92 protein-coding genes and 4 pseudogenes (2 of these 96 only partly in view) are annotated in these 115,343 nt (G+C 72.4%); 50 read left to right on the forward strand and 46 right to left on the reverse strand.

What is annotated here, in order from left to right; translation table 11 throughout:
• On the reverse strand, positions 1 to 724 hold the 5' portion of the coding sequence (locus OG982_RS27605) for an HlyD family efflux transporter periplasmic adaptor subunit (RefSeq protein ID WP_266782304.1). 83 nt of this gene lie to the left of the window's left edge; 724 of the gene's 807 nt are visible here — the first part of the coding sequence; its start codon is at positions 722 to 724; its stop codon lies off the left edge, out of view.
• A 136-nt stretch (positions 725 to 860) separates the two neighbouring features.
• The gene (locus OG982_RS27610; RefSeq protein ID WP_266782302.1) at positions 861 to 1,079 is read right to left on the reverse strand and encodes a hypothetical protein; all 219 of its coding nucleotides are present in this window, start codon (positions 1,077 to 1,079) and stop codon (positions 861 to 863) included.
• A 695-nt stretch (positions 1,080 to 1,774) separates the two neighbouring features.
• Between OG982_RS27610 and OG982_RS27615 the strand changes: the two genes are divergently transcribed.
• Entirely contained in the window at positions 1,775 to 5,158 is a 3,384-nt protein-coding gene (locus OG982_RS27615) for a DUF6603 domain-containing protein (protein ID WP_266782300.1), read from the forward strand.
• A gap of 220 nt (positions 5,159 to 5,378) precedes the next feature.
• Here OG982_RS27615 and OG982_RS27620 read toward each other — a convergent pair whose 3' ends face one another.
• Both OG982_RS27620 and OG982_RS27625 read right to left on the reverse strand, forming a co-directional pair.
• Positions 5,379 to 5,927 carry a hypothetical protein gene (locus OG982_RS27620; protein WP_266782298.1) on the reverse strand — a complete coding sequence of 183 codons (549 nt, stop codon included), beginning with the start codon at positions 5,925 to 5,927 and terminating at the stop codon, positions 5,379 to 5,381.
• Positions 5,928 to 6,665: 738 nt separating this feature from the next.
• Entirely contained in the window at positions 6,666 to 7,616 is a 951-nt protein-coding gene (locus OG982_RS27625) for a hypothetical protein (RefSeq protein ID WP_266782296.1), read from the reverse strand.
• Between the two features lie 1,523 nt (positions 7,617 to 9,139).
• Here OG982_RS27625 and OG982_RS27630 point away from each other — a divergent pair.
• Both OG982_RS27630 and OG982_RS27635 read left to right on the forward strand, forming a co-directional pair.
• A complete protein-coding gene (locus OG982_RS27630; protein ID WP_266949557.1) occupies positions 9,140 to 11,386 on the forward strand; it encodes a hypothetical protein in 2,247 nt (748 codons plus the stop codon).
• A gap of 65 nt (positions 11,387 to 11,451) precedes the next feature.
• A complete protein-coding gene (locus OG982_RS27635) occupies positions 11,452 to 13,338 on the forward strand; it encodes a hypothetical protein (RefSeq protein ID WP_266782292.1) in 1,887 nt (628 codons plus the stop codon).
• 97 nt (positions 13,339 to 13,435) lie between these two features.
• On the opposite strand, the gene OG982_RS27640 is transcribed toward OG982_RS27635, so the two are convergent.
• Entirely contained in the window at positions 13,436 to 14,518 is a 1,083-nt protein-coding gene (locus OG982_RS27640; protein WP_266791674.1) for an ABC transporter substrate-binding protein, read from the reverse strand.
• Positions 14,519 to 14,703: 185 nt separating this feature from the next.
• Positions 14,704 to 17,406 (reverse strand): SpoIIE family protein phosphatase/ATP-binding protein, encoded by a 2,703-nt coding sequence (locus tag OG982_RS27645; protein ID WP_266782290.1) that lies wholly within the window; start codon positions 17,404 to 17,406, stop codon positions 14,704 to 14,706.
• Between the two features lie 412 nt (positions 17,407 to 17,818).
• Here OG982_RS27645 and OG982_RS27650 point away from each other — a divergent pair.
• A pseudogene (locus OG982_RS27650) lies at positions 17,819 to 18,544 on the forward strand (SpoIIE family protein phosphatase).
• Between the two features lie 221 nt (positions 18,545 to 18,765).
• Here OG982_RS27650 and OG982_RS27655 read toward each other — a convergent pair.
• A complete protein-coding gene (locus tag OG982_RS27655) occupies positions 18,766 to 19,365 on the reverse strand; it encodes a hypothetical protein (protein WP_266949558.1) in 600 nt (199 codons plus the stop codon).
• A gap of 300 nt (positions 19,366 to 19,665) precedes the next feature.
• On the opposite strand from OG982_RS27655, the gene panD reads away from it, so the two are divergent.
• The 5 genes from panD to OG982_RS27680 all read left to right on the forward strand — a co-directional run bounded on the left by panD (position 19,666) and on the right by OG982_RS27680 (position 24,851).
• Positions 19,666 to 20,085 (forward strand): aspartate 1-decarboxylase, encoded by a 420-nt coding sequence (panD, locus tag OG982_RS27660; RefSeq protein WP_266949559.1) that lies wholly within the window; start codon positions 19,666 to 19,668, stop codon positions 20,083 to 20,085.
• A gap of 24 nt (positions 20,086 to 20,109) precedes the next feature.
• Entirely contained in the window at positions 20,110 to 20,463 is a 354-nt protein-coding gene (locus tag OG982_RS27665; protein WP_266949561.1) for a GNAT family N-acetyltransferase, read from the forward strand.
• On the forward strand, positions 20,457 to 21,098 hold the full coding sequence (locus OG982_RS27670; RefSeq protein ID WP_266949563.1) for an aspartate/glutamate racemase family protein: 642 nt from the start codon (positions 20,457 to 20,459) through the stop codon (positions 21,096 to 21,098). Before OG982_RS27665 ends, OG982_RS27670 begins: the two co-directional genes overlap by 7 nt.
• Positions 21,099 to 21,174: 76 nt before the next feature.
• On the forward strand, positions 21,175 to 22,971 hold the full coding sequence (locus OG982_RS27675; RefSeq protein WP_266949565.1) for an FG-GAP-like repeat-containing protein: 1,797 nt from the start codon (positions 21,175 to 21,177) through the stop codon (positions 22,969 to 22,971).
• 554 nt (positions 22,972 to 23,525) lie between these two features.
• Positions 23,526 to 24,851: a transglycosylase family protein gene (locus OG982_RS27680; RefSeq protein WP_266949566.1), complete on the forward strand. Its 1,326-nt coding sequence runs from the start codon at positions 23,526 to 23,528 to the stop codon at positions 24,849 to 24,851.
• A 27-nt stretch (positions 24,852 to 24,878) separates the two neighbouring features.
• On the opposite strand, the pseudogene OG982_RS27685 reads toward OG982_RS27680, so the two are convergent.
• Positions 24,879 to 25,697: pseudogene (locus OG982_RS27685) on the reverse strand (DMT family transporter); the annotation flags it as partial.
• Between the two features lie 282 nt (positions 25,698 to 25,979).
• Between OG982_RS27685 and OG982_RS27690 the strand changes: the two are divergent.
• Positions 25,980 to 27,479 (forward strand): SDR family oxidoreductase, encoded by a 1,500-nt coding sequence (locus OG982_RS27690; protein WP_266782258.1) that lies wholly within the window; start codon positions 25,980 to 25,982, stop codon positions 27,477 to 27,479.
• Positions 27,480 to 27,576: 97 nt separating this feature from the next.
• On the opposite strand, the gene OG982_RS27695 is transcribed toward OG982_RS27690, so the two are convergent.
• Complete coding sequence (locus OG982_RS27695; RefSeq protein WP_266791672.1) at positions 27,577 to 28,104, reverse strand: inositol oxygenase family protein; 528 nt, start codon at positions 28,102 to 28,104, stop codon at positions 27,577 to 27,579.
• A gap of 343 nt (positions 28,105 to 28,447) precedes the next feature.
• Here OG982_RS27695 and OG982_RS27700 point away from each other — a divergent pair, with 343 nt between their 5' ends.
• Entirely contained in the window at positions 28,448 to 28,621 is a 174-nt protein-coding gene (locus OG982_RS27700) for a hypothetical protein (RefSeq protein WP_266792347.1), read from the forward strand.
• Between the two features lie 183 nt (positions 28,622 to 28,804).
• Entirely contained in the window at positions 28,805 to 29,788 is a 984-nt protein-coding gene (locus tag OG982_RS27705) for an NAD-dependent epimerase/dehydratase family protein (RefSeq protein ID WP_266782256.1), read from the forward strand.
• On the opposite strand, the gene OG982_RS27710 is transcribed toward OG982_RS27705, so the two are convergent.
• The 3 genes from OG982_RS27710 to OG982_RS27720 are packed head-to-tail and all read right to left on the reverse strand — an operon-like array spanning position 29,774 to position 32,672.
• Positions 29,774 to 31,213, reverse strand: coding sequence for a lipase maturation factor family protein (locus OG982_RS27710; RefSeq protein ID WP_266782255.1), 1,440 nt, complete (start codon positions 31,211 to 31,213; stop codon positions 29,774 to 29,776). The genes OG982_RS27705 and OG982_RS27710 overlap by 15 nt on opposite strands.
• A gap of 11 nt (positions 31,214 to 31,224) precedes the next feature.
• The gene (locus OG982_RS27715) at positions 31,225 to 31,767 is read right to left on the reverse strand and encodes a DUF1990 family protein (protein ID WP_266782254.1); all 543 of its coding nucleotides are present in this window, start codon (positions 31,765 to 31,767) and stop codon (positions 31,225 to 31,227) included.
• Positions 31,764 to 32,672, reverse strand: a complete 909-nt coding sequence (locus OG982_RS27720; protein ID WP_266949567.1) for a YndJ family protein — start codon at positions 32,670 to 32,672, stop codon at positions 31,764 to 31,766. The genes OG982_RS27715 and OG982_RS27720 overlap by 4 nt, the downstream gene beginning before the upstream one ends.
• Before the next feature lie 190 nt (positions 32,673 to 32,862).
• Here OG982_RS27720 and OG982_RS27725 point away from each other — a divergent pair, with 190 nt between their 5' ends.
• The 5 genes from OG982_RS27725 (at position 32,863) to OG982_RS27745 (ending at position 38,501) form a co-directional block, all read left to right on the forward strand.
• A complete protein-coding gene (locus OG982_RS27725) occupies positions 32,863 to 34,239 on the forward strand; it encodes a DUF6777 domain-containing protein (protein WP_266782251.1) in 1,377 nt (458 codons plus the stop codon).
• A 7-nt stretch (positions 34,240 to 34,246) separates the two neighbouring features.
• Positions 34,247 to 36,310: a SpoIIE family protein phosphatase gene (locus tag OG982_RS27730; protein ID WP_266782249.1), complete on the forward strand. Its 2,064-nt coding sequence runs from the start codon at positions 34,247 to 34,249 to the stop codon at positions 36,308 to 36,310.
• A 253-nt stretch (positions 36,311 to 36,563) separates the two neighbouring features.
• A complete protein-coding gene (locus tag OG982_RS27735; RefSeq protein ID WP_266782247.1) occupies positions 36,564 to 37,424 on the forward strand; it encodes an Fpg/Nei family DNA glycosylase in 861 nt (286 codons plus the stop codon).
• Positions 37,425 to 37,470: 46 nt separating this feature from the next.
• A complete protein-coding gene (locus OG982_RS27740) occupies positions 37,471 to 37,866 on the forward strand; it encodes a hypothetical protein (RefSeq protein ID WP_266782245.1) in 396 nt (131 codons plus the stop codon).
• The gene (locus OG982_RS27745) at positions 37,863 to 38,501 is read left to right on the forward strand and encodes a class I SAM-dependent methyltransferase (protein WP_266949569.1); all 639 of its coding nucleotides are present in this window, start codon (positions 37,863 to 37,865) and stop codon (positions 38,499 to 38,501) included. The genes OG982_RS27740 and OG982_RS27745 overlap by 4 nt, the downstream gene beginning before the upstream one ends.
• Before the next feature lie 4 nt (positions 38,502 to 38,505).
• Here OG982_RS27745 and OG982_RS27750 read toward each other — a convergent pair whose 3' ends face one another.
• Together OG982_RS27750 and OG982_RS27755 are read right to left on the reverse strand one after the other, a co-directional pair.
• Entirely contained in the window at positions 38,506 to 39,009 is a 504-nt protein-coding gene (locus OG982_RS27750) for a hypothetical protein (protein ID WP_266949989.1), read from the reverse strand.
• Between the two features lie 212 nt (positions 39,010 to 39,221).
• The gene (locus OG982_RS27755) at positions 39,222 to 39,755 is read right to left on the reverse strand and encodes a sigma-70 family RNA polymerase sigma factor (RefSeq protein ID WP_266782239.1); all 534 of its coding nucleotides are present in this window, start codon (positions 39,753 to 39,755) and stop codon (positions 39,222 to 39,224) included.
• A 274-nt stretch (positions 39,756 to 40,029) separates the two neighbouring features.
• Here OG982_RS27755 and OG982_RS27760 point away from each other — a divergent pair, with 274 nt between their 5' ends.
• A complete protein-coding gene (locus OG982_RS27760; RefSeq protein WP_266949570.1) occupies positions 40,030 to 41,247 on the forward strand; it encodes a CapA family protein in 1,218 nt (405 codons plus the stop codon).
• Between the two features lie 129 nt (positions 41,248 to 41,376).
• Here OG982_RS27760 and OG982_RS27765 read toward each other — a convergent pair whose 3' ends face one another.
• On the reverse strand, positions 41,377 to 41,838 hold the full coding sequence (locus tag OG982_RS27765; protein ID WP_266949572.1) for a universal stress protein: 462 nt from the start codon (positions 41,836 to 41,838) through the stop codon (positions 41,377 to 41,379).
• Positions 41,839 to 41,898: 60 nt separating this feature from the next.
• Here OG982_RS27765 and lysX point away from each other — a divergent pair, with 60 nt between their 5' ends.
• On the forward strand, positions 41,899 to 45,201 hold the full coding sequence (gene lysX / locus OG982_RS27770; protein ID WP_266949574.1) for a bifunctional lysylphosphatidylglycerol synthetase/lysine--tRNA ligase LysX: 3,303 nt from the start codon (positions 41,899 to 41,901) through the stop codon (positions 45,199 to 45,201).
• Positions 45,202 to 45,271: 70 nt separating this feature from the next.
• Complete coding sequence (locus OG982_RS27775) at positions 45,272 to 46,210, forward strand: polysaccharide deacetylase family protein (RefSeq protein WP_266949576.1); 939 nt, start codon at positions 45,272 to 45,274, stop codon at positions 46,208 to 46,210.
• Between the two features lie 66 nt (positions 46,211 to 46,276).
• Here OG982_RS27775 and OG982_RS27780 read toward each other — a convergent pair whose 3' ends face one another.
• Positions 46,277 to 46,942: a class F sortase gene (locus OG982_RS27780; RefSeq protein WP_266782228.1), complete on the reverse strand. Its 666-nt coding sequence runs from the start codon at positions 46,940 to 46,942 to the stop codon at positions 46,277 to 46,279.
• Positions 46,943 to 47,294: 352 nt separating this feature from the next.
• Between OG982_RS27780 and OG982_RS27785 the strand changes: the two genes are divergently transcribed.
• Complete coding sequence (locus OG982_RS27785; protein ID WP_266782226.1) at positions 47,295 to 47,858, forward strand: hypothetical protein; 564 nt, start codon at positions 47,295 to 47,297, stop codon at positions 47,856 to 47,858.
• 79 nt (positions 47,859 to 47,937) lie between these two features.
• Here the strand turns inward: OG982_RS27785 and OG982_RS27790 are convergent, their stop codons facing one another.
• The 3 genes from OG982_RS27790 to OG982_RS27800 all read right to left on the reverse strand — a co-directional run bounded on the left by OG982_RS27790 (position 47,938) and on the right by OG982_RS27800 (position 49,681).
• Positions 47,938 to 48,540: a hypothetical protein gene (locus OG982_RS27790; RefSeq protein WP_266782224.1), complete on the reverse strand. Its 603-nt coding sequence runs from the start codon at positions 48,538 to 48,540 to the stop codon at positions 47,938 to 47,940.
• A 192-nt stretch (positions 48,541 to 48,732) separates the two neighbouring features.
• The gene (locus tag OG982_RS27795; RefSeq protein WP_266782222.1) at positions 48,733 to 49,503 is read right to left on the reverse strand and encodes a DUF4239 domain-containing protein; all 771 of its coding nucleotides are present in this window, start codon (positions 49,501 to 49,503) and stop codon (positions 48,733 to 48,735) included.
• 52 nt (positions 49,504 to 49,555) lie between these two features.
• Complete coding sequence (locus OG982_RS27800) at positions 49,556 to 49,681, reverse strand: hypothetical protein (RefSeq protein WP_266949578.1); 126 nt, start codon at positions 49,679 to 49,681, stop codon at positions 49,556 to 49,558.
• 184 nt (positions 49,682 to 49,865) lie between these two features.
• Between OG982_RS27800 and OG982_RS27805 the strand changes: the two genes are divergently transcribed.
• The 3 genes from OG982_RS27805 to OG982_RS27815 all read left to right on the forward strand — a co-directional run bounded on the left by OG982_RS27805 (position 49,866) and on the right by OG982_RS27815 (position 53,603).
• Entirely contained in the window at positions 49,866 to 50,003 is a 138-nt protein-coding gene (locus OG982_RS27805) for a hypothetical protein (protein ID WP_266949579.1), read from the forward strand.
• A 586-nt stretch (positions 50,004 to 50,589) separates the two neighbouring features.
• Complete coding sequence (locus tag OG982_RS27810) at positions 50,590 to 51,420, forward strand: SAM-dependent methyltransferase (protein WP_266949580.1); 831 nt, start codon at positions 50,590 to 50,592, stop codon at positions 51,418 to 51,420.
• 14 nt (positions 51,421 to 51,434) lie between these two features.
• Positions 51,435 to 53,603 (forward strand): EAL domain-containing protein, encoded by a 2,169-nt coding sequence (locus OG982_RS27815; protein ID WP_323139301.1) that lies wholly within the window; start codon positions 51,435 to 51,437, stop codon positions 53,601 to 53,603.
• Positions 53,604 to 53,777: 174 nt separating this feature from the next.
• Here OG982_RS27815 and OG982_RS27820 read toward each other — a convergent pair whose 3' ends face one another.
• Positions 53,778 to 54,848, reverse strand: a complete 1,071-nt coding sequence (locus OG982_RS27820; RefSeq protein WP_266949581.1) for an FAD-dependent monooxygenase — start codon at positions 54,846 to 54,848, stop codon at positions 53,778 to 53,780.
• Positions 54,849 to 54,956: 108 nt separating this feature from the next.
• Here OG982_RS27820 and OG982_RS27825 point away from each other — a divergent pair, with 108 nt between their 5' ends.
• The gene (locus tag OG982_RS27825; protein WP_266949583.1) at positions 54,957 to 55,601 is read left to right on the forward strand and encodes a TetR/AcrR family transcriptional regulator; all 645 of its coding nucleotides are present in this window, start codon (positions 54,957 to 54,959) and stop codon (positions 55,599 to 55,601) included.
• Between the two features lie 266 nt (positions 55,602 to 55,867).
• On the opposite strand, the gene OG982_RS27830 is transcribed toward OG982_RS27825, so the two are convergent.
• Positions 55,868 to 56,746 (reverse strand): LysR family transcriptional regulator, encoded by an 879-nt coding sequence (locus OG982_RS27830; protein ID WP_266949585.1) that lies wholly within the window; start codon positions 56,744 to 56,746, stop codon positions 55,868 to 55,870.
• Positions 56,747 to 56,841: 95 nt separating this feature from the next.
• Between OG982_RS27830 and OG982_RS27835 the strand changes: the two genes are divergently transcribed.
• From OG982_RS27835 to OG982_RS27850, 4 genes are all read left to right on the forward strand, one after another.
• Positions 56,842 to 57,546, forward strand: a complete 705-nt coding sequence (locus OG982_RS27835; RefSeq protein ID WP_266782210.1) for a succinate dehydrogenase cytochrome b subunit — start codon at positions 56,842 to 56,844, stop codon at positions 57,544 to 57,546.
• A 2-nt stretch (positions 57,547 to 57,548) separates the two neighbouring features.
• Entirely contained in the window at positions 57,549 to 59,498 is a 1,950-nt protein-coding gene (locus OG982_RS27840) for a fumarate reductase/succinate dehydrogenase flavoprotein subunit (protein ID WP_266782208.1), read from the forward strand.
• A complete protein-coding gene (locus OG982_RS27845) occupies positions 59,495 to 60,235 on the forward strand; it encodes a succinate dehydrogenase/fumarate reductase iron-sulfur subunit (RefSeq protein ID WP_266782206.1) in 741 nt (246 codons plus the stop codon). The genes OG982_RS27840 and OG982_RS27845 overlap by 4 nt, the downstream gene beginning before the upstream one ends.
• A 193-nt stretch (positions 60,236 to 60,428) precedes the next feature.
• Positions 60,429 to 61,085, forward strand: a complete 657-nt coding sequence (locus tag OG982_RS27850) for a hypothetical protein (RefSeq protein WP_266782204.1) — start codon at positions 60,429 to 60,431, stop codon at positions 61,083 to 61,085.
• Between the two features lie 45 nt (positions 61,086 to 61,130).
• Here OG982_RS27850 and OG982_RS27855 read toward each other — a convergent pair whose 3' ends face one another.
• Positions 61,131 to 63,521, reverse strand: a complete 2,391-nt coding sequence (locus OG982_RS27855; RefSeq protein ID WP_266949587.1) for an excinuclease ABC subunit UvrA — start codon at positions 63,519 to 63,521, stop codon at positions 61,131 to 61,133.
• Positions 63,522 to 63,526: 5 nt separating this feature from the next.
• Positions 63,527 to 64,627, reverse strand: coding sequence for an LLM class flavin-dependent oxidoreductase (locus OG982_RS27860; protein ID WP_266949589.1), 1,101 nt, complete (start codon positions 64,625 to 64,627; stop codon positions 63,527 to 63,529).
• 78 nt (positions 64,628 to 64,705) lie between these two features.
• On the opposite strand from OG982_RS27860, the gene OG982_RS27865 reads away from it, so the two are divergent.
• Positions 64,706 to 65,200, forward strand: a complete 495-nt coding sequence (locus OG982_RS27865) for a hypothetical protein (RefSeq protein ID WP_266782198.1) — start codon at positions 64,706 to 64,708, stop codon at positions 65,198 to 65,200.
• Positions 65,201 to 65,311: 111 nt separating this feature from the next.
• Here OG982_RS27865 and OG982_RS27870 read toward each other — a convergent pair whose 3' ends face one another.
• On the reverse strand, positions 65,312 to 65,527 hold the full coding sequence (locus OG982_RS27870; RefSeq protein WP_266782196.1) for a dodecin: 216 nt from the start codon (positions 65,525 to 65,527) through the stop codon (positions 65,312 to 65,314).
• A gap of 169 nt (positions 65,528 to 65,696) precedes the next feature.
• On the opposite strand from OG982_RS27870, the gene OG982_RS27875 reads away from it, so the two are divergent.
• The 3 genes from OG982_RS27875 to OG982_RS27885 all read left to right on the forward strand — a co-directional run bounded on the left by OG982_RS27875 (position 65,697) and on the right by OG982_RS27885 (position 68,935).
• On the forward strand, positions 65,697 to 66,953 hold the full coding sequence (locus OG982_RS27875; protein ID WP_266949993.1) for an extracellular solute-binding protein: 1,257 nt from the start codon (positions 65,697 to 65,699) through the stop codon (positions 66,951 to 66,953).
• Between the two features lie 147 nt (positions 66,954 to 67,100).
• Entirely contained in the window at positions 67,101 to 67,922 is an 822-nt protein-coding gene (locus tag OG982_RS27880) for a GNAT family N-acetyltransferase (RefSeq protein ID WP_266782194.1), read from the forward strand.
• Positions 67,919 to 68,935 (forward strand): 1-acyl-sn-glycerol-3-phosphate acyltransferase, encoded by a 1,017-nt coding sequence (locus OG982_RS27885; RefSeq protein WP_266949590.1) that lies wholly within the window; start codon positions 67,919 to 67,921, stop codon positions 68,933 to 68,935. The genes OG982_RS27880 and OG982_RS27885 overlap by 4 nt, the downstream gene beginning before the upstream one ends.
• On the opposite strand, the pseudogene egtD reads toward OG982_RS27885, so the two are convergent.
• The 4 genes and pseudogenes from egtD to egtA form a co-directional block, all read right to left on the reverse strand.
• Positions 68,842 to 69,792 (reverse strand): annotated as a pseudogene (gene egtD, locus OG982_RS27890) (L-histidine N(alpha)-methyltransferase); the annotation flags it as partial. The gene OG982_RS27885 and the pseudogene egtD overlap by 94 nt on opposite strands.
• The gene (gene egtC, locus OG982_RS27895; protein ID WP_266782190.1) at positions 69,785 to 70,579 is read right to left on the reverse strand and encodes an ergothioneine biosynthesis protein EgtC; all 795 of its coding nucleotides are present in this window, start codon (positions 70,577 to 70,579) and stop codon (positions 69,785 to 69,787) included. The gene egtC and the pseudogene egtD, both read right to left, overlap by 8 nt.
• A complete protein-coding gene (gene egtB / locus OG982_RS27900; RefSeq protein ID WP_266949591.1) occupies positions 70,579 to 71,889 on the reverse strand; it encodes an ergothioneine biosynthesis protein EgtB in 1,311 nt (436 codons plus the stop codon). Before egtB ends, egtC begins: the two co-directional genes overlap by 1 nt.
• A complete protein-coding gene (egtA, locus tag OG982_RS27905) occupies positions 71,886 to 73,172 on the reverse strand; it encodes an ergothioneine biosynthesis glutamate--cysteine ligase EgtA (RefSeq protein ID WP_266949593.1) in 1,287 nt (428 codons plus the stop codon). Before egtA ends, egtB begins: the two co-directional genes overlap by 4 nt.
• Before the next feature lie 122 nt (positions 73,173 to 73,294).
• On the opposite strand from egtA, the gene OG982_RS27910 reads away from it, so the two are divergent.
• Positions 73,295 to 74,137 carry a TIGR02452 family protein gene (locus OG982_RS27910; RefSeq protein ID WP_266949595.1) on the forward strand — a complete coding sequence of 281 codons (843 nt, stop codon included), beginning with the start codon at positions 73,295 to 73,297 and terminating at the stop codon, positions 74,135 to 74,137.
• A gap of 67 nt (positions 74,138 to 74,204) precedes the next feature.
• On the opposite strand, the gene OG982_RS27915 is transcribed toward OG982_RS27910, so the two are convergent.
• The 5 genes from OG982_RS27915 to OG982_RS27935 all read right to left on the reverse strand — a co-directional run bounded on the left by OG982_RS27915 (position 74,205) and on the right by OG982_RS27935 (position 80,385).
• Positions 74,205 to 74,678: a type II toxin-antitoxin system PemK/MazF family toxin gene (locus OG982_RS27915; protein WP_266949597.1), complete on the reverse strand. Its 474-nt coding sequence runs from the start codon at positions 74,676 to 74,678 to the stop codon at positions 74,205 to 74,207.
• Positions 74,679 to 75,104: 426 nt separating this feature from the next.
• Entirely contained in the window at positions 75,105 to 76,286 is a 1,182-nt protein-coding gene (locus OG982_RS27920; RefSeq protein ID WP_266949599.1) for a serine hydrolase, read from the reverse strand.
• Positions 76,287 to 76,842: 556 nt separating this feature from the next.
• A complete protein-coding gene (locus OG982_RS27925; protein WP_266949601.1) occupies positions 76,843 to 78,345 on the reverse strand; it encodes an amidase in 1,503 nt (500 codons plus the stop codon).
• 44 nt (positions 78,346 to 78,389) lie between these two features.
• The gene (locus OG982_RS27930; protein WP_266949603.1) at positions 78,390 to 79,085 is read right to left on the reverse strand and encodes an alpha/beta fold hydrolase; all 696 of its coding nucleotides are present in this window, start codon (positions 79,083 to 79,085) and stop codon (positions 78,390 to 78,392) included.
• Positions 79,086 to 79,137: 52 nt separating this feature from the next.
• The gene (locus tag OG982_RS27935) at positions 79,138 to 80,385 is read right to left on the reverse strand and encodes an MFS transporter (RefSeq protein ID WP_266949604.1); all 1,248 of its coding nucleotides are present in this window, start codon (positions 80,383 to 80,385) and stop codon (positions 79,138 to 79,140) included.
• 468 nt (positions 80,386 to 80,853) lie between these two features.
• Between OG982_RS27935 and OG982_RS27940 the strand changes: the two genes are divergently transcribed.
• The 10 genes from OG982_RS27940 to OG982_RS27985 all read left to right on the forward strand — a co-directional run bounded on the left by OG982_RS27940 (position 80,854) and on the right by OG982_RS27985 (position 92,815).
• The gene (locus OG982_RS27940; RefSeq protein WP_266782168.1) at positions 80,854 to 81,561 is read left to right on the forward strand and encodes a tRNA-dependent cyclodipeptide synthase; all 708 of its coding nucleotides are present in this window, start codon (positions 80,854 to 80,856) and stop codon (positions 81,559 to 81,561) included.
• The gene (locus OG982_RS27945; RefSeq protein ID WP_266949605.1) at positions 81,558 to 82,781 is read left to right on the forward strand and encodes a cytochrome P450; all 1,224 of its coding nucleotides are present in this window, start codon (positions 81,558 to 81,560) and stop codon (positions 82,779 to 82,781) included. Before OG982_RS27940 ends, OG982_RS27945 begins: the two co-directional genes overlap by 4 nt.
• Positions 82,782 to 83,291: 510 nt before the next feature.
• Entirely contained in the window at positions 83,292 to 84,449 is a 1,158-nt protein-coding gene (locus tag OG982_RS27950; protein WP_266782164.1) for a LacI family DNA-binding transcriptional regulator, read from the forward strand.
• Positions 84,450 to 84,617: 168 nt separating this feature from the next.
• A complete protein-coding gene (locus OG982_RS27955) occupies positions 84,618 to 85,817 on the forward strand; it encodes a thiolase family protein (RefSeq protein ID WP_266782162.1) in 1,200 nt (399 codons plus the stop codon).
• A 232-nt stretch (positions 85,818 to 86,049) separates the two neighbouring features.
• The gene (locus OG982_RS27960) at positions 86,050 to 87,489 is read left to right on the forward strand and encodes an aldehyde dehydrogenase family protein (RefSeq protein WP_266949607.1); all 1,440 of its coding nucleotides are present in this window, start codon (positions 86,050 to 86,052) and stop codon (positions 87,487 to 87,489) included.
• A 112-nt stretch (positions 87,490 to 87,601) separates the two neighbouring features.
• On the forward strand, positions 87,602 to 88,009 hold the full coding sequence (locus OG982_RS27965) for a co-chaperone YbbN (protein ID WP_266782158.1): 408 nt from the start codon (positions 87,602 to 87,604) through the stop codon (positions 88,007 to 88,009).
• Positions 88,010 to 88,052: 43 nt separating this feature from the next.
• Complete coding sequence (locus tag OG982_RS27970; RefSeq protein ID WP_266782156.1) at positions 88,053 to 89,480, forward strand: NAD(P)/FAD-dependent oxidoreductase; 1,428 nt, start codon at positions 88,053 to 88,055, stop codon at positions 89,478 to 89,480.
• A gap of 367 nt (positions 89,481 to 89,847) precedes the next feature.
• Positions 89,848 to 90,408 carry a hypothetical protein gene (locus OG982_RS27975; RefSeq protein WP_266949608.1) on the forward strand — a complete coding sequence of 187 codons (561 nt, stop codon included), beginning with the start codon at positions 89,848 to 89,850 and terminating at the stop codon, positions 90,406 to 90,408.
• Between the two features lie 109 nt (positions 90,409 to 90,517).
• Positions 90,518 to 91,999 (forward strand): YncE family protein, encoded by a 1,482-nt coding sequence (locus tag OG982_RS27980; RefSeq protein WP_266949609.1) that lies wholly within the window; start codon positions 90,518 to 90,520, stop codon positions 91,997 to 91,999.
• 54 nt (positions 92,000 to 92,053) lie between these two features.
• Positions 92,054 to 92,815: a metallophosphoesterase gene (locus OG982_RS27985; RefSeq protein ID WP_266949611.1), complete on the forward strand. Its 762-nt coding sequence runs from the start codon at positions 92,054 to 92,056 to the stop codon at positions 92,813 to 92,815.
• On the opposite strand, the gene OG982_RS27990 is transcribed toward OG982_RS27985, so the two are convergent.
• The 7 genes from OG982_RS27990 to OG982_RS28020 all read right to left on the reverse strand — a co-directional run bounded on the left by OG982_RS27990 (position 92,788) and on the right by OG982_RS28020 (position 97,508).
• A complete protein-coding gene (locus tag OG982_RS27990) occupies positions 92,788 to 93,093 on the reverse strand; it encodes a DUF2087 domain-containing protein (protein ID WP_266782148.1) in 306 nt (101 codons plus the stop codon). The two genes, OG982_RS27985 and OG982_RS27990, sit on opposite strands and share 28 nt — an antisense overlap.
• 75 nt (positions 93,094 to 93,168) lie before the next feature.
• Complete coding sequence (locus OG982_RS27995; RefSeq protein WP_266782146.1) at positions 93,169 to 93,819, reverse strand: hypothetical protein; 651 nt, start codon at positions 93,817 to 93,819, stop codon at positions 93,169 to 93,171.
• A complete protein-coding gene (locus OG982_RS28000) occupies positions 93,816 to 94,247 on the reverse strand; it encodes a DUF6114 domain-containing protein (protein WP_266949612.1) in 432 nt (143 codons plus the stop codon). Before OG982_RS28000 ends, OG982_RS27995 begins: the two co-directional genes overlap by 4 nt.
• A gap of 38 nt (positions 94,248 to 94,285) precedes the next feature.
• Positions 94,286 to 94,918, reverse strand: a complete 633-nt coding sequence (locus OG982_RS28005) for a DUF6230 family protein (RefSeq protein WP_266949613.1) — start codon at positions 94,916 to 94,918, stop codon at positions 94,286 to 94,288.
• 169 nt (positions 94,919 to 95,087) lie between these two features.
• Entirely contained in the window at positions 95,088 to 95,846 is a 759-nt protein-coding gene (locus OG982_RS28010; RefSeq protein ID WP_266949614.1) for a MerR family transcriptional regulator, read from the reverse strand.
• A gap of 28 nt (positions 95,847 to 95,874) precedes the next feature.
• Positions 95,875 to 97,080 carry a methyltransferase gene (locus OG982_RS28015; protein ID WP_266782138.1) on the reverse strand — a complete coding sequence of 402 codons (1,206 nt, stop codon included), beginning with the start codon at positions 97,078 to 97,080 and terminating at the stop codon, positions 95,875 to 95,877.
• A gap of 74 nt (positions 97,081 to 97,154) precedes the next feature.
• Complete coding sequence (locus OG982_RS28020) at positions 97,155 to 97,508, reverse strand: tetratricopeptide repeat protein (protein ID WP_266782136.1); 354 nt, start codon at positions 97,506 to 97,508, stop codon at positions 97,155 to 97,157.
• A 105-nt stretch (positions 97,509 to 97,613) separates the two neighbouring features.
• Between OG982_RS28020 and OG982_RS28025 the strand changes: the two genes are divergently transcribed.
• The gene (locus tag OG982_RS28025) at positions 97,614 to 98,579 is read left to right on the forward strand and encodes a pirin family protein (protein WP_266949615.1); all 966 of its coding nucleotides are present in this window, start codon (positions 97,614 to 97,616) and stop codon (positions 98,577 to 98,579) included.
• A gap of 301 nt (positions 98,580 to 98,880) precedes the next feature.
• Here the strand turns inward: OG982_RS28025 and OG982_RS28030 are convergent, their stop codons facing one another.
• The 3 genes from OG982_RS28030 to OG982_RS28040 form a co-directional block, all read right to left on the reverse strand.
• Positions 98,881 to 99,036, reverse strand: a complete 156-nt coding sequence (locus OG982_RS28030; protein ID WP_266949617.1) for a hypothetical protein — start codon at positions 99,034 to 99,036, stop codon at positions 98,881 to 98,883.
• 268 nt (positions 99,037 to 99,304) lie between these two features.
• Positions 99,305 to 99,721: a hypothetical protein gene (locus tag OG982_RS28035; RefSeq protein WP_266949619.1), complete on the reverse strand. Its 417-nt coding sequence runs from the start codon at positions 99,719 to 99,721 to the stop codon at positions 99,305 to 99,307.
• Positions 99,722 to 99,916: 195 nt separating this feature from the next.
• The gene (locus tag OG982_RS28040) at positions 99,917 to 101,398 is read right to left on the reverse strand and encodes an FAD-binding oxidoreductase (protein ID WP_266949620.1); all 1,482 of its coding nucleotides are present in this window, start codon (positions 101,396 to 101,398) and stop codon (positions 99,917 to 99,919) included.
• A gap of 879 nt (positions 101,399 to 102,277) precedes the next feature.
• Here OG982_RS28040 and OG982_RS28045 point away from each other — a divergent pair.
• A pseudogene (locus tag OG982_RS28045) lies at positions 102,278 to 102,648 on the forward strand (serine/threonine-protein phosphatase); the annotation flags it as partial.
• Positions 102,649 to 102,694: 46 nt separating this feature from the next.
• Complete coding sequence (locus OG982_RS28050) at positions 102,695 to 103,132, forward strand: NUDIX domain-containing protein (RefSeq protein ID WP_266949621.1); 438 nt, start codon at positions 102,695 to 102,697, stop codon at positions 103,130 to 103,132.
• A gap of 121 nt (positions 103,133 to 103,253) precedes the next feature.
• On the opposite strand, the gene OG982_RS28055 is transcribed toward OG982_RS28050, so the two are convergent.
• Together OG982_RS28055 and OG982_RS28060 are read right to left on the reverse strand one after the other, a co-directional pair.
• A complete protein-coding gene (locus tag OG982_RS28055) occupies positions 103,254 to 103,688 on the reverse strand; it encodes an NUDIX domain-containing protein (protein WP_266949623.1) in 435 nt (144 codons plus the stop codon).
• A gap of 763 nt (positions 103,689 to 104,451) precedes the next feature.
• The gene (locus OG982_RS28060; protein WP_266949625.1) at positions 104,452 to 108,423 is read right to left on the reverse strand and encodes an AAA domain-containing protein; all 3,972 of its coding nucleotides are present in this window, start codon (positions 108,421 to 108,423) and stop codon (positions 104,452 to 104,454) included.
• 870 nt (positions 108,424 to 109,293) lie between these two features.
• On the opposite strand from OG982_RS28060, the gene OG982_RS28065 reads away from it, so the two are divergent.
• Positions 109,294 to 110,802 carry a DUF4246 domain-containing protein gene (locus tag OG982_RS28065; RefSeq protein WP_266949627.1) on the forward strand — a complete coding sequence of 503 codons (1,509 nt, stop codon included), beginning with the start codon at positions 109,294 to 109,296 and terminating at the stop codon, positions 110,800 to 110,802.
• A 121-nt stretch (positions 110,803 to 110,923) separates the two neighbouring features.
• On the opposite strand, the gene OG982_RS28070 is transcribed toward OG982_RS28065, so the two are convergent.
• Positions 110,924 to 112,012 (reverse strand): serine hydrolase, encoded by a 1,089-nt coding sequence (locus OG982_RS28070; RefSeq protein WP_266949995.1) that lies wholly within the window; start codon positions 112,010 to 112,012, stop codon positions 110,924 to 110,926.
• A gap of 373 nt (positions 112,013 to 112,385) precedes the next feature.
• Here OG982_RS28070 and OG982_RS28075 point away from each other — a divergent pair, with 373 nt between their 5' ends.
• Entirely contained in the window at positions 112,386 to 113,942 is a 1,557-nt protein-coding gene (locus OG982_RS28075; RefSeq protein WP_266949629.1) for an alpha/beta hydrolase, read from the forward strand.
• Positions 113,943 to 114,020: 78 nt separating this feature from the next.
• A protein-coding gene (locus OG982_RS28080) for an alpha/beta hydrolase (RefSeq protein ID WP_266949630.1) crosses the window boundary here: on the forward strand, positions 114,021 to 115,343 show its 5' portion. Its footprint extends 216 nt past the window's final position; the window shows 1,323 of its 1,539 coding nt (coding positions 1-1,323); it begins with the start codon at positions 114,021 to 114,023; its stop codon lies beyond the right edge, outside the window.

Consider the following 115,343-nt stretch of genomic DNA (forward strand, 5'->3'; position numbering starts at 1 on the left):
GGGGCCCGTCCGTGGAGGACCACCGGTAGCCGGACTCGGTCGCGGAGGAACGGTCGAGCTGAACGAGCACGGCGACGGGGTTGCCCCGCCGCACGAACTGCGCGGCGAGCCGGCCGTCGCCGAGGAAGCCGCTGATCTGCGCCTCCGTCCGGGGAGCGCGTCCGATCTCCTTGACCCGGCCGCGCAGCACGCCGAACCGCTGCTGCGGGACGGACTGGACGGTCAGGTCGACCGGGGCGCCGACGGGGATCGCCGCCGCGCTTCCGCCGGGCACGTAGAGCACGGCCACCAGCGGGTCGTCCGGGTCCTTCACGCGTTCCACCGTCGCGAGGTCCGCGCCGGTCGTGACGACCGAACCGGTCTTGGCGACGAGGGTCGTCACCCGCCCGCCGGCCACCATGCGCACGGCCCGCTCGCCGCGGTCCGTACTGACCTGGAACAGGGGCGCGCCCGCGGACAGCAGCTGGCCCTCCTTGGCGAGGACCGCGCTGACCTGACCCGCGTAGGGGCTCTGCAACAGGTAGCTGCCCTCGGCCCGGGTGAGGATGCCGGGTCCGCTCAGTTTGGAGGACACCGATCCGGTGAATGCCCAGAAACCCGCGGCCGCCATGACGGCGACCGTGACGGCCAGGACGAGCCGGCCCTGCGGGCGCGCGAAGCGTACCGGCAGATCGAGTTCCTCGGGTGATTGCAGCTTGGAAAGCGCCTTTTGACGGAACTGCACGGACTATTCCTTCGACTGCATTCGCAACACCGTTGCTGAATTACCTGGTTGATGCTCGCGGCCCATGGGCCGCGGGCACCCCGTGAACCCCGGAACGGGGGGATGTTCCGGGGTTCACGGGAAGCGGCTGTCCGGCTCAGATACCGGCGACACCGACACGAACGCCGGCGATGCCCTCGACCTGGCCGGGCACGGCCAGCGCACCCTGGACGGTCTGCAGGGACGTCACCGTGCCCAGCACGGTGCTGACGTCGCCGGTCACGGCGCCGAGCAGACCACCGGAAATACCGATACCACCGGAAACGGCGTCCAGTTCGGCGTCGGCGATCTCACGGGTCTCGATGTCGTTACGCATTGTGTGCGCACCCTTCATTCAGCTGGCTTTTCTACATGGCCGCGACGGCCCCGACCGGTGTCGACCACCGTTCCGGAAACCGCCGCGGCCCAGATGTAAGCACGCGAACGGGGTACCCGGCGAACCGCGTTGACGTCTTCTGACGCTCGATGAGGACACTCGAATGCGGGGTTTTCCGATTCATTCGGAAGATCACCACAACTTCTTCCCGAGATCGAGTAACGAATGTGGACGGCACTTCGCCAACAGGGAACGTAACCGGACATACAATCACCAACCGGATGGATCATTTCCGGCATTTCGGTGACCGAGGTAAGGGGAAGCGTCCACTCCACTCTCACCGTGTGAAGATTCGCGGCAGCAACGCTCGGTGACGTACTCGGTACGGTGCGGAAGTGCGCCCGAGGGTGGGGCCCGGCAACGCGGGGTGCGCGTTCACTCGAAAGAGGGTGTGTCCGGCCGTAACCCGCTCGGGAGCTCGCATATCCGACTGGCATATGCGTGCGGCTGGTGACGCATGGTGTATTGATGATTACGCACCGTGATCGGATGTGTGTTGCGCTGCGGTACGTGTCTCCACATCCAGGCACCGCCGTGGCACACCCGTGCCCTCGTTCACGGGTGGCCGTGGCCCCGCCGTCACTGCCAGAGAGGCTCCGCCGCGACCACGTGGCCGGAGCGGAGGGTGAGTACGCATGGCCCTAACCGTTGAGGCGCTGCGTCAGCAACTGAACAAGAAGAGAGACGACACCTTCGCCATCCCGGAGGAGCTCCGGGGTGACTTCCCCGCCATCAAGGACCTGCTCGAAAAGATCCAGCTCGACGACCTGCTGGTCAAGGTCAAGACGGCGGACCCGCAGAAGCTCAGGCTTCAGGGCCGCGTGAATCTCCCCGGGGTCGAGCCGCAAGAGGTGGAGGTCGAGCTGCTGTTCAAGCCGACCGACGGCCAGCAGCCGACCGTGAGCGGCATGGGTGCGAGGTTCACCCTCCGGAACTGGGAGTTCCGCGACAAGGACGGCAACGTCGCCGCCGCGCTGGAGGCACTCGCCGGACTCGAGCTCGCCGGACCGCAGCTGCGGATCGCCGTCGGTTCCGCCGTCGAGCTCGACGGCGCCGGCCCGTCCGGCAAGGCGGCCCGTCAGCTCGCCGTGTGCGGGCAGCTGAGCGTACCGTCGGGCGAACAGCCGCAGAAGCTGGAACTCGTCCTCAACGTCACGGACACCGGCAAGGGCATCGAATTCCGGGGCGGACTGAAACACGCCGCCGGCCTGCCGCTCACCGGGCTCGCGGCGGCCGTCGGCATCGACCTGTCCGCGCTGCCCGCGGAGACCGTACCCAAGATCAAGCACCTGGCGCTGACCCACGTGCCCGGCAAGGCCACGCTGCTCACGACCACGGTGACCAGTGGAACGACGACCGTGCCGATCGTCCTCGGGGCCCTGCCGAGAGCTGAAGCGGGGGGAAAGGCGGGGAAGGAGAAGCCGAAGGAGAAGCCGAAGCCGATCGGCATCGTCCTGGCGGACGTGCCGCTCTCGGCGGGCATCGCCGACCTGCCGCTGCTCCAGGGCAAGCTGCCCGCTTCGGCGAACCTCACCCTCGACAAGCTCCAGATCATCGGGCTGACCGACAAGCCGACGAAGGCCGAGCTGAAGCGGGCCGCCGAGGTGATCAAAGCGGCCTTCGACAAGAGCGTCAAGACCGTTCCGAAGGTGCCCGCCAAGCCCGAACCGAGGCTCGGACCGGCCCTCGCGCTGCACGTCACCGTAGGCGGCAAGAAGAGCGATCCGATCCTGCTGCGCCTCCCGGCGAAGGGCGGCAAGAAGGGCGGCGGGAAGGGCGCTTCGACCGGTCTCCTCTTCGGAATCGAGCCTCCCGAGCCGACCGGCACCGAACTCACCCCGTACGCCGACGAATCGACGGACGACCGCCCCCTGCTCGAGATCAACCGGACCTTCGGCCCGCTGCGGATCGACCGGCTCACCCTCGCCCTCGTCAAGGGCGGCAAGGGCGCGCTGGCGGTACGCATCGACGCGGCGCTGATCGCGTCGGGAATCGTCATGGAGGCCAAGGGGCTCGGCCTCTGCGTCAGCCTCGACGGCACGTTCGCCACGCGGCCCACGCTGGAAGGCCTCGGCGTCGCCTACTCAGGCGGGCCGGTCGGTGTCCAGGGCGCGCTGATCAGCCGTAAGCCGCAGGACGGGCGGCGGCTCCAGCTGGACGGTCTCGTGGCCATCACGACGCCCAGCGCCTCCATCGCCGCCGCCGGCTCGTACGCGACGATGGAGAACGGGTACACCTCGCTGTTCGTCTTCGGCGAGATCGGCGGCCGGCTCGGCGGGCCACCCCCGTTCGCCGTCACCGGAATCTGCGCAGGATTCGGCTACAACAGCTCCGTCCGCGCACCGCAGGCCTCGGAGGTCCCCGCCTTCCCCTTCGTCGAGGGCCTTACCGGCTCCAAGGGGATCAAGGGCAAGTCACCGACGGAGGCACTCGACAAGATCTCCGGCGGCGACAACCCCTGGGTGAAGCCGGCGTCCGGTGAGATCTGGCTGGCCGCGGGACTGAGTTTCACCTCGTTCGAGTTCATCAACTGCACGGCCGTGCTGCTGGCCCAGTTCGGCAGCGACTTCAGCATCGCGCTGCTCGGCCGCGCGAAGGCGCAGTTCCCCAAGGTGGGCACGGCGTACGCCGAGATCGAGCTGGGCTTCCGCGCCGCCTACCAGATGTCCAAGGGCGAGCTGATGGTCGCCGGGGAGCTCACGAAGAACTGCTGGGTGCTGACCAGGGAGTGCCGGCTCACCAGAGGCGCGGCATTCGCGACGTGGTTCCCCGGCAGCGGCCACGAGGGCGACTTCGCGCTGACGGTGGGCGGCTACCACCCGGACTTCAACGTGCCGGCCCACTACCCCCGGGTGCCCCGGCTCGGCTTCAACTGGGCGGTCAGCTCGGCCGTCACCATCAAGGGCGAGGTGTACTACGCCATCACCCCGGCGGCCGGCATGCTCGGCGGCCGGCTCTCCCTCGACTTCGACTCCGGCGGGCTGCACGCCTGGCTCGACGCCACGCTGGACGCCCTCCTGCAGTGGGCGCCGTTCTACTTCCGTGCCCGCATCAAGGTCACCGTCGGGGCTTCGTACACCGTCAACCTCCTCCTGATCCGCGTCCGCATCAAGGCGGAGTTCCGGGCCCACCTCGAAATGTGGGGGCCGCCCACCGGCGGACGGATCAGGCTGGAGGTCGGCCCGTTCTCGGTGACCCCAGGCTTCGGCGAGGACCCGCCGAGCAAGCCGGCGAGCCTGAAGTGGGAGGACTTCCGCACGCAGTTGCCGGCCGTCCCGGTCACCGTCAACGCCCTGAGCGGACTGATGGGCGCCGGCCCGGCACCCGCTGCGGGCACCTACGCGGACCCCCCGGTCTGGCGGGTCGGCGGCGACGGCTTCAGCTTCGTGACCCGTACCGCCGTGCCGGCCACCGAGCTCCGGCTGACGACCAGCGGCGACAAGGAACTCTGGTCCGAGAAGCACGCGAACAAGCTGGACATCCGCCCGATGCGGCTGACCGGCGGCGCCTCCGTCCACACGGTGAAGGTGACCCACGAGGGCCGGAAGTTCAACCACGAGGGATGGAAGATCACAACGGTCACCTCGCAGGTGCCGCACGCCCTGTGGGGCACTCCGGTCGACGGGGAGCCGGGGATGGACGACCTGCTGCTGCCGGATCGGTTCACCGGGCTGAAGCTGGAGGCCCCCGCGCCCAAACGGTACGGCGACACCGTCAACATTCCGCTGAGCGAACTCAAGGTCACCCCGCTGAAGGGCAGCCGGCTGCCGCTCGCGCCGCATGCGAGGCCCGAGGGGACCAAGCCGGAACGCCGCCCGGACTCCGTCGGCACCATCGCCCGCACCATCGCCGCCGAGCTGCCCCAGAGCCGCCGCGAAATTCTGTACCACTTCATGCAAGGGTTCGGCCTCGCCGCCGAGGCGAAGTGCGACCGGCTGACGCGGTTCGCCGCGCAGGCGGTCACCGGACTGTGCGGTGAACCCATGATCGCCCCGGCTTCCGTCGATTCCACGAGGTGACGCCATGACCACCACCCCCACCCTCATGCTGGAGGACAACCTGGTCCCGCCCGTCCCGGGCGGCACCTACACCATCGAGGTGACCCACACACTCGACGGCGGCACGACGGAGAACAAGCCCGGCAAGCTCACCGACCCGGTGCCCCAGCAGTTCACGATCAAGGCTCCCCGGTTCCTCCTGGCCGAGGACGACGTGCACGCGGAGCACCCGCCCGCCGACTCAAACGGCGAGTTCGGAGGCATCCTCCCGCACGTCACACTGTCCCGCCGGATCCTGCCTTGGCAGGTGGAGGTCGGCAAGGACCGCAAGGCGCCCTGGCTGGCAGTCCTCCTCCTCGCGGAGAACGAGCTCCCCCAGGACCCCGGCGCCGCCGGCCTGACCGAGCCGATGACCGTGCGCCGGCTGCTCACGGACGGGACGGGCAAGGTCCTTCCCCCGAAGCTCGATCCCCGCATGCTGCCGGCCGAGGACCTCGACATCACCTGCCGCACCGTCACCGTGCCCGGCAAGGTGTTCGCCGCCGTCGCTCCCACGGCCGCCGAACTGCCGCTGACCGCCCACATCCGCCGACCGGACAAGGCCACGGCCGCCCTCGACACCGATCCGGCTGTACAGGAGGGCACGTACGCCTTCGTCGTCTCCAACCGGCTGCCGGTCAGGGCCGGCCGCTACACCGCACACCTGGTCTCGCTGGAAGGCCACCAGGAACACCTTCCGGCCCCCGGCAAGGCCCCGCAGGAACTGCCCCTGCGGCTGGTCGTCCTCCACACCTGGTCGTTCACCAGCACGACGCGCAACGGTGCGGCCTTCTCCGTACTCGCCGAAGGGGTCACCGCCCCCGGCATCAGGCAGCCGGAAAACCTGCTGTTGCGCATGTCCCTTCCATCGTGGAAGGCATCAGACGAGTGGGAGCGGTACACGCGCAAGCGCCTCACCGAGGGGTTCGTCCCGCTGCCCTACACGCTCGACTCCGGCGAGGGGACGTACGCCTGGTACCGGGGGCCTTGTACCCCCTCGGTACCCCAGCCCCTGCCCGATCTCCCGTCGAGCAGGCGGGCGGTGAACGGGATCCCCGGCTCCGCGGCGGACCTGCTCGTCTACAACGAACACTGGGGCCTGTTCGACGCCGGATACGCCGCTGCCTGGACGCTCGGACGTCACCTCGCCCTTTCCGACGAAGCGTTCTCCACGGCGCTGACCCGCCACCTGCGCACCGCCGCCACCCTCGTCGGCCGCGCGGCCGCCCGCCTCAAGGGCGGCGGCGCCGTGGCCTACACCGGGGACGACCCTGCCGCGGAGCTCGCGATCCTGCTCGGCGACGACCAGCAGCTGGACGACTTCCACCACATGCTCGACGAGGGCCTCGGCGACTGGATCACCGCCGCCCTCACCGATCCCGACCCGCAGCACGCACCGGCCGAGCGCCGCACCACGCCCGCGGAGGTGGACCAGGGGCCGCCGCCCACCACCACCGGTGCGCTCGACACCCAGATCCAGGAGTACCTCTCAAGGCCCGAGCACATCGCGGAGCTGCACCGCAGACTGCCGCAGGCCAGCGGCGTCCACGACGTGCTGGCGGAGTGGCTGCACCGGCTGCGGCTGCTGGCGCCGGTGCCCTTCGACCACCTCGTCCCCGACCAGCGGATGCTGCCGCCCGAGAGCCTGCGCTTCTTCCGCATCGACAGCGGCTGGACGGACGCGCTGATCGACGGCGCGCTCGCGACGGGCAGTTGCTCCGTCTTCGACCAGGGCCTGATCCAGGCCCTGCGCCCCACCTTCTCCGGCCCCACCGTCGAGGCCCTGGTCGAGCGCGCGGTGAAGCTCGGGGTGCCGAGCGTCGACGCCGGCGTCATCGCCGTACTGCGCCAGACGGCCACCGGCCGGCCCCTGCCCACGATGCTCGACACGCTCGCGGCGGAGCTCCGCAAGCGGGGGCGCGATCTGCCCGCCCCGGTCAGGGCGCAGCTGCTCCAGGAGTTCGCCCCGGACCGACACAAGACGCGTTGCGGGCTGCTGCTGCGCTCCGCCCTCGTCTCGTGCTGGCCCCGGATGGGGATCCTGGCCCGGACGGGCGACGTTCCGGTCAGGGTGCTGCGCCAGGAGAACCTGGCGGACGACCTCATGATCATCGTCTACGAGGACGTCCCGACGGTCATCGATCTGGCCGAACCGTTCCAGGGACTCCACCTCGGCGTCGGCGAGGGCGGCAAGATCCGGCTGCGCTCGACCGCCCCCGGCAGTCCCGGGCGACCGCTCGGCAAGGAGGTCCCGGACGGGACGAAGACCGTCACGGGCACGTACGGCCGCCCCGTCGCCGACCCGGCCGCGCCCGGGCACGGAGTCCCTGGCAGCCCTGCGCGCCGCCCTCGCCGCGGCGCTGTCAGCCGGCGGCACGCCCGTCGAGGTCGGAGCGTCCTGCCTGGCCACGCAGATGCTGCGCAGCCCGCTGAAGCTCACCCTCACCTACCGCTGAACCGCACCGATGCCCCGCCCCACCGACGCGAAAGCAGACGAGATGGCGAATGCCGTCAAGCCGACCGGACTGATCGTCCCGGTCGAGGTCGACGCCCTGATGGTCAACCAGAAGGTGCTCAACGACGCGGGCTGGTACCGCTGGCGACCGGACTTCCAGCCCGGTCACCCGTACGCCGGCCCCGAGCCCGAGCCCTTCCACCTGCCGCAGGGCGCGGCCAAGCCCGACAACGGAGTACACCTGCACTGGGAACTGCCCCGTGCGCTGCGCCACGGCACACACGACCCGGTCACCGGGCAGACCCGGATGCCGCTCGTCCCCAACCGCTGGCTGGTCGTCCGCTACCAGGGCACCTCGGCAGCCGCCGGCTGGATGGTGCACAGCGACTTCCTCTCCGCGGATCCGCAGCAGGGCACGGTCCCCTCCCTCGACCCGGGCAAGACCACGCCCACCCAGGTCTTCCTGGGGCGTCGGCAGGACCTCGCCACGTGGAAGGAACCGGAGAACCCGCCCAAGCCGTTCCTGACCGCGGCGGGCCCGGGCCTGCCCACCTTCGCCTCGTACCAGCCGTACCACGAGAACGTCTTCGCCCTGCACGACCCGGTCAAGGACGTCCCGAAGGACGCCCGCCTCAGCTACCTGGTCGTCGGCTGGTACTCCGACCCGGAAGCCGACATCCTCCACCCCAAGATCACCCCGACCGACCCGGTCAAGGCGCTGGCCGAACTGGGCTGGGACGTGTCCGAGCCCCAGCAGCTGCCCCGGCGCTCCCTCTACACGGGCACGGTCCTGGGCCTCGTCTGGAACCCCGACGACAAGCCCGCCGTAGGCGGCCCGCCCGACCGCACGAAGGTGGGGGTGGCGGTAGGCGAGAACTCGGTGGAAGCGCTCACCGAACTCATCGCCACCGACCGGGCCGGTAAGGGCAAGCCCCTGAACGAGGCGGCGCGCAGGCAACTGCTGGCGTTCCAGCACGGGATCCTCCCCGACCTCGACCAGCCCGACGGCATCGCCCGCGTGGAGCGCCTGGTGCACCAGGCCGCCTTCCAGCCCGAGAACGGCGGGTACCGGTGGCGGATCAACCGGCCCACACCCATGCTGCCCGGCGGGTCCGGTCCCGCGGCCTTCGCCGCCCCGGAACCGAGACTGCCGAAGCCGGAACGGGAATGGCTGGCCCGCCTCAACACCGGCCAGGAGCGCTACGACACCCGCCACCGCGAGGTCGCCGAACTGGCCGAACAGCTCTACCGCGTGTGGTGGGCCGGCACGTGGCTCGACCACGAGATCAAGGGGAAGTGGCCGACGCCGCCGGAAGACGAGCGTCCCGGCGGTCCGAAGGAGCAGTACGACAAGGCGATGCGGCTGCTGGGGACGCTACGGGACGCCCTCAAGCCCACACCGCGGACCACACCGGCGGCCCGCCTGCGCGCCGCGCGGAACCAGCTCGACGACAAGGACGCCAAGGCCGTCCCGACGGGGCAAGACCCCGAAGGAGCTGGCACGCGCGGTGAAGGCCGAGGTCGACGCCTTCACCGCCCGGCACGGCCGCGCCCCGGTCGGGCAGCTCGTGCGCGAGGCGGCGGACCGGTTCCACCGGGCGGCCGAGCCCGTCGCGATGCTGACCGGCGCCGGCAGCATCGCACCGAAGAACCCGGACGCCCCGCTGCCGTGCCGGCTGCCCGGGGAACTCGCCACCGCCATCCGCACCGGCCCCTCCGGCGACCCGCACACACCGCCCGCGCAACGCCCCGCCCCGCCCGGCATCGACAAGCTCCCCGCGGAACTCGGCCTGCCCGCCCTGCTGGACGAGTTCTACCTGCTGGTGGCGGCCGAAGCGGCCGGCACGCTCAGCACGGTCCGGGCCGATGACGCCACCGCCCGCGAGGCCGAGGCCAAGGCCCGCCGGACCGGCACGGAAGCCGACCGCAAGAGCGCGCGGGAGGCACGCACCGCAGCCTCGAAGCAACTGACCGGCCTGCTGGGGGAGTACGGAGCCGAGGCCTGGCGGCAGGCATGGCAGCCGCTGTTCCTGATGTGGGAGGCGGAGTACTTCCCGATCCCGTACCAGGGCGTCAAGGACCCCAGCTGGCGGTTCGACGGGAACCGGTTCGTCTGGGACGACAAGTCCAAGGCCCCCGCGAAGACCACCTCCTTCCACCTCAAGGGCCGGCTGCTGCTCTCCCGGCACTGCGCCCTCAACCTGCGCGACCGCGCCGAACAGCACCTGCGCACGCACCGGGGCGCACCGGCCGAAGACCTCAGGAAGATCATCGAGGCCAGCTCCGCCTGGGACCTCACCTCCCAGAGCCTGGACGGGTTCAACGAGCAGCTGATCTGCCTGGACTCCCGGGCCCAGGTCGTGCCACCCGACGAGATCCGCGAGCAGGTCGGGCAGAACTGGACCCACACCCCGGGCCGCCTCGACCGCAACGATCCCGACCCCCATCCGCAGTTCCAGCAGATCCGGGCCGGACAGTTCAACTTCACCCGGCTCAGCGTGGTCGACCGCTTCGGCCACGCGCTCGACCTCGTCACCAAGGAGACCCGCTACCACCGCAACCTCGTCCGTTCACCGGGCCTGACCGCCACCCGCGCGGCCGGCACCCAGCTCGACCAGCTGATCCAGGTCACCCCGCGCCTCCCGCAGGCCGCCCGGCTCCGCTTCGACGCGGTCGACCCGCGCGACGACCAGAAGGTCCCCGACCCGGAACTGCTCGAACTGCCGCCCGTGGTGGCCTGGCTGCTGCCGAACCGGCTCGACCGCTCCCTGATGTGCCACGCACCCGACGGATCCGCCCTCGGTGAACTGCGCACGGTCTACACGGACAAGGCGCGGGTCGGCTGGCTCCCCCTGCCGGGATCGCGGCACAACGACCTGGATTCCCTGAAGGGGCCCCACCCCCAGGTGCACGCCATGGCGACCCAGCTCGTCAAGGCCGGACCCGCCGCGCTCACGGCGATGCTCGCCGCCGTCGACAACGCGCTGTGGACGGTCGAACCCCCGGGCGCCGAGGCCGACTCCCACCTGACCCGCGCCGTCGGCCGCCCGCTGGCCCTGATCAGGACCCGGCTCCGGCTCGACCTCGACCGGCCGCCCGTCGGCGCGCCCCGGCTCGCCGAACTGCACCAGCAGCCCAAGCGCCATGCCTTCCTCGACCACGACTGGCCGGTCCGGCTCGGCTGGGGCGACTCGTTCGGCGACGGCCTGATCGGCTACTTCGCCGAGGGCTACGAAGGCTTCCGGGCCGTCCGCCCGGCCGGCTCCACCCCCGGCTACGTCACGGGGATCGGCACGGGCACGGACCTCACCGTCACCGCCCACCTGCCCCGGGCCGACACGCTGGGCAAGGAGCCCGTCGGCCGCGTCGTCACCCTGCTCGCCGACCCGCGCACACCCGTCCACGCTTTCACCGAACTGCTGCCCATCACCCGGCTGCGACTCGATCCGGCCCTGACCGCCGGCCCCCTCGCCCGCATCTCCCCCTGCCTGCGCACCGGACCGGTCCTGGCGCCCACCCGCCCGGTCCGGCCGGGCAAGAACACCGACGCCCCGCTCGTCGAGACCCTCGTCGTGCACGCGCCGACGCTGCGCGAGGGGGAGTGGCTCTGGTGGGAGGGGGCGGCCGAGAAGGCATTGCGGAAGCTGCCCATCACCCCCGCCGACCACCTGGCACGCCCCGGCCCCACCGCACCGAAGCTGCGCAGCGGCTTCCTGCACGCGGCTGCCGCTCCGCCTCCCTCGGTCGCCGACTGAGCCACTGCGATGCCCTCTCCCGCACGCACACCGCTCCTCCCGACCCTCCCCGGAAAGGGGACCTCGTGAATCCGCACACGATGGCCGACGAAGAGATCGTCCACCCCGCCTCGCCCGACGGTGACCGTCCCGCCCCGCAAGACGAGCCGTACAGCCACGTCACCGGCAAGCTGTGGCTCAGCCACGACCTCACGACCTCGCCCGCACCCCTGCGCGTCTCCGCCGACGGCGCGCTCGACCTGGTGATCGCCTACCCGTACCAGCAGCTCCCCTGCGCGTACATCAAGGTCACCCTCGCGACCGGGGCCAAGCCCGGGGACCTGACCGCCGATCCCGGGACCGTCAAGGCCTCGGTCATCAGCGCCGACAAGCGCTGGGTGCGCTCCAACCCGGCGGCCGGCGTGTACCTGTTCAAGCCCAACGCGGGCACATGGCTGCCCATCGGCGAGCAGGGCCTGCAGATCCAGTTCAACGACATCAAGGTCAACCCGCTCGTCGGCACCACCGAGATCACCATCGAGGAGAGCGTCGGCAAGCCGGTCACCGGCGGCCGGGAGATCCAGTTCGTCCAGCACACGGCGACGTACTTGCTCGGCAAGTTCCCGGCCGACTACAAGCTCTCCAACTTCACCCCCCAGCGTCCCGTCGTCCACAGCGGTGAAGCGGTCACGCTCACCTGGGTCGCCGGGGAGGGACCGACGTACGAGCTGGCCTACGGGCTGGCCGACACCACCGACGTCACCAAGGCGCGCGCCTTCACCACACCACCGCTGTTCGCCACCACGGTCTTCCGGCTCACCGCCCGGCACAGCCAGAACGGGGCCAGCGCGGTCCACCACCTGGACACCGCGGTCCAGGTCATGGGCGGCGACGTCGGTTCACGCGACCTGGACGTGTCGGGATCGGTCTCGATGATGCGCCGTCCCCAGCAGGTCCAGGTCCCCACCGAGACCGGAACGCACGTCTTCGTCGCGCAGACCGACGGCTTCCTGCGCGGTGACCTCTCGGCGCACAAGGACGCGGCCCTGCGGACCATGGAGATCGACTTCGTCGACCAGCGCAAGGCCACGAAGTCCACCGAGCGGTACACGATGGAGAAGTCGGCGTCCGGGGTCCGGGCGAACGAACGGATGGTGCCCATCCCGGCCAACACCCTGGTCCGGATCGTCAACAAGCAGCCTTCGCCGGACCGGTCCCAGGTCGAAGGCGAAGCCCCCAGCAGTCCGTTGGACTGGGTCGCCCTGGGCAGCGGCACCCTGCAACGGGTCCAGCCGCGGCCGTTCGTCCAGGCGATCCCCGACCCGTCGGACCCCGACGTCACCTGGTTCCTCTACGACGACGACGTCAAGCGGCGTGCCTGGCCGTACTCGCGCACCCACCGGACGTTCGACCGCAGCCGTGTGTCGGTCACCGCCGTGGAGGGGACCCCGGGCACGGGAACCTGGGGCAACGCGCAGCTCCGACCGGACCACTTCGGGAAGGGGCCCGGCGTCTTCAGGGACCCGGCCAGGGCGAACACCGTCTGGATCCCCGGGTACGCATTCGTCCGCTACGACGTGAAGGAGAGGAAGGAGATCGAACGTGTGGAGTCTGCGAACTGGGGCAAGAACACCGATTCTCTCGTGCAGGCGTGGGTGACCCTGGACGATCCCGACCGCCCGGGATACGTCTGGGCGGTGCGCAAGGAAGGGGTCGAGGTCTACGACGTGAAGTCCCGCGAACGAAAGGGATGGGGTTCGTTCGAGGAATACTTCCCCGGGATCGCACCGGAGTTCGCGGAGGGCATCCAGGCCGTCCTCCCCCTCTCCGCGCTCGATCGTGCGTACGGCCACCATGTGGTCGTCTTCATGACCGGCGCGTCGTGCATCCGCTACGACCTCCGGCTCAAGAGGCCCCTCTCCACGGTCCGGTCCCTCTACCGGGAGATCCCCGCTCTCATCGACCTGGCCTGACCCGGGCCACGCCGTCTCCCGGCGGCAGCCGAGGCTGCCGCCGGGTCCACCCGTCCTCGCCTCCCGCCGGGACCCTTCCGCCGGGACCCTTCCGCCCTCAGCCCGAGACGGCCCCGGCCCAGCCGTGGTTGACGGTCTCTCTCGCCTTCTCCGTCTGGGCCTCCGTCGGAAACGTCGGGGTGCCCTCGACCGTCGGCAGTTTCTCCGCGGCGGCCTTGTCCAGGGTGCCGTCCTTCTTCATCGCGTCCATGAGGACGGGGCGCGCGTAGGCGCCGAGCCGGATGTTCTGGCCCTCCGGGCTGAAGACGTACTCCTGCCACAGACGTGCCGCCGCGGGGTGCGGGGCGTCTTTGTTCACCGCGTGCGCGTAGTACTCGGCGAAGCTGCCGTCGAACGGGATGGCGGTACGCCAGTCGACGTCCACGCCCTTCCGGCGGAATTCGTCGGCGTATCCGAGGTTCAGGAAGTCCCAGTCGATGCTGATCGGGGTCTGGCCCTTCGCGATCGTGGCCGGTGTGGATTCGACCGGGACGAAATTGCCGTTCTTGCTGAGCTCGGCGAAGAAGTCGATGCCGGGCTGGATGTCGTCGAAGGAACCGCCGTTCGCCAAGGCCGCCGCATACACGCCGGCGAAGGCGGAGCCGGACTTGGTCGGGTCTCCGTTGAGCGAGACCTGGCCCTTGTACTCGGGCTTGCGCAGGTCGGCGAAGGTCGAGGGGCAGGTCTTGACGCGTTTGGCGTCACAGCCGATCGAGATGTAGCCGCCGTAGTTGTTGTACCAGCGGGCCTGCGGGTCCTTCTGTTCCTCGGGGATCTGGTCGTACGCGGCGACCTTGTACGGGGCGAGCAGGCCCTGCCGGGCCGCGGACTGGGCGAACGAGCCCCCCACGTCGATCACGTCGGGGGCGCGGCCCCCGCCCCTGTGCTCCTTCAGGGCGTTGACCTCGTCCTGGCTGGTGCCCTCCGGGTTCTCCGTCGTGACCTTGATCCCGTACTTCCTCTCGAAGCCGTCGATCAGTGCGCCGTAGTTGGCCCAGTCCCTCGGGAGCGCGATCGTGTTGAGCGTGCCCTCCTTCTGGGCCGCCGCGGTCAGTGCCGCCATGCCGCCGGTGTCCGCCGCGGAGGTGGCCACCGCGGGTGCTGTCGGCGCGGCGGGGGGCTCGTCCGCGCAGCCACCCAGGGGCGCCGCCGCGAGGGCCAGGCATGCGGCGACGGAGACTGTCCGGAGACGAGGTGCGGGCACGAAGGCTCCATAACGGGCGGTCGCGTACTGATCGAGGCCAGCGTACGTTCGGCGGCCTCGGCGGCGCAGTCCCGGACGGTGGTGTCCGCCTTCTTCCCTGCGGCTGCCGTAGCGGCGCGGTCTCAGCCCCCCTCGTCGTCCCATCCGGCCAGAAGAGCCTCTCCCAGATCCGTCCCGGGCGGGGCGGCCCCGCCGTGGAGGGCCTGCTCACTCCAGATGATCTTGCCGCGGGCGGTGTAGCGGGTGCCCCAGCGCTCGGCGAACTGCGCGACGAGGAACAGGCCGCGGCCGCCCTCGTCCGTGGCCTCGGCCCGGCGCAGGTGCGGGGAGGTGCTGGATCCGTCGGAGACCTCGCAGACCAGGCTGCGGTCGTACAGCAGCCTCACCCGGATGGGCTCGCTGCCGTAGCGGATGGCGTTGGTGATCAGCTCGCTGAGGATGAGTTCCGTGGTGAAGGCGATGTCCTCCAGACCCCAGTCCACCAGTCGGCGGGCGCAGGCGTTGCGCACCGGGGACACCGCCGCGGGGTCGGGGGACACGTCCCACTCGGCGATCCGCGCGGGGTCCAGCCGGCGGGTGCGGGCCACCAGCAGCGCGACGTCGTCGCTGGGCCTGGCGGGCAGCATCGCGTCGATCACCGCGGTGCAGGTTTCCTCCGGGGTGCGGGCGGGCCCGGCCAGGGCGGCGCGCAGCGCTGCCAGGCCCGCGTCCGGATCGCGGTCGCGGCTCTCGATCAGCCCGTCGGTGAAGAGTGCCAGCCGGGAGCCTTCGGGCAGGGGGAGCGTCATGGTGTCCATGGGCAGCCCCGCGCCCAGGCCCAGCGGCGGGGAGACGGGCACCTCGGGGAAGGACACGGATCCGTCGGGGCGGACCAGGGCGGGGCCCGGATGCCCGGCGGTGGCGGCGGTCACCTGCCCCGAGACGGGATCGTAGATGGCGCACAGGCAGGTGGCTCCGGTGATCCCCTGCCACTCCTGCTCGTCGGCGTCGATGTGGGCGACCAGCTCGTCCAGGTGGCTCAGGAGCTCGTCCGGGGGCAGGTCGAGGGTGGAGAAGTTGTACACGGCGGTGCGCAGGCGGCCCATGGTGGCGGCGGCGTGGAGACCGTGGCCGACGACGTCGCCGACCACCAGGGCCACCCGGGCGCCGGGCAGCGGGATCACGTCGAACCAGTCACCCCCCACCCCGGCCTGGGCGGCCAGATAGCGGTGCGCGACCTCGACGGCGGACTGCTCCGGTACGCCCCGGGGCAGCAGGCTGCGCTGCAGGGTGACGGCCATGGTGTGCTCGCGGGTGTAGCGGCGGGCATTGTCGACGGACAGCGCCGCCCGGGCGGTCAGCTCCTCGGCGAAGGACACGTCCTCCTCGTCGAACGGCGCGGAGTGCTGCCCCCGCCAGTAGCCGGCCATCCCCAGGACCACGCCCCGGGCCCGCAGGGGCACGACGATCAGGGAGTGGATGCCGCGCTCCAGGATCTGCCGGGCGTTGGCCTGGTTCTGGGAGCGCCAGCGGTGGGTGGCGGTCAGGTCCGCCTCCAGGACCGCGTGGCCGCCGGCCAGCCCGGCGGCCATGGGACCGGTGGGAGCGATCCGGATCGGCTCGCCGACGGGGGAGAGCGGGTGGTCGCCCTGAAGGCCGACGACGGCCGTGCGGCGCATCCCGGTGCTCGCCTCGGGCGGCTCCTCGCCGCGCAGCACCGGGTCCAGCAGGTCGACCGTGACCACGTCGGCGAACCGCGGGACCGCCACCTCCGCCAGCTCCTCCGCGGTGCGCTCCACGTTCAGCGTCGTTCCGACCTGCACCCCCGCGTCATAGAGCAGCTTCAGCCGCTCGCGGGCCACCTCGGCCCTGCCGGTGAGTGCCCGCAGCTCGGTGGTGTCCCGCAGCGTGACCACGGTCCCGGCCTGCCCGTAGGGGGTGGTGGGCCGGATGTTCACCGCCAGCAGCCGATCGGCTGCCATGTGCACCTCGTCGGTCGCGGAACGCCCCGATGCGATCGGACCGGCGATCCCCTCCTCCAGACCCAGGTCTTTGACGGGGAGCCCTTCCGCGTCCACCGGCAGGTCCAGCAGCCGCCGTGCCTCGTCATTGGCCAGCAGCAGCCGTCCGTCGCCGCCGACGATCAGAACGCCCTCTCGCACCGCGTGCAGCACCGCGTCGTGGTGCTCGTACATCCTCGTCATCTCGGCCGGCCCCAGGCCATGGGTCCGGCGCAGCAGCCGACGGCTCACCAGAGCCGTCCCGCCCGCGGACAGGGCGAGCACCCCTGCTGCGGTGCCGAGGACGACCGGCAGCTGCCGGTTCACCATGCTCTGGACGTTCTGGACGGTGACGGGGGAGGAGACGACGGCGATGACGGTGCCGTGGGAGTCCTTGACGGGTACCACGGAGACCACGGACCGCCCCAGGGACCCCTCGAACGTCTCGGTGAAGGACTTGCCGGCCGCCGCGCCGGCGAAGGGGCCGACGACGCGTTTCCCGAGCTGTGCCGGGTCGCTGTGGGCGACGGTGACCCCGTCGAGCGTGTACACGTTGATGCCGTCGACCCCGGCGATGTCACTGGCCGCCTGGGCGCTCGGCTGCAGCACGGCGCTCGGATGGGGGCCGCGCAGGGCCGCGACGATTCCCGGAGACTCCGCGAACGTTCCGGCGGCGGCGAGCGTACGGTGCCGGGCGTCCAGCATGGCGTCGCTCCTGGCCTGCACCACGAGGGCCACCACCGCGGCCGCCACGAGGAGCACCACGACGGCCAGCTGGAGGAGGAACACCTCACCGGCCACGCTGCGCGCGCTCAGCAGGGCGGACAGACGATGCGGCCGCCGCACCCTTGCCGTGGGGGGCTGGGCGCGCTCCTGATGCTCCTGACGGTCTCCTGAGCGGGGAGGCCGAGGGGGAGGGGAAGAGCTCGTGGTAGAGCGGAGCAGCCAACGCCGGAAAGGTCCTCCCAGGAGGTTGCTCATAGTCCATTCTCTAACCTCCGTGGGCCGTCGGCAGCGGGAGCGACGGTCGCCGGGCAGCAGCGATCCGCAGGCCCGTCCGCAGCCGCGGGGCGAGCAGCCCGACGGGAATCGCTCAGGGTGACCACCGGTTGCTCGGCGTGGCGGTTCGCGGGCTGCTGCTCGCCGGTGAGACCGGCGTTGCGGCAGTGGCCCGGGTTGGCCGGCGTGGATGATGTGCGCGGTGCGCGTTACACCCAGTGGGTTTCCCGAGGCAGCGGGGCGAGGGATGCAATCAGCGATGACCGAAGGAGGGCGGAAGCCGAACACGTTCCCGGTGGACCGGTCAGAGGGGTTCGGTGAGCGGTTGCTGGGTGTGCTGCTGGACCGGGCGCATGAGATGCCGCCGCAGTTGATCGCCCCGCTCGTCGCGGAGGAGGTGGCCAGGGTCGGCGGACGGGACCTCTCGATCCTCTTGCAGGACTACGAACAGATGCTGCCGCTGCCGGGCCGACGGCTGACAGTCGGTGACCCCGAACCGATCGAGGATTCCCCGGCCGGCGAGTCGTTCCTGAGCCGCGGAACGGTAGAGGTGACGCCCGTTCCGCAGGTCGAGGTGGCCGGAATCCCGGAACCCGCGTACAAGGCGGCCGGAGACAGTTTCGACTACGCCCTCAACGGCGACATCCTGCACGTGGCCGTGATCGACGCGATGGGCCACGGCCCGGACGCGGCGACCATGGCGACGGTGGCCATCGGATGATGCGGCTGAACATCGCCACGGGCCGGCTGCAACGACCACACTGCCGGTCGGCGTCGGCGGTGAGCAGCCGGTGGTCAGCGAGCGGACGCTGCGCCCCGGAGACCGGTTGCCGTGTTTCACCGACGGCTTGATCGAGGAACATCAAGCCGGCGGGGAGCAACTCTCTCCCACGCCCTGAAACAGGGGTGGGGCGGCGTCACCAGCGACGACGCGACCATCTTCCTCATCAAGTGGCGCGGGGCGACGCCGACCACCCTCGACTGAGCCGACAGCACAACACCTCCGGCCGGTGCGCACCCACGGCCCCTCCGCCTGGACGGACCGGTCAGAGTCCGTGTCGGTCAAGCGTGGCCATCAGCTTCCGCTTGCGCCTCTGGTCGGCGCGCAGGGCGGCCAGGTAGACGGCGAACTCGTCCTCGGTACCCAGTGTGCGGTGGCAGGCACGGGCGCTGAGCAGTAGTTCCGCGATGCGTTCGTACGTGCTGTCACCGGTCTGCTTGAGCAGGGGCTCGATCCAGCGCAGGTAGACGGTCAGCGCGTCGGTCGCCGGTCGCGGATCCCGTCGGCCGGGGCCAGCCACTGCCGCCGGTCTGCGTATCCGTCGCGGCGGCCTGCCAGGCGGCGTCGAGGTCGGCGTCGTCCATGAGCGCGTCGACCAGCGCTGAGCCGCAGTACCGATGGCGGCTGTCGGGCAGGGCGGCGGCCTTCAGCACCTCCAGGGCGCCCGCGCGCTCGGAGCCCTCCCAGGCGTCGGCCGCTCGGGCCGCCGTACGCAGATGCCGGTAGGCGGCCGAAGAGGGGCGTGCCGACAGCAGGTTCCGGCGGATCGCGACCACGTCGGCCACGCGGCCGCCCCGCGTGTACCGTTCGCAGACGAAGGTGACCAGCTCGTCGTCCGGACCCCGGTCGGACTCGGCCTCCCTCAGGCCCCGTTCGGCCCATTCCAGGGCCTCGCCCGCGCGTCCAACCGCCTCCAGCTCCTTGGCGATCACCAGGTGGGTGTGGCCGTTCGGGGCGAGGTCCGCCGCGTGGACCGCGACCAGTGCGTCCACACTTGCGCCGTCCGCCTTCAGGAGGCGCTCCATGAGGAGCCTCTCCGCCCACCCCTTGGGGTTGGCCCGCCAAGCGGCCACCACCAGTGCGCGAGCCCGGGCCATACCTAGCCGAGCCCCCGGTCGAAGGAGCGTGCACCCGCCAGCCGGCACAGGTCGTTCTCGGCGAAACCCAGAGCATGCGTCACGCCGTTCATCCAACCGGAACGGAACCGGCACGAGTCCTGGAAGACCTGGGGACGGCTGACCGGACATGCGAATCGTTGTAGTCTCCGGAGACCGCCCTTGACCTGCGTGAAGCAGGCAGGGAGCTGACATATCGGGAGTATTCGCATGCTTCGTACCATGTTCAAGTCCAAGATCCACCGGGCCACCGTCACGCAGGCCGATCTGCACTACGTCGGGTCCGTGACGATCGATGCCGATCTGCTCGACGCGGCCGATCTGCTGCCCGGGGAGTTGGTGCACATCGTGGACATCACCAACGGGGCGCGGCTGGAGACCTACGTCATCGAGGGCGAGCGGGGATCCGGGGTGATCGGGATCAACGGGGCCGCCGCGCACCTCGTGCATCCCGGGGACCTGGTGATCCTCATCAGCTACGCACAGGTCGAGGACGCGGAGGCACGGGTGTTGAAGCCCCGTGTCGTGCACGTCGACGGCGACAATCGCATCATCGAGCTGGGTGCGGATCCCTCCGCGCCGGTTCCGGGTACGGATCAGGAGCGCAGCCCCCACGCGGTGGCTGTCTGACGGAGTCTGAGGGGATCGGGGACCATGCCGGAAGCCAAGGCGATCGAGTTCAAGGACGAGCGGAAGGCCGGTCGGCTGCTCGCGGTCGAGGGCGGGGCGGTGGTCGGGTTCATCGCCTACTTCGTCCTCGCCGAGGCGCCGGGGGCGCTGGTGGCGGTGCACACCGTCGTCGAGCCGGGGCACGAGGGGCGCGGCATCGGCGGGGATCTGGTGAAGACCTTCTACGAGATCGCCGCCGCCGAGGGGGTGCCGGTGGTTCCGCTGTGTCCCTACGCCGCCGGCTGGGCCGCACGGCATCCCGAGCAGGCGCCCGAGGCCCCGGCCGAGGTGGTCGAGGCGGCGAAGCTCCAGCTGGAATCCGACCCGTCGCTGTGGTGACGGACCTGCTCCTGCTGCACACGTCGCCCGTGCACGTTCCGGTCTTCGAGGCGCTGCGCGACCGGGACCACCCCGGGGCCGTCCTACGGCACGTGGTGGTTCCGGAACTGCTCGACCGTGCCCGCGCGCAGGGCCCGGACGCGGTGGTTCCGGCGCTGCGCGGGCTGCTGGGCGACTCCGGCGGCGCGCCCGTGCTGGTCACGTGCTCGACGATCGGGGCCGTCGCGGAGTTCCTGGCTCCGGAGCTGGGCGTCCGGGTGCTCCGGGTGGACCGGCCGATGGCGGCCGCGGCGGTGCGTGCGGCGGTGCGTACGGGTGCGCGGATCGCCGTACTGGCGACCGTGGAGTCCACCTTCGCCCCGACCGAGGAGCTGCTGGCCGAGGAGGCCGCCGGGCGGACCGTGTCCGTCCGTACGCACCTGGTCGCCGGGGCCTGGGAGCGCTTCGAGGCCGGGGACACCGCCGGCTACCTCGGCCTCGTGGCCGAGGCCGCCGACGCCGTCACCGACGCGGACGTCATCGTGCTGGCCCAGGCCTCCATGGCCGACGCCGCGGCCCTGGTCACGACTCGGATCCCGGTGCTGGCCAGCCCTGGTCCCGGGCTGGCCGCAGCCCTGCACGGAGCCCCCGCCTGACCTGCGAATAATCGTTCCTTCGGGTGTAGATCAGCTGGCTATTGTCACTCCGTACTGATCGACATCTGGAGTGCGCATGCAGAGAAGAATTTCGGGCGCCGTCGCGCTGGCCCTGGCCGGTGGCCTGGCTGCGACCGGCGTGGTGGCGGGGGCCGGGGCGGCGTCGGCCGCGGGCGCCGGGGCCGTCGCGAGCGTCGCGGGGGCGGGGGAGACCCCCGTCGGCGCGCAGGCCTGGACCCGGGTGTCCAAGAAGTTCCCGAACCGCTCCTACTGGAACGCGGCCGAAGACCTCCGGGTCGGCAACGAGGGCCCCGCCCAGGGCGTGTCGCGCGCGTACCTCCGTCTGGACACCTCCGCCCTCAAGGGCGCGACGGTGTCCAAGGCGACCCTCCGGATCGGCAACACGGCGGCGGCGTCCTGCACGGCCAAGCCCGTCGAGCTGTGGAGCGTCGGGGCCGTCTCGGCCAAGACGACCTGGAAGAACCAGCCCGCCAAGGGCGTCAAGCTGGCCACGGTGAACGGAGCCAAGGGCCCCGAGGGCTGCGCGGCGGGTGACCTGGAATTCGAGGCTTCCGCGCTGATCAAGGAGGCGGCGGCGAAGAACCTCGCCACCGTCACCGTCGGTCTCTTCGCCTCCGACGAGTCCGACTCCTCGGCCTGGAAGCGCTTCGCCCCGGCGAGCGCCCGGCTGGAGACCACCGTGGCCCGTCCCGCGCCCCCGGTGATCAGCTCGCCCGAGTTCCCCGAGGCCGTGAACGGCGTGCCCGCCCAGACCGGCAAGGCCCGCACCCCGGGTACGTTCACGTTCGGCACGGGCGGCGCCACCAACATCGAGAAGATCGTCTACTGGTCGGAATCCGACCCCCGGCAGGTCACCGTCGCGCCCGGCGCCGGCGCCTCGATCACCCCGACCACCTCCGGCCCCCACACCATCTACGCCTACAGCGTCGACAAGGCCGGAAACCGCTCGGACCAGGCCACGTACCTCTTCTACGCCCTCGGCAACGGCGGGGTCCGCGACGCCGCCGGCGACCTGAACGGCGACGGCCTGCGGGACCTGTGGAGTCTGGACGCGGACGGCCGGCTGCGCTTCTCGGCGGGCCGCGGTGACGGCACCTTCGCCGCGCCCGTGGACGGCGGCGCGACCTTCGCCCCCGGCACCCGGATCGCCGCCGGCGGGGACTGGGGCGAGGACGGCTACAACGACCTCCTGGTCCTGGAGTACGACGAGAACCTGAAGGCCAAGCAGCTCCGGCTCTTCCCGAACGACGGCCTCGGCGTCGTCCGCCCGGTCGACAGCATCGAGCTGAGCGTCTTCTGCCCGGTCAAGGACCCCGACGCCGGGTGCGTCCGCGACGACGAGACGTGGACCGGCGACAACCACTGGTCCGACGCCGAGGACATCGCCGACGCGGGCGACTTCAACGGCGACGGCGACCCGGACCTGCTGGTCCGCCAGGGCGCGAAGCTCTGGGCCTACCCCGGCAGCCGCAGCGGCTACCTCGACATGGGCGGCAGCCCGGTCCTGGTCGGCGACGGCGGCTGGGACGCCGCGGCGGCCCTCGTCCCCGGCGACACCGACGGTGACGGCGTGGCGGACCTGTGGGTGCGCGACGACGCCACCGGCGACCTGTTCGCCGTGAAGGGGGTCAAGGGAGCGAACGGGCAGCTCGACCCCAAGAGCTGGGGGACCGGGAGCCGGGTCAAGATCGGCTCGGGCGTCGCCCGGTCGGCCTACCCGACCCTCCTCTCGGCGGGTGACCTCAACCGCGACGGCCTGGCGGACCTGGCCGCCGTGGGCGCCGACGGCAAGCTCGTCGTCTTCCGGGGCACCGCCGCCGGCATCGACGCGACCCCGGTCTCCGCGGGCTGATCCGGGGCGTGCGTACCCGGCGGGATCCGGGGAAGGTGGGGCGTATGGTGCGAAACGTAGAGCAGACGCAGCCGCCCGTACCCGGCCCGGATCCCGTCCCGGTGCCGGGCCCGGGTCCCGGGCCGAGCCCCTTCCCGGATCCCGAGCCCATGCCGCGGCCGGTGCCGCCCGAACCGGCGCCGGTGCCCGAGCCCGATCCGGTACCCCCGCCGCCCGGACCCGCGCCGCTTCCCCAGCCGGGCCCGCTGAGCTGAGCGTCGCGCGGGGGCGTTGAGGTGAGCGACACCGGGCCCGTTGAGTGAGCGACAGCGGGCCCGTTGAGGTGAGCGGCGCCCGGCCCCTTGAGTCGCCCGGCGCGCGGGCCCGGCCGCACGGGGCCCGGTGTGCGCCCCGTGTGCCGGGTGTGCGACGCCGGCCCGGCGCGGGTGTCCGTACGGCCGCCGAGCCCTGAGGGAACATCAACTTCCCCATGCGTGCGCCCTGTTGTGCCCCTTGTCATGAACTGATCGCAGCGTTAGGTTGTGCGGTTCCTGATGTCTTCAATGGGGGCTCCCATGGGTGTACGGGGCCGGCACCGCCGGTATCAGCCGAGCAGCATCAACCGGGCCTCATTGGCCGTCACCGCCGGTGGCGCCGGGATAGCGCTTCCTCTGATAGGCGCCGGCGTCGCCCACGGCGCCTCGGTGGACACCTGGAACAAGGTCGCGGCCTGCGAATCGACCAACAACTGGCACGTCAACTCCGGCAACGGCTACTACGGCGGGCTCCAGTTCAGCCAGAGCACCTGGCGCGCCTTCGGCGGCACCGCGTACGCCGCGCGGGCCGACTTGGCCACGAAGGACCAGCAGATCGCGGTCGCGGAGAAGGTCCTCAAGGGACAGGGCCCGCAGGCCTGGCCCGCCTGCGGCAAGCAGGCCGGACTCAGCCGCGGCGGCCCGGCGCCCACCGCGATCCCGCAGCAGAAGCAGCAGGCACAGCCGCAGAACCAGAGCCAGAGCCAGCAGGCGCAGCAGACACAGCCGCGGGTGCAGCAGGCCAAGGCACAGGCGCCGCCGAGCACGCCCCGCCCCACCAGCACCTCGGTGCTCCCGAACCCGTACGTCGTCGCACCCGGCGACTCGCTCTCCGCCATCGCCACGCAGCAACACGTCGAAGGCGGCTGGCAGGCGCTCTACGAGACCAACCGGGCCACCATCGGCGGCAACCCGAACATGATCTTCCCGGGCCAGCGGCTGACCCTGCGCGTCACCACGGCGCCGCCGACGCAGAACCCCGAGAAGCCGCCGCGCACCGCCGAGCCGGTCAAACCCGTGGCACCGGCGGCGCCCAAGCCGGAGCAGAGCAAGCCCGCCACCCCGAAGCCCACGCCCAAGCCCGAACAGAGCAAGCCCGCGCCGGCCAAGCCGGCCCCGGCCAAGCCCGCACCCGCCAAACCCGCCCCGCAGCCCGCCTCAGCGAAGCAGCAGCCGGCGGCCGGTGCCTTCTCCGCCCCCGTCGACGCCGGACTCGGCACGGCCTACCGCGTCGCGGGCTCCTCCTGGTCCAGCGGTTACCACACCGGCGTCGACTTCCCGGTGCCGACCGGCACCACCGTCAAGTCCGTGGGACCCGGCCAGGTCATCTCCGCCGGCTGGGCCGGGGCCTACGGCTACCAGGTCGTCATCAAGCACTCCGACGGCCGCTACTCCCAGTACGCGCACCTCTCCGCGCTCGGCGTCAAGGCCGGCCAGAAGGTCTCCGGAGGTCAGCGGATCGGCCGCTCCGGCTCCACCGGCAACACCACCGGACCGCACCTGCACTTCGAGATGCGTACCGGCCCCGGCTACGGGAGCGACATCGATCCGCTCACCTATCTCCGGGGGCACGGCGTCCGGATCTGACCCGCGCACGTGCGGCGGCACGGCCATCAGCAGGATCAGGCCGGCCGCCGCCACCGCGGCGCTCGCCAGCGCAGCCAGCGTGCCCACCGCCCCGTACCGGAAGCTCTCCTCGAAGAACGTCAGGCCCACCGCCGCCGCGACGACCGGGTTCACCACCGTCACCGTCGCCAGCGGCGCCGTCAGCCCCGCGCCCCGGTAGGCCGCCTGCGACAGCAGCAGCCCGCCGACCGCCAGGACCGCGATCGCCGCCAGCTCCGGCGACAGCGAACCCAGCGCACCCCACGAGTCCAGCCGGAAGTCCTCGGCCACCGACTTCGTGAACACCGAGGCCATGCCGAACGAGGTGCCCGCCGCCGCGGCCAGCAGCACGCTGCGCAGCACCGGCCGGCGCATCCGGTGCGCCGCCAGGAACAGCACGGCCACACCCGCCCCCGTCATGATCAGCAGCAGGCTCTGCTCGCCGCCCGCCAGCCCCTGCTCCGTCTCCCCGTCCCCGCCCGTCAGGGCCAGCAGTCCTGCCAGGCCCGCCGTGGCGAGCAGCGCCCCGCGCCAGGCCGCCGCGCCCGCCCGGCGCCGTACGAACACGGCCGCCAGCGGCAGCGCGAAGACGATGGTCAGCGCGCCCAGCGGCTGGACCAGGCTCAGCGGCCCGTACGCCAGCGCCACCACGTGCAGCAGCGCGCCGAGACCGTTCAGCCCCACCGCCGCCCACCACCCGGCCCGGTGCAGCGGGGCGTACGGGCGGTCCGGGGAGGTGGCGGCGACATGCTCCTGGACGATCGCCCCGCCGGCGTAGGCGAGCGCGGACACCAGGCACAGGACGACCGACAGGGCCAAGGCACTCATGGATCCCACAATGCCCCACTCACCTGCGCTATTCCTCCGTCCACAGGAGGTCACGAGTCATACTCCGGGCGTAGTACGGGAGGAGTGCCGAAGCACCCGCGAAGCGCTGCGCCAAGGCGCTCACGGCCCCGCGGGCCGCCCCCCAGAGTGACTCCGTACGCGCGGTACGTGAGGAGGCGGATCCGGGTTTGGTCCCGGGCGCGTCGGATCCGTACAATCGCCCTTTTGGGGACTTCCGCAGCAGGCGGACGCGGACGAGTGATCAAGGAACGGGCAGCGGCCATGACGGTGACCGAAGACAACCACGTGACCGGGGACGACCAGGTCACCGGGGACGAGCACGCCTTCGGGCCGGGCATCGACCCCGAGCGGCTGGCCCTCGTCCTCAGCGTGATCGACGAGCTCGACAAGCTCGACGTCGACCACCCGGACGCCATCACCGTACGCCGCGCCACCGCCGGTCTCTACCGCACGGTCAAGCAGCGCCGCCGCCAGGAGCGCCGCGCCGCCAAGACCGCCAACGACAAGGCCGTCACCGAGGCGACCGCGACCGGCTCCGCCGAGCGCATCGACGACGAGACCCAGGGCAACGCCCTGACGACCGCCACCAAGGGCCCGATCGCCGGGATACTCCAGCGCCCCCGCTCCTGCTACATCTGCAAGACCCGCTACGTCGAGGTCGACGCCTTCTACCACCAGCTCTGCCAGGACTGCGCCGCCTTCAACCACGCGCGCCGCGACGCCCGCACCGACCTGACCGGCCGCCGCGCGCTGCTCACCGGCGGCCGCGCCAAGATCGGCATGTACATCGCGCTGCGGCTGCTGCGCGACGGCGCGCACACCACCATCACCACCCGCTTCCCGAACGACGCGATCCGCCGCTTCAAGGCGATGCCGGACAGCTCCGAGTGGCTGCACCGCCTGAAGATCGTCGGCATCGACCTGCGCGACCCGGCCCAGGTCGTCGCGCTCGCCGACTCGGTCGCCGCCGAGGGCCCGCTCGACATCCTGATCAACAACGCCGCGCAGACCGTCCGCCGCTCCCCGGGCGCCTACAGCGAGCTCGTCGCCGCCGAGAGCGCCCCGCTCCCGGCCGGCGAGCTGCCGAGCGCCGAGGTCATCGGCACCTTCGGCAGCGGCACCGTCGACCGCGTGGCCGCGTTGCCCAGCGGCCACGGCGAGAAGCTCAGCGCCCAGGACGTCACCGAGCTCGCCCTGGTCTCCGGCTCCGCCTCCCTGGAGCGCATCGCCGCCGGTACGGCCATCGACGCCGGCGGCCTGGTCCCGGACCTGCACGACACCAACAGCTGGATCCAGACGGTGTCCGAGGTGGACCCGATCGAGCTGCTCGAAGTGCAGCTCTGCAACTCCACCGCGCCCTTCATCCTGATCAGCAAGCTGCGCCCGGCGATGGCCGCGGCCGAGGCCGGCCGCCGCTACGTCGTCAACGTCTCCGCGATGGAGGGCGTGTTCAGCCGCGGCTACAAGGGCGCCGGGCACCCGCACACCAACATGGCGAAGGCCGCGCTGAACATGCTGACGCGCACCAGCGCCCAGGAGATGTTCCAGAAGGACCAGATCCTGATGACCGCCGTGGACACGGGCTGGATCACCGACGAGCGTCCGCACCCGGACAAGATCCGCCTCGCCGAGGAGGGCTTCCACGCCCCGCTCGACCTGGTGGACGGCGCCGCCCGGGTCTACGACCCGATCGTCCGCGGCGAGGCCGGCGAGGACCTGTACGGCGTCTTCCTCAAGGATTACGCGCCCGCCAACTGGTAGGCGGGCCCGCCACCGCGGCCGTGACGACAGCGCGCCCCGTTCCCTCTTCGCAGGGGCCGGGGCGCGTCGCCGTTCACGGCCGTTCGGCCGTACGGGTTCACGGCGTGCGCGCGTACGCCCCCGCCGCCACCAGCTCCAGTACCGGACGCCAGTCCTCCATCACGCCCGCGTCCAGTCCGACCACCTTGCCCGCGTCGTCGGCCTGGCGCAGGGTCACCGCGGCCTCCGCGTCCGGGTCGGCCGCGAACGCCCTGACCTCGTCCGGGCCCATCACCCCGCCCTGTGCCTCCAGGGTCAGCGCGCTCTGCGGGGACAGCGCCCGCGCCGGCTCCACGGCCGCCAGGTAGCGCTTGGCCGGCACGTGCAGCCGTACCAGCCGTGCCACCCGCTCGCCCAGGAGCCGGCGGATCGCCTCGGCCGCGTGGGCGGCGTGGCCCGCGTCGTCACCCGGAAGGAGCAGATGGCCCAGGTCGTGTACGAGGCCCGCGACCTGGAGTTCCTTGTCGGAGGGGTGCGAGCGGCGCAGCAGGGCCGCCGTCTGGAGTCCGTGGTCGTGAAGGTCGACCGGATCGCCGCTGCGGTCGGGGGTGTCCCAGGCGCCCCGGCAGGCGTGCAGCAGATCCATCAACTCGTCGATGCCGACGACCTCCGCCACCCTGGACCTTGCCACCGCAGTTCCTTCCGTTGCCCGCCCATCGCCCGCGTCTCGCCCGCGTGTCGCGGTCGAGCAGACCAGTCCGGACCGACCCGTCGTCGTACGAGTGACTGAACTCGGGGCGAAAAGAAGCGGTCCAGTGTGGATTTTACCGTTCCATCGAGCGGGGGTCCGCTCATATGTGTACTCTGAACCGCATGAGAGGCCCTACCCGGGCCCTCGCTCCACCAAGGCGCCACCGCGTCCTGAAACCTTTATTCCTGCCCGGCGCGGCGGTTTGCCCACCGGGTTACGCGACACAAAGGAGTGCGCGGTGACTGAAATGACGACGCCCGACCCGAAGCTGCTGGAGCACTCGACCGGACGAGCGAAGACCCGTTCGGACGAACTCGGCAGTCTGGAGGTGTGGGCCCGATCCGCCCCGATCCGCCTGGCGGGGTACGAGGACGACCTGGCGGAACCGCACATCCTGCCCGGCATCGACTGAAATCCCGGCAGCCCGTCCCGCGCCCCCGCGCCGACACAGCGGCGACGGGGGCCCGGCATGTGAGGAGCCCGCGACGACCGCGCGAAGCGCGCCGCGGGTTCCCGAACGGGCTAAGCCCTCAGCGTCATCGCGCAAAGCGATCAAGACTTCCGCCACCCCACGCCCCCGGGCAGGGTGAGCGGCATGAGACTGCTGATGCTGGGTGGAACCGAATTCGTCGGGCGCGCGATCACCGAAGACGCCCTGGGCCGGGGCTGGGAGGTGACCGTCTTCCACCGCGGCCACCACGCGCCCCCGCCCGGCACCACCGCCCTGCACGGGGATCGCACCACCCCCGGCGGCCTGGACGCCCTCGCCGAGGGGGAGTGGGACCTCGTCGTCGACACCTGGGGCGGCGCCCCCGCCGCCGTCCGCGACAGCGCCCGGCTGCTGGCCGGCCGCGCCGGGGGGTACGCGTACATCTCCAGCCGCTCGGTGTACGCCTACCCCGCCCCGGTGGGAATGGACGAGGGCGGGGCGCTCGTCGACGGCTCGCCCGACGCCGACACCCTCGCCTACGCCGAGGACAAGCGCGGCGGCGAGATCGCGGCCGTCGACGCCTTCGGCGAGCGCGCCCTGCTGGTCCGCGCCGGGCTCATCCTCGGCCCGTACGAGAACGTCGGCCGGCTGCCGTGGTGGCTGAACCGCGCCGCCCGCGGCGGCCCGATGCTCGCCCCCGGCCCCCGTGAGATGCCGCTCCAGTACATCGACGTACGCGACCTGGCGGCCTGGACGCTGGACGCCGCCGAGGCCGGGCTGGGCGGCCCGTACAACGTGGCCTCCTCCATCGGGCACGCCACGATGGGCACCCTCCTCGACGCCTGCGTGGCCGTCACCGGCGCCGTCGCCGAGCCGCGCTGGACCGACCCGGCCCGGATCGAGGAGGCCGGCGTACAGCCCTGGACCGAACTGCCGATCTGGATCCCCGCGGGCGAGGCGCACGACTACATGGCCGGCGGCGACGTCACCAAGGCGCACGCGGCGGGCCTGAAGTGCCGCCCGGTCGAGGAGACCGCGGCCGACACCTGGGCCTGGCTGCGCTCCCTCGGCGGCGTCGCCCCGCAGCGCCCCGACCGCCCCGCGCCCGGCATCGACGCCGAGCGGGAGGCCGCGCTACTCGGGCTCTGACCAGGCGGCCTCCGCGAGGCGGGTGGGCGGCATGTACTCGCGCAGCAGCGTGCGGTGCCACCACGCGCCCGTCTCGCGCAGCTCCCGCCAGGTGGTGAACCGGTAGCGGTACAGCCTCGCCCGCACGTACACCGGCGGGGCGTCCGGGAAGGGGTTGTGGCGCAGCAGCCGCAGCGTGTCCCGGTCGCCCGCCAGCAGCCGCTCCACGAACGGCCCGAACCAGTCCCGCGCGTAGCCGGGGGAGAGCGCCGCGAACCACATCAGCCAGTCCAGCCGCAGATGGTAGGGGGCGAACTGGCGCGGCATCCTGCGCACATCACCCGGCTTGCCCTTGAACTCGTACGCCTGCCAGGCACCGTCCTCGTGCGGCACCCGCTCCGCAGTGCCCTCGACCACCACCTCGTCACGGATGCGGCCCACCGTGCCGAAGGCCCCGTAGGTGTTGACGAGGTGCAGGGAGTCGAAGGAGCGGTTCATCACCTGGCGCCGCGAGACCATGTTCAGCACCGGATGCCGGCTCAGCACCAGCACCAGCACGGTCACCGCGCACACCAGGACCGCGTACCAGATCGGCGCCTGCCGGAAGGCGGCCTCGGGCGGCGGCCCCGCGAGCCCGGTGAAGTCCACCGCGGGCAGGGCCACCGTGATGGTGATCCAGTTCAGCCAGGCGAAGTTGCCCGACAGCACCAGCCACAGCTGCGTCGCGATGATGATCCCGGCGGCGTACGAGGCCACCGGCTGCGGAGTGAACAGCAGCACCGGGACCACCAGCTGCGTCACGTGGTTGGCCGCGCACTCCACCCGGTGCAGCCGTTTCGGCAGATGGTGGAAGAACCAGCTGAGCGGCCCCGGCATCGGCTGCGTCTCGTGGTGGTAGTAGAGGCAGGTCAGCCGCCGCCAGCAGGCGTCGCCCCGCATCTTGATCAGCCCCGCCCCGAACTCCACCCGGAAGGTCACCCAGCGCAGCAGCCACAGCACCAGCACCGGCGGCCCGACCCGGGCGTTGCCGAGGAAGACCGCCAGGAAGCCGACCTCCAGCAGCAGCGACTCCCAGCCGAAGGAGTACCAGGTCTGCCCCACGTTCACGATCGACAGGTAGAGCAGCCACAGCACCGCCCACATCCCCATCGCCGCGCCCAGCGGCACGGCGTCCCCGGCCCCCGCCGCGAGGGCCGCCGCCAGCAGCGCACCGGCCCAGGCGCAGCCCGCGAAGAGCCCGTCGGAGTAGCGCAGTTGGAACAGGCTCGGGGCGCTGCGGAACGGCACGTACCGCACGAAGTGCGGGACGGGCAGCATGCCGCGCGCCCCGATCAGGGCCCGGAACTGCAGGGCGGCCCCGATGAAGGCGAAGAGGTAGACCCCGGCGAGGGCCCGCTGGAAGACCAGCCGGCCCAGCCAGTAGCCCGGCGCCGTGAACCAGTCCATCCCCTCCAGTATCAGGCCGGTCGGGCGGCGGCGGCCAGCGTGCGCAGGCGGTGGCCGAGCCAGCGCGCGTACCGCAGCTGGAGGAAGGGGACCACCGGGCCCGCGAGCCGGGTGTACCAGCTCCCCGGGCGGCTGAAGGCGGTCACCTCGAACCAGACCGTGCCGTCCGGGTCGATGTCCACCATGAACGACTCCTCCCCGCACTCCGGGTGGCCGGCCAGCGTCCCGTACGCGAAACCGATCCGGCGGGGTTCGTACGCGGTCCAGATCACCTCGCACGGGGCGTCGATCCGCAGCGGCCCGAGGCCGATCCCGACCACGACCCGGCTGCCCGGACGGACGGCTCCGGCGTCGGCCCGGACCCGCATGCCCGAGGCCCGGTGCGCGTGGAAGGTGGTCACCGCGACCCCGGCGGCCTCGAAGGCGGCCCGGCCCCGCCCGATCCGGGTGCGGTGGCGCAGGTGGTTGTACCCGGCGGGCAGCGGCCGCTGCCGCGTCGCACCCCGGTCGGGGTAGTTGACGGTGTCACGGCCGGCGCTGATGAGGCGGGTCATGGCGTGATCTCCATTCGGTCGACGGTCAGCCGGCGCCAGGCCAGCACCGAGCACAGGGCGAAGCCGAGCGCGTTGCCGAGGCCGTGGGTGGCGGCCATCCAGGTCAGGGTGGGGTGCGTGATGCCGGTGGCCTCGCCGGCCGCCCACCACAGGGCGAGCAGCATGGTGGCCACCAGGACCGCGGCCGAGGTGGCGAGCAGCCCCCCGGTGGTGCGGTCGCGGGCGCCGGGCCGGATATCGCGCCAGGTCAGCAGCGCCACCGCCCACATCCCGGCGGTCAGCACCACCGCGCCCGCCAGCTCGGCCCAGTCGTCGACGAAGTAGCCGAGGAGCACGAGCAGGGTGCCGCCGGGGACGCTGTACGCGGCCCAGCGCGACAGCGTCGTACCGCCCGGCGCGGTCGTGGTGGCCCGGCAGACCAGGCCGGCGACCAGGGCGGCGGTGAATCCCGCGAAGTGGAAGTGGGGCACGGTGAGCGCCAGGATGTCGAGGTCGAAGCCGAAGAGCCGGTACCCGGCGCGCTCGGCGACCAGGGCGGCCGCGGCGATCGAGGGCGAGATCAGCGCGGTGAACACGGCGACCTCGGAAGGGGCGAGGGCGCGGGCGGCGGTACGGGTAGTGGTGCGGGCAGCGGCACGGCCCCCCTCGCCCGGAGCCCCGCGGCGGCCCCGCAGCAGCCGGGCCGGGGCCCGGGCCGCGAGGGCCAGGGCGGCCGCGGCGTACAGTGCGGCGAGCACGGTGGCCGGAATCCCGCGCGGCAGCCAGAGGCAGATCGCCCCGAGGGCGGCCGGCAGGGGCCAGAGCCGGGCGGTCCACCGCAGGCCGACCGGGTCGATCAGGCGGAGGCCGGCGGGGACGACGTAGAGCATGCCCACGGTGACGATCAGGTTCACCAGTACCGTCATCGTGGACTCCCCCCAATGCGCGGCCGAACGCCTTGAACGCGTTCAACTCACGGCGTGAGCCTACGGGCTCCCTTGAACATGTTCAAGACCGGGTCCGGGTCGCGGCGGAGCCGTCCCGGCGCTCCGGTTGCGGCCGCCCCCGACATACGGCAGACAAGAGGGAGGAACCGGGGCTGAAAGGGAGACTTACGTGCACGCACCGACACCTCCGACACCTCGTCAGGCGCCGCGTCGTCACGCACCGGCCCACACCGCCCTCTTCACCCTCGTCGGCCTGCTCGCGGCGGCCTGCGCGGGCCCGGAGGACTCCGGCGGAACCAAGGGGGCAGGCGCCGAGAGCCAGGAGGTCCACCTCCAGCCGGTCGCCTCGGCCGGCCCCGACCCCTTCACCGCCTCCTCCGCCACCCGCGAGTCCGCCCCCGTTCAGCCCCCGCTGCCCAACCCGACCGGCCAGGGCATCCGCACCGTCAACGCCGCCACCCCCGGCCTGTACGGCGGCACCCAACGGCTCGGCAGCTGCGACGTGGAACAGCAGCTGCGCTTCTTCTCCGAGGACAGCGCCAAGGCCCGCGCCTTCGCCGAGGCAGCCGACGTCGAGGAGGAGAAGATCCCCGACTTCCTGCGCGGCCTCACCCCGGTCGTGCTGCGCGCCGACACCCGCGTCACCAACCACGGCTTCCGCGACGGCCGCCCGGCCGGCTTCCAGTCCGTGCTCCAGGCGGGCACCGCCGTCCTCGTCGACGGCCACGGCATGCCCCGGGTCCGCTGCGCCTGCGGGAACCCGCTGCTCGCGCCGCGCGCCGCGAAGGGCTCCCCGGTCTACAAGGGCGACGCCTGGAACGGCTACCAGCCCAACCAGGTCGTGGTCATCGAGCCGACCATCCAGACCATCGAGAACCTGGTCATCGTCAACATCGCCAACAACACCTGGATCGAGCGCAAGAGCGGCGACGACGGCGCCCGGGACCGGATCCCGCAGGCGCCGCCCGCGTACGACCCGGCCGACGGGATCCCGGAAGGGGCCGCAACCTCGCCGTCCGACCCCTCGGGGCGGACCCGGCCGTGCGCCCCGCCGGCCGGCAACGGCCTGGAGCGGACCGCCCCGCCGTCCGGTCCCGCGAGCGGCTCCGGCGTACCGGGCCCCGAGCCCACGGACTGCCCGCCGAGCCCGTCCTCGCCGACGAGCCCGACGGGCCGGCCGCCGGGGACGCGGGACCTGCCGGACACGCCGAACGACCCGAATGCCCCGAACAACCCGAACAACCCGAACAACCCGAACACCCCGAGCACGCCGAGCACGCCGAACCTGCCGGACGGGCCGGGCGCCGCGCCCGCGGATCCGTCCGTACCGACGCAGCCGGTGCCCGACTGGACCCCGCCGAACGACGTCCCGCCCGACCTGGCGCCCCCGCAGGACCCCGGCGATCCGGGGCTCCAGCAGGCGCCCGACGGCTCCATGACGGTGCCGCCCGACCCGTACGACCCGGCGTACCCCTTCGACCCCTTCACCGTCCCGGAGCAGGACCCCGCCGCCACCGATCCGGGGGTATACCTGGAGAGCGCCTGACCCGCCCGTGTGTCATGGTGGATCGGTGCCGACCGCCGTATCGCTGCCGGACGACTGGCCCGCGCATCCGGACCGGTCGCTCTCGCTCAACCGCATGGGCAGTTTCGACTGGGACCTGACCACGGGGCTCATGCACATGGACGAGGCTGCCCTGGAGGTCTTCGACACGACCCCCGCCGAGTACGACGGACGACCCGAATCGCTGAGCCCGCGCGTCCCGCCCGCCGAGTCCACCCGGCTCGACGCGCTCGTCTCCAGCGCCCTCAAGAGCGGCCAGGACAGCTACGGCGCCTACTTCCGCATCCGCTGCCGCGACGGGCAGCTGCGCTGGACCCACACCCAGGGCCGCGTCATGCGCGGCGTCGACGGGCGCCCGCACCGGATCATCGGCATCGTCCGCGACGCCACCGAGGAGCTCAGCCACTCGGCGGAGCGGCTCGGCCTCGACGAGCAGCGGCGTCGCCAGACCTCGGTGGTCGAGAGCACCACCGCCGCCCTCGCGCACGCCCGGACCGTACGGGACGTCATCGACGTCATCGGCGACGCCCACGGACTGGAGCGGCTCGGCTCCATGGGCATGGTGATGGGCCTGGTCGAGGCGGGGCGGATCCACCTCGTGGCCGAGGGCCCGGAGGGCAGCTTCGTCCCCGGCACCCGGTACACCCGGATCGACGAGCAGTACCCGATGAGCGAGGTCGTGCGCTCGCTCCAGCCGCGCTTCCTCGACTCCGCGGCCGAGTTCGCCGCCGGGTACCCAGGGCTCTGGGCGAAGATCTCGCCGATGCGCATCTCCGCGGCCGCGTACCTGCCGCTGATCGCACAGGCCCGCCCGATCGGCGCGATCGGGCTGCTGTACCAGGACAAGGACGGCTTCACCCAGGACGAGCGGAACCTGCTGGTCGCGCTGGGCAGCAGCATCGCGCAGAGCCTGCAGCGCGCGATGCTGCTGGAGCAGGAGCACGACCTGGCGGAAGGCCTCCAGCAGGCGATGCTGCCGCGCCGCATCCCCTCCGTCCCCGGAGCGGAGATCGCGGTCCGCTACCGCTCCGCGCGGATGGGCCAGGACATCGGCGGCGACTGGTACGACGTCATCCCGCTGCCGGGCGGCCGGGTCGGGGCCGTCATCGGCGACGTCCAGGGCCACGACACGCACGCGGCGGCCGTGATGGGCCAGCTCCGGATCGTGCTGCGCGCCTACGCGGCCGAGGGGCACTCGCCGGCCACCGTGATGGCGCGGGCCTCGCTGTTCCTGCACGAGCTGGACACCGACCGCTTCGCCACCTGCACGTACGTGGAGACCGACCTGGCGACGGGCGTCCTGCAGGCGGTGCGGGCCGGGCACATCGACCCGCTGGTGCGGGGGGTCGACGGGAGCTGCCGGAGGCTGCTGGCGGAAGGCGGGATGCCGCTGGGGCTCTCGGCGGAGTTCGGCATGCTGGAGTACGCGGTCACGACGCTGGAACTGTTGCCGGGGGAAACGCTTCTCCTCTGTACCGACGGGCTGGTCGAACAGCCCGGCGCCGACCTCGACGACGGGATCGGGATCCTGACGGGGCTGATCCGCAACGGCCCGGAGGACCTCCAGCGGCTGGCGGACCGGCTGTGCGGGGTGGTCGACGACCGGGGCGGGGACGACGACATGGCACTGCTGTTGCTGCGCCGGGAGGCGGAACAGGCCGCGCCGGGCGGCGGGCGCCTGCAGCAGCACGTGGCCCCGGGCGACCCGGAGGCCCTGGTCGCGGCGCGGCACATGATCGGCGCGGCGGTGCGGGCGTGGGGGGCGCGGAGCCGGTCCGACGAGATCGAGCTGGTGGCGGACGAGCTGATCGTGAACGCCCTGATGCACACGGACGGCCCCGCCATCGTGACCCTCCGCGTCCTGACGGGCCCCCGCCGGGTGCTCCGCGTGGAGGTGGAGGACCGCTCCAGCGCCCTCCCGCGCCGCCGCGAGGCGGGCGACTCGGGCGTCTCGGGCCGCGGCCTGATGCTGGTGGACCGGCTGGCGGACGTCTGGGGCGTGGAGCCGCGCGGCAGCGGCAAATGCGTCTGGTGCGAATTCGTCATGGACTAGCCCGTCGCCTCAATCGCCGGCGGGCTGCGATGCGCGAGCGGCTCCCGCGCCGGTCCCACCCGGCCAAACGGGGCTCCGCCCCGGCCCCCGCGCCTCAATCGCCGGCGTGGCTGCGGTGTGTGCGGGCGGCCGCCGCGTCGCTGCGCCGGGCCGCACCAGGTTCCAGGGCTTCGCCCCGGGGGAGGGGCCGTCCGGCGGGGGCCGGGGAAGGGTTCGGGTCGCGCGCCGCTGGAGGCGTTGGCAGGCTGGGGGTGTGCCTGAGTTGCCGGAGGTCGAGGCGTTGAGGGAGTTCCTCGACGAGCAGTTGGACGGGCGGGTGGTCGAGCGGGTTCATCCGCTCGCCGTCAGCGTGCTGAAAACGTACGAGCCCCCACTCACCGCCCTCGAAGGGCAGACCGCCGGGCCCACGGCCCGCCACGGCAAGTTCCTCGCCCTCCACATCGGTGAGCTGTACCTCGTCACCCACCTCGCCCGCGCCGGCTGGCTCCGCTGGCAGGACGCCTTCCCCGCGCAGCCCCCGCGCCCCGGCAAGGGCCCGCTCGCGCTGCGCCTCGCACTGGAGGGCGGCGGCGGTTTCGACCTCACCGAGGCGGGGACGCAAAAGCGCCTCGCCGTGTACGTCGTCCGTGACCCGCAAGAGGTCCCCGGCATCGCTCGCCTCGGTCCCGACCCCCTCGCCGCCGGCTTCGACCGGGACGCCTTCGCCGCCCTCCTCGCCGGCGAGCGGCGCCAGATCAAGGGCGTGCTGCGCGACCAGAGCGTCATCGCCGGGATCGGCAACGCGTACAGCGACGAGATCCTGCACCGCGCCAAGGTCTCGCCGTTCAAGCTCGCCGCCTCCTTCGACGAGGACCAGGTGACCCACCTGTACGGCGCCGTCCAGGACACCCTCCGCGAGGCCGTCGCCCGCTCGCACGGGTTGGCCGCCGGACGGCTCAAGGCGGAGAAGAAAACCGGCATGCGCGTGCACGGCCGGGACGGCGAGCCCTGCCCGGTGTGTGGGGACACCGTCCGGTCGGTGTCGTTCGCGGACTCCTCCCTCCAGTACTGCCCCACCTGCCAGACCGGCGGGAAGCCGCTCGCCGACCGGAGGCTCTCGCGGCTCCTCAAGTGAACTCGTGGCTCGCAGCTCGCAGCGCGTGCCCAGTAGACTCCCCCTCATGGTCGAGGAGCAGCCGCAGCCGCCGCCCCGGCGGGAGGTCGTCACCGGGGTCCCCCGCGGCACCCGCCGCCGGCCGCCCGCGCACACCCCCGCCCGCTCGGAGATCTCCGAGCAGACCACCCTCGGCGCGACCTACGTCCGGGCCCTGATGCGCAGCCAGCTGCGGGCCGCCGCCGCGGCGCTGGCCACCCTGGCGCTCCTGGTCGCCGGGCTGCCGCTGGTCTTCGTCGTGGCGCCGCGCGGGGTGTCCGGCCCGCTGGTGTGGGTGGCCCTCGCGCTGGCCGTGTACCCGGTGATGTGGCTGATCGCCCGCTGGTACGTACGCCGTGCCGAAGCCAACGAGGCCGCCTTCACCGGCCTGGTGACCGATCCCGCGGAAGCCCCCCGCCTGTGAGCGCCCACGCGTCCCACCTCGACACGACGGCACGCGCCTACGACGCCATCGCCGTCCTCTACGCCGGCCTCTACCGCGACGGGCTCGGCCAACTGCCCCTGGACCGAGCGGTGATCTCCGCCTTCGCCGACCTCGCGCGGGCCGCCCACGCCGGGCCCGTCGCCGAGCTGGGGTGCGGTCCCGGACACGTGACGGCGCACCTGCGGGACCTGGGACTGGAGGCCTTCGGCGTCGACCTGTCGCCCGTGATGATCGGCCTGGCCCGCGAGGCCTTCCCCGGCCTGCGCTTCGAGGTCGGTTCGATGGACGCCCTGGACCTGCCCGACGGCGAACTCGGCGGCATCGTGTCCTGGTACTCCGTCATCCACACCCCGCCGACCGAACTACCCTCCTACTTCGCCGAGTTCTTCCGTGTCCTGACCCCGGGCGCTCCCCTCCTGCTCGCCTTCTTCGAGTCGGAGGGCGGGCCGGTCTCGGAGTTCGACCACAAGGTGACCGCGGCCTACCGGTGGCCGATCGACGAACTGGCGGGCCTGGCGCGGCAGGCCGGGTTCACCGAACTCGGCCGGATGCTGCGCGAGCCCGTCGAGGGCGAGCGGTTCCGCCGGGGGCACCTGCTGATGCGGCGGCCGTGACGCTCTAGAACAGGTGCATCGCCAAGTGGCCCAGGGGCAGGCCGAGCTGCCAGGCCGGGGTCCACACCCGCACGTTCTCGTCCAGTCCCGGCGGGGCGTCGTCGTCGGCGCCGTGGCGGCCCGGGTCGATGTTCGTGGCGAACAGTTCGGTGTGGTCCAGCCAGCGCCAGGCCGCCCGCGCCAGCTCCAGGTCGGGGTCCTCGCCCCGGCCGCGCTCGTGGGCCTCCTCGCCCAGTGCGAGGAACCGGGTGTGCACCCAGTCGCGCCAGGGGTGTCCGTAGGCCGTCAGCGACAGCCACTCGTCGAGCTGTGAGACCACCCGGATCCCGGAGAGCTCACCGGCCGCGTCGGAGAGGTAGATCGTGAGCGCGAGGGTGTCCCGTCCGGCACGGAACTCCAGGGTGCCGACCGGGATCAGCCGTCCCGTGCGCAGCAGTTCGTCGGCGATGTACTCCGCGTAGAGCCATGCCATGGGCACCGCTAGCCCGCCGTCACTGGTGCCGTTCATACCCTCGGGCTGCACCGTTCCACCTTCTCCCGCGCGTTCGAGCTTCCCGCCGTCAGCCCTGAGCCTTCCGCGAGCGGCTCGCGGAGCGGGGGATGTTTACTCAATTTGAACGGTCTGGTGCCGAATTTCATGCGCCATGCGTCCGGTCCGTGCGCATTCGGGGCGTTCGTTGAGTGTTTCGCGGTCGCGCTGCCGGGGAAACGAGCGGCGGCTCAGGCCCCGAGGCCGTACCCCTGGAGGCCCTTCTTCAGGGCGCGCAGGGCGTAGTACGTGCGGGACTTGACGGTTCCGGCCGGAATCCCGAGCTCGGCGGCCGCCTCGGCCACCGAACGGTCGCGGAAGTACACCTGCATCAGCACCTCCCGGTGTTCCTGCCCCAGGCTCCCGACGGCCCGCCGGACGTCGATCGCCGTCACCGACCCCGCCACCGCGTCCTCCGGCGCGGGGGCCTGCTCCAGGCCTTCCGGGTCCACCTCCTGCGGCCGCGACAGCCGGGCCCGGCGGGCGTCGATCGCGAGCCGCCGCGCCACCGTGAACAGCCAGGGCCGCATGGATTCGTGAGCGGTCGCCAGTACCTCCGGGTGCTGCCAGACCCGTACGAACGTCTCCTGTACGAGGTCCTCGGCGCGCTGGGAGTCCCCGGCGGTGAGGCCGAGCAGGAAACCGAACAGGGCCCGGCCGTGTTCGCGCTGGAGCGCGGCCAGTGCCTCCGGGTCCGTGCGCTGGAGGGTGGGGGAGAGCGGCACGAGGGGCTCCTTCCGTGATCCGTTCGGGGTCCGACGCACCCACCCTGACCTGCGCAACGCGACCCGGGAACCGTCCTGGCGGGCCGGTGCGCCGAGCGTCCGGGGTCGTCCGGTGGGCGGCCGCGCGGGGCGGTGAACGGTCGAACGGCGCGGCGAACGGCAGCGCGGCCATCGGGGTGGGACCGGCCGTTGGCGCGGCCCCGCTCCTTGACACGTGACGTCTCGTTCTGTGAATTCGGATGATCGGATAGTCGTACTAATTAGGGATGGCGCCATGACCAAGCGCACCCGGCAGGCCCTCGGGCTGCTGTCGGCCGTTCTGCTGTCCGCGCTCGCCGGCTGCTCCGCCGCGGGGGGACCGGGGAAGTCCGCGCCCGCACGCCTGGGGGAGTCGCCCGCCCCGGGGCCGTCCAGCGCCGCCGGGTCCACCGCGGCCCCCGCCGGACCCGCGAAGGGGTTCACCCTGGTCGCGAGCGGCGACGTACTGCCCCACCTCTCCGTCATCCGCCAGGCCGCGGCCGACGCGGACGGCGACGGATACGACTTCAGGCCGATGTTCTCCGGGGTCAAGCCGGTGGTCTCCGCCGCCGACCTGGCCCTGTGCCACATGGAGACCATCTACGGGGAGGAAGACGGGCCGTTCAGCGGCTACCCCGCGTTCGTCTCCCCGCCGCAGATCGCCGCCGGGCTCAAGGACGCCGGATACGACGGCTGCTCCACGGCCTCCAACCACACGCTGGACGACGGCGCCGAGGGGCTCAAGCGGACGCTCGACACCTTCGACAAGGTCGGCCTGAAGCACGCGGGTTCGGCCCGCACGGCAGCCGAGGCGGCCACGCCCACCCTGTACACGGCGGGCTCCGCGAAGGTCGCGCACCTCGCGTACACCTTCGACACGAACGGCTACCCGATGCCGGAGGGTCAGCCGTGGGCGGTCAACCTGATGCGGCAGGAGAAGATCGTCGCGGACGCGCGGGCCGCCCGGAAGGCGGGCGCGGACGTGGTCCTGGTCAGCGTGCACTGGGGCACCGAGTGGCAGACCGAGGCGGACGAGACGCAGCTCTCGCTCGGCAAGGCGCTGACCGCCTCGCAGAGCGGCGGCCGCCCCGACATCGACCTGATCCTCGGGACGCACGCGCACGTCCCACAGGCCTACGAGAAGGTCAACGGGACCTGGATCATCTACGGCATGGGCGACCAGGTCGCCGGCCAGATGTTCAACCACTCCGGCGCCGAGGACCCGCGCGGCGGCTACGGCTCCATCGGCCGCTTCACCTTCGCTCCGCCGGCCGCCGAGGGTGCGCGCTGGCAGGTCACCAAGGCGGAGTACGTCCCGCAGTGGATGGACCGCGGCGCGGGCCGGGTGGTCAACCTCTCCGACGGCCTCGCCCGCCACCCCGACCGCGAGGACTACGAGACCGCGAGCGAGGCCATCACCGAGGCCGTCCTCAGCCGCGGCGCGGCCAAGGACGGCCTGACGCTGGGCGAGTAACCCCGTCGTTCCCCGGGCGCCGGCCCGGCCCGGCAGGCGCGGTGGTCCGGGCCGGGAAGCGCCCGGGTCCGGCCCCCGTGTCGGCCGCGGGTGGAGGCCCGCCCGCGACCCGTTCGGCACGTCGGCCCCCTACGGCACCACCGTCACCGGCCAGCGGCCCGCCTTGACCAGGCGGACCGCCACCGAGCCCACGATCCGGTGCCCGGCCTGCTCCGAGGCGCCCACCACGACCGCGTCCGCGGTCAGTTCCTCCGCCGCGCTCACCAGCCCGGCGTACGGATCTCCGCGGAAGGTGTGGAACTCCCAGCGGACGTCGAAGATGCCCTTGAGCCGCTCCGCCGCCTCGCGGATCTCCGTCACGATCCCCGCCGCGATCTCCTCCGTGGCTCCCGCCACGGGCGCGCCCAGCGAGGCCCCGGCCGCCATCACCGGCTGGACGTACACCAGAGCCAGCAGCGCGTTCTGCCGCCGCGCCAGCCCCGCCGCGTACGCCGCCGCCCGCAGCGAGGACTCCGACCCGTCGATCCCGGCGAGGATCACCTTCGGGCCGTCCGTACCGCGTTCGAACCCCGTGTTCACATGCTCCGTCACACCCGCGAGGCTATCCGGCTCGGCGCGCGGACCGACGCCGCCCTCCCTACAGTGCGAACCATGAGTGTGACCGTGGAGCAGACGCGCGGAACGAGGAACCGCTTCCTGAACCGGGTGCCCGACGCGTTCGGCACGTTCTTCGCCGCCCTCGGCGTCCTCTGCGTCCTGCTGTCGGTCTCCCCGGCCCTGCGGCGGCTGCTGCGCCACGTCGTCCGCTTCCTCGACCTGTACACCGTCCCGGTCAGCGCGAACCTCGCGTACGCCGTGTTCCTCTTCCTGCTCGCCGCCGCCCTCGCCGCCTGCAAGAAGGTCGCCTGGTGGATCGTCGTCACCTATCTGGCCCTGCTGATCCTGGTCGACGTCCTGATCATCGCCGACGGGGACTACTGGGTCGGCTTCCCCTCCATGGCCATCTCGGTGGCGGCCCTCGTCATCCTGATCGCCGCCCGCGCCGAGTTCTACGCCGCCTCCCGCCCCGGCGCCCTCTGGCGGGCCCTGCTCGTCCTCGGTCTCGGCCTGCTCGCCGCCGTGTTCCTCGGCTGGGCCCTGGTCGCGCTGTTCCCCGGCACCCTGCCCAAGGGGCAGTGGCTGGACTGGGCCGCCAAGGAAGTCTTCGGCGGTCTCTTCTCGGACCGCGAGTTCGACGGCCGCCCGCCCCGCCCGCTGTCCTTCCTGTGCGGCCTCTTCGGCGCCCTCGCCCTGCTGAACGCCGCCGCCACCCTCTTCCGGTCCCAGCGGCTGACCGCCGCCCTGCACGGCGACGAGGAACCCCGCATCCGCGCCCTGCTCGGCGCCTACGGCCGCGGCGACTCCCTCGGCTACTTCGCGACCCGCCGCGACAAGGCCGTCGTCTTCGCCCCCAACGGCAAGGCCGGCGTCACCTACCGCGTCGAGGCCGGGGTCTGCCTGGCCAGCGGCGACCCCGTCGGCGACCCGGCCGCCTGGACGCCGGCCATCGACGCCTGGCTGGCCGTTGCCCGCCGCTACGGCTGGCAGCCCGCCGTCATGGGCGCCTCCGAGGAAGGAGCCACCGCGTACGCCCGCTCCGGGCTCGGCGCCCTCCAACTCGGCGACGAGGCGATCCTGCACGTGGCCCACTTCGACCTCGACGGCCGCGACATGCGCGTCACCCGTCAGGCCGTCAACCGGGTCAAGCGGGCCGGCGCCACCACTGTCATCCGCCGCCACAGCACCCTCACCGACGAGGAGATGCGGCACATCGTCGACCGGGCCGACACCTGGCGCGACACCGAGACCGAACGCGGCTTCTCCATGGCCCTGGACCGGCTCGGTGATCCCGCCGACGGGGACTGCCTGCTGGTCGAGGCCTTCGATGACAAAGGCACGCTGATCGCCCTGCTGTCCTTCGTCCCCTGGGGCAAGGACGGCATCTCCCTCGACCTGATGCGGCGTGACCGCGCCGCCCCCAACGGGGTCATGGAATTCATGGTCGCCCAGCTCTGCGCCGCCGCCCCCGGCCTGGGCGTGCGCCGGATCTCCCTCAACTTCGCCGTGTTCCGCTCCGCCTTCGAGGAGGGCGGCCGGATCGGCGCCGGCCCCGTCCTCAAGCTGTGGCGCCGGCTGCTGCTGTTCTTCTCCCGCTGGTGGCAGCTGGAGGCCCTGTACCGCTCGAACGTCAAGTACGGCCCCGAGTGGTACCCGCGCTTCCTCTGCTACCAGGACGCCGGCTCGCTCGCCCGGGTCAGCCTCGCCTCCGGCATCGCCGAGGGCTTCGTCTCCGTACCCAGCATGCGCAAGCTCTGGGGCAAGGGCCACGCCAAGGGTCTCACCGCACCCGTCACCACCGAGGGGCTGCCCTCCATCGACTCCCTCGGACTGGACCTCGTGGCGCAGGAGGGGGAAGGGGTACCGGCCGAGCGGCTGCCCGATCAGGTCCGGGTCCGGCACGACAAGCTGGAGCGGATCCGGGCCGCCGGCACCGACCCGTACCCCGTCGGCATCCCGCAGCGCACCCACACCGTGGCGCAGCTCAAAGCCGCCCACCCGGTGCACCCGCCGGGCGCCCGGACCGGCGAGGAGGTCACCCTCGCCGGGCGGGTGATGGTCGTACGGGACCTCGGCGGCGTCGTCTTCGCCGTCCTGCGCGACTGGTCCGGCGACGCGCAGCTGATGCTCACCCGCGACGAGTCGGGCGCCGCCGTACTGGACTCCTTCACCTCCCAGGTCGACTTCGGCGACCACGTGCTCGTGCGCGGGGAGGTCGGCGCCGGCAAGAGCGGCGAACTGTCCGTCGTGGTCCGCTCCTGGCAGCTCACCGGCAAGTGCCTGCGCCCGCTCCCGGACAAACGCAAGGGCCTCGCCGACCCGGAGGCCCGGGTCCGGCGCCGCTACCTCGACCTGGTCGCGAGCCCCGAGGCACGGGACGTCGTACGGGCCCGCTCGGCGGCCGTGCAGGCACTGCGCCAGGGGCTGCTGGACCGCGGCTACCTGGAGGTCGAGACCCCGATGCTCCAGCAGATCCACGGCGGGGCCAACGCCCGGCCGTTCCGCACCCACATCAACGCCTACGACCTCGACCTCTACCTGCGCATCGCCCCCGAGCTGTACCTCAAGCGGCTGTGCGTCGGCGGCATGGAGAAGGTCTTCGAGATGGGCCGCACCTTCCGCAACGAGGGCGTCTCCTACAAGCACAACCCCGAGTTCACGATGCTGGAGGCCTACCAGGCCTTCGCCGACTACGACGTGATGCTCGACCTGACGCGGGAGCTGATCCAGGGCGCGGCCACCGCCGCCTTCGGCTCGCCGATCGCCCACAAGGCCGGCCCCGACGGCAAGCTCGTCGTCCACGACATCTCCGGCATCTGGCCGGTCAAGACGATGTACGGGGCGATCGGCGAGGCCCTCGGCGAGGAGGTCGACGCCGACACCGCGGAACCGGTGCTGCGGCGGCTGTGCGACCGGGCGGGCGTGCCGCACGCGCCCGAGGACACCCGCGGTGACGTGGTGCTGGAGATGTACGAGCGGCTGGTCGAGGAGAAGACCAAGCTGCCCACCTTCTACAAGGACTTCCCCACGGACGTGTCCCCGCTGACCCGGCAGCACCGCAAGGACCCGCGGCTCGCCGAGCGCTGGGACCTGGTGGCCTTCGGCACCGAACTGGGCACCGCTTACTCGGAGCTCACCGATCCGGTCGAGCAGCGGCGCCGACTCACCGCGCAGTCGCTGCTGGCGGCGGGCGGCGACCCGGAGGCGATGGAGCTCGACAACGACTTCCTGGACGCGCTGGAGTACGCCATGCCGCCGACCGGCGGCCTGGGCATCGGCGTCGACCGGCTGGTCATGTTCCTCACGGGTCTGACGATCCGCGAGACGCTTCCGTTCCCGCTGGTGAGGCGCGGCTGAACGGGTGAGGGGGAGAAGGTGCGTCCGCGCCTCTCGACATCCGCGGGGATGTCGTTGATACGTAGTAATAATGAAAAACGACGAACCGACAGTAGGGCGGCGCGTGCTCCTGCGGACCGCCGTCTTCCTCGGAGTCGCCGCCGCCTCGGGACTGCTCTCCGGGGGCGAGACCGGCGGGCCCGGCACGGCTGGGACGACCGGCGTACCCGGCGCGCCCGGCGTACCCGCAGTCGCGGGCGGCGCCGGAGCCGCGGAGGCCGCCGGGCCGGGAGGGGGAGCGGCGGGAGCGGGCGGAGCGCCCGCGCTGAGCCTCCAGGGCCCACCCCGCACGGCGTACCGGCTGCAGCCCATGACCTCCGAGGCCCCCGTCCGCCCCGCCGCGGCGAAACCCGCCGTCCGCACCCGGCCCATCCTGGAACTGCCGGCCGGGACCTCCCCGGCCAGCGCCATGACCCTCACCTTCGACGACGGCCCCGACCCCCGCTACACGCCGGCCATCCTCGACACCCTCGCCCGGTACGGGGTGCGCGCCATGTTCTTCGTCTGCGGGGAGATGGCCACCGAACACCGGGACCTGCTGCGCCGGATGGTCGCCGAGGGCCATGTCATCGGCAACCACACCTGGACGCACCCGCTCATCCCCAAGCTCAGCCGGCCCGCCCTCGCCTCCGAGATCGGCCGCACGAGCGACGTCGTACACCAGACCATCGGAGAGGCCCCGCTGTGGTTCCGGGCGCCGTACGGGGCGTGGAACCGGGCCGCGTTCGAGATCGGCGCCGAACTGGGCATGGAGCCGCTCGCCTGGACCGTGGACACCCTGGACTGGAAGGAGCCCGGCACCCCCACCATCGTCTCCCGGGTCCTCAAGGGCGCCGGGCCCGGCGTGATCGTGCTGAACCACGACGCGGGCGGCAACCGCTCGCAGAGCGTCCAGGCGCTCAGCACGTACCTGCCCCAACTGATCGGGCGGGGCTACCGGATGACCCTGCCGACGCTGCCGCCCCGCTGAGGAGACGTTCCCCGGCGGGGCGGCCCGTGCCGTTTCACCCGAGGCCCCCGCGGGCCTCGGCGGGTCTCAGCGGGCCTGCACCATGCGGGCGAAGACCACCACGTTGCCGTCGTAGCCCTTCGCCTTCGAATAGCCGCCGCCACACGTGATCACCCGGAGTTCGGGGTGCCCGGTGTCCCCGTACACCCGGGCTCCGGGGAAGGACTCCTTCGAGAAGACCTCCACCCCGTACACCTCGAACACCGCCGTGCGCCCGTCGTACCGCTCCACCTCGATGTGGTTGCCCTTGCGCAGCGAGCCCAGCCCGTAGAAGACCGCCGGGCCCTGCGCGTTGTCCACGTGGCCCACGATCACCGCCGAGCCGCGCTGCCCCGGCGAGATGCCGTTGAGGTACCAGCCCGCCAGATTCGGGTCCTGCGGCGGCGGGGCGTCGATCCAGCCCTGCGCGTCCAGCCCGACGGTCATCACCGGCGCGTCCACCCGGATCGCCGGGATCCGCACGCGCTGCACCGACGAGTGCTCCAGCACCTCCATGTCCTGCGGCGGCTCGGGCGGATTCACCGGCAGCTGATCGGAGCTCACCGCGACCGCCGCCGCCGCGGCCGGCTGCGGCGGTCCGTCCTCCGCCGTCGCCCCGTTGCGCATCATGGCGAGGCCGCTGAGCATGACCAGCGCGAGCACACCCCAGGGGGAGCGTCTTCTCGGTTTCTGCTCGCCCTCGTCCTCGGTCATGGCTCTCCCTTCCCGACGCGGGGGTCCCGACCCGCGTTCCAGTCCCACCCCAGTACGCCCTTCCTCCCGCACGTTAAGGGCGTGCGGTCGGTCCGGCGATCGGGGAGGGGCGAACGGGTGGTGCGCCCGGTTGGGGTGCGCCCATCCAGGTATTCGTCACATAAATGCCTGACGGGTCGTGACCTGCGGATCCGTCAGGACACGCGGACGCGCTTCGGCGTGTCGCTCAACCGGGCGGCCCAAAGCCGGACATGCGCCGGTTGCGAGGCCCCCTGAGGGTTCGACGTGGGAGGCGTTCTCGTCGATCTTCCCGGGCGACCGCTCCGGGGCGCTTCCCGTTGGAGGTTCCACCATGCGTGTTCTTCGCGCCCTCGCCGTGGCCGCGGCGGCCTGCGCCGCCGTCGGCCTCAGTACTCCCCTCGCCACCGCCGACGCGGCGGGCGGGCCCCCGCCGGGCGTGGGCGCCCAGGGCGGCCCCCCACCGGCCCCCGGCCGCGGCGGGAACGGCTCCGGCAACGGGCCCAGCAACGTCACGGTCAACCCGTACTCCGTGCACCAGGGCGCCACCATGCAGGTCAGCGCCGCGGGCTGCGGCCACGGCGGCACCGTCTGGTCGCACGGCAACTTTCCGCAGACGAACCTGTCCGCCGGCTCCATCGGGTTCGCGACGGTGCGGATCTTCAACCACGCCTCGCCCGGCAATCACACGCTGTCCGTCAAGTGCCACGACAACAGCCTGGTCGCCACCCACCGCTTCACGATCCTGCGGGGCAACGGCGCCCAGGGCGGCATCGGCGGATCCATCGGCCCGTCCGCCGCCGAGACCGCCATCGGCGCGGGCCTCGTCGGTACGGCGGCCCTGGGCGCGGGCATCCACGTGATGCGCCGTCGTCGCCCGTCCGGTGCCACCGGCTGACCGGCCGACCTCCCCGGGCCCCGGAAACCGCCGGTCGCCCCGAGTCCTGGCCGGGGCTCGGGGCGACCGGCGATTGCGCTCAATGGCCGCGGCCGGTGCCGCGCCGCCGCACCACGAACGCCGTGGTGGCGGCCGCGGCGAGGAAGAACGCGGCGCCCGCGCCGAGTTCCAGGGGGTCCATGCCGGCCACGCTGCCGCCGAGCCCGCCGCGCACACCCAGTGAGGCACTCCCGGAGGCCGCCGGGGCGGCGCTGCGCGTGGGCCCGGTCGTGGAGTTGCGGGAGACGCCGACCGTGGAGCTGGTGGTGGGCGCGGCGGTGCCGCCGGCGATGGTGAGGTCGGCCGAGCCGGTCTCGCCGTTGCAGGTGAAGGAGACGGAGTACACGGCTCCGCGCCGGGCGTCCCGGTCGACGGTCACCCGTGCGGTCTGTCCGCGCGCGATGCTCACGGTGTCGAAGATCCCGGAGGAGGCCGTGGAGTAGGCGGCGTTGCAGCCGCTGACGGCAAGGACCGTCTGGCCGCCCGGGGCCACCGTGGAGGGGGTGATCGTGAAGCCGAACGAGGTGATCGGCTGCGCCTCGGCCGCGGTCGCGGCGGGCACGCCGAGAGCGCCGAGCGCCAGGGCGGCGCCCGTGGCGCCGGCGCTCAGCAGGGCTGTGGCGGAGCTGCGTATCGCACCCATGGTTGATTCTCCGGATCCCCGAGGAGCAGCCGCGGAACGGTTTCCGCACGTGGGAGGTCGTGCGCCTCGATGTCCGCCACGCTAGGTGCGGGTCCGGTGACCCGCGATCAGGAACGGGCGAATGGGGCATGCCCGTAGGCCGAACCGGGGACGGGAGGCCCGCCCCCGGTTTGGCGCACCGCCGGCCGAGGCTCAGTCGCCGAGGCCCAGATGCGGGAACTGGGCGAGGAAGGGCTCGGCGGTGGCCGAGATGCCCCGGCCGAACGGCGCGTCGAAGTCCCAGATCAGGAACAGCAAGAACGCGATCAGCGCACTGAACAGGCCCGCCAGCAGCAGCTCCCGGAAGGACCGCCTGATCTGCAGGGTGAAGATCAGGCCCACCGTCACCAGCGCCCCCGCGATCAGCCCGAACCAGACCACCCCCGGCATCGTCGCCCCCGCGCCCAGACCGCGGGCGCTGCGGGCGTCGTCCACCGCCGCGACCTGGTCGACCAGGGGCTGGTAGGCCTGCCCCTCGTGATCGGTCTGCGGGTCGTAGTCCGTGACATCGCGGCGGATACGTTCCAGCAGCTCCCCGCCCCGGTCCGTGAGGTTGCCGCTCTCCGCCATCTCCGTCCACTCCGTGCGCACCACGTGCGTCACGTACGCGTCGACGTCGGCCCGGATCTTCTTGCGGACCTCGGCCGGATAGACCTCGGAGCGGACGGAGATCTCGTGCAGGGCCTGTGCCTCCTGGCGCACGTACTCCTGGGCGGCGCCGCGGCCCTCCCAGACGCCCGCGATCGCCAGGCCCAGCACGATCGCGTAGATCACCCCGATCATCATCGTCATGTACTCGATGACGTCCGGGGTTTCGTTCGGATCGTCGTCCTCGCCGATCCGCCGGTGGTTGAAGAAGGCGATGGACAGTACGACGGCGCAGGCCGCGGCCATCGCGAGGGACAGGACGAGCCACTCCGACAAGGTCACTCCAAAACGGATCCGACGGTCGCTGACCGGTGGGCAGGCGGCGGGGCTAGCGCGGGCGCAGCGCGACGATCGCGAGCACCGCGGGAGCCGAGGTCAGCAAGGTGAAGGTCACGGGTGAGATGTGGTGCTCGACCGGCTTGCGGGCCGGCGCGCGGTACGACGGGCGGGCCACCGGCTTGGGCGGTGGCGGCGGGGTCGCCGCGGGGGGCGGGGGCGGCTGCGGTGCGGGTGGTGGCGGCGCCGGGGCCTTGTGGACGCGCGGCGGGGCCGGGGCCGGCTTCGGCCGGGCCGGTGCAGGCGGCTTCGGCGTGGGCTTCGGCGCCGGCTTGGGCGGGGGCGCCGGAGGTGGCGTCGGCTTGGGCGGCGGAGTCGGTTTCGGCGTGGGCTTCGGCGGCGTCGGTTTCGGGGTGGGGGTGGGCTTCGGCGCTGTGGGCGTCGGCGTCGGCGTCGGCTTCGGCGGACAGGGCGGGGGAGGCGGCGGCGGGCAGTGGTGACCGCCGTGATGGCCTCCGCCGTGACCGCCGCCGTGGCCGTTTCCATGACCGTTTCCGTGGCCGCCACCGTGATGTCCGCCACCCCGGCCGGCTCCGCCCCCGCCGCTGCCGGCGGCCGCGAACACCCTGACGGCGGCCGTTCCGTCACCGGAGTCGATCGTCGCGTAGGCGCAGCTGTCAGCCACCGCCGGCGAGGCGGCGAGCGCCGCCCACAGCAGGACCGGGACCGCCAGCAGGCGCCGGGTACAGGCTCTGTTCACCCGGGGAGCATGGGTCCGCGCGCGCCCGCGCACCCTCGGCTCGGCTCCGGTTCGCCTGAACGGGCGGAGTTGGGACCCTATGGGTTTGAGCCAGTCTTCGACGGGGTTTGGTCACGGGTCGGTCAATCCACAAACGGGATGTGTCGGATTCGCTCATACGGCGTGCGGGGTGCCGAACGTGCCTTTGATGTGTGACCAAGAACGGATCGCCAATTTCCGCTTTGGCTCGCTCCGTTGGTCAATGATCAGTACATTCGGCTCGGACAGGAGTCCGACCGGAGTCCGACCCGCCCGGACCACGGAAACACTACGGCTTGGAGACCCCGATGGAGCGCCCCGCCTGGGCCCCGCCAGGCATCGACATATCGGTGCCGAGCGTGTCCCGTATCTACGATTACTACCTGGGCGGCTCCCACAATTTCGAGGTCGACCGCCAGGCCGCCCGGCGCGCCATGGAATTCATGCCGGGCCTCCCCAAGATCATGCAGGCGAACCGGGCATTCATGCGCCGCGCCGTCCGCTACGCCGTGGACCAAGGCGTCACCCAGTTCCTCGACATCGGCTCCGGCATCCCCACCTTCGGCAACGTCCACGAGATCGCGCGGGCCGCCAGCCCCGAGGCCCGCGTGGTCTACGTCGACCACGACCCGGTCGCCGTCGCGCACAGCCGCGCCGTCCTGGCCGGAGACGAGCACGCCGACATCGTCGCCGCCGACCTGCGCAAGCCGCAGGACATCTTGGCCGCCCCCGAGGTCGCCGGACTCCTGGACCTCGGCCGCCCGGTCGCCCTGCTGCTCGTCGCCGTCCTGCACTTCCTGGAGGACTCGGACGACCCCTACGCCGCCGTCGCCGAGCTCCGCGACGCGCTCGCCCCGGGCAGCCTGCTGGTCCTCACCCACGCCTCCTACCAGGGGATCCCGCTGGCCCAGGAGGTCGCGGCCGGCACCGTCGGCGTCTACCGGGACATCCGCAACCCGCTCGTCATGCGCAGCGGCGAGGAGATCACCCGGTTCTTCGACGGGTTCGAGCTGGTCGCCCCCGGGGTCGTGGCCATGCCGAACTGGCGGCCCGACGGCGCCGAGGACCCGGCGGACAGTGAGGCGGCGGAAGACCCGTACGCCTTCTCCGGCTTCGGTGGTGTGGGGCGCAAGGCGTGAGACTCTCGGCCGCGGTGCCTCCCGGCACGCCGACCCCCGACCAGGATTGCGCGCTGGAGGACCGGATCGGAAGGTTCGCCACCATCTGGGGACGGGCCATCTTCCCCGTCACGGCGACCTCCCTGACCCGGCCCGAGTTCGAACTCCACCTGGTTCCGCTCACCCGGACGCTCGTCGACGCCCTGCACGCCCGGCCCTTCGACGCCTCCGTCGCCCAGCGCGTCGGCGCCGGACTCGTCGCCGTGCACTGCACCGACCCGGAGGCGCTGGCCGGCACCCTCGGCGTGGTCGAGTCGTACCTGGTGCTGTACTGCGGGCCGAACGGCTCCGACGCCGAGGGCACCGAGGAGTACCGCTCCCGGTGCGCCCGGCTCCAGCACGGCATCGCGGCGGGCTTCGCCCGGGCCCTGCGCGAGCGCACCCTGCGGGAGCAGGAGGCGATCGCCCGCTCCGCCCTGACCGCGCGCACCGACGCCCAGCAGGCGCTGCACGCCAGCGAGGCGCGCTTCCGCGCCGTCTTCGAGGGCGCGGCCATCGGCATCGGCATCGCCGACCTGGACGGCAACGTCCTGGAGGTCAACGACACCCTGCTCCAGATGTTCGGCGGCCTCGACGGCCACGTCCGCAGCCGCAACGTCAGCGAGTGGGGCCACCCCGACGACACCCCGCACGTCTGGCAGATGTACGCGGAACTCGTACGCGGGGAGCGCGAGCACTACCGCGTGGAGAAGCCGTACTACCGGCACGACGGCACCGTGCTCTGGACCAACCTGACGGTCTCGCTCCTGCGCGACGCCGAGGGCCGGCCGCAGTACCAGCTGGCCCTGATGGAGGACACCACCGAGCGCCGACTGCTGAACCTCCGGCTCCGCTACGAGGCCACGCACGACGCGCTGACAGGCCTTCCCAACCGGACGCTGTTCTTCGAACGCCTGGAGAAGGCCCTGGGCGGAGCGGGCGGCAGCCACTTCGGCTTGTGCTACCTGGACCTCGACGGGTTCAAGGCCGTCAACGACAGCCTCGGCCACTCGGCGGGCGACCGGCTGCTGGTGGAGGTCGCGGACCGGCTGCAGAGCTGCGCGACCGGCCCCGGCGAGGTGGTCGCCCGGCTCGGCGGCGACGAGTTCGTGGCGCTGACCACCGGAACCGACACGGACGAGAAGGCCACCGAGCTGGCGGTCCGCATCCTGTCGGCGCTGTCCACCCCCATCCGACTGGACGGCCGGGAGCTGACGGTCCGGGGCAGCATCGGCATCGTCGAGGGCCCGGCCGGGGTGCGCACCCCGGCGGAGGTGCTGCGCAGCGCCGACATCACGATGTACCGGGCCAAGGCGGCCGGCGGCAACCGCTTCGAGTTCGCCGACGCGGAGGCCGACGCCCGGGCCATCACCCGGCACGGCCTGACCAACGCCCTGCCCGCGGCGCTGGAACGCGGCGAGTTCTTCATCGAGTACCAGCCGCTGGTGCACATGCACGACGGCAGCGTGCACGGCGCGGAGGCCCTCGTCCGCTGGTCCCACCCGCAGTACGGGGTGCTCGGCCCGGACCGCTTCATCCCGCTCGCCGAACGGACCGGACTGATCGTGCCGCTCGGCCGCTGGGTCCTGGAGGAGGCGGTCCGCCAGGCCCGCAACTGGCAGCGCCAGCACGGCGGCTCCGCCCTGCGGATCAACGTCAACCTCTCGCCGACCCAACTGCACCACCCCGGCCTGGTCGCCGACACCCTGGCGGTGCTCGAGAACTCGGGCCTGGCCCCCGGCGCGCTGTGCCTGGAGGTCACCGAGTCGGCCCTGATAGGCGCGGACGACGAACTCCTGGAACCGCTGCGCCGGCTCGCCGCGCTCGGCGTGGACATCGCGCTCGACGACTTCGGCACCGGCTACTCGAACCTGGCCAACCTGCGACGCCTCCCGGTGAGCGTCCTGAAACTGGACCGCTCCTTCACCCGGGGGATGCAGCAGCAGCCGGCCGACCCCGTCGACGTCAAGATCGTGGAGGGCATCGTCGCCCTGGCCCACAGTCTCGAACTCGCCGTCACGGTCGAGGGCGTGGAGACCGGCGCCCAGGCGGCCCAGCTCCGCGCCCTGGGCTGTGACACCGCCCAGGGCTGGTACTACGCCCGCCCGGGGGCACCGGACCGCATCCACACCCTCTCCCTCTCGGACGCCGTCCCCACCCCCTGAACGCGGGGCCGGCCACCTCCCGGGGCCAGCCACCTCCCGGGCTGGCCCGGGTCAGGTCGGCCCGCGTCACATCGGCCTGGGTCGCCTCAACCCGGGGAGGGGCGGGCCCGCGTCGCCGCAGTCCGGGGAGAGGCGGCCCGCGTCGGGCCTGCCCCGGGGCAGGGCCCGCCCGCGTCAGTCCAGGCCCGCCTCCGTGCCCCGTCCGGGCTCCCGGACGGCCGCCAGCACCCGCTCGTAGCGCCGCGTCGTGTCGGCCAGGAGCTCGGCGGCCACAGGAAGCCGGTCCGCCTGGTACGCGTCGAGCGCCTCCTCCCCGGCCGGCCCGGTGAGGGCGGCGGCCAGCGCCCGGCCGAGGGCGGCCGCGTCCTGGATGCCGGTGTTCATGCCCAGCCCGCCGGCTATCGGGTGGACGTGCGCCGCGTCCCCCGCGAGGACCACCCGGCCCTCGCGTATCCGGGTGGCCATGCGGACGTTGACCCGCCAGGCGGAGAGCCAGCTGGGGTCCGCGAGCCGTATCCCCGGTATCCGGGCGTGCCGGTCGAAGAGCCGCTGGAAGCTCTCCAGCGACGGCGGCAACAACTCGCCCCGCTCGTCGGCCTCGGGCGAGGCCTGCAACTGGAACGTATCCGTCCCCGGCATCGGGCAGAGCAGTATCCCGCCCCCCTCCGACGTGAACCACTGGTGCCACACGTCGCGGCTGAGCCCCGGAGCCCTGACGTCCCCGATCACCATCGCCGGCTCCTGCTCGCCGCTCCCCTCGAACGGGATCCCGAGGAGCTTGCGGGTGCTGCTGCGCCCGCCATCGCACCCCGCGAGATAACGGGCCGCGATCACGGTGCCGTCCTCCAGCTCCGCGCGCACCCCGGCCGCGTCCTGGGAGATGCCGGCGAGCCGGGACTCGTACTCGACGCGCACGCCCAGCTCGGCCAGCCGGTCGCGCAGCACCTCCTCGATCTGCCACTGCCCCACCAGCACACCGCTGTCGCCGATGGCGGTGTCGTTGATGTGCTTCCCGTCGAAGTACTTGCGCAGCACCACCCGCGTCGTGCCCATGGCCACCACGCGATCGGCCACGCCGAGCTCTTCGAAGACGTCGAGGCTGCCCGGCCGGAGCCCCTTGCCGCGCGACTCGCGGTGCGGGGCGGAGCGCTGCTCGATCACCCGCACCGCTATGCCGCGGGCGGCCAGGTCACAGGCGAGCGTGAGTCCGGTGGGGCCGGAGCCGGTGATCAGTACGTCGGTCATCGGAGGGTCCTCTCATCAGGTCTATGACTCAAGGAAAGCGGCTCTCGACGAAAAACGCAACCCGGTTAAAAAAATAACTCGGTCACGATCCTGTGTTAGGCTATGCGCATGGAGAACACGACGGGTCTGCGCGAGAGCAAGAAGCTGCGTACGCGTCGCCAGCTGGCGGCCACGGCGCTGGAACTCTTCCTGGAACGGGGCTTCGACGCCGTCTCGGTGGCGGATGTCGCCGCCGCGGCCGAGATCTCCAAACCCACCCTGTTCCGGTACTTCCCGACGAAGGAGGACCTGGTCCTCGACCGGTTCGCCGACCACCAGGACGAGGCGGCGCGCGTCGTGCGCGAACGGCCCGCCGGGCAGACCCCGGTGGGGGCGGTGCGGGCGCACTTCCTCGCCGCCCTCGCGGAACGCGATCCGATCACGGGGATCAGCGACCACCCGAACGTGCTCGCCTTCGAACGGCTCGTCTACTCCACTGCCAGCCTGGACACCCGGCTCGCCCACTACACCGCCCGCGAGGTCGAGTTGCTCGCGGACGTGCTGGAGGTGGAGTCGGTCGAGCCGCTCACCGCCCGGCTGGCGGCCCTGCACCTGGTGGCGGTCCGCCATGAACTGGGCCGGGAGAACTGGCGCCGGATCGACTCCGGGCTGAGCGCCGACGAGGCCCACCCGGCCGCCGTCGCCGACGCGGAGCGGGCCTTCACCATGCTGGCCTCCGGCCTCGACCAGGCCCTGCCCATACGCCTGTCCTGACCACTGGGCCCCGCCCGGCCCCGCCCGGCCCGGCCCGGCCCCGCCCGGCCCGGCCCGGCCCCGCCCGGCCCGGCCCCGGCCGGCTCAGCCCAGCGGCGCCCGGCCCAGCGCCGCCCAGCGCCGCCCCGCCCGGCCCAGCGCCGATCGGCCGGGCCCGGGCCGCCCCAGCCCCGGTCGGCCAGGTCCGGGTCAGCCCAGCGCCGATCGGCCCGGCTCCGGCCGGCCGTGCCCGCCACCCGGCGGCGCGTGCGCACGGCCCCCGCCCGTCAGCCCACCAGGATCCGCTTGAGCTCGCGCGCCGCGCGCGGGGGAGCGACGTCCGTGCGGTGGGCCAGCGCGATGGTGCGGCGCAGCGGGGACCCCGCGAGCGGGGTGCTGCGCAGACCCGGGCCGGCGTGGTCGACGACCATGGCCGGGACCACCGCGATGCCCAGGCCCGCGCGGACGAAGCCGAGCACCGCGTCCATCTCCCCGCCCTCCACCGTGAACACCGGCTCGAAGCCCGCCGCCCGGCAGGCGGTCACGGTCAGGTCCCGCAGGTCGTAGCCATGGCGGAACATCACCATCGGCTCCTCGCGCAACGCCGAGATCGTGAGCGGCCCACCGCCCGCCGGAGGCGGCAAGTCCGCCGAGGAGACCACGACCAGGTCCTCCGTCAGCAACTCGACGGTGGTCAGCGCGGGCGCCGACGGCGGCAGCGGCAGCGCGATCAGCGCCAGGTCCAGAGCCCCGCGCGCCAGCTCCCGCACCAGGTCCAGCGACCCGCTCTCCTCGATCAGCAGCTCGATTCCCGGATGCGCGCGGTGAAAGTCCCGCAGCACGCCCGGCAGCAGACCCGTGCACACGCTCGGCGTGGCCCCCAGCCGCACCCGCCCGCGCCGCAGCTGCGCCAGCTCCTGCACCTCCAGCCGCGCGGTGTCCGCGTCCGCCAGGATCCGCCGCGCCAGCGGCAGGAGCGCCTCGCCCGCATCGGTGAGCGTGATGTTCCCCCGCGCCCGGCTGAACAGCTCCGCCCCCAGCTCCCGCTCCAGCGCCTTGATCTGTTGCGACAGCGAGGGCTGCGCCACGTGCACCCGCTGCGCCGCGCGCGTGAAGTGCTGGGTCTCGGCGACCGCCACGAAATACAGGAGCTGATGGAACTGCATTCCTCCAGCGTAGCGCGCATCATAGGGAGGCCCTATCGATATGAGCTCCATCATGTCTTGGACCTTTCAGGCCCTTGGTCCCTAGCGTGTTCGTCATGGCTCTGGCAACGCGGACGGGCCGACGGCCGTCCACCATGCGAACGCTCTGGGACTCCACCGTCGGCAAGAAGTCCGTCATGGCGGTATCCGGCGCGATCATGCTCGGCTACCTCGTCGCCCACATGTTCGGCAACCTGAAGATCTTCTTCGGGCCGGGCGACTTCAACGGCTACGCCCACTGGCTGCGCGCCATGGGAGCGCCGCTCCTGCACCACGAGTGGGCCCTGTGGATGGTCCGCATCGGCCTGATCGTCGCCGTCGTCGCGCACGGGGTATCCGCCTACCAGCTCAGCCGCCGCGACATCAAGGCGCGCCCCGTCAAGTACGCCCACAAGCGCCGCCGCGCCAGCTACGCCACCCGCACGATGCGCTGGGGCGGCATCATCCTCGCCCTCTTCATCGTCTGGCACCTGCTCGACCTGACCACGCTCACCGTCAACGAGCGCGCCTGGGCCGGCCACCCCTACGAGAACGTCCTCGCCACGTTCTCCACCTGGTACGGCAACACCATCTACATCGTGGCGATGGTCGCGGTCGGCCTGCACGTCCGGCACGGCTTCTGGAGCGCCGCCCAGACCCTCGGCGCGGGCAACGCCCGCCGCGACCGCACCCTGAAGTTCCTGGCCAACGCCCTGGCCCTCGTCCTCTTCGCGGGCTTCGTGTCCGTCCCCGTCGCCGTCATGACCGGAGTGGTGAGCTGACCATGAGCGATTACGCCAACTACGCCACCGGCGAGCCGGTCTCCGACACCAAGGCCCCCGAAGGCCCCATCGCCGAACGCTGGGACCGCCGCCGCTTCGAGGCCAAACTCGTCAACCCGGCCAACCGCCGCAAGCACACCGTGATCGTCGTCGGCACCGGCCTGGCCGGCGGGGCGGCCGGCGCCACCCTCGCCGAGCAGGGCTACCACGTCGTCCAGTTCTGCTACTCCGACTCCCCGCGCCGCGCCCACTCCATCGCCGCGCAGGGCGGCATCAACGCCGCCAAGAACTATCGCAACGACGGCGACTCGGTGCACCGCCTCTTCTACGACACCGTCAAGGGCGGCGACTTCCGCGCCCGCGAGTCCAACGTCCACCGCCTCGCGCAGATCTCCGTGGAGATCATCGACCAGTGCGTGGCCCAAGGCGTCCCCTTCGCCCGCGAGTACGGCGGCCTCCTCGACACCCGCTCCTTCGGCGGCGTCCAGGTCTCCCGCACCTTCTACGCCCGCGGCCAGACGGGCCAGCAGCTGCTGCTCGGCGCCTACCAGGCGCTGTCCCGGCAGATCGCCGCCGGCAACGTCGAGATGCACGCCCGCACCGAGATGCTCGACCTGATCACGGTCGACGGCGTGGCCCGCGGCATCGTCGCCCGCGATCTGATCACCGGCGAGATCTCCGCGTACTACGCGGACGCCGTCGTCCTCGCCTCCGGCGGCTACGGCAACGTCTTCTACCTCTCCACCAACGCCATGAACTCCAACGCGACCGCCGTCTGGCGGGCGCACCGGCGCGGCGCCTACTTCGCCAACCCGTGCTTCACCCAGATCCACCCCACCTGCATCCCGCGCACCGGCGACCACCAGTCCAAGCTCACCCTGATGAGCGAGTCCCTGCGCAACGACGGCCGCATCTGGGTCCCCAAGGCCAAGGGCGACACCCGCCCCGCCGCCGAGATCCCCGAGGCGGAGCGCGACTACTACCTGGAGCGGATCTACCCCTCCTTCGGCAACCTCGTGCCCCGCGACATCGCCTCCCGCGCCGCCAAGAACGTCTGCGACGAGGGCCGCGGAGTCGGCCCCGGCGGCCAGGGCGTGTACCTGGACTTCGCCGACGCCATCCGCCGCATGGGCCGCGACAAGGTCGCCGAGAAGTACGGCAACCTCTTCGAGATGTACGAGCGGATCACCGCGGAGAACCCGTACGAGGTCCCCATGCGGATCTACCCCGCCGTGCACTACACGATGGGCGGCCTATGGGTGGACTACGACCTCCAGACCACCGTCCCCGGCCTGTTCGCGATCGGCGAGGCCAACTTCTCCGACCACGGCGCCAACCGCCTCGGCGCGTCCGCCCTGATGCAGGGCCTCGGCGACGGCTACTTCGTACTGCCCTCCACCATCAACGACTACCTGGCCCGCCACCCGCACCAGGACACCGTGGACGACAGCCACCCCGAGGCCGCGGCAGCGATCCGCGAGACGCGCGACTGCCTGGCGAAACTCCTCGCCGTCGACGGCGACCGCACCCCCGACTCCTTCCACCGCGAGATCGGTGAACTCATGTGGGAGTACTGCGGCATGGCCCGCACCGACACCGGTCTGCGCAAGGCGCTCGCACGGATCCCCGAGATCCGCGAGGAGTTCTGGCGTCGCATCAAGGTCCCCGGCAAGGGCGAGGAGTTCAACCAGTCGCTGGAGAAGGCCAACCGCATCGTCGACTACCTGGAGCTCGCCGAGCTGATGTGCCTCGACGCCCTCCACCGCGCCGAATCCTGCGGCGGCCACTTCCGCGAGGAGTCCCAGACCCCGGACGGCGAAGCCGCCCGCCGAGACGAGGAGTTCGGCTACGCGGCCGCCTGGGAGTACCAGGGCACCGGCGCCGCCCCCGTCCTGCACAAGGAAGACCTCGTCTTCGAGTACGTCCACCCCACCCAGCGGAGCTACGCATGAAGCTCACCCTGCGCGTCTGGCGCCAGCAGAACGCCGACGCCCCCGGCACCATGGCCTCCTACGAGGTCGACGGCATTTCCCAGGACATGTCGTTCCTGGAGATGCTCGACACGCTCAACGAGGACCTCATCCTGCGCGGCGAGGACCCGGTCGCCTTCGACCACGACTGCCGCGAGGGCATCTGCGGCGCGTGCAGCCTCGTCATCAACGGCGACGCCCACGGCCCCGAGCGCACCACCACCTGCCAGCTGCACATGCGGTCCTTCGCCGACGGCGACACCATCGACGTCGAGCCGTGGCGGGCCTCGGCCTTCCCCGTGGTCAAGGACCTCGTGGTGGACCGCAGCGCCTTCGACCGGATCATCCAGGCCGGCGGCTACATCACCGCGCCGACCGGCGCCGCGCCCGAGGCGCACGCCACGCCCGTGCCCAAGCCGGCCGCCGACCACGCCTTCGAGCACGCCGAGTGCATCGGCTGCGGGGCTTGTGTGGCGGCCTGCCCCAACGGTTCGGCGATGCTCTTCACCTCCGCCAAGATCAACCACCTCAACGTGCTGCCGCAGGGCTCGCCCGAGCGCGAGTCCCGGGTGCTCGACATGGTGGCCCGCATGGACGACGAGGGCTTCGGCGGCTGCACCCTGACCGGCGAATGCGCCACGGCCTGCCCCAAGGGCATCCCGCTGCCGTCGATCGCCGCGATGAACAAGGAGTGGCTGCGCGCGCTCCGCAAGGGCTGACCCGCCCCCAGGAGCAGCCCCCGCGCCCCGCACACCCCGTACGAGCGCCCGCCGGCCGCCCGCGATGCCGCAGGCCCGGGCACCCCCGTCCCATGGGCCGATCGGCTGACCCGATCCGCCGACCGGGCGCTCGTACGGCCAGTTGACCGCGCCGCGCCCCGGCGGCGTCCGGGCCGTCGGCGACAGTGGGCCCATGCCACACGCCCCCGCCGGGACCGGACCGCGCCGCCGCACCCTGCTGGCGGCCGCCGCCCTCGCCCCGCTGGCGGTGGCGGGCTGCACCGGGCAGGACGAGCCCCGCAGCCCGGCCCACGGACCGCAAGCCCGCCCCAAGGACGCCCTGATCATGGTCATGCGGCACGCGGAGCACCCGTACGCCGGGGCCACCGGCGAGGACCCCGAGGGCAACGAGGACGCCGGGTTCCTGGCGGGCCGCGGCTGGCGCCGGGCCGCCGAACTGCCCCGGCTGTTCCCGCCCGGCCGCCGGGGCTCGCTGCCCCGGCCCGCCGTGGTCTTCGCCGCCGGCGGGAAGGCGCACGCGGCCCCCGCCCGGTGCCGCCAGACCGTGGAAGCACTGGCCAAGGCCCTGCGTACGCCGGTCCGCGCCGAGTTTGCGGTCGGCGCCGAAGCGGCCCTGGCCCACGCCGCCCTGGCCGCGCCGATGCCCGTGCTCGTCTGCTGGGAGTCCGCCGGCATCCCCCGCCTGGTCCGCGCCCTCGGCGCCCACCAGGTCCTCGGCGTCCCCGCCACCTGGCCCGACCGTCACGACCTCGTCTGGACGTTCACCCGCAGCCAGGGCGTGTGGAGCTTCCGCGAACTCCCGCAGCACCTGCTCCCCGGGGACGCCTGAACCTCCTCGCCGGCCGCTTCCGTCGGGGCGGGCCCCGCCGCCTGCTCAGCCGCCCCCGAGAGCCCGAGCCAAGTACGGAGCCGTCCGGCTGCCCTTCGTACGGGCCACCTGCGACGGGGTGCCCGACGCGACCACGCGGCCGCCCTCCGCGCCGCCGCCCGGGCCGAGGTCGATGACCCAGTCCGCGCCCGCCACCACATCCATGTCGTGCTCCACGACCACCACCGAATGCCCGGCGTCCACCAGCCCGTGCAACTGCCGCAGCAGCACCCGCACATCCGCCGGATGCAGCCCCGTGGTCGGCTCGTCCAGCAGGTACAGGGTGTGATCGCGGCGCAGCCTCTGGAGCTCCGTCGCCAGCTTGATGCGCTGCGCCTCGCCGCCCGACAGCTCCGTCGCGGGCTGCCCCAGCCGCAGGTACCCCAGCCCGATCTCCTCCAGCGCCCGCAGGCTGCGCGCCGCCGCCGGAACCTGCGCGAAGAACGCGGCCGCGGCCTCCACCGTCAGCGACAGCACCTCCGCGATGGTCAGCCCCTCGTACCGCACCTGGAGGGTCTGCGCGTTGTACCGCGCCCCGCCGCACTCCGGGCACGGCGCGTACGTACTCGGCAGGAACAGCAGCTCCACCGAGACGAACCCCTCCCCCTGACAGGTCTCGCACCGCCCGCCCGGCACGTTGAAGGAGAACCGGCCCGCCTTCCAGCCGCGCGCCCGCGCCCCGTCGGACGCCGTGAAGAGCCTGCGCACCACGTCGAACAGCCCGGTGTACGTGGCCAGGTTGGACCGCGGCGTCCGGCCGATCGGCTTCTGGTCCACCTCCACCAGGCGCCGCACGGGAAACCCCGGCTCCGCCAGTCGCCCGGCCACCTCGTCGGCCAGCGCCCGGCCCACCAGCGTGGACTTCCCCGAACCCGAGACCCCGGTCACCGCCGTGAACACCCCGAGCGGGAACTCGGCCGTCACCGCACGCAGGTTGTGCCGGTCGACCCCGGTGAGCCGGACCGCGCCCGTCGCCTCCCGGACCGGGCGCTCCCGCCCGGGCCTCGCGGTCGACTCGAACAGGTACCGCGCCGTCGCCGACTCCTTGACGTCCGCCAGCTCTCGCGGCGGCCCGCTGTGCAGCACCCGCCCGCCGTGTTCCCCGGCCAGCGGTCCGACGTCCACCAGCCAGTCCGCGTGCCGCACCACGTCCAAGTGGTGCTCCACGACGAACACCGTGTTGCCCGCCGCCTTCAGCCGGTCCAGTACGGTGAGCAGCGCCTCGGTGTCGGCCGGGTGCAGCCCCGCCGACGGCTCGTCCAGCACGTACACCACCCCGAACAGGCCCGACCGCAGCTGCGTCGCCAGCCGCAGCCGCTGCAACTCGCCCGCCGACAGCGTCGGCGCGGTCCGGTCCAGGCTCAGGTAGCCCAGCCCGAGCTCAGTGACGGGCGCGATCCGTGCCCGCAGGTCCTCCGCGAGCACCCGGGCCGCCTCACCACCCTGTGGCGTGGAAGCCGGGCCTCCGGCCAGTACGCGGTCCAGCTCGGTCAGGGGCACCGCCGCCAGCTCCGCGATCGTGCGGCCCGCGAACGTCACGGCCAGGGCCTCGGGCCGCAGCCGCCGTCCTTCGCAGGCCGGGCAGGGCGAATCGGCAAGGAACTTCTCCGCGCGGGCCCGCAGCGTCGCGCTCTTGCTGTCGGCGAAGGTCCGCATCACATAGCGGTGGGCGCTCATGTACGTGCCCTGGTAAGGCCGTTGGATCCGGTCGGCCTCGCGCACCGGGTGCACCGTGACGACCGGCTGCTCCTCGGTGAACAGGATCCACTCGCGCTCCTTCGCGGGCAGCTCCCGCCAGGGCGCGTCCACGTCGTGCCCGAGCGCCTCCAGGATGTCCCTCAGGTTCTTGCCCTGCCACGCTCCGGGCCAGGCGGCGATGGCGCCCTGACGGATCGACAGCCCCGGGTCCGGTACGAGGAGCTCCTCGCTGGTGCGGTGGATCCGCCCGATCCCGTGGCAGGAAGGGCAGGCGCCGGCCGCGGTGTTGGGGGAGAAGGCGTCGGAGTCCAGCCGCGGCGCCCCCGGGGGATAGGTGCCGGCCCGCGAGTACAGCATCCGCAGGGAGTTGGACAGCAGGGTCACCGTCCCCACCGAGGACCGCGAACCGGGCGAGGAACGGCGCTGCTCCAGCGACACGGCGGGAGGCAGCCCGGTGATGGAGTCCACCTTCGGGGCGCCGATCTGGTGGATCAGGCGGCGGGCGTAGGGGGCCACGGACTCGAAGTACCGGCGCTGGGCCTCCGCGTAGAGCGTGCCGAAGGCGAGGGAGCTCTTGCCGGAGCCGGAGACCCCGGTGAACACGGTCAGCGCGTCGCGCGGGATGTCCACGTCGACGCCGCGCAGATTGTGCTCCCGGGCGCCCCGGACGCGGACGTAGGGATCGGTGGACTGGTGCATTCGCCCTAGTTTAGGGCGCCGGCCGCCCCGGCTGCCTCACCCGCCCAGACCGCCCCATCCACCGTGACCGCCCCATCCACCCCGCCTGCCTCACCCGCCCCGGCTCCCGGCCCCGGCGCGATCCCGGCCAGGCGCGCCAGCCGGCCGAAGGAGTCCAGCAGGGCCGTCCGGTCGTACGTCGAGGTCGTGACCAGCAGCTCGTCCGCCCGCGTGGCCTCCGCGACCCGCTCCAGCTCGGCCGCGACCTGCTCCTCGCTGCCGTGGACGTGCCCCGCGAGCGCGCCCTCGTACAGCTCACGCTCCTTCGCAGTCATGGCCAGCGCCTCGATCTCCTCGGCGGGGCGCAGCGGCGGGAAGCTGCCCCGGGTCCGCGAGTACGCGAGCGACCACGCCTCCGGGACCAGGATCCGGCGGGCCTCCTCCTCCGTGGCGGCCACCGCGACCGTCCCGGACACCACGACGTACGGCTCCGCGCCCCAAGCCGAGGGCCGGAAGGCCGCCCGGTAGCCCTCGATGATCTCCGTGATCCGGCCGCGCGCCCGCAGGTCGCCCACCACTAGCGGCAGCCCGGCCCGCGCCGCGATCCCGGCACCCTCGCCGGTCGCCAGCACGTACGCGGGGATCCGCAGCCCCTCCGCCGGCCGGGCGTGCACCTCGGGATGCGCGCGCTGGGTGCCGTCGATCCAGCCCAGCAGCTCGGCCAGCTGCTCCTCGAACCAGTCGGCGTCGGCGGTGTCACGGCCGAGCGCGCGCCGGATGCCGCCGGTGAAGCCGACGGAGCGGCCGAGCCCCATGTCGATCCGGCCGGGGAAGAGGGATTCCAGCACCCCGAACTGCTCGGCGACGACCAGCGGCTGATGGTTGGGCAGCATCACCCCGCCCGTGCCGACCCGGATCCGGCCGGTCGCGCCGGCGACGGCGGCGGCCAGCACGGTCGGGGCGGAGCCGGCCACCCCGGGGACGCTGTGGTGCTCGGAGACCCAGAAGCGGTGGTACCCGAGCCGGTCCGCCGCGCGGGCCAGCTCGACGGTGTCGCGCAGGGCCCGCGCGGGCGGGTGCCCTTCGCGGGTGCGGGACCGGTCGAGTATCGAGAGTTCGCGGAACACACCCACCTCAACGTCCCGGGGCGGCGGGCATTCCCGGGTGGCCGGTCCGGGCCCGGTTGCCCCGCTTACGCTGACCGCATGAGCGAGATCAGCAACCGGCGGCCGCTGGCCGTGTTCGACATCGACAACACGCTGGCCGACACCGACCACCGCCAGCACTTCCTGGAGGGCCGGCCCCGCGACTGGGAGGGCTTCTTCGGCGCGGCCCCGGCCGATCCGCCGCTCGCGCGCGGGGTGGCGCTCGCGCTGGAGAGCGCGGCCGACTGCGAGGTCGTGTACCTGACGGGCCGCCCGGAGCGGTGCCGGGCGGACACCGAGGAGTGGCTGACCCGGCACGGGCTGCCCGAGGGACGGCTGTGGATGCGCGGCAACCAGGACCGCCGCCCGGCGCGCACGACGAAGCTGGAGGTGCTGGGGCGGATCTCCCGGGGCCGGGAGGTGCGGATGCTGGTGGACGACGACGAACTCGTCTGCCAGGCGGCGCGCGGGGCGGGGTTCCGCGTGGTGCTCGCCGACTGGGCGGCGGACGCGCCGGAACTCAAGTCCGCCCAGGAGGGCGAGGGCCGTACCTGAGCGGCGTACGGGGGCCCGCACCTGAGCCACGGGGCCCGCGCCTCAGCGACGTACGCGCGGGCCCGCGCCCGGGCCGACGTGCGCCGGCCGCACCCCGGCGACGTGCGGCGGTCAGTCCTCGCCTTCGAGGCGGAAGCCCACCTTGAGCCCCACCTGGTAGTGGGCGACCTCGCCGTTCTCGATGTGCCCGCGCATCTGCGTGACCTCGAACCAGTCCAGGTTGCGCAGCGTCTGGCCCGCCCGCGTGAGCCCGTTGCGGATGGCCTGATCGATGCCCTCGTCGGAGGTGCCGACGATCTCGGTCACCCGGTACGTGTGGTTGGACATGGGGTCTCCCGACAGTGGTCGCTGTTGCCTTGTTCCACGGTGCCCCAGTAAGTCCGAGTCCGCGAACTTTGGGTGAACAGTCCCGGCCGGAAGCCCCTTGACCCACCCATTGGTCTATGCCAATTTCAAGCCATCTCCGATCCGTCCCCAGAAGGTGACCTACGTGAAGATGCGCTTCCTTGCCGTGTGCACCGCCCTCGCGGCCGCCGCCGCCCTCACCGGCTGCGGCCAACTGGCCGATTCGGCCGAGGGGCCCGAGAAGGTGACGCTCTGGCTGATGAAGGGCAGCGCGTCGGAGGACTTCATCACCGCCTTCACCGCGGACTTCGAGCGCCGCAACCCCGGCATCGACCTGGACGTCAGGATCCAGGAATGGACCGGCATCGGCGACAAGGTCAACGCCGTACTCGACGGCACCGGCCACGACGGCGCCGACGTCATCGAGGTCGGCAACACCCAGGTGGCCCAGTACGTCGAGGCCGGCGGTCTCTCCGAGCTCACCCTGGAAGGCCTGCGCGCATGGGGCAGCAAGGACTGGCTCAAGGGCCTCTCCGACCCGGGGAGCGTCAACGGGGCCCAGTACGGCGTCCCGTGGTACGCCGCCAACCGCGTGGTGATCTACAACAAGGAGCTGTTCGCCGGCGCCGGGATCAAGAACCCGCCCAGGAACCGCCAGGAGTGGATCCAGGCCACCCGCAAGCTCGACAAGGGCGACCAGCAGGGCATCTACCTCGCCGGCCAGAACTGGTACGTCCTCGCCGGCTTCGTCTGGGACGAGGGCGGCGAACTCGCCGTCGAGACCGGAGGCCAGTGGGTCGGCGCCCTCGACGACGAGAAGGCCCTCGCCGGCATGGAGTTCTACAAGCAGCTCCAGGCCCTCGGAGACGGGCCCAAGGAAGCCGACGAGGAGACGCCCTCGCAGGCCGACGTCTTCGCGCGCGGCCAGGTCGCCCAGATCATCGCCCCGCCCGGCCAGGCCGCCCAGATCGAGGCGGCCAACCCCGCCCTCAAGGGCAAGCTCGGCTTCTTCCCGATCCCCGGCAAGACCTCCGACAAGGTCGGGTCCGTGTTCACCGGCGGTTCCGACCTGATCATCCCCGAGAAGACGAAGAAGCGGCGCGAGGCCGTGGCCGTGATCACCGCCCTGGTCAGCGAGCAATGGCAGACCGAGCTCGCCCGCACCATGAGCTACGTGCCGAACAAGACCACCCTCGCGCACGTCGTCGAGGGCAACGAGGGCGCCACCGCCATGGCCCCCGGCGCCGCCCAGGGCCGGGCCACACCGAACTCGGCCCGCTGGGCCGAGGTGGAGGCCAAGAACCCGATCAAGCCCTACATGACGGCCGTCCTCACGGGCCAGGACCCCAAGCGGGCGGCCGGTGCGGCGTCGGAGACGATCAGCAAGGTGCTCAGCTCCGACCGGTGAGCCCGGGCCCTCCGAGCGGTGAGTTCAGCGTCCGCACATCCAACTGCCGCTGCGAGGTCATGTCGAATCCAGCCGGTCACGGAAGAAGTAAAGAGCCAGTCCGCACACCTGCCGGCCTGGCCATCCGTGTCCGGACCAGGAGCCGCCATGACCATCGCCCCCCTGTCCCCGTCCCGCACCACGCCCCCCACGGCAGTCCCCGTCGACGCCCCCGCCGCCACTGCCCAGGGCGTCCCCGCCGCCCCCCGGTACGCCGTCCGCATCGCCCGCGACGAGGCCGAGGTCCGCGCCGCCCAGCGACTGCGCCACATGGTCTTCGCCGGCGAGCTCGGCGCCCGCCTCGACGGCCCCGAGCCGGGCCTCGACTCCGACGCCTTCGACGCGTACTGCGACCACCTCCTCGTCGTCGAGGAGGAGAGCGAGCAGGTGGTCGGCACCTACCGGCTGCTGCCCCCCGAACGCGCCGCCGTCGCCGGCCGCCTCTACTCCGAGGGCGAATTCGACCTCTCCGCCCTCGCCCCCATCCGCCCCGACCTCGTCGAGGTGGGCCGCTCCTGCGTCCACCCCGACCACCGCAACGGCGCCGTCATCGCCCTCGTCTGGGCCGGACTCGCCCGCTACATGGACCGCTCCGGCCACAACTGGCTCGCCGGCTGCTGCTCCATCCCGCTCTCCGACGGCGGCGTTCTCGCCGCCGCCACCCGCGAGAACGTCCTGACCCGCAACCTCGCTCCCGAGGAGTACCGGGTCACCCCGCACCTCCCCTGGAACCCCGAGGGCATCACCTTCCCCGACCGGGTCGAGCTGCCCCCGCTGCTCCGCGGCTACCTGCGCCTGGGCGCCTGGGTCTGCGGCGAGCCCGCCTTCGACGCCGACTTCGGCTGCGCCGACCTGTACGTCCTGCTCTCGCTGCGCCGGACCAACCCGCGCTACCTCAAGCACTTCCTCTCGCTCACCCCGGGCGCATGAGCGTCTGGCTGCCCACCTCGCCCTGCACCCCCGAGGCCTGCGCCGGCCACGAGGGGCGGGTCGCGAGCGTCCCGCGCGCGATCCTGCGGCTCACCGGCGCCGTCGCCGTGGTCCTGCTCGGGATCCTCGGCGCCCAGCCGGTCCGGCTGCTGCCGCAGCGGCCCCGGCAGGCGCTGGTCAGGGCCTGGGCGACAGCGCTGATACGGGCCTTCGGCATCCGGATCACCGTGCACGGGAGCCCCGGCCCGGACGGCGGCCGCCTGATCGTCGCCAACCACATATCGTGGCTCGACATCCCGCTCGTCGCCGCCGTCCTGCCCAGCCGGATGCTGGCCAAGAGCGACATCCGGACCTGGCCCGTACTCGGCCCGCTCTCCCGCCAGAACGGGACCCTGTTCATCGAACGCGACCGGATCCGGGCCCTCCCCGACACCGTCGAGACCGTCGCCCGGGCCCTCCTCGGCGGCGACCGCGTCACCGTCTTCCCCGAGGGGTCCACCTGGTGCGGGCGCGCCCAGGGCCCCTTCCGGCGCGCCGCGTTCCAGTCGGCGCTCGACGCACGGGTACCCGTACAGCCCCTGCGCATCACGTACCTGCTCCACGGGGGGCACCCGGCCGGGGCGCCCGCCTTCGTCGGGGACGATCCGCTGGCCGCCTCGCTGTGGCGGATCGCCCGGGCCCGCGGGGTGCGGGCCGAGGTACGGCTGCTGCCGCGGATCCCGCCGGGCCGGTACACGCACCGGCGGGACCTCGCGGCCGCCGCTCAGGCCGCGGTCGTTCCGGTCGTTCCGGTTGCCCCGGTCGTTCCGGTTGCCCCGGTTGCCCCGGTTGCCCCGGTCGTGCCGGTCGTGCCCGAACCGGCGCCGGCGCCGCCCTCGCTGCCCGGGATCCCCTCCCAGCCGGGACCGCCCTCCGCCACCGACAGGGACAGCGCGAAACGGCCCTCCGAGTCCGTCCACCACCGGGTCAACTCCAGGCCCGCCGCCGAGAGTTCCTTCCGCACGCCCTCCTGACGGAACTTCGCCGACACTTCCGTCAGGATCTCCTCACCCGCCGCGAACGGCACCACCAGATCCAGGGAGCGCACCTTCACCAGCACCTCCGACCGGGCCCGCAGCCGCATCTCGATCCACTCCTCCTCCCGATTCCACACCGCCACGTGCGCGAAGTCGGCGGTGTGGAAGTCCGCCCCCAACTCCCGGTCGATGACGGCCAGCACGTTCTTGTTGAACTCCGCCGTCACCCCCCGCGCGTCGTCGTACGCCGCCACCAGCACGTCCTCGTCCTTCACCAGGTCCGTACCCAGCAGCAGCGCGTCCCCGGGCGACAGCATCGCCCGTACGGACGCCAGGAACCGGGCCCGCTCCGGAGGCAGCAGGTTCCCGATCGTGCCCCCGAGGAAGACCACCAGCCGCGGGCCGGGGGAGTCCGGCAGCCGCAGCGCCCTGGTGAAGTCGGCCAGCAGCGCGTGCACCCGCAGCCGCGGATGCTCCGCCAGCAGGACGCCGGCCGCCCCCTTCAGCGCGCTCTCGCTCACGTCCACCGGGATGTACGTGTCCAGCGCGGGCATCGCCTCGATCAGGTGCCTGGTCTTCTCCGAGGACCCGGAGCCCAGCTCCACCAGGGTCCGGGCACCGCTCGCCGAGGCGATCTCCCCGGCCCGAGCGAGCAGGATCTCCCGCTCGGCGCGCGTCGGGTAGTACTCGGGCAACCGGGTGATCTCCTCGAACAGTTCACTGCCCCGCGCGTCGTAGAACCACTTGGGCGGCAGCGCCTTGGGGGTCTGGGTCAGCCCCCGCAGCACGTCCTCCCGCAGCGCGGCGTCGGCGGCGTGCTCGTCGAGGGTTCGGGTCAGCTGGAAGTCACTCACCGGGCTTCGTCTCCTTGTGCGGGGACTCCCCGAGGGGAGGCGCCTTGAGGGGGATCAGGTCGACCCGCGTACGGGTGGCGGTCAGCAGGGTCCGGTCGGGCACTTCGCACCACCGGGTGTCGTCGTCGTACGGCTCGGACGCCACGACCGTGCGCCCCGCCGGTACGTCGGCCAGGTACCAGAGCGAATCCCCCCAGGCCGTCGCGGCGATCGCGGCCCCGTCCGTCAGCAGCAGGTTCAGCCGCGAGCCGGGCGCGGCCTCCGCCAGCGCCCGCACCGCCCCCGCGAGCGCCGCCCCGAGGCCGTCACCCTCCCGGAGCCGGCGCAGCACCAGGGCCCAGATCAGCGCCGAGTCGGTGCGCGCCGCCAGCGACAGCAGCTCCTGCGGCGGCAGGTCGGCCGCGAGCGGGGCCACCGCGTCCGGCCAGTCCCGCACCGCGCCGTTGTGGCTGAACAGCCACCGCCCCGCCGCGAACGGCGCCGCGGCCGCCTCCCCGTCCGCCCCCGGACCGGTGGCGTCGCGTACGGCGGCCAGCGCGGCCTCGCTGCGCACCACGCGGGCGAGGTCGGCGAAGGTCAGGTCGCCCCAGATCGGGCCGGCCCGCCGGTAGCGGGCGGGCACCGGGTCGCCCTCCGCGTACCAGCCGACGCCGAAGCCGTCCGCGTTGACCGTGCCGCTGCGCTGCCGGCGCGGCTCCCAGGACTGGCGCACCAGCGAGTGCTCCGGGTCGCTCAGCAGCCGGGCCAGCGGTATCTCGGGCCCCACGTAAGCGAGGTGACGGCACATCAGATGTCCCTCGCGGTACGGAACCCGGAGAAGATCTGGCGGCGCACCGGCAAGTCCCAGTTGCGGAACGTGCCCCGGCAGGCCACCGGGTCCACCGCGAAGGAACCGCCGCGCAGCACCTTGTGGCCGGGGCCGAAGAACACCTCCGAGTACTCGCGGTACGGGAAGGCGCGGAACCCCGGGTACGGCAGGAAGTCCGAGGAGGTCCACTCCCACACGTCCCCGATCAGCTGCCGCACCCCGAGCGGGGAGGCCCCGGCGGGATAGCTGCCCGCGCGGGCCGGGCGCAGGTGGCGCTGGCCCAGGTTCGCGTGCGCGGGGGTCGGGTCGGCGTCGCCCCACGGGTAGCGGGCCGAGCGGCCGGTGGCCGGGTCGTACCGGGCGGCCTTCTCCCACTCCTCCTCCGAGGGCAGCCGACGCCCCGCCCAGCGGGCGTACGCGTCCGCCTCGTACCAGCTCACGTGCAGCACCGGCTCGTCACCGGGCACCGGCTCGGTCACCCCGAACCGGCGGCGCAGCCACTGCCCGGCCTCCCGGTGCCAGAACAGCGGGGCCCCGATGTCGTGCGCCCGTATCTGCTCCCAGCCCTCGGCCGCCCACCAGCGGCGCTCGCGGTAGCCGCCGTCCGCGATGAACGCCTGGTACGCCGCGTTGGTCACCGGCACGGTGTCGAGCCAGAACGCCGCGGTCTCCCGGGTGTGCGCCGGCCGCTCGTTGTCCAGCGACCACGGCTCGGCGGACGTGCCCATCGTGAACGGGCCGCCGGGTATGAGGACTTCCGGGGCAGTGGGCGGTGGGCCCTGCGGGGGATCAGGGTCCGGCGCCGACAATACCGGGGCGCCCCGCCGCAGCTGATGGGTGATCAGCATGGTTTCGTCGTGCTGCTGTTCGTGCTGGGCGATCATCCCGAAGGCGAAACCGTCGTCGAGCAGCCCGGTGCCCTCCATCGGGGTGCGCTCCAGCAGGTCGAAGACCCGGCCGCGCACGTCCGCCACGTACCGGCGGGCCTCCCCCGGCCCCAGCAGCGGCAGCTTCGGCCGTTCGGAGCGGGGGTGCTGGAACGCGTCGTACAGCGTGTTGATCTCCGGGCGCATGAACTCCTGCCCGGCCACGTTGCGCAGCAGCCACAGCTCCTCCTGGTTCCCGATGTGCGCCAGGTCCCAGACCAGCGGGGACATCAGGGGGGAGTGCTGCGCGGTCAGGTCGGGCTCGGTCACCGGGTCGGTCAGCGCGGCCGTACGGGCCCGGGCGGCGATCAGCGCCGCGAGCGCCCGCTCGCGCAGCGCCTCCGGACGGGATGCGGTGGTCACGGGCGGGTCCCCTTCCCGGAGAGCTGCTGGCGAGGCTGGGCGTGGTCGTCGGCCGGACACCGGCCGGCCAGTACGTGGCGTTCGGTGAAGTCGGCGACGGTGTCGCGGACCAGGTCCGAGGCCCCGAGCCGGGGCAGCGCCTCGGCCGCGGCGAGGAAACAGGCCGTGGCGGCCGCCCGCAGCTCCGGATCCGCGAGCCCCGCCCGGGCGGCGGACCGCCACAGCGGATTGCGCGGAGCCGGATGCGGGCCGTAGGAGTCGGCCAGCGCCTTGCACACCCGGTCCGCCGTCTCGGCGGCCTCCGGATCGTCGAACAGGGCATGGACGACCGCCACCGGAACCAGCCAGCCGTCGTCCCCGGGCTGCGCGTCGATCATCCGCAGCTCCAGGTGCCCGCGCGGCCGGACCGGCGGGAACAGCGTGGTCAGGTGGTACTCCAGGTCCTCGGCCGTGGCCGGCCGGGGACCTGCGCCCCGGATCCAGCCGCGGAAGGTCAGCCCGCCGTCCGGGACGGTCCAGGGTGCGCCGTCGCGCGAGCGCACGCACATCACCCGGGCGTCGAGCGCGTGCCGCACCCACGCGGCGCGCGGCTCCACGTCGAGCGGCGGGGCGAGGGAGCGACCGCTGTCGAGGTCCTCCCAGACACCCTGCCGGGCACACCGCCAGCCCGCGTACGGGCCCTCGTGGGCGGGGGAGTTGGCGAACGCGGCCACCAACACCGCGCCCAGCAGGTGCGCGAGCCGCCACCGCCGGCCGTGGCCGAACGGCCCCGGCTCCTCCTGGCCCGCGTCCACGCAGACCTGCACGGAGGCGGAGGCGCACATCATGGCGCGACCGGCCGGTCCGGCCCGGTCGAGGTAGGTCTCCATCGCCTCGTAGCGATGGCTCTTCAGCAGCCGCCGGTAGGGGCGGCGCGGGTCCTGGCCGATGCCCCGCAGGACCAGGCCCTGGGAGTGCAGGACGTTCCGTACGGCGGTCAGGTCCGCCTGGAGGCCGTCCACGCACCCGGTGAGGGAGTCGGCGGGGGCCGAGCTCAACTCCAGCTGGCCGCCGGGCTCGACGGTGAGCCGGGAGCGCAGCGGCAGGGCGCGGGCCGCGGCGTGCGCGGCGGTGAGACGCTCGGACGTCAGCGGCCGCCCGGGCCGCTCGGCGTCCAGGACCAGCCATTCGAGCTCGGCTCCGATGAGCCTGGGCGGGCCGGTCTTGAAGCAGATGCCGTGGATCAGTTGCTCGGCCTGGGTTTCGCTGATCGGTGCAGGTGGGGCGGGTGTGTCAGGTGACATGACCGGATCCTCATCTCCTGTCGTCGGCCGTGACCAACACCCGTGCCTACCCGTCTCTTGGGCCACAAAACCCTCCATAAACCCTTTGTCACCGGCGGTTGCGGTGGCCAAGGATGGCCGGTGTGAGCAGCAGATTGCGTGAGATCGCGCGGGAGAACGCACAGATCGTGGCGGCCGGTGGGTACCGGACGCGGTCGGGGCGGCAGATCTCCCTCGCCGCCGCCGTGGCGGAAGCCAAGGCAGGAACCAGAATATATGGGCCAAAGCCGGTCATTCCAGACGAAACCCTCACTGCGAGGGTCGACCGGACCGCGGTGGAGGTCACCGGGGAGAGCAGCACGGTCGCAGCCCGTAGGCTCGCGACCGCGGATCCGGAGCCGCTGCCGGCGACCTCCACAGCCGTCCTGAACTTCGCCTCGGCCCGGAATCCCGGGGGCGGCTACGTCCGCGGGGCCAAGGCGCAGGAGGAGGCGCTCTGCCGGGCCTCGGCCCTCTACGAGACGCTGCTGGAGGCCCCGGAGTACTACGAGGTGCACCGCGCGGGCCGCAGCACCTTCTACACCGACCGGGTGATTCACTCGCCCGGGGTCCCCGTCTTCCGTGACGACAGGGGCGAACTCCTGGAGACCCCGTTCCGGGTCGGATTCCTCACCTCCCCGGCCCCCAACGCGGGCACCATCCGCCGCCAGGAACCCGAGCGCGTGGACGAGATCCCCGCCGCCCTCGCCCGGCGCGCGGAGCGCGTACTGGAGGTCGCGGCGCTGCACGGGTACGGCCGGCTGGTACTCGGCGCCTGGGGGTGCGGGGTGTTCCGCAACGACCCGACGGAGGTCGCGCAGGCCTTCCGGGGGCTCCTGGAGGGGCGCTTCGCGGGGGTGTTCGAGACCGTGGTGTTCGGGATCCTGGACCGGGGGGCGGAGACGCGGGAGGCGTTCGAGCGGGTGTTCGAGGAGGGTGGGGGGTGACGTGCTGCGGGGCCGGGAAGCCCGGCCCCGCGGTACGCCCGGCCCGCTACTGCCAGCCGTAACGCACTTACTGCCAGCCGTAGCGCTCGCGCAGGCGGTTCACCACCAGCTGGAACCGGCCCCGGTCCAGCGCACACGCCTCCCGGCGCATCCCGGACTCGTGCACCCGCAGCACCCGGTCCACGTCCACCCAGGATTCCCGCCCCGCGCCGTCCCACGGCCCGGTCCCGATCGGCACCCACTCCCGGTCGTGGTCGTGCCGCTTGCTGGACAGCTGTACGGCGAGCAGCGTCTGCCCGCCCGCTTCCCGGGCCACGACCAGCACAGGCCGGTCCTTGCCGCGACCGTCGTTCTCCTCGTACGGAACCCAGGTCCAGACGATCTCGCCGGGATCGGGATCCCCGTCGTGATCGGGGGCGTACGAAGTCCGCACGGGCCCGATGGCACGGGGATCGGCCTCGGTGGTGGCGGTGTCCCCGTCGCGGCCGGGCTGCTCGGTGTGCTCGGTGTGCTCGGAACTGTGGTGAGAAAGTGCCGTCATCCGGGTGAGAGTACTGGCTCGGGCGTCAGGGGGCCCGGGGGGCGTGTCCGCCGGTCGGGCTTGAACAGGGTTGGGGACTTCCCGCCAGTCTCACTGTCCTTCCGGTTCGGTCCGGCCCGTCAAGGGCGCTCACTGCGTTCGCGTCGCTTCGCGATGGCCTTCGGCCACCCTTGACCGACCGGCCCGAACCGGAATGCCAAAGACTGTCGGGAACCCCCCAAAGAAACGGTCAGGGGGAACCGTTCCAACCCATCGGGAGCGAGGAGCCCGGCCGATCGGCAACGCCGCCCTCCGGGCGGAACCCCCTCCGGACCCGCCCCCAGCCGCATCCAAGTACCAAAGGGGGGCCAGGCGCGTCAGATCGCTACGCGCTCCTCACGGCTAGGCGACTGCGACCCGTCTGGGGCCGGTGTGGGTCGCGACGGTCTAGGGGGTGGGGAGGTCGAGCCCGGCGTAGACCTGGTTGAGGATGGTCGGCAGGAGGGCTTGGGCCGTGGTCTTGCTGTCGGGGGAGAGCGTCAGGTTCGTCCAGACGACGAGGGTGACGTCGTTGTCCGGGTCGTGGCCCATGAAGGAGTTGAATCCGGGGAGTTCGCCGCCGTGGTAGTACATCGCGGCGGTCGGGTTGAAGCGCTGGTAGGCGATGCCGTAGCCGTACTTCTGGCCGTCGGGTTTTGCCGGGTCTTCGGCCTGCGGGCTGCGGAGCCACTGCTGTTGGGATGCGGCGTTCAGGACCTTGCCCGTCACCAGGGACTTGATCCATGTGGCCAGGTCGTCGGCGGTGGAGATGGCTGCTCCGGCGGCGGTGGCGTAGGAGGGGTTCTGATGGGTGTAATCGGTGGGCTTGAGCTTCCCCGTCCGTGCCGCCTCGCTCAGTTCGGCAGGGTAGGGCTCGTCGAGAAGGGCGGACGACGTTCCGCCGTACATGTAGCCGTGTGAGTAGGGCTCGGGGAGCGCCAAGTCGTGAAGGGCGGGCATTGACGTCCCCTTCAGCCCCTGCGGGGCGAACAGGCGGTCCTGGAACTGCTGGGCCAAGGGGCGGCCGCCGGCCTTTTCGGCAACCTGGCCCAGCAGAACGTAATTGGTGTTGGAGTACTCGTATTCCGCGTCGGGCGCGAAGTTCGGCGGGCGGCGGAACGCCATGTCCAGCACCTGCTGTGGTGTGAAGGCCCTCGCGGGATCCGCGTCCAGGGCCGCCGCGAGTTCGGGGGCCATCGTGTAGTTGTAGAGCCCGCTGCGCATCTTCAACAGCTGTGTGATGGTGATGTTCTCGCCGTTGGGGACCCCCGCGACGTAGTCGGAGACCGGATCGTCCAACCGGAGCTTGCCGTCCTGGGCGAGGAGCGTGATCAGCGCCGCCGTCATGGTCTTGGTGTTGGAAGCGATCCGGAAGTGGTCGCCCGCATCCGGCGCGTTGGCCGTGCCGAGTTCGGTCGTGCCGACGGTGGCGTGGAACGTCCCCTGCGGGGTACGGAGCAGAACCACCGCGCCGGGCACCATGAGCTTCTTCGCCGCGCGGTCCACGGCGGCCTGGAACGCGGCCGGATCGATCGGCTTCAGGGCAGACGGGGCGGGGGAGACCGCCGCCGTGGCCGACGACAGCGCCATGGGGGACGGGCCGAAGGGAACGGCGCCACCCGCGATCAAAAGGGCTGCGCAGGATGCCAGTACGGCCTTCCGGCCGAGTCGAGATGTGCTGTGGGAGGTCCTCATGTGTGCATCACAGCCGTTGCGTTCTGCGACCCCATGTTGGCGCCACTATTGGCCCCCTTTTGTGCAGAATCATCCAATTTTAGCAGCCCGTGCCCAGCCCCAGACGGGTCGCAGTCGCCTAGCCGTGAGGAGCGCGTAGCGATCTGACGCGCCTGGCCCCCGTTTGGTACTTGGATGCGGTGGTGGGTGGGTTCGGAGGGGGTTCCGCCCGGAGGGCGGCGTTGCCGGGAGGCAGGGGTCCCGGCCAGGCGCCTCGCTCCCGATGGGTTGGAACGGTTCCCCCTGACCGTTTCTTTGGGGGGTTCCCGACAGTCTTTGGCATTCCGGTTCGGGCCGGTCGGTCAAGGGTGGCCGAAGGCCATCGCGAAGCGACGCGAACGCAGTGAGCGCCCTTGACGGGCCGGACCGAACCGGAAGGACAGTGAGACTGGCGGGAAGTCCCCAGCCCTGTTCAAGCCCGACCGGCGGACACGCCCCCCGGCCCCCCGGCGCCCGCACCTGCCCCCACTCCGCCCGGCGGCCACTGCCGCCCCCACCCCTCCGCCGCCTCGACCTGCGCCGCCAGCGACAGCAGCAGCGGCTCCGAGTGCCCGGGCCCCAGGAGTTGGGCGCCCAGGGGGAGGCCGTCCGGCGTGAAGCCCGCGGGGATGTTGATCCCCGGCCAGCCCAGGACGTTCCACGTCCAGGCGTACGGGCAGGCGGCGATCATCGCCCGGTCGGTGTCCAGGGCCCCCAGCCCGGCCAGGGCTCCGATCCGCAGCGGCGGCGTGGCCGTCGTCGGCGTCAGGACCACGTCGAAGCGGCCGAAGATCTCCCCGACCCGGCGGCGGAGCGCCCCCTCCGCGCGGCGGGAGATACGCAGCGGCAGGCCGCTCAGCAGGCGCCCCGTACGCACCGCCTCCCGCGTGCGCGGGTCCAGCAGTGCGGGATCCGGCACCCGGGACGCCCAGTCCCGTACGCCCGCGGTGGCCCGGGGCATGAAGGTCAGACCGATCGGACCGTACCGGGGGTCCTCCGGGACCACCTCGTGGCCCAGCGCCTCCAATCGCCCGGCGAGCCGTTCCACCGCCGAACGGACCACGGGGTCCAGGGACTTGGTCGTCGCCGTGAAGGCCATCCCGAAGGACAGCGCGATGCGCAGGCGGCGCGGTGCGCGCCGGGTCGCCTCGACGGCGCCGACGCGCGGCGGGCGGTGCAGGTCACCGGGGTCGGGGCCGCCGGCCGCGTCCAGCAGGAGCGCCGCGTCCGCGACGGTACGGGCCAGCACGCCGTTGACCGTCAGCCCGTGGAACGACTCGGGCTCCGGCCAGGTGGAGATGCGTCCCCGCTGCGGTTTCACGCCCACCAGGTGGGTCCAGGCCGCGGGTATCCGCACCGAACCCGCCCCGTCGGACCCCAGCGCCGCCGGGACCAGCCCCGCGGCCACGGCGGCCGCCGAGCCGCCGGAGGAACCGCCCGGCGTATGGGCATGGTTCCAGGGATTGCGGGTCGCACCGAAGGCCGGGCCCTCGGTGAACGGCCACTGCCCCAGCTCCGGCGTCTGGGTCTTGCCCAGCACCACGGCGCCGGCCGCGCGCAGCCTCCGTACCGCCTCGCCGTCGGCGGGCTTGGGCGGGAACTCCCCGGCGCAGCCGAAGGAGGTCGGCTCCCCGGCCACGTCCATGTCGTCCTTGACAGCCAGCGGAACGCCCAGCAGCGGCAGTCGCTCGCCGGCGGCCAGCCGCCGGTCCGCCGCGTCGGCTTCTGCGAGCGCGGCCTCGGCGCGGACGATCCGGAAGGCGTTGAGCGACGGCTGCGCGGCCTCGATCCGGGCCAGGGCCCGCTCGGTCAACCGGCGGGCGGAGACGGCTCCTTCGGCGAGCGCGGTCGCCATCTCCGACAAGCCCTCAGGTATGGAATCAGACGGAACCGACAACGGATCCGACAGCGGAACCGACACCCGGACCTCCCCCATTACCGATCGGTAGGAAGACAGTAACGGGGGAGGTCCGGCCCTGACTAGATCCAGCCCTCCAGCGAGGCCATGAACCCGTCGAAGTCGTCCCGGTGGATCGTGTGCCCGGCGCCGGCGACCGAACGGACCTCGAATCCACGGGACTTGAGGATCTCGGCCCGCTCCGGCGAGATGAGGAAGCTCGGGTCGGCGAGCTGTACGAGCGAGGGCACGACCGGTGCCGCGGGCAGCAGGTCGGCGCCGAGCAGCGGGGTGAGACTCAGGGCCGTGGCCTCGTCCCAGGCCGCCAGGGTCGCGAGCTCGACGTCGACGTCCGCCTCCTCCCAGCGCGGGTTCATCGCCTGGACCTGCTCCTTGGGCGCGGTCTTGAACTCCGCGAACATCTCCGGCCCCATGCCTTCCACCGGCCCGGCCAGGTGCCAGGCGGGGTCGGAGAACACCGCCCGCCGCGGCTTCAGCCGGTCCACCGCGAGGGCGAGGGTCAGCCCGCCCAGCGAGTGGCCGATGGCCAGCTCGGCCCCGGCGGGCAGCGTCTCGGCCACATCGTCCGCGAAGAGCTCCGGCGCGTACGCGCCCCGCCCGCTGGCCCCGTGGCCGCGAAGGTCCACGGCGATGACGCGGTACCCGCGCTCGGCGAGGGCGGGAGCGACCCGCCGCCAGGTGCGGTGGTCGGCCATGATGCCGTGGATCAGGAGGGCGACGCGGTCGCCTTCGCCCCAGGTGTGGGTGTGAAGCTGCACGATGGAACCTTTCTCGGGTCGGGAGGGAATTCAGTACCCGACTGGGCGCTGCTCAACGCACGCTCCTGATCGGCTTCACCGCGAGCGCCCCCGCCACCGCCAGCAGCGCGGCGACGATGAACAGCGCGGTGTACCCGCCGCCGGCGGAGACGATCAGCGAGGCGATGAAGGGCGCGATGATCTGCGGACCGGCGTTCGCGATGTTCAGCACGCCCATGTCGCGCGCCGCGTCCTGCGCGGTCGGCAGCACCATCGTCACCAGGGCGGTGTCCACGGCCATGTAGCAGCCGAACGCCAGCCCGTTGACCACGGAGAAGGCCAGCATCGCCGTCCAGCTGGTCGACACCGCCGGGATCACCAGTGCGATCGCCGACAGCAGCGCGGAGGCGCCGACGAACAGCTTGCGGCGGTCGTACTTGTCGGAGAGCCAGCCGCCCAGCACCGTCGAAACGACCATGGCCACGCTCGTCAGCGGCATCAGCACGGCCACCGCCGCCTCCGGCTTCATGCCGTCCGGCAGCACGGTGTGGTCCTGGAGGATGTACAGCTGGTAGCCGCTCACCGCGAAGTACCCGAGGACGATCAGCGCCCGTCCGATGAACGCCCAGCGGAAGTCGTGGTCCTTGAGCGCGCTCGCGAAGGCGGCGAGCTGCGCCTTGACCGGCATCGCCGAGCGGGCGGGGAGCCGCTGCTCGCGGGTGCAGGCGGTGAACAGGACGGCGGCACCCGCCACGATCGCGCCGAACACGAGGTATCCGGTGCGGAAGTCGTCGGAGAACGCGGCGCCGGTCAGTGCGCCGATGACGGAGCCGAAGGGCAGGCCGAGGCCGACGGCCGCCGAGGCCTTGCCACGGGCGCTCATCGGGACGCGGTCCGGGACCACGGACGTGATGGCGGCCTGGTAGATGTTCATGACGGCCTGGCCGAGGCACCAGGCGATCGTGATGAGCAGGATCGTGTCGGCGAAGCCGAGCAGGAACATCGCCGGTATCGCGGCGAGTCCACCGCCCAGGATCCAGGGATTGCGCCGTCCGCTGCGGTCGGACAGGGCGCCGGCCACCGGATTGAAGATCGTGGCGAAGATCGCGGAAACCCCCGCGATCAGGCCGAAGTTGAACACCTTGTTCGCCGGGTCGATGTGTTCGACCTGGAGCGCGAGCAGGATGCCGGCCACCCCGACGTAGAGCGCGTACATGGCGGTGTTGCCGACGAGCAGCAGCGGAAGCAGGCCGCGGCCCGTCTTCTCGGGTGACGGTCTGACGGCTCCGGCCGTGCCGGTGCCGGGGGAGGAAAGCGTCACGGGGCCCTCCCGGGCGGTGTGCGGTGCGGGTGAGGGAAACGGCTGAGGAAACAGGTGAAGGAGACAGACGAGGGATGTGGGTGCGGGGTGACCCGTCATGAGGGCATGACGGGGTCGCTGACCTGCGTCTTCGATCGCCGGGCCAGGGAGTGTTTACACGTGTAAGCAGAGTGCGTGAACACTGTGTAACACGCCCTTCGGGCCCCGCGCTAGACCTCCAGACCCACCGGTATGGAACCGCGCCGACAGTCGGGTTCCGGCCGTATTGGCGGGCGGGTTTCCCGCCACTGCGGATCGGGGCACTCCGCGGGCACGCGACGTCCCGGCATCGAACCGGCCAATTCCGCAGAGTGACCGGCCGGTAGCTCTAGATCATCTGGCCTGGTCTGGGCTAGCGTTCGTGCTCGCGCCGCCACACCCAGGGCACACGGCCCTGCTGGGACTCGCGGCGCAGGGGAATTACTCACGTTGACGACTGCCATCTCAGGCATCTTCGCCGTCCGTCCGTATACGCCTCACTGCCAAGTCATCCATGACGAAGGCGACCACGCCGTCATCGGCATCTCATCCGGGAACTCCTACTTCACCCACGACCGCGTACTCGATCTCGCCCGGTGGGGACTCGACCACTTCCGCCAGGTCGATCTCATCTGGACCGACATGCACGTGGCCGAGATGTTCGTGGCCCTCGGCTACCCCGAGGTCGAAGCACAGCGCAAGGCCGTGAAGAACCTCCGGGGCGTGCGCGCCAAGGTCACCGCCGCCGTCGCCGCCCTCGACCCCGAAGGCGAACGCCTGCGCGGCCGCCCCATGTCCGCGCTCCTGGAACTCCCCGCCTACCAGCGCATCCGTTCCCGGCTCGACGTCCTCCTGGCCGACGATCCCGAGTTCCGCGAGGTGTGCGACCAGCTCGCGGCCCGCTTCCTCGCCGACAAGCTGAACGGCCAACCGCCGACCGACCTGCAGCGCGCGGTGTGCATCGAGTACGTGTGCGCCGAAGTGCCGCTGTTCCTCGACACCCCGGCCATCCTGGGCGTCTCCTCCTCGCTCAACTGCTACCACCAGGCGCTGCCGTTGGCGGAGCTGCTGTACGCACGGGGCTGGGGCCTGCGTGCCTCACGCAATCAGGGCCACGCCGTCATCACCCCCGCCGAAGAACAGGACCGCTCCGCATGACCACCACGATCGACCCCACGTCGGCGCCGGCGAGCGCGGCCGACGAGCTCACCCGGTTCCCGTTCGACGCCAACGGCACGCGGCTGCCCGACGAGATCGCGCGCCTCCTGTCCGACGAGCCGGTCAAGAAGGTCCGCACCATTGCCGGAGCGGAAGCCTGGCTGGTGTCCTCGTATCGCCTGTGCCGGCAGGTGCTCGACGATCCCCGGTTCTCCCTCAAGGACACGTCCGCCCCGGGCGCGCCGCGCCAGTACGCCCTGACCATCCCCCCGGAGGTGGTCAACAACATGGGGAACATCACGGGAGCCGGGCTGCGCAAGGCCGTGATGAAGGCCCTCAACCCGAAGGCCCCCGGGCTGGAATCGTGGTTGACCGGCCACGCCAACGAACTCGTCGACCGCCTCGTCGCGGAGGGAGTGCCGGCGGACCTGCGCCGCGACTTCACCGTCCCGTACTCCACCGGACTGCACTGCCGCATCCTCGGCATCCCCCAGGGCGACGGGGCCGACCTCTACCGGTCGCTGCACGTCGCGTTCATGAACAGCCCCCGCGCCATCCCTGCGGCGGGCATCAACTGGGACCGCGACATGGCCCACATGGTCGACCGTCTCAACGACCCGGCGACGACCGGCCTCATGGGCGAACTCGCCGCCCTGCGCGAGGACCCCGACTACGCCCACCTGACGGACGAGATGCTCGCCACCGTCGGCGTCACCATGTTCGGCGCGGGCGTCATCAGTGTCATGGGGTTCCTCACCATGGCGCTCGTCTCCCTCATCCAGCACCCCGAGCTCAAGGCCGAGCTGATCGCCGACCCGGCCCTCGTCCCCGCTGCCGTGGACGAGCTGCTGCGCATCAACCTGTCGATCGCCGACGGCCTGCCGCGCATCGCCACCGAGACCATGCGGCTCGGTGACGTCACCGTGGAGAAGGGGGAACTCGTCCTCGTCCTGGTCGAGGCGGCCAACCACGACCCCGCCGAGTTCGAGGACCCGCACACCGTGCGCCTCGACCGGCCGAACCCGAACGCGCACCTCTCGTTCGGCGGGGGCGGCCACTACTGCCCCGCGACCGCGCTCGGCAAGCGGCACGCGCAGATCGCCATCGAGGTGCTCCTCGACCGGCTGCCCGGCCTCGACCTCGCCGTGCCGATCGAGCAACTCGTGTGGCGCACAGGGTTCATGAAGCGCATCCCGGAGCGGATGCCCGTGCTTTGGTGACGGCCCGTCTGGTGACGGCCCGGCCGGTGACGGCCCGTCCGCCGGTGACGCGGACGGACGCCCGCTAGCCGGCTCCGAGCCGGGACGGCACATGCGCGGCGGCCCCCGCGCGGAACAGCGCGGGGGCCGCCGTGTGGCCTTGGCTATGTGTTCGCGCCAGACGGGCGGCGCGGGCGAGTGCGCGTCGCCCTGTCGTGAGGGCGGGGTGCGACGGGCACGACAGGGCGACGGCACGACGGGACCCGTGCGACCGCACCCCGGATCAGCGGGTGCGGGACGGGTGATTACACGTGTCAATGACTCGTGTAATCACTGTGTATCATCCGTTTCCGGCCATCCGCCAGTCCCCGGGTGGGGCCGGTCTGGAAAGATGCCACCGCAATGTCACAGTCATCGAAGTCGCCGAAGCCGTCGAATTCGCCCAAGTCGCCGAAATCGACGCAGCGGCGAAACCCGCCGGCACCGGCCACCCCGCCCCCCGCACCGTCGCCCGTACCGACCAGCGCCGACGTGGCCCGCCTCGCGGGCGTGTCGCGCGCCACGGTCTCGTACGTCCTGAACAACGCGGAAGCCGTACGCATCAGCGAGCCGACCCGGCGCAAGGTCCGCGAGGCCGCCGAGGAGCTCGGGTACGTCCCGCACGCCGCCGCCCGGAGCCTGCGCGCCGGGCACACCCGGATCGTGCTGCTGCCCACCTCCCACGTGCCGATCGGCCCGCTCTACAGCGCCTTCCTCAACGAGCTCCAGTGGGCCCTGCGCCGCCTCGACTACACGGTGGTCCAGTACGGCAGCCTCGGCCTCAGCGGGGACGAGGCCGCGCGCGCCTGGGCCGAGCTGCGCCCCGTCGCGGTGATCTCCCTCGGCGAGATCGCGCTGTCCGCGCACAACGTGGCCACCCTCAAGCGCGCCGGGGCCCGCGCGGTGATAACGCTGGGCCCGGTCGGTGTGCCGGGGGCGCACGCGCTGGTCATGGACCAGGCGGAGGTCGGCGCGCGGGCAGCGGAGCACCTGATCGAGCGCGGCCACCGCCGGATCGGCGTGGTCGTCCCGGAGGAGAACGGACTGGAGCTGTTCTCCGCGCCCCGCCTGGCCGGCGCCCGATCCGCCGCGACCGCGGCCGCGGCCGGGACCATGACCGGGATCGGGGCCGGAGTCGAGACGGGATCGGGGACAGCGACCGTGACCGGAACGGGGACCGAGACCGCGGCCGAGACCGGAGCCGGGACCGAGGCCGGGACGGTGGTCGGGAGCGCGGCGGTCATCGGGGCCGGGGCGGGGACCGGTGCCGGGGCTTTGGGTCCGGCGGGCGGTGTTGTCATCGAGGCGCTGCCGCTGGCCTACACCGAGGAGTCGGCCGCCGCGCTCGCGGGCCGGTGGCGTTCGCTCGGCCTGGACGCGGTGTTCGCGTACAACGACGAGTACGCGATGCTCCTGATGCGCGCCCTCCAGGACGCGGGGCTGCGGGTGCCGCAGGACGTCGCCGTCATCGGCGCCGACGACCTCCTCATCGGGCGGCTGCTGCGGCCCCGGCTGAGCACGGTGCAGATGAAGATGCCCACCGGGGACCACTTGGCCGCGCTGGTCGACCAGGCCGTACGCGAGCCGTCGGAGATCACCCGGCGGCACGACCTGATGGCGGCCGTGGCCGTCCGCCGCGAGTCGACCTGAGCCCCGGTACCGGCCGTCCCGGGATCGGCTCGGGAGATCGTTGACAGGCGGTCGCCGCCGGACGGAGACTTCGGGCGCGCCCTACCGGGCGTGCCCGGCGTCGTCCCCGGTGCCCACCCCGGCACCGGCCCGCGCCGCCGCCCGTACGGATCCGCCCAGGAGAGCCCCATGAGCATCCGCACCGTCCGCGACGTGTACGTCGTCGACGCCGTCCGCACGCCGATCGGCAAGTTCGGCGGCGCCCTCGCCCAGGTCCGGCCGGACGACCTGGCCGCCCATGTGGTCCGCGCGCTGGTGGACCGTACGCCCGACCTCGACCCGGCCCGCATCGACGACGTGGTCTTCGGTGACGCCAACGGCGCGGGCGAGGACAACCGCGACGTGGCGCGGATGGCCGTGCTGCTGGCCGGCCTCCCGGTGACCGTCCCCGGGGTGACCGTCAACCGGCTCTGCGGCTCCGGCCTCGAAGCCGTGATCCAGGCCGCCCGCGCCATCGCGCTCGGCGACGCCTCGGTGGCCATCGCGGGCGGCGTCGAGTCCATGACCCGGGCTCCCTGGGTGGTCCAGAAGCCCGAGCGGGCCTTCCCCGCCGGGCACCAGGAGATGTGGTCGACCACCCTGGGCTGGCGGATGACCAACCCGCGGATGCCGGCGGAGTGGACCATCTCCCTCGGGGAGAGCGCCGAGCTCATCGCCGAGAAGTACGGGATCACCCGCGAGGCGCAGGACCTCTTCGCGCTGGAGAGCCACCGCAACGCCGCCGCGGCCTGGTCGGCCGGGCTGTACGACAAGGAGGTCGTGCCGTACCCGGGCGTCGACCTGGTCCGGGACGAGTGCATCCGGGAGGGTTCCACCCCGGAGACGCTGGCCCGCCTTAAGCCGGTCTTCCGGACGGACGGCTCCGGCACGGTCACGGCCGCGAACTCCTCCCCGCTCAACGACGGCGCCGCGGCGCTGCTGCTGACCGACGAGGCGGGGCTGGCGGCAACCGGCCGGGAGCCGCTCGCCCGGATCAGCGCCTCGGCGGTCACCGGGATCGAGCCGCAGTTCTTCGGGCTCGGTCCGGTCGACGCCGTCCGCAGCGCCCTGGCCAAGGCCGGCCGGAGCCTGGGCGACCTCGCCGTCCTCGAGCTGAACGAGGCCTTCGCGGCGCAGGCGTTGGGGTGTCTGGAGGCCTGGCCGGAGCTGGACCGGGCGGTGCTGAACCCGCGCGGCGGGGCCATCGCCATCGGTCACCCGCTCGGCGCGTCGGGCGCCCGGCTCGCGGGTTCGGTCGCGCACCAGCTGGCGGCGGCGGGCTCCGGCACCGGCATGGCGGCGCTGTGCATCGGCGTCGGACAGGGCATCGCGCTGGTCCTGGAGCGCTGAGGCCGTCGCGGGGCCGCTGGGGCCGTCGCGGGGCCGGGCTTCGGCAGGGGCCCGGCCTCAGGCCGGACCGGGGTTCGGGGACCCCGGTCACCGCATCCGGCCGTCGATCGTTTCCGGTCACCGCGGGCCGTCAACTGCCCAATAACTGAACAGAAGTGGAGCCTTCGGTCTGGCACGATGGCGCGTGCTGCCGCCCCCCGCCCCGCCGATCCCCACCCGGAGGCCCCGCGCCATGCCGCTCCTCGACCCGACGCTCTGGCAGGACGGACCCACCCTCACCGGCGGTACCGCCCCCGTCGTCGAACCCGCGACCGGGCGTACCCTCGCCACCCTCGACCTCGCCGCGCCCGCCGATGTCGCGGAGGCCGCCGTACGCGCCCGGGCCGCGCAGGAGGACTGGGGGCACGCCACCCACCTGGAGCGCGCGGCCGTGCTGCGCCGCGCCGGGGACCTGTTCGCCGCCCACGCCGAAGAGCTGCGGGAGTGGATCGTGCGCGAGTCGGGCTCGATACCCGGCAAGGCCGACTTCGAGCTGCACGTCGCCGCCCAGGAGTGCTACGAGGCCGCCGCCCTGGCCTCGCGCCCGACCGGCCAGGTGCTGCCGAGCGAGGCGCCCCGGCTCTCCTTCACCCGCCGGGTTCCGGCCGGGGTGGCCGGTGTCATCGCCCCGTTCAACGCCCCGTTGATCCTGTCGATCCGCTCGGTCGCGCCGGCGCTCGCGCTCGGGAACGCGGTCCTGCTCAAGCCGGACCACCGGACCGCGGTCTGCGGCGGCCTCGCGCTCGCCGCAGTCTTCGCGGCGGCCGGGCTGCCCGCCGGGCTGCTGCACGTGCTGCCGGGCGGCGGCGAGACGGGGGCCGCCGTGGTCGCCGAACCCCGGGTACGGGTGGTGTCGTTCACCGGCTCCACGGCCAGTGGCCGCGCCGTCGGCGAACTGGCCGGCCGTCACCTCAAGCGGGCACACCTGGAGTTGGGCGGCAACTCCGCGCTCGTCGTCCTGCGGGACGCGGACGTCGAGGCCGCCGTCGCGCAGGCTTCCTGGGGGACCTTCTTCCACCAGGGTCAGATCTGCATGACCGCCGGGCGGCACCTCGTACACGCCTCGCTGTACGACGAGTACGTCGAGCGGCTCGCGGCGCGCGCCGAGGAGCTCGCGGTGGGGGACCCGTACCGAGAACGGGTGCACCTGGGCCCGCTGATCGACCGCGCGCAGCTGGAGCGGGTCCACGCGCTGGTGGAGGCCAGCACGGAGCAGGGCGCCAAGCTCGTCGCCGGCGGCACCCACCAGGACCTGTTCTACCGGCCGACCGTGCTCGCCGGTGTCGCCGACGACACCCCCGCCTACGCGGAGGAGGTCTTCGGCCCGGTGGCGCCGGTACGGTCCTTCGCGACGGAGGACGAGGCCGTCGCGCTGGCCTCCGCGGGCCCGTACGGACTCTCCCTCGGCATCGTCACCAGGGACACGGCGCGCGGGCTGGAGCTCGCGGACCGGATCCCGACCGGGATCGCTCACATCAACGACCAGACGGTGAACGACGAGGCCGTCGCCCCCTTCGGCGGGGTCGGCGCCTCCGGCACGGGCGCCCGCTTCGGCGGCGAGGCCAACCTGGACGCCTTCACGGAACTGCGCTGGACCACGACCCGCGCCACTCCGGCGGGCCATCCCTTCTGAGGAATGCCCGCAGCGGGTACATCGTTCACACAGCACGGCGTTCGGCGAGCGCGGCGTTCGAGGAGAGCGGCGGGCGACGGGCGCAGGAACCATTCAGGAGGTCTGGACAACCGTGGCAACAGTCGAGCTCACCAAGGAGAACTTCGACCAGACGGTCAGCGAGAACCCGTTCGTGCTGATCGATTTCTGGGCCGGGTGGTGCCGGCCCTGCCTGCAGTTCGCCCCCGTCTACGAGAAGGCCTCGGCCGCCAACCCGGACCTGGTCTTCGCCAAGGTGGACACGGAGGCGCAGCAGGAGCTGGCCGCCGCCTTCCAGATCACCTCGATCCCGACCCTGATGATCGTCCGGGACCAGGTGGCGATCTTCGCGCAGCCCGGCGCCCTGCCCGAGGCCGCGCTGACGGACCTGATCGGTCAGGCCCGCGCGCTCGACATGGACGAGATCCGCGCCAAGATCGCCGCCGAGCAGGAGAAGCCCGCGGCGGGCGGCGAGTCCGGGTCCGGCACGCCGGAGGCCTGAGATTGCACGACACGGTGCCCGGCCTGCGGTGACACTGGACCGTATGACCGAAGCCGTGGAGTACGACGTCGTGGTGCTCGGCGGGGGACCGGCCGGCGAGAACATCGCCGACCGGACCCGCGCCGCGGGGCTCAGTACCGCCCTCGTGGAGAGCGAGCTCGTGGGCGGGGAGTGCTCGTACTGGGCCTGCGTCCCGAGCAAGGCGCTGCTGCGCCCGGCGCTGGCCCGGGCCGATGCCCGCCGGGTGCCCGGCCTCGCGGGCGCCGTCGGGGGCCCGCTGGACACCGCAGCGGTGTTCGCGCACCGCGACTACTGGACGGGCGACTGGAGCGACCAGGGCCAGCTGGACTGGCTCGAATCGATCGGCGCCCATCTCTATCGGGGACACGGGCGGCTCTACGGGGTCCGCAAGGTCGCGGTCACCAGCCCCGAGGGTGAGCACCACGTACTGGCCGCCCGGCATGCCGTGGTCGTGGCCACCGGCACCCGGGCGTTGATCCCCGACCTGCCCGGGATCGCCGGGGCCCGGCCCTGGACGAGCCGCGAGGCCACCTCCGCCCGGGAGGTGCCCGGCCGGCTGCTCATCGTCGGCGGATCGGTGGTGGCCGCCGAGATGGCCACCGCCTGGCAGGCGCTCGGCTCGCAGGTCACCGTGCTGGCCCGGGGCCCGGGGCTGCTGCCCCGGATGGAGCCCTTCGCGGGCGAGCTGGTCGCCGAGGCGCTGCGCGAGGCCGGCGCGGTGGTCCGTACGGGTGTCTCGGTGGAGGCGGTCGTACGGGAGGGCTCGACCGGGCCCGTCCGGGCGGTGCTGGAGGGCGGCGAGACCCTGGAGGGCGACGAGATCCTCATGGCGACGGGCCGGGCGCCGCGCACCGAGGACATCGGGCTGGAGACCGTCGGACTGAAGCCCGGGGACTGGATCGGGGTCGACGACAGCTGCAGGGTGCCCGGGCACGACTGGCTGTACGCGGTGGGCGACGCCAACCGCCGGGTCCTGCTCACCCACCAGGCCAAGTACCAGGCCCGGATCGCGGGCGCCGCCATCGCCGCGCGCGCGGCGGGCGCCGAACTCGACACCGGACGCTGGGGCGCACACGCGGCGACCGCCGACACGGACGCCCTCCCGCAGGCGGTGTTCACCGATCCGGAGGCGGCGGCGGTGGGACTGACCCTGGCCGAGGCGGAGCGGGCCGGGCGCCGGGTGCGCGCGGTCGACTACGACATGGGCAAGGTGTCCGGCGCCGGGCTGTACGCCGACGGGTACCGGGGGCACGCCCGGATGGTGGTGGACCTGGACCGCGAGGTCCTGCTCGGCGTCACCTTCGTGGGGCCGGGCGCGGCCGAGCTGGTGCACGCGGCCACGATCGCGGTGGCGGGGGAGGTCCCGATCGCGCGGCTGTGGCACGCGGTTCCGTCGTTCCCGACGGTGAGCGAGATCTGGCTCCGGCTGCTGGAGACGTACCGGGGGTAAGGCGTTGCCGGGTCCGGGCCTCGCCCTGGCCGGCCCGGCTCCGGCCCCGTCCGGTGGCCGTAGATCGCGTAAATCCGGGCCGTGTCGCGTCGCGCCGACGCGGCACAGCGCCCGGACCAGCATGTGGGTGCATGTTTTCAGCCATACCGCCGACAAGGCCAACGGCCCTCCGCGCGCCGTGAGTTCCCTCTGTTCCGCGTGAAACCGCTGCATGGCCCCGCCCCTTTCCCGCTTTCCGGTCGCCGCGTCGACCCTCACTGCGCACCGTAACCGGCCGCACTGACAGTGAGGGGTTCCAGCGATGATCGCGATTAGGTTAGCCTTGCCTAAGTTGATCCAACTTCCGCATCGGAAAGGTGTCGTCCCCATGCGCGCTGCCCACCTGCCCCGCACCCCCCGCACCGCCGCCCGGCTCGTCGCCCGCGCGGCCTTCGCCGCCACGGCGGCCGTCGCGCTCGCGCTCGGCGTGGCCGGTTCCGCCTCCGCCGCCACCTCCACCCGTACCGTCACCGACGGCGGAACCACCTACCGGCTCAGCCTCACCGCGCCCGCCACCGCCGCCGCGGCCGGGCAGAACGTCACCGTCACCGGCAGCGGCTACAACACCGGGCAGGGCGTCTACGTCGGCCTCTGCGCGGTCAGCGGCGCCCCGGGTGCGTCCAAGCCGACGCCCTGCCTGGGCGGTTCGGACCAGGCCGGCACCACCGGTGCCTCGCACTGGGTCTCCAATGTCCTGGGCGGCACCCTCCCCAACACCTCGCGGTTCGGCGCGGGCGGCACCTTCAGCGTCACCATCCACGTCAAGGCCGACCTCGGCAACGGCCAGATATGCGGCGAGACGGTCGAATGCGCCGTCGTCACCCGCGCGGACCACTTCAACTCGGGCAACCGCAAGTACGACGTCCATGTCCCGGTGACCTTCAACTAGCTCTCGTCCGCCGCCTGTCGTCTCCGCCGCCTGTCGTCTCCGCTGCCCGCTGCCCGCTGCCCGCTGCCCGCCGCCGCCCGCCGTAGCCGTTCGCCGTCGCGAGGAAGCCATGAAACCCCACGCCCCGCGCGCCACCGGAGCGCTCGTGTTCACCACCGCCACCACGGCCGCGTTGATCGTGACCGTCGCGGCCGGCGGCGCCGGAGCGGAACCAACGGCGCCGTCACCGCCCGCCGCGCCCGACGGCGTCACCTACCGGGAGACGGGCCGGTTCACGACCGCCGGCAAACCCCGTGACCTGCTGCTGCACCCGGAGTCGAAGAACCTGTACGTCGGTTCGGACGACCTGGCCGACACCGCCGACGTCAACGAGAGCGGCCTGTACGTCCTGAACCCCGCCGACGGCGCCGTACGCGGCACCGTCACCCGGATCCCGGGCCCGACGGGCACGCTCGGCCGCCGCGCCGTCACGCGGATCGCCGCCCCGCTCCCGGGCGACGGCGTCGTGTTCGGCTACCCGCTGCGCGGCATCGGCACGGCCAAGACCGGCGACGAGACGGCGGCCGGAGCCTGGGTGGCGGGCGCGACGGTCACCGACCTCGGCCCGGGCACCGGCCCCGCCACCGTGCTGGTGGCGCAGGGGCCGGTGCTGGCGGAGGTGGACCTCGCGACGGCGGCCGTGCGGCGCTCGCTCACCCTCGAAGGCGGCGACTCCTTCGCGGTGGACGCCGCGCGCAAGACGGTGTGGTTCACCGACTTCGGCAACCGCCGCCTGTACAAGGTCGATTCGGAGCGGCTGGCGGTCGTGGCGACCGTGGAACTCCCGGCCGGCGAGGGCTTCGGCTGGTTCACCGAAGTGGATCCGCAGACCGGCAACGTGTGGGTGGGCCTGGACGACTCGGTCGTCGTGTACGCCGCCACCGGCGCCCGGCTGGGGGCGCTGACCGGCAAGGACCAGCCGCGCGCGGCGCGGTTCGACGCCGCGACCGGGCAGGCGTTCGTCGTCTGGCAGGACGCCGGGGACCCTTCGCTGCCCGGGAGTGACAACGACGGCGCGCTGACCGTGTACCGGGCCGCCGATCTGACGGAGGTCGTACGTTCCGTCGTACTGCCGGGGAATCAGAGCCAGTTGGGGGCGGCGAGCCTGGCGGTGCAGCCCGGGGGAGAGGTGGTTCTGGTGGGCAGCCCCGCGCAGGGGGCGATCACCCGCCTGGAGCGGACCGTACCGCCGAAGCCCTCCCCCGATCCCTCGTCGGATCCGTCGGGCCCCTCACCGGGCCCGTCCGCGAGCGCGTCAGGTCCCGGACCGGTGACACCCTCCGCCGCCCCACCCCTTCCTACGACGACCAGCCTGGCGGCGCCGCCCGCCGCGGCCGTCGGCGGCACGGGCGGGGAACCTCCGCACGCCGCGCCGGGTCCGGGTGCCGGGCCGGGACCGGGGCCGGGGTCGGCTCCCGCCCCGCACGGAGCCCTCGCCTCCACGGGTACCACGGTGTTGTCCGGCGCCGGGGTCGCCGTCGCGCTGACCGCGGCAGGGTGGGGTCTGATCAGGCTCCGGGCAGGCCGCTTCGGTCGCATTGGCCCTGGATGAGCCGTGGCCGGCGCGGTTGACTGGCGGGCCCGACCACCCGAGGAGTGCCCGCCCGTGCCCGTCATCGCCCACCTCAGTGACATCCACCTCGACGGCGCGGGCCGCGCCGCGGACCGTACCCGCACCGTCATGGAGTACCTGGACGGGCTCCCGTACGACCTGGACGCGGTGCTGGTGAGCGGTGACATCGCCGACCACGGGAGCCCCGCCGAGTACGAGGAGGCCGCGAAGCTGCTGCGCTCCCGGCACCCGCTGGTCGTATGCCCCGGCAACCACGACGTCCGCGAGGCGTTCCGGCGGGGGCTGCTGGGGGAGGAGGACCCGTCCGGGGCGCCGGTTGACCAGGTGCTGCGCGGGGACGGGTTCGTGCTCGCCGTGTGCGATTCCTCCGTACCGGGTGAGGACCGGGGCTTCCTGGAGGAGTCCACGCTGGCCTGGCTGGACGACGTACTGGCCGGCACGCCGCGGGAGACACCGGTCCTGGTCGCCTTCCACCATCCGCCGGCGCCGCTGCACACCCCGTACGTCGACGGCATCCGGCAGTTCGGCGAGGATCGGCTGGCGGCGCTGGCCGGGCGGCACCCGCACCTGGCGGCGTTCCTGTGCGGGCACGCCCACACCGCCGCCGCGACCACCTTCGCCGGGCGCCCGCTGCTCGTGGCGCCGGGCGTGGTGTCCACGCTGCGGCTGCCGTGGGAGGCCCCGAGCGGCGATCCGCACGTCCACCTCGACGAGCCGCCGGCGGTCGCGTTCCATGTGCTGGCTGACGAAGGGCGGCTGACGACCCACTACCGGGTGGTCGTGGCCCGCCGGTAGCTGCCGCCGTCCCGGGTCCGGGTGAGGAGGCCCGAGGTGATCAGGTACCGGCGCAGCGCCGCGCTGTCCTCGTGCACGGTGCGCAGGGCGTCGTTCACCTCGGGCTCGGTGTAGGCGCGGTCCTGTGCGAAGAGGGTCTCGGCGAGGTGGACGAGCAACTGCTCGCGGCGGGCGGCCTTGCGGGGGATGGCGACGAGGCGCCCGCCGGAGAAGAGGTCGTCGACCCCTCGTTGGCCGGTACGGGGCGTGGCCTGCGGTGCAACGGTGCTGTGTGACATGCCCCGGAGCCTTGCCCAACCTCCTCCGCCGGGGCAACGCATTTTCCCCGGCGGCGGGGCGGGCGCGGCGGCGCCTCAGGGGGTGACGGTGATCTGCTGCGCCGGGTCGGTGGTGTCGGTGACCTTGTAGACGGCGTTGAAGGTGGACGACGTCGCACTCGTCGGGCAGCCGAAGCCGCCGGTGACATGGACCGGGACGGACGCGTTCGTGAACGTCAGGCTCGGCGGGGCGCCGTTGGCCCAGGTGCCGCCGACGGCCGCAGGGGCCGTGGGGGCGGCGGTGACCGTGCAGGAGGCCAGGCCGGTCGTCTGGAGGACGAGGCCGCCCACCGGGACCGTCATGGTGGCGGTGATCGGGGAGCCGTTCTGCATGGACACGGCCCAGGCGCCGCTGGTCGTGACGGTCGGCGTCACGCCCGGCAGGCTGGCGCTACACGAGCTGTACGTCGGCGGCGAGATCGGCGACGAGACCGGCCCGGCCGGGTTCTGGTTGCCGGGGGCCGCCGGAACGGTGCCGGTGGCGACGGAGACGTTGCAGGTCACCGTCACCGAACCGGCCTTGAGGGTGGCCTTCCCGCTCAGGGTGGCCTTGAAGGAGTGCCCGGCCGGGGTGACGGTGGTCGACCCGGCCGGCGGTAACGGCGCGGCGGTGGCGGTGACGGAGGCCAGGGACAGGGCTCCGGCCGCGGCCATCCCGAGGGCGAGCGTGGTGCGCGTGCGGCTCATGGCTGTGCTCCTTGGGGATCGTGGTGCGGGGTGGGGGTGGGGGAGGGGTCCGGTGAGTCGGCCGGGGGCGAGGCGGAGCCCCCGGCGCGCCGGTCCGCGTACGGCTGCCACGCGAACATCAGGCCGCCGCCGAGAATGCCGAGCAGGGTGCCGATCAGGAACCCGCCGAGGTTCGACAGGACCAGTGCGGCGGTCGCGATGAGGGTGGTGAGGACCCCGGCCAGGCTGCGCTGCGGGGGAGCGAACCAGGCGGTGAGACCGAGCACGATCATGACCGCCCCCATCAGGACGGACGGGATCCCCGCCACGCCCTGCTGGAGCATGATCTTCAACGGCGCCAGCGGGAGGACACAGATCCAGGCCCCGGCGAGCACGGTGAGCAGCCCGCCCCAGAACGGCCTGCTGCGCCGCCACCTCCGCCACCGCATTCGGCCCCGCGGCCCTGACGGCCGCGACCGCCCACGGCTCAGAAGCATTCCTTCTTGCCCTTGCTGATGTTCATGCTCAGCCCGGACAGCTTGAACGTCCCGGCGTTCGTCGCCCAGGCCGTCTGGTGCAGATCGGTGATGCTGACGGTGTCCGCCTGCTGCGCGAACAGGTCCTGCATGCCCTGCGCCTCGGCCGGACCCTTGTCGAGGGTGGAGGCGTCGCGCCCGATCTCGATGTTGCTGAAGACCGCGTCGCCGGAGAGCTGCGTCGCGTCCACGAACAGGTTGCTCGCCTCGACCGGGGCCTTCTTGCCGGCGGTGAGGTTGAGCGAGATGTCGCCGACCACCGGGAGCGTGGTGACCACCGACTGGCACAGGTTGTGGAGCTTGGCCTCCCGGATGGCCGTTACCGCCACCGGGATGAGCTCCTCGCGGGCGTTGACGTCCACGCTGCCGTACTGCGCGAAGCCCTCGCCCTCCAGGCTCGACGCCGACACCTTGAACTGCTGTCCGGAGACGGCGAACGAGGCGGCGAGGGCCCCCTGCGCGAGGGCGATGCCGAGGCCCGCGGTCACCGCCACGGCGGGCACGGTCAGGAGGGCGAAGCGGCGCCAGCGAACACCGCCGGTGCCGTTTCCGGTTCTGTCCTCGGGGCCGGGAGGTTCGGACAAGTCGCCTGATAAGTGATGGGAATCTACCATGAGATCGTCCCTTATATCGGCTGTGCACCGTTGTTACCGACGAGTTGAATGTAAGAGTGCCAATGGTGGTTGGCAAGGTTGTGCGAGCGCTGCTTTTCGGCCGACTCCTACTCGCCGGTCACCGCCGGGTCGTCGCCCTTTACCGCTTCCCGCGCAGCAGTTCGGCGACCTCCGCCTCCACCCGCCGCCCCATCGCCCGCGCGAATTCGGCGGCCACGACCTCGCCCGACATCGGCCGCAGCGCCGCCACCGCCGCCGAGATGTGATCCAGCTGGGTGGCCGAAAGTCCCTCCAGCCCCTCCGGGCCGATCACATGCCGCCGGAACAGTCCGACGAACCGGTCCGCGAGCGCGGCCGCCTGCGCCTGTACGAAGTCCCCCGCGTCCAGGATCTCCGCGAGCGGCACCCCCTGACGCACCAACGTCAGCGTCGCCTCCAGCAGCCGGCGGCTCCGGTGCGTCACCCGGTCCCCGTCGATCCGTACGTAACCCAGCTCGGCCGCGCGTCGGGTGTCCTCGGCCGTCGCCCCCGGGCCGAACAGCTCCCGCAGCTCGGCCCGGGTCATGGTGACCGGCTCCTCGTGCTCCCAGTCGCGTGTCATCTCCCGCTCCAGGCCCAGGAGTTGGGACAGGCCGCCGCCCTCCTCCCAGGCGTGCAGCAGCTCCGCGATGCCGTTGACGGTGTAGCCCCGCCCCAGCAGCTCGCTGATCAGCCGCAACCGGGCCAGGTGGTCGTCGGAGTACCAGGCGATCCGGCCCTCGCGGCGCGGCGGAGGCAGCAGCCCGCGCTCCTGGTAGTAGCGCAGGTTGCGCGCCTTGACGCCCGCCGCCCGCGCCACGTCCTCCCGGCGGTAGCGCCCGGAGCCGCTGCCCGCGTCCTGTTCCCCCTGGCTGCCCACGCGGCCGAGTGTAGGACGTACCGGCAGGTCACATGGCCCGCTGGCGCTGCTCCCGCTTGACGGCCCGCAGAACCACGAACTTCGGCTCGCTCGCGACGACTTCGCAGTTCCCGAAGAGCCGCTTCAGATGGGTGTGGTAGCCCATGTGACGGTTGGCCACGACCCACAGCTCGCCGCTCTGCCGCAGCACCTTGCGCGACTGGGCGAACATCCGCAGCGCGGTCGCGTCCGTCGTCGCCTGGTGCGAGTGGAACGGCGGGTTGTTCAGGATCAGGTCCACCGAGCCCGGGTCCAGCATCGCCACCCCGTCACCGACGAGGAAGTCGGCGCGCTCCCGCTCGTGCGTGACGTTGGCGCGGAACGTGGCCTTCGCCGAGGCGACCGCCTGGTACGACTCGTCCGTGAACACCACCTCGGCGTCCGGGTCGGCGACCGCGACCGCCGTGCCGACGATGCCGTTGCCGCAGCCCAGGTCCACGACCCGGGCGCCGGCCGTGTTGGTCGGGATGTTCTGGAGGAAGAAGCGGGTGCCGACGTCGAGCCGGTCCGCGCAGAAGATCCCCGCGTGGTTGACGACGGTCAGGCCCGCGCCCGAGCCCGCGTCCTCGTCGGCGGTGTACGTCACCGGCCAGGGATCCGCTGCCGGCGGGCGGGCGGCGGCGGGGGCGCCGGGCGTGCAGAAGATCAGCCGCGCCTTCTTCTCGGCGAGCGAGGTCCGCGTCGGGCCCAGGATCCGCTCGAACAGGCGCAGCGTGGAGGTGTGGATCTCCTTGACCATGCCGGTGCCGACCACGACCGTGCCGGCGTGGACGCGCGGGGCCAGCCGGTACAGCTGGTCCTCCAGCAGCGCCAGGCTCTTCGGCACCCGCACCAGGAGCACGTCGATCCGCTCCGGCGGGGCGTCCTGCGTGGTCAGCAGCGTCACCGTGCGCTTCGCGGTGCCGATCCCGTTGCGGTCCAGGTTCGCCGCGGTGGCGGACCGGGTCAGCGAGGAGTCGGTGATCTGCGTCGGGTGGTAGGCGGCCAGCGCCGTCGTCAGCGCCCCCCACCGGTCCCCGAGCACGGTGATCTGCCCGGCGCCGGCCAGGTCGACCGGGCCGCGGTCCCCCGTACCGGATTCGAGGTGGCGCAGGAGGTACTCGTCGGCGGCGTCCCAGGCGCGGAGCCGGTCGCGCGGGTCCTCGGGGAAGCGGGTGAGCTCGTAGGAGCCGAAAGGCGTGGTCAGACGGTTCATCGTGCCCCCAGGCTAACCGAGTGCGGAGCCCGGCCACGCATGAACGGGGCCGGGCGCCCCCGGTCGGCCGCCACTCAGTCCTCGGGGAACTCCCCGGCCATGGCGGCGGCGATCCGCAGGTACCGGGCGGCCTCGGCGGCCCGGCCCTGGCGCTCCAGGGTGCGGCCCAGCATCAGCTGCGCGTAGTCCTCCACCGGCCAGCGCTCCAGGATGCCGCGCAGCTCCTGCTCGGCGCGGGAGAGCTGGGCGGAGTGGTAGTAGGCGCGGGCCAGCAGGAGCCGCGGCGCGAGCTGCTCGGGGACCTCGCCGGCCAGCGAGTCCAGGACGCGGGCGGCGGCCGTGTACTCCTTCGCCTCGAAGAAGAGCCGGCCCCGCTCCCAGCGCTCGGCCGCGGTCCCGTGCTCGTAGTACGCCGTCGGCGTGTTCATGGCGTCCCTTCCGCCGTTCGGGTGCTGTGTGCCCTGCCTCCAACACGGCCGCGTGCCCCGACATTCCGCGGAACGGATCCGCTCCCCGGTACTAAGTTGTGCGGTATGAGCAATCTCGAACGCCAGCCCGCGCTCTCCACCTGCGGCGGCCGCGGCTTCGTCGTGGCCGAACCCGTACGCGAGCTCCTCAGCCCGCGCACGGTCAAGCTCGGTGAGTCCACCGAGGTCCGCCGACTCCTGCCGAACCTGGGCCGCCGCATGGTGGGCGCCTGGTGCTTCGTGGACCACTACGGCCCCGACGACATCGCCGACGAGCCCGGCATGCAGGTCGCGCCCCACCCGCACGCGGGGCTCCAGACCGTGAGCTGGCTCCATGAGGGCGAGATCCTGCACCGCGACAGCGTGGGCAGCCTGGCGACGGTCCGCCCGCGCGAGCTGGGCCTGATGACCTCCGGCCGCGGCATCAGCCACTCGGAGGAGAGCCCGCGCCCGCACGCCCGCTTCCTGCACGGCGCGCAGCTGTGGGTGGCCCTGCCCGACGCCCACCGCCACGTCGAGCCCCACTTCCAGCACCACGCGGACCTTCCATCGGTGACGGCCCCGGGCCTGAGCGCGACGGTCATCCTGGGCACCCTCGACAAGGCGACCTCACCCGGCACGGCGTACAGCCCCATCGTCGGCGCGGACCTGGCCCTCACGGCGGGCACGCAAACCCGGCTCCCGCTCGACCCGGACTTCGAGTACGCGGTCCTGTCCATGTCGGGCGAGGCCCACGTCGACGACGTCCCGGTCCTCCCGGGCTCGATGCTCTACCTGGGCTGCGGCCGCACCGAACTCCCCCTCCGCGCAACCTCGGACGCGGGCCTGATGCTCCTGGGCGGGGAGCCGTTCGAGGAGGAGATCGTGATGTTCTGGAACTGGATCGGCCGGAGCAACGAGGAGATCGTACAAGCCCGCAAGGACTGGATGGAAGGCACCCGCTTCGGCGAGGTGAAGGGCTACGACGGCCCCCCGATCCCTGCGCCGCAGCTCCCGCCGGGTCCGCTGAAGGCACGCGGACGGGTGCGCTGAGCTGCGGTTTTCTGACACAGGTCACCCAGTCGAGATCAGGCGAGGAGAGGTCGTACCGCGTGCGGCAATCGTTCCGGCGGGGCGGGCTACGAAGGGCTCCGGCAAGGCCTCTCCGGGCCCTCGACGTTTCCCAGGTGTGACCAGCTGGGGTCAGCTTTGCCAGGACCAATGCTGACCCAATGCTGACTTTGGTGACGGTTCGTCAGGTTGGTCGGTGTCCTGCGGCGGTCGAGCGGTCACGGGGGTAGGCGGTACCCAGATTCATGCCGCTGTCTGTGTCGATCGGCGGCTGTTGCCACGCCTAGCTCATGTGGACGCCGGCCTCGGAGCGCGCGGCGGTAACCAGAGCGGCGTACGGTTCGGCGACCGCCGAGGCTTCGATCTGGAGCCGGGCGTGGTGGAAGGCCATGCGGGCGAGAAGGGAGCTGGCGCCGTCGGTCTGGCTGTGGGCCGGCACAGGACCTTCCTGGCCCCGCCTCGACCCGGCGGTCGACCATGAAGTGCCGCCGGCCGGAAGGGCGGGCCCTTCTACAACGGGTCGCTCTTCCGCGGACGTTCGCGAGGTGAGCCTGGCCGCGGTCGGCGACAACCGACCGCAGCGAGTGCATCGAGGTGGCGGTTGAGGTCCTGACCGCTGGTGGACCGCGACCCCTCGCACGGTCTGCAAGTTCGAAAAAGCCCCCGCCGGATTCTGCGGGGGCTTCTTCGTACTCGGGGCGAGATGCTCAGGAGGGACCGCCAGCGCCGCCGATCCCGCTGAGGCCGCCGGTCAAGGAGCCGAGGGGGGAGCCCTTGTCACCGCCGCCGGTGAGGGCCGAGAGGGGGCCGGCGCTGCCGAGGGGTGAGCCGGCCTCGCCCGAGGCATCGTGGCCGGGGGTGGCTGCGCCGCTGATGGGCGCCCCCTTGAGGAGCCCGTTCAGCAGACTGGTGAGCTGGTCGAGGTTGCCCAGGCTGCTGGTCAGGCCGCCGGCGCCACCTTCGTGAGCGACAGTCGAGTTCAGGGGGTCCTTTGCAGTGTTCGCCAGACTGTTGAGGGGCAGCGAGTCCACGCCCGGCACGGCGCTTCCTCCATCGGCGTGAGCGGGAGCTGCGAGGGAAGCGCCGGCGAGAGCCAGCATCCCCGTAACGATGATCTTCTTCATGCCGGGTCAACGAGCACGGGCTTCAACGGCAACGCTGATGGTCAAATCCGCCCTGACTCGGCCTCGACGGCCTCCTCGGCGGGGTCTCCGGCTCACAGGGCTCACCACCCACCCTCGAACAGCGATGGTCTGGGGCGCTGTCGGAAGTTGTGCCAGAACCAATCGCGTATCGCCCGGGCGCACCTGCTGTCCTTTTCAGGCGTGGGCGCGGTCGTGGCGGGCCAGGTGGGCGGCGGCGATCTCGGCGAGAGCTGGACCCGTGCTCTCGTAGGCGAGGGGGGCCAGGTCCGGGGGCGGGATGTAGCCCTCGGGCATGGCCGCATACGCGCGGTCCAGCAGGTCGGCGTAGCCGTCGGCCAGGGCCTGGGGCCATGCGCCGGTAAGCGGGGGACGCATGCGGGCCTCGGCAGCGAGCGCGGCGTGATGCGCGGCCGCCTCCGCGGCTGCCTCCTTCACCGTGAGATCGGCGATCAGCTCCCGGCCCGGGTTGAAGGCGGCCAGCACTCCGGGGAGCGGATCGTTGGTGGGGGTGGGTGCCAGGAGGGCGTCGGCGAGGGCGGCGGCGATCAGCGGGGAGGCGTGCAGGCCGTCGCGGTGCGTGCCCGACGCAACCCACAGGCCCTCGCGGAGGGTGGGGCCGATGACGGGGTGGCCGTCCAGGCTCAGGGGACGGTTCCCGTGATGGGTGTGAGTGATGCCGGCGCCGGCGAGGCGGTGGTCGAGCTGGCTGAGTGCGGCGTCGAGGAGGAAGCGCAGTGCTCCGGCGGTGGGCCGGGGGGTGGGGGTGAGGGCGGGGTGGGCGCTGGCGCCGAGGTAGAGGGAGCCGTCGGCCTGCGGGACGGCGTGGAGGCCGCAGGCGTAGGCGCGGTTGGGTGTGCGGATCACGGCGGGCCGTGTCTCGGGCCCGGTGACGGTCACCGCGGTGCCCGCCGCGGCAAGGACCGGGACGACGGGCAGGTCCGGGTCGAGGGCTTCGAGGATCGGGGTGGTCCAGGCGCCCGCCGCTACCACCGCGCGCGGAGCGCGGAAGAAGCCGGCAGGTGTGTCGAGGAGGTAGCCGCCCTCCGGGGCTGCGGTGAGAGTGCCGGCCGGGGTGCGGATCGTGTTGGGCAGCGCGGCCAGGGCTGTGTCCAGGGTGGCGAGCCAGGCCCGCGCGTCGAGGAAGCCCTCTGCAGGGAGGTACCAGGCGCGCAGGGCACGGTCGTTGTCCAGCGGCCGATACCCCGGGATGCCCGCCGGTGCGGTCTCCTCGCAGCCCAGACCGTACTCGGCCGCTGCCTGGGCCACAGCGGTGAACGAGGCGTCGTCCAGGGCGGAGGAGACCGCGTTCAAGATCATGAATGTGCCGGTGCCGTATCCGTCGCGGCCGGGGGCGGCGGCGCCCGCGGCGGTGCGGACCTGGGCCCGCCAGGACGGCCAGAGCCCGGCCGCCTCGACCGCGAGGTCGGTCCGCAGCCGACCGTGCCGGGTCCGCAGCCCGCACTCGGTGACCTCACCCAGCACGCCGAGCATCGCCCCCGCCGCACGCGACGCCGCGGCGTTCGACGTCGCCGCCCCGCCCGTATCGCCGGCCAGCGCCACCCGGACCGAGGGCTCCGTCACCGCGAGCGCGAACGCCAAGGAACGGCCCACCACTCCCGCGCCGACCACCAGCACATCCGCACCCTGCACTGCCATGCCCCTACTCCCCGCGTCACAGCCCAGAACCCGGCTCCGGCGAGGCTCGCCCTCACCAGCCGCAGGGCGGCCTCGCGATCCAGACCTTGGACCCCCCATCCACCCACCCCCGGCACACCAAGATCAAGACGACTCCCGGCCACCCCGTAAAGATCACCCGAGTCAGCCCCTGGGCCGATACCCCGCAAGGTCGGCCAGCAGGGTACGGATACGGGCCTCGTCGCCGTCACGGACCGCCCGCACGATGTGCTCAACCGTGTCCCGGGCCCCGGGGATCGACGCCTGCCGGACCGGCCGTGGCCCAACCAAGACCGGCCCGGCCCGGCAGACTTCCCCGGCCCGGCACCCGCCGAGGCGCCTGACACCCCCCCCGTCATGCCCTCCCCAACGGACCGGGCTGCCGCAAGGTCGCTGCCCCCGACGCACGCCTCGGGGCGCAGCGGGTACAGCCGCCGGCGCTCAACCCATAGCTGATGTCGCTGGACGAGGCGGCCCAGGAGCAGGTCCGCGCAACCGATCCCGCCTCCCCCGAGCACCACCAACGGCGCGGACCCAGCTACGGTCAGCCGCTTCACACTCATCCCCATCGGCCCGCCACCCAGTTCGGCCAGCGTGTCGGCGTCGTCCTCCTTGGCCCAGCCGGACAGGCGGTCCGTCTCCTGCGCTTCGTCCGCGAGGTGCAGCACGGGGTCGTCCACCCGGACGGTGCGCGTACGACCGCCATGGCCAGATAGGGCCGGCGTGACCGCAGGCAGGGTGGCGAGGACGCGGGACGACATGCCGCGCATGGCGCAATGAGCCGCTCCGGCGGCTGACCGGGTCACGGTGTGCCGAGGCGGTGACCGGCACGTGGGTGGAAGGAAGATGGCACACCGGGTCATGGGTGAGGAGAGGGTGGATCGGTCGGAGGGTTTCGGTGAGCGGCTGCTCGGTCTGCTGCTGGACCGGGCGCCGCATCTGCCGCCGCAGTTGATCGCCCCGCTGATCGCGGAGGAGGTGGGCAGGGTCGGAGGCCGTGACGTGTCCATCTCCAGTACTACGCACAGGAGTTGCTGGTGCCGCTTCCGGGCAGGAAGCTGCACGTCAGTCAGCCCGAGCCGGTGATCGACTCTCCCGCCGGCCGGGCTTTCCTGCGCGGGGAGGCAGTCGAGGTGCCGCTGGCCGGCGGCGGCGTCCGGATGTACCTGCCTCTGCTGGACGGCAGCGACACGGTGGGCGTCATGGTCCTCACCCTGGACGCCGTAGGCGACGCTGGCTGCTGCACTGAGACGCCAACAAGCAAGGAAACAGACCGAAATGAAGGAACGAGTCCGCGCCGTCCTCGTCACCGCTGACGACACGATGCTGGTCATCCGCCGCACCAAGCCCGACATCCCTGAGTACTGGGTGCTCCCAGGCGGGGGCGTCGAACCCAGCGACGAGTCGAGGGAGGCCGCACTCCATCGGGAGATCCACGAGGAGATCGCAGGGAAGGCCGACATCGTCCGGCTCCTCCACACGATGGAGACGGACGACGAGCGTCAGCTCTTCTACCTTGCCCGCATCGCCACCTGGTCCTTCGAGGACCGCACCGGGCCTGAGTTCAGCGCCGAGGGACGCGGCGAATACGCGCTGGAGGAGATCCCGCTGACCGTGGACGGGCTCGACCGCATCGACCTCAAGCCCGAGGAGATCGCCCACGTCCTCCGGGGCGCCATCGGCGCCGGCAACCTTCGGGCAGAGCCTGCGAAGTAGCTGTTCGTCTTTGTGGGCTTGCCGTCGGGACCGGCGCCGAGCTGCGTCGGCCCTGACGGTCCCTACGGTGTGCTGCGGCTGTTGGTTGCTGTGAGGACGTCCCCGCCCGCACGTCCAGTGGTTAGTCGGACAGACGCCCCAGCAGCGCGCCTTGGCCGGACTGGAGAATATGCGCGGCATCCAGCGGGATCCAGAAGCACTCGAAGTAGGTCGGCTCCTGCTCGCCGTCGTGGTCCTCCTGGCTCATCCACCTGTCGGGCGTCGGTTCGGTCAACTCCAAGTGGAAGACGTGCCGGTGCTGGATCTCGAACCGGTACGGGCTGATGTCGTACTCGGCCACGCCGAGCTTGCGGACGATCTTGAAGTCCGACAGGCCAGTCTCCTCGCGGGCCTCGCGCAGAGCAGCGGCTTCCGGGTTCTCACCGAGGCGGATGCTGCCTGCAGGCACCTGGATGCCGACCTCCTCGTAAGAGTAGTCGGTGTGGCGGAGCACCAGCAGGTGTCCGTCACGGACGACGTAAACGAGGACCTTTTCCTTCGTGACCTTCTCGGGCATAGCGGCGACCTCGGCTTGGGGTGCAGGGACTGGTTCGTGGGCCAGGCCTCGTGGAGGCCGGGACTGTCTATCCGTGGGTGCTGATCATTTCGGCTGTCCGCGGACCGGCGCAGGCGTACGGATGATCTTTACCTGCGCGGGGTGGACTGAAGCTCGCCCACCAAGCGCTCGGCCTCCCTTCGGGCTGGCGTCAGCAGCGGATCTCCCTCGTAGCAGAGGGGCGTTGAACTCGCAGCGGCCAGGCGCCGACGCGATTCGGCGGCGAGGCCCGCCGGAACCCGCTGGGGGAAGGCGTTCGTCGAGTACGGGCGGATCGTCAGAACCTGCAGCACGGGGTTTGCGGTCGGGAACCGTAGACGGGCCGGGTCGCGTCCTTTCCCGGGATCGTGGAAGGGAAGCCCGTGAGCATCGGCCCACCCCGTCAGCCCGGGCCACCGCCCGCGAGCATCGACCCACCCCCTGAGTCCGGGCCACTGCCCGCGGGTGAACCAGCCGCCGCCGTAAACGCCGTTGTGGCGACGGCTGCGTGAGGAGGAATGGCCAGCCGCTGGGTGAGGTGTTCCGGGTGCAGCGGGTGCGGGGCCTGGGGAGCCCTCGTCATTTCGGGGTTGCTGCTGGCCGTGTTCGGCGGCAGGACGGCATAGCGTCGGCGACCTCACTCGCGAGGCTGTCTCGGGCGAGACAGCGCCATGGGCTCGGCCGGTGGCTTGTGGCGTCGCTTCGTGACGGGCATGTACCTCTCCGCCCTGCCGCCCGTCGGTGGTCACTCGGTGTCGGGCGGCCAGGTGGCGCGGTCGCGGAGGTGGTGGAACTCCGTCAGCTCGGAGGCGAGGACGTCGAAGTGCGGGAGCGGGGCCCACAGGCTGCGCTCGCCGATGACGTAGAGGCGGCGTTTGGCGCGGCTCGCGGCGACGTTGAGCAGGTGCGGGGTGCGGGCCGCCCAGTCGCGGGCGCCGGGCCGACCGCCGCCGAGCACGAGGACGACGACGTCGGCTTCCTTGCCCTGGGCCCGGTGGACGGTGGCGCAGCGCTCCTCGATCAGTTCGGACGTCCAGCCGTCACGACCGCGGCAGATCTTCTGGCATTCGGCGACGAGGGCCCGGAAGGGGGCGATGACGCGCACGCGCTCGACGGTGACGCCGTGCCGGTGCAAGTGGTCGAGGACGAACTCGAAGGCCCGACGGTCGCGTTCGCCCCACGGGGCCTCGGACGGGCGGCTCGGGTCGTCGGTGTTGAGCCAGCGGCTGGGCAGCAGGCCGTCCCGTTCCGTGTCGGGGAACGCCTCGGGTGCGGTGCCGTAGACCATGAGGCCGCCGTAGGCGACCTCGTTGCTGACCGTGAACATCGGCTCTTCGCAACGGCGGTGTACGCGCAGCGGCGAGCCCACCCAGACGTGCTCGTCGCTGGTGTCCGGGGCCGGCAGGTAGGTGCCGTAGCGGTTGGTCCGGTCGGCGACGGCCTGGGCCGAGGTGGCCGACGGCAGCCAGTGCTCGTCGACGCCGTAGGCGCGCAGCAGTCGGCGCTGGAGGGCCTCGGGCATGGTGACGACGGGTTCGAGCTGGAGCGGATCGCCGACCAGAACGGCCCTGCGGGCGCGCCACAGCGCGCCGGCGGCGGCCTGCGGGGTGGCCTGCCCGGCCTCGTCGACGAGGACCCAGCCGATGGACTCCCGGCCGAGGCGGGCGAACATGCTCCCGACGGAGGAGAAGGTGGTCGAGACGACGGGCACCAGGAGGAACAGGGTCTGCCAGGCGTGCGCGACCTCCTCGTCGGGGACGGGCCCGTTGGTCCCGGCCATCAGCTCCATGAGGACCTGGAGGTTGCCGCGGACCTTCTTCGCGGCACCGGCGACGAAGGCGCGGTGCAGGTCGAGGGAGCGCAGGAACAGGTCGCTGCGCGCGGTGGACCACGCCTCGTCGGACCAGGGCGAGCCGAGTTCCTGGTCGGCTTCGTCGAGGTGAGCCCAGCCGAGCGGCAGGGACGGCAGCGTCCGGGCCGCCTCCCGCAGTTCGCGGTGGCGGCTGTCGAGTTCGGCGACGGCGCCCCGCAGGTCGCGGCGGGACGAGTCGGCGGTCTGCCGGGCGTGCCGGAGGGAGGTGGCTGCCGCGGATTCCCGCGCGCTCGCGGCCCGTTCGTAGGCGAGGGCGGCGGTGAGGCCGGTGGCTGCCTCGTCGACAGCGCTGCCGGACCGGGCGTGCCGGTCGGCGGCCAGGGATTCGGTGCGCACGGCTGCGGCGACCTGCTCCAAGGAGTCCTCGAGCGCGGCGCGCTGTTGGACGAGCAGGTACGCGATCTCGGCCTGGGTGTGCTCCTGCTGCCGTTCGGCGGCCTGCCGTTCGGCCGTGCTCTGCAGCAGGCGGCGCAGCCCGCCGCGCAGGCCCCGCTCGACGGCCGGGGGAGTGTCGTGGCGGGCGGTGAGGGCAGTCACGTACTCGCGGTGGTGCGTGGCCAGTTCACGGGCGGCCGACAGGTCCGCGCGGGCGGTGGCCAGCTCCTGGCGGGTCCGCGGTACGTGCTCGGAGGCCGTATGGTGCCCGGCCTCGGCCACCGCGGTGGCGGTCCGGGCGCAGGCAGTGGCGGCGGTGGCCCGGTCCAGGACCGCAGCGGCGGCGGCGATCTGCTGGTCGGCCTGGGATACGGCGGCTTCCAGGTCCGCGATCCGCTGCCCGGCCGAGGGGGACTCGACGGCGGCCAGGGCCCCGGTCAGCCGGGCACGTTCGGCGCGCAGCCGCTCGACCTTGGCCTGGGCGGTACGGAACGCGGCGACAGCGTCAGTCCACGACGGCACGGGCCGGGCGGGCCCGGCGGCCGCGGCCGCAACCTGGTCTGCCGGGGTGACGGGAGCACGGCCACCGGGCTGTGGCTTGGGCGGGATCCAGTCGCTCAGGACCTCCCGCATGCCGCGCAGCGGCGGCAGCTCCGCGGCCTTGCGGGCGTCGGTCTCCTTCTCCGGCAGTCGGCCCCACCAGAACCGGTCCCCGAACTCCTTGCGGTTGGCCTTGTTGCCGAGCACCGCCGCGACCAGACCCCAGGCCGGCCCGCCGAGGAGCGCGGAGGCGAGGTCGGAAAAGTGGTCGGTGCCTGCTTGCCAGTGCTCGCCGAGCGCACCAATGCCGGGCAGCTCGGCGGTGATGTTCTCCACGGCGCCGTTGTTGGACGAGGTGACCACGATCTCGAACCCGGTCAGCCGCGGGTCGAGCCGCGACACGAAGCGGGCGTGCCTGCCCTGGCGGTCCTTGCCCCGCCACGCCGGACCGGAGAACACCTGCGAGGGCCGGTCGAACGTGGCCAGCACCGCCGCCCGCTCGACGACCAGGGCGGCGACCAGGTCGCGCAGCATCGTGGTCTTGCCCGTGCCCGGCGGGCCGTTCACGGAGAACATCCCGCCCTCGGTTCCCGCTCGGTCGGCGAGCATGCGGTCGACCGCGAACTGCTGGCTCAGCGCGAGCGGGAACCGAGCCGGTGCGGGCCAGCGGCCGGCCGGAACCAGGTCCGGGGCCACTCCGGCCAGGACGACCCCGCGCTCCCGGCGCACGTCCGTCCGCGCCCCCACGTCAACGGCGTCGAGCTCGGTCAGGTACGCCTCCAGCGCCGGGCCGATCTCCTTGCCGACGGCCGCGGACACCCGGGCCAGATCAGGGGGAAACAGACTGTTCAAGAACGGCGCGGCGGCGGCGATCTTCGTCTGCGGGTCCCGCGGCCGGTTGACCAGCCTGCTGCGCACCCGGACCACCCGCGGCCGCAGGTGGTCCTGAACCCCGCACAGGTCGGCGATCTGCGCGGTCAGGGCGACCAGATCGGCGAACCCGAGCGCACGGGGACCGGCGCCGGCCCCGTACTCCGCCGACGTGTCAGGACCGTCGGTCGACGCCCCCTCGGGAACGCCCCCGGTACTGTCCGGCCGCCCGGACTCCACCTGCTCCTCGGCGGCGCGGCGCGCCGCGACCCAGTCCGCGGCGCGGCGAACCAGGGGTTCCGCCGCGCCCTGTAGCGCGGCGCCGGCGACCTCGCCGAACAGGGCCCCGACCGCCCCGACGGCAGCGCCGCCCAGGATCTCGGCGAGCAGCCGTTGCCATCCGCCGTCGGCCGTGCCCGGCGCTCCCGCCGCACCCTCGGAGCCGGGCCGCCGCTCGTACACCGTTCCGGCGGCCGGTGCGGTGGGGTCGTAAGGGATCGCGGTGGCCGTGAGCTCGTCGATCGCCCCGCCGAACGCGTCGTCGAGCTCCTCAAATCCGTCCAGCCACCCAGGTGTGGACGGCCCAGGATCGAAGAGGCGGCCGGTCGCCCAGGCGCACGCGGAGATCACGGACGTGTCCTCGAGCGGTCGGCCCTCGTCGTCCAGGACCAGCGCGAACATCGCGCTCTGGCCCGACAGCACCAGCTCGCTCTGCGGCACACCGGGGTCGGGATCGGTCCCCGCGGGCAGGACCGCGATCATCGCCTGGCGGAGCAGCTCCAGGTCGAAGACCCCGCAGTAGACCTCGTGCCGCCACATGCGGCCGTACGGTGCCCGCCGCGCCCCCGTCTCCGGATGGTCCGGAGCCCACGGCAGGAGCGGTGGTACCCGGCCCGGCTCCGGCGTCAGGTCGGATACGTACTCGTCCCTCGGCCCGGAGCGGGCGGCGGGGCGTCGGCGGGGTAGCGCCGGGATGGTCGGCGGGCTGAACAGCTCGATCGCGCGCCAGCACTCCAGCAGGGCCTGCCGTCGACGGTCCTGCGCGTGTCCGTTCCGCACCCACTGCCCCCGTGTCGCACGCGCGGCATTCTGCCGCTCCCCTGAAGATCAGCCGTGCCGCCGAATCTACCGGACCGTCAGCGGGCCGAGTCCCGAGCAGCGGGGGCCTACGGCGCCGGAACGCCCAGGGACACAGGGCCGGTTCGGCCGGCTCGGGCCGGGGCGGGCAGGCGCGAGGGGCATGGTGGAACTCCCGTGGACCCCGACTGTCGCGAGCAGTCAGGGTCGGTGCGTGCTCGCCTGACGCGAGGGCTCCTAGCGCCGACAGGACTGGGGGCTACGGCAGGACGTGCTCTTTGCGCACCCCACGCCGGAGAAACTGACCTCACACATCGCCCGCCTGTCGGGCTGACGCCCGAGACACGACAACGGGGGTGGGCCGGCGGGCCGGGGCACCGGGGCACCGGCCCGCCGGCCGGTGCGGGCAGGGTCCGCTCCGGCGACCTCGATGGGCCCGGCGCATGCATGGGCTCCGGGCAGCCGCCGCATTTGGGCGTCGGCGCGGTGTTGAGGCTCGCCGATGGCTTCCGGCTGTTTGCAGTCCCACTCCTGGACCGGTCCGGATCCCGGCGAACCGGCCGTCGTGCTTGAAGTGCCGGTTGCGGCGTGGGCACCCCCGCAGAAGGCGGAGGCGGGGCAGGTGGCGCGGCACCACGGCAGGCGTCGACGACCTGCCAGAACTCGGGGATCCGGAAGGTGTGTTCCTCGGCCTCGGTCGCGAGGACGTCCAGGCCCTCCTTGAGCGCGTTGCCGGTGGTGAAATCACTTCTGAGCCCGGCTCCCGGACCAGCGGCAGGGACCACGGCTGCGGTGTCAGTCTGCTGAAGTATCCTTCCCGCCACCGCACACCGACTCGGAGGACCGAGAGAATTGACTGGCCTGTCTGCTTTCCCGCTGCCCTTTCATGCTTCCCGTTCCGTATCGTTCGCGACACCCCGAACGCTGCGGGAACTTCAGATGATGCAGTTCAGCTCACGCATTCGGGCGAAGCCCGGGTGGTTCGACAAGATGAACGATGCCGACATCGTCGCCAGGTGGACGCACGAGGCGGTTGCCCAGGGCCTCACCGAAGCGCAGGTTCGTTACGTGCTCGCCGAACTCATGCATTACGCCGCGCTGCGGGACGGGCGAACCGGCGTCGAGGTGTCCGCCGTCGACGGGGTGTGGCAGTCGGACACTCTGGTCGACGACAAGCTCGGATCCCGGCTGCGCGAGGCGGTTCGGGTTCTGGAACAGGTCCCCGAAGCAGAACGGGACTGGCATCCCGGATCCGACGGCCAGGTGCTGGATCTGGTTCATCCCTCACTTTTCTGCCTGGTGAGAGAGGTGAGCGGTGGGCCCGAGCGGGCTTGGCAGAACCCGACGGACCGATACTCGAAGTACGAATTCTCGGAGAAGTTCCAGTGGCTGCCCACGGACGTCGACGTCAGTGACGACGGCGATGTCGACTTCCGTTCGTACGTCAACAACATCCACCCCGAGACTCATCACGAACTAGCCTCCGTGCTGCCGGACTTGTTCGCGCGCATGCGCCCGCTGCTGGAGAACGTCCTCACCGATCTGCGTCATCCGCGGCCCCTGCGGATCGAGGCAGATCCTTACGGGTGGTACGACTCGGAGCCGGAGCGTCCGGACAAATCCTCCTACAGTGATGACGGCGCCTACGCAGAAGCCCTGTGTGCGTGGGAGGAGGCCCAGGACGACTGGTGGGAAAACCGCCGTCCGGTCATCCCGGACGCCCCGGCCTTCACCCCGCCCGAGTTGCCCGACGAATCCGCCCGAGTCGACCTGCGCGGCCGCCGTCTCCAGGTCATCGTCAAGCTTGCCACTGTGCATCTCACTCCGGACAAGCCCGAGTACCCGGGCGGTTCCTGGCATGTCGAGGGGATGGTGAACGAGCGGATCGTCTCGACCGGCATCTACTACTGGGACAGCGAGAACATCACCGAAAGCGAGCTGAGTTTCCGGGCGGCACTTGACGACCCGCACTACGAACAGAACGACGACAACGGCCTGCGTGAGGTCTACGGCCTGGAGGACGAAGACGCGTTGAACCAGATGCTGGGATCGACATCGACCCCTGCGGGCCGCTGCCTGGCGTTCCCGAACGTCCTGCAACACCGCGTCGGCTCATTCCGCCTCGTGGACCCCACCCGCCCGGGACATCGCAAAATTCTCGCGTTCTTCCTGGTCGATCCGTCGGAAAAGATCGTCTCGACATCCGAGGTGCCACCGCAGCAACCATGGTCCGCCACCTCGACCATGACGCTTGAGCAGGCCAAGGACTACCGCGAACAACTCATGCAGGAACGCAAGTTCTTCGTGGACGAGCACAACGAGCAGCTCTACGAACGAGAATTCTCCCTCTGCGAGCACTGAGCCCCTTCTGTGATGCAGGCGGCCCGGTGACCGTTCACGTCTCGTCGTTCGTGGAGCACCACTCGCGAAGCCGCCTGGCTCGCCGTGTGTTCCGCGAGGGCTGCAGGACGACCCCTACGCGTCATTCGGTCCAGATGTCCAGCAGTTGGCTTGCCGCACGGAAATGATCGGGTGAATCCACGTTGCATACGACGGTGACGGCAGTGTTACGGTCCGGGCTCACCTTGAAGGTGCTGTGGAACCCCTCCCAGTCGCCGCGATGTACCAGGCTCTTGTCGGGGAGAAGGAGGATTCCGGCCCCGTACCGCCCTTCTTCGATTCCACGCGCACGCAGGACGTCACCCACGCTCACGGCTCCCTCGGTGACCCCGGCGAGCAGTTCCGGTCCACCGATGCGGCCAGTGCGGTAGTTGTCGGCCCAGCGGACGAATTCCCCAGGAGTGGTCTGGACGGACCCGTCTCCGTACTGTTTCCAGGGGGAGGATTCGGGAGTGAAGGAGCCGTCCTTCTCGTCGTACGACTTTGCCTTGCCGGGAACGTCCACGGCCGGGGACAAAGTCATGCGCAGGTGCAGTGGGGTGAAGAACTCCTGTTGGATGAAGGTCGGGAACGGCTTGCCGGTGACCCTCTCGACGACATGTGCCAGGAGGACGTAGTTGGAGTTGGAGTAGGAGAAACGCTTGCCTGGCGGATCTTCCGGCTGTGAGGCGAGGATGGCCGCGATCGCTTCCTGCTGGCCGGCCGGATCCGTCACCTTGATGCCCTTGGCCTCCAGCAGATCCTGGTAGTCGGTGATGCCGCTGGTGTGACGCATCAAGTCGCCCAGGGTGATGTCCCGCGTCCAGGCGGGCGGGTTGTCGAGGAAGTCGGACAGGGGGTCGTTCAGCGCGAGTTGGTGTCGACCGGCCAGCAAAAGGACGGCGTCTGCTGTGAATTGCTTGGAGTTGGATGCCATGTCGAAGACCGTCTTCGAGGTGATGGCGCGCCCGGTCGTCAGATCGGCCTTCCCCCTCCCCGCCTCCCAGACGACGCTTCCCTGCACGCCGACAGCTGCCGCACAGCCCGGGCCATCAGGAGAAGGCACCAGCTCCTGGAGAACACCCGCGCTGCGCTTCTCGTGGTCATCGCCGGTCACGTATGCCTGCGGCCCTGCGGCACCGGCCAGTACGACCGCGAGCATGGCGCCCCCGGCGGCGCACAACGATGCCATCCGGTGCACGGACCCCACCTCTCTCTCCACGTGGACGAGGTCGCCCAGGGGGTTCTCGAACTCGGGGGCCCAGACCGAGCCGGCGGCTGGGCCCCCGCTGGGCGATGTCGTGGTGGTGCGGGCGGAAGGCATGCAATCCCAACGCTAGCGGGTGGTCCGAAGAGGCGCACAGGGACGCAGGAGGCCCGAGAAACATCCCTTGGTCCGAGAACTGCCCGGTGGGCGGCCAGGTACGGCCTCGGCCACGGGGCGTGACCGCTCCGCGAGCGCGCGAACGCCCCGCCGGGTAGCGTTGAAGACGCGCGTTCCGGCCAAACCGCTGCGGCCTGGTCCGGCAGGGCTGCCGCCTCTGTCGGCAGAGGAACGAGATCACATGCCAAAGCACAGCATCCACGCGGCGGCGACCGCCGCGACCGCTCTGGTCTGCCTGGCAGCCTTCGGCCCCGTACCGAGCAGCGCGGCTGCAGCAGTTCCGCGGTCAGTCGGGCCACCCAGCCCGGCAGGCTCGTCCCGGTTCGTGCCCGGCCCCTGTCCGAAGACGCCCGAGCCGATCGAAGCGCTGAGCGATGCCCGGTGCGGCTTCCTCGAGGTCCCCGAGAACCGCTCCCGCCCCGGCAGCCGGACCATCAAGCTGGCTGTGGCGAGGATCCCGGCCGCCTCGGACGAACCCGCCGCGGACCCCGTGGTGTTCATGGCGGGCGGCCCCGGCGCCGACACGTTCGACGACATTCCGTTCCTCGTCGACTCCGGCCTGAACAAGGACCGCGAACTGATCGTCATGGCCCAGCGCGGCAACCTCTACGACCAGCCGAACCTCGCCTGCCCGGAGGTCGACCGGTTCAACGCCCAGGCCGTGGGCCTGGGCTACGACGCACAGCAGGCGGAACAGATCATGCTGAAGGCGGTGACGGACTGCCGGGCCCGCCTCGTGGCCGACGGTGTCGACCTGAGCGCCTACAACAGCACCGAGAACGCGGCGGACTTCGCCGACCTGCGAACCGCGTTGGGGATCTCCCAGTGGAACGTCTACGGGTACTCCTACGGCAGCAACCTGGCCCTCACGTACCTGCGCCTGCACCCCGAGGGAATCCGCGCGGTGGCGATCGACTCGATCGCACCTTCCCAGTTCGTGACCCTGCCGTGGACATGGGGCAGTACCGCCGAGGGGATCCACAACATCTTCGAGGCGTGCGCGGCGCAGCCCGCCTGCAAGGACCGCTACCCGGACCTTCCCCAACTCCTGACGGAGCAGGTCCGCAAGCTGGAGGCGCAGCCCCTGACGCTGAACGTCGCGCCGCCGGACGGTGGGAAGCCGGTCAAGACCGTCCTCGACGGGGGCGCGCTGCTGAATCTGATCGTCGCCTTCACTCCCCGGCCCAAGGACATGCCCGCAGCGCTCGAGGAACTCAGCAAGGGGAACCCGGAGCGCTTCGCCCAGGCCCGCGCGGCCGGCTCGGTCCAGAAGGTCGGCGAGTTCGCGCACGGCCTGACGAACTCGATCGCGTGCAGTGAATGGGCGCCGGGATACTCGGAGTCCGACGTGCTGAAGGCGGGGCAGAAGGCCTTCCCCGGGTGGCCGGACACGGTCCTGGCCCAGCCTCCGCAGCTGCCCTTCCAGTACCCGGTGTGCGGGATCTGGAACGTTCCCGACCGCGCGTCCGCCCAGCGGGTGCCCACGTTCAGCTCGGTGCCGGCACTCGTCGTCTCCGGCACGTTCGACGTGAAGACCGGGGCGAGTTGGGCGAAGGGCGTGGCGCGCAACCTGTCCAATTCGACCTCCGTGCAGGTCCCCGGAATCGGCCACTGGGTCGTCCCGCAGTCGCCTTGCGCGCAAAGCGTGCTGGCCTCGTTCCTCGCTCACCCGACCGCGCCCGACACGAGTTGCGTGGACGATGTCGAGCCCCAGCCGTTCACGATCATCCCGAAATAGCCGGGAGTGCAGATGACTCTCCACCAAGCGCCGCGTCGTCCGCGCACCACACGACGACTCCTGGCAACGTCGGCCGGCATGGCGACCGGTCTCCTCGTCACCGGCCTGCTCACAGCCCCTGCCCAGGCACAGTCCCGCACCGATACCAGCCCCGGACCGCCGATCGGCACGGTCGCCCGGACGGTGGGCGACGCCAGCTTCGAACCGGGTCCCTGCCCGAAGACGACGGACCCGATCGAGGAGCTGGAAGGGGCCCGCTGCGGAACGCTCACCGTCCCCGAGAACCGCGCCGCACCAACCGGCAAGACGATTAGACTCGGTGTCGCGATCGTGCCCGCCCTGGCCGACACACCGAAACCCGACCCCATCGTGTGGCTCGCGGGCGGACCCGGAGACGACGCCGTGGGAGAGGCGAAGATGGCCGTCGACGGCGGCCTGAACCGCGACCGTGACGTGATCCTCATGTCCCAACGCGGCACGTACTCGGCCGACCCGGATCTCCTCTGCCCCAACGTCGACGAGTTCAACGCACGCGTGGTCGGCCTGGTCTACGACGCTCAGTCCACCGAACGGCTGCACGTCGAGGCCACGAAGGCCTGCCGCGACAAGCTGGCGGCCAGCGGGACAGACCTCAGTGCCTACAACGACACCGAGAGCGCCGCCGATTACGCGGACCTGCGCGCTGCGCTGGGCGTCGAGCAGTGGAACCTGTACGGCATCTCCTACGGCACCCACCTGGCGCTGGTCTACATGCGCCTACACCCCGAGGGTCTCCGCTCGGTGGGCATCGACGGCATCCTGCCGCCGTCCAGGTCTGGGTCGGCCTCGACCTGGAGCAGCTTCCGGCAGGGCGTCGACGGCCTGTTCAAGGCCTGCGCGGACCAGCCGGCCTGCAACAAGCGCTATCCGAACCTGTCGGCCACCTTCGAGAAGCTCGTCAGCGACCTCGAAGCCAAGCCGGTGACCACCACCGTCACGCTCCCCGGCAGCGAGAAGCCGGTGAAGGTCGTGCTGGACGGCGGGACCCTGGTGAACTGGCTGACCTCCGCCACCCACACGGCGGAGTCCGTACCTCTCGCCATCGACGAGTTGGCGAACGGAAACCCGCAGCGGATCGCCCAGCAGTGGGCGGGCTGGAGGACCAACCCCAAGGGCATCGGTGTGGTGTCGCACGGTCTCAGCTACGGCATCTTCTGCAGCGAGTGGACGCCGTACGAGAGCAAGGACGCGGCGCTCCAGGGCGGACGGGAAGAGTTCCCGTCGTTCCCCCGGTCGGTGCAGGCCCAGGCTCCGCTGCTCACCTTCCTCCACCCGGACTGCGACGCCTGGAACATCCCCGCGGCCGCGCGCTCGATCCGGGACGTCACGACCAGCGACATCCCCACCCTTGCCCTGTCGGGT

It is taken from the genome of Streptomyces sp. NBC_01551, from assembly GCF_026339935.1.
Classification (GTDB): Bacteria; Actinomycetota; Actinomycetes; order Streptomycetales; family Streptomycetaceae; genus Streptomyces.

Excerpts from the sequence above, each read along its gene's own strand:
- OG982_RS28035 (WP_266949619.1), bottom strand. The coding sequence starts at position 99,721 with ATGAAGAAGATCATCGTTACGGGGATGCTGGCTCTCGCCGGCGCTTCC.
- OG982_RS27740 (WP_266782245.1), top strand. The coding sequence starts at position 37,471 with ATGGTCGAGGAGCAGCCGCAGCCGCCGCCCCGGCGGGAGGTCGTCACC.
- OG982_RS27885 (WP_266949590.1), top strand. The coding sequence starts at position 67,919 with ATGAGCGTCTGGCTGCCCACCTCGCCCTGCACCCCCGAGGCCTGCGCC.
- OG982_RS28055 (WP_266949623.1), bottom strand. The coding sequence starts at position 103,688 with ATGCCCGAGAAGGTCACGAAGGAAAAGGTCCTCGTTTACGTCGTCCGT.
- lysX (WP_266949574.1), top strand. The coding sequence starts at position 41,899 with ATGAGTGTGACCGTGGAGCAGACGCGCGGAACGAGGAACCGCTTCCTG.
- OG982_RS27655 (WP_266949558.1), bottom strand. The coding sequence starts at position 19,365 with ATGGAGCGCCTCCTGAAGGCGGACGGCGCAAGTGTGGACGCACTGGTC.
- OG982_RS27780 (WP_266782228.1), bottom strand. The coding sequence starts at position 46,942 with ATGACCGAGGACGAGGGCGAGCAGAAACCGAGAAGACGCTCCCCCTGG.
- OG982_RS27680 (WP_266949566.1), top strand. The coding sequence starts at position 23,526 with ATGGGTGTACGGGGCCGGCACCGCCGGTATCAGCCGAGCAGCATCAAC.
- OG982_RS27715 (WP_266782254.1), bottom strand. The coding sequence starts at position 31,767 with ATGACCCGCCTCATCAGCGCCGGCCGTGACACCGTCAACTACCCCGAC.
- OG982_RS27750 (WP_266949989.1), bottom strand. The coding sequence starts at position 39,009 with ATGAACGGCACCAGTGACGGCGGGCTAGCGGTGCCCATGGCATGGCTC.
- OG982_RS27870 (WP_266782196.1), bottom strand. The coding sequence starts at position 65,527 with ATGTCCAACCACACGTACCGGGTGACCGAGATCGTCGGCACCTCCGAC.
- OG982_RS27865 (WP_266782198.1), top strand. The coding sequence starts at position 64,706 with ATGAGCGAGATCAGCAACCGGCGGCCGCTGGCCGTGTTCGACATCGAC.
- egtC (WP_266782190.1), bottom strand. The coding sequence starts at position 70,579 with ATGTGCCGTCACCTCGCTTACGTGGGGCCCGAGATACCGCTGGCCCGG.
- OG982_RS27960 (WP_266949607.1), top strand. The coding sequence starts at position 86,050 with ATGCCGCTCCTCGACCCGACGCTCTGGCAGGACGGACCCACCCTCACC.
- OG982_RS27820 (WP_266949581.1), bottom strand. The coding sequence starts at position 54,848 with ATGACCGACGTACTGATCACCGGCTCCGGCCCCACCGGACTCACGCTC.
- OG982_RS28025 (WP_266949615.1), top strand. The coding sequence starts at position 97,614 with ATGAGCAATCTCGAACGCCAGCCCGCGCTCTCCACCTGCGGCGGCCGC.
- egtA (WP_266949593.1), bottom strand. The coding sequence starts at position 73,172 with ATGTCACCTGACACACCCGCCCCACCTGCACCGATCAGCGAAACCCAG.
- OG982_RS27830 (WP_266949585.1), bottom strand. The coding sequence starts at position 56,746 with ATGCAGTTCCATCAGCTCCTGTATTTCGTGGCGGTCGCCGAGACCCAG.
- OG982_RS27975 (WP_266949608.1), top strand. The coding sequence starts at position 89,848 with ATGCGCGCTGCCCACCTGCCCCGCACCCCCCGCACCGCCGCCCGGCTC.
- OG982_RS27825 (WP_266949583.1), top strand. The coding sequence starts at position 54,957 with ATGGAGAACACGACGGGTCTGCGCGAGAGCAAGAAGCTGCGTACGCGT.
- OG982_RS27705 (WP_266782256.1), top strand. The coding sequence starts at position 28,805 with ATGAGACTGCTGATGCTGGGTGGAACCGAATTCGTCGGGCGCGCGATC.
- OG982_RS27810 (WP_266949580.1), top strand. The coding sequence starts at position 50,590 with ATGGAGCGCCCCGCCTGGGCCCCGCCAGGCATCGACATATCGGTGCCG.
- OG982_RS28020 (WP_266782136.1), bottom strand. The coding sequence starts at position 97,508 with ATGAACACGCCGACGGCGTACTACGAGCACGGGACCGCGGCCGAGCGC.
- OG982_RS27880 (WP_266782194.1), top strand. The coding sequence starts at position 67,101 with ATGACCATCGCCCCCCTGTCCCCGTCCCGCACCACGCCCCCCACGGCA.
- OG982_RS27840 (WP_266782208.1), top strand. The coding sequence starts at position 57,549 with ATGAGCGATTACGCCAACTACGCCACCGGCGAGCCGGTCTCCGACACC.
- OG982_RS27980 (WP_266949609.1), top strand. The coding sequence starts at position 90,518 with ATGAAACCCCACGCCCCGCGCGCCACCGGAGCGCTCGTGTTCACCACC.
- OG982_RS27690 (WP_266782258.1), top strand. The coding sequence starts at position 25,980 with ATGACGGTGACCGAAGACAACCACGTGACCGGGGACGACCAGGTCACC.
- OG982_RS27720 (WP_266949567.1), bottom strand. The coding sequence starts at position 32,672 with ATGACGGTACTGGTGAACCTGATCGTCACCGTGGGCATGCTCTACGTC.
- OG982_RS27615 (WP_266782300.1), top strand. The coding sequence starts at position 1,775 with ATGGCCCTAACCGTTGAGGCGCTGCGTCAGCAACTGAACAAGAAGAGA.
- OG982_RS27785 (WP_266782226.1), top strand. The coding sequence starts at position 47,295 with ATGCGTGTTCTTCGCGCCCTCGCCGTGGCCGCGGCGGCCTGCGCCGCC.
- OG982_RS27790 (WP_266782224.1), bottom strand. The coding sequence starts at position 48,540 with ATGGGTGCGATACGCAGCTCCGCCACAGCCCTGCTGAGCGCCGGCGCC.
- OG982_RS27665 (WP_266949561.1), top strand. The coding sequence starts at position 20,110 with ATGCCGGAAGCCAAGGCGATCGAGTTCAAGGACGAGCGGAAGGCCGGT.
- OG982_RS27760 (WP_266949570.1), top strand. The coding sequence starts at position 40,030 with ATGACCAAGCGCACCCGGCAGGCCCTCGGGCTGCTGTCGGCCGTTCTG.
- OG982_RS27925 (WP_266949601.1), bottom strand. The coding sequence starts at position 78,345 with ATGGGGGAGGTCCGGGTGTCGGTTCCGCTGTCGGATCCGTTGTCGGTT.
- OG982_RS27875 (WP_266949993.1), top strand. The coding sequence starts at position 65,697 with ATGCGCTTCCTTGCCGTGTGCACCGCCCTCGCGGCCGCCGCCGCCCTC.
- OG982_RS27695 (WP_266791672.1), bottom strand. The coding sequence starts at position 28,104 with ATGGATCTGCTGCACGCCTGCCGGGGCGCCTGGGACACCCCCGACCGC.
- OG982_RS27675 (WP_266949565.1), top strand. The coding sequence starts at position 21,175 with ATGCAGAGAAGAATTTCGGGCGCCGTCGCGCTGGCCCTGGCCGGTGGC.
- OG982_RS27775 (WP_266949576.1), top strand. The coding sequence starts at position 45,272 with ATGAAAAACGACGAACCGACAGTAGGGCGGCGCGTGCTCCTGCGGACC.
- OG982_RS28070 (WP_266949995.1), bottom strand. The coding sequence starts at position 112,012 with ATGGCATCGTTGTGCGCCGCCGGGGGCGCCATGCTCGCGGTCGTACTG.
- OG982_RS27990 (WP_266782148.1), bottom strand. The coding sequence starts at position 93,093 with ATGTCACACAGCACCGTTGCACCGCAGGCCACGCCCCGTACCGGCCAA.
- OG982_RS27915 (WP_266949597.1), bottom strand. The coding sequence starts at position 74,678 with ATGACGGCACTTTCTCACCACAGTTCCGAGCACACCGAGCACACCGAG.
- OG982_RS28050 (WP_266949621.1), top strand. The coding sequence starts at position 102,695 with ATGAAGGAACGAGTCCGCGCCGTCCTCGTCACCGCTGACGACACGATG.
- OG982_RS27970 (WP_266782156.1), top strand. The coding sequence starts at position 88,053 with ATGACCGAAGCCGTGGAGTACGACGTCGTGGTGCTCGGCGGGGGACCG.
- OG982_RS27710 (WP_266782255.1), bottom strand. The coding sequence starts at position 31,213 with ATGGACTGGTTCACGGCGCCGGGCTACTGGCTGGGCCGGCTGGTCTTC.
- OG982_RS27845 (WP_266782206.1), top strand. The coding sequence starts at position 59,495 with ATGAAGCTCACCCTGCGCGTCTGGCGCCAGCAGAACGCCGACGCCCCC.
- OG982_RS27850 (WP_266782204.1), top strand. The coding sequence starts at position 60,429 with ATGCCACACGCCCCCGCCGGGACCGGACCGCGCCGCCGCACCCTGCTG.
- OG982_RS27835 (WP_266782210.1), top strand. The coding sequence starts at position 56,842 with ATGGCTCTGGCAACGCGGACGGGCCGACGGCCGTCCACCATGCGAACG.
- OG982_RS27855 (WP_266949587.1), bottom strand. The coding sequence starts at position 63,521 with ATGCACCAGTCCACCGATCCCTACGTCCGCGTCCGGGGCGCCCGGGAG.
- OG982_RS27955 (WP_266782162.1), top strand. The coding sequence starts at position 84,618 with ATGAGCATCCGCACCGTCCGCGACGTGTACGTCGTCGACGCCGTCCGC.
- OG982_RS27995 (WP_266782146.1), bottom strand. The coding sequence starts at position 93,819 with ATGAGCCGCACGCGCACCACGCTCGCCCTCGGGATGGCCGCGGCCGGA.
- panD (WP_266949559.1), top strand. The coding sequence starts at position 19,666 with ATGCTTCGTACCATGTTCAAGTCCAAGATCCACCGGGCCACCGTCACG.
- OG982_RS28075 (WP_266949629.1), top strand. The coding sequence starts at position 112,386 with ATGCCAAAGCACAGCATCCACGCGGCGGCGACCGCCGCGACCGCTCTG.
- OG982_RS27920 (WP_266949599.1), bottom strand. The coding sequence starts at position 76,286 with ATGGCGCTGTCGTCGGCCACGGCGGCGGTCTCCCCCGCCCCGTCTGCC.
- OG982_RS28000 (WP_266949612.1), bottom strand. The coding sequence starts at position 94,247 with ATGCGGTGGCGGAGGTGGCGGCGCAGCAGGCCGTTCTGGGGCGGGCTG.
- OG982_RS27945 (WP_266949605.1), top strand. The coding sequence starts at position 81,558 with ATGACCACCACGATCGACCCCACGTCGGCGCCGGCGAGCGCGGCCGAC.
- OG982_RS28015 (WP_266782138.1), bottom strand. The coding sequence starts at position 97,080 with ATGAACCGTCTGACCACGCCTTTCGGCTCCTACGAGCTCACCCGCTTC.
- OG982_RS27610 (WP_266782302.1), bottom strand. The coding sequence starts at position 1,079 with ATGCGTAACGACATCGAGACCCGTGAGATCGCCGACGCCGAACTGGAC.
- OG982_RS28040 (WP_266949620.1), bottom strand. The coding sequence starts at position 101,398 with ATGGCAGTGCAGGGTGCGGATGTGCTGGTGGTCGGCGCGGGAGTGGTG.